The organism is Nocardioides sp. S-1144, from assembly GCF_005954645.2.
GTDB lineage: Bacteria > Actinomycetota > Actinomycetes > Propionibacteriales > Nocardioidaceae > Nocardioides > Nocardioides dongxiaopingii.
Window position 1 is genome coordinate 2,333,811 of record NZ_CP040695.2, and the last position, 115,343, is coordinate 2,449,153.

Here is a 115,343-nt window from a genome sequence, read left to right on the forward strand (position 1 = left end):
TGTTGACCTGGTGCACGATGCCGGTGCCCGGGGGCACGACCTTGAAGTCGTCGAAGGCGCCCTGGCCCCAGCGCAGGAACTGGTAGCGCTCGCGGTTGCGCTCGTACTCGATCTCGACGTTGCGCTGGAAGGCGTCGGCGGAGCCGAAGACGTCGGCGATGACGGAGTGGTCGATGACCATCTCGGCCGGCGCGAGCGGGTTGATCTTGGTGGGGTCGCCGCCGAGGTCGGCCATCGCCTCGCGCATCGTGGCGAGGTCGACGACGCACGGGACGCCGGTGAAGTCCTGCATGATCACGCGCGCCGGCGTGAACTGGATCTCCTTGCTGGGGTCCGCGTCGGCGTCCCACCCGGCGATCGCCCTGATGTCGTCGGCGGTGATGTCGGCGCCGTCCTCGGTACGCAGGAGGTTCTCCAGCAGCACCTTGAGGCTGAACGGGAGGCTGTCGACGTCGAGGCCGTCACCCTTCACCGCGTCGAGCCGGAAGATCTCGTACGACGTCCCGTCGACGTCGAGGGTGCTCTTGGCTCCGAAGCTGTCCTTGCTGGGCATCAGCCGTCTCCTCTGGGTGCTCGTGTGGCCTCCGCCCATCTTGCCGCCGCCGGCAAGACCGGCGGTAGTAAGGCGGGCCTAACCGGCCTCGTCATGTCTCTTGATATCAAGATACACGGGATCGAGGAAGTTTTCACGTCGCGCCCGCGGACGCGACGGTCCCGGCGGCCGGGACCGTCGCGCGGGCCGGCTCAGGCCAGGAGGCCGAGCCGCTTGGCCTCGGTGACGTACTCGGCGTACTCGTCGAGCAGGGCGTCGATGAGCGCCTCGTCGGAGAGCGCGTCGATCGAGCCGATCGGCTTGTAGTCGGCGTTGTCGATCACCCGCTGCTCGAGGTCGTCGAGCTTCTGGAGGAAGTCGAAGGACTCCGCGCCGATCGAGAGGAACTTCCAGAAGATCGGGGCCGTGGAGACCTCGATGAGCGCCTGGACCGCCTGCGGCTTGGAGTTCGGGGCGCCGTCGGTGAGGAAGATGGCGAACACCGGCTCGGACGCCGGCCGCAGGTTGTCGGGCAGCGCCACGTCGACGGCACCCTCGACCTTCTTCTTGCGGCCGAACAGGCCCTTCTTCTCCCCGCCGCCCTGCTGCACGAGCTTGGGCGGGGCGAACCCGAAGTGGTCGCGCACGGTGCGGAAGGCGCCGGCGTAGTCGGTGGTACCCATCCGGCGGCCCTCGGTGAGCCGGTTGACGGCGCCGGTGTAGTTGTCGAGCGGCACCTCGCCGAGGTGGGCGGCGGTCGAGTCGAAGACGAAGAAGTCGATGGCGCCGTCGTCGTCGAGCTGGGTGGCGAGGGCCAGGATCCGCTCGGTCAGGTTCTGGACCCGGCCGGAGCTGTACTCCCGTGACATCGACCCGCTGTAGTCCATGACGAGCGCCACCTTGGCGCGGGTGCCGAACAGGTTCCGCTTCTCGAGGCTGATCTTGGCGGTCTTGGCGAGGCTGACCAGGCCGGGAGCGGTGGACTCGACCTTGTCGAGGGAGATGGGCATGCGGGAGGACCCTTTCGTGGCGGGTGGTGCGGACCCTCCCATCCTGCGGGGCGGCTGGTGACCTGAAACCTCGCGAGAGGTGTCGTACCGCGCGACCCCCGTTCGTGGAGAGGATGTCCGCACCAGATCCCGAGCCAGGAGACACCACCATGCGCACCCTCGTCGCCACCGCCTTCATGTCCCTCGACGGCGTCGTCGAAGCACCGGGCGGGGAGCCCGGCCACCGCAGCAGCGGCTGGACCTTCAGGGCCGTCCAGCACGACGACGCCGCCTACGAGATCAAGGGCCGCGAGCAGGAGGAGGCGACCGCCCTGCTCCTCGGCCGCGTCAGCTACCAGGCGTTCGCGCCGGTCTGGCCCGACATGACCGACGTCTTCCCCCGCTACAACGACATGCCGAGGTACGTCGTGTCGACGACGCTCGACGAGTCGGCCCTGGAGCCGCGCTGGCCCGCGACCGTCCTGCGCACCCTCGACGACGTCGCGGCGCTCAAGGAGACCGAGGGCGGGCCGATCTCGGTGCACGGCAGCGCGACCCTGGTCCGCAACCTCACCGACGCCGGCCTCGTCGACCGCTTCCACCTGCTCGTCTTCCCCGTCCTGCTCGGGGCCGGCAAGCGCTACTTCAGCGACACCGACAAGGACCTGCAGGCGCTGCGGGTCCTCGAGAGCGAGACCTACGCCAACGGCGTCCAGAAGCTGGTCTACGCCGTCGAGCGCTGACCGGCTCGACGCGGGCTCAGTCGTCCCCGGGCAGCAGCAGGGCCACGCACTCGACGTGGTGGGTCATCGGGAACAGGTCGAAGGCGCGCAGCGACGCCAGGCGGTAGCCGTGCTCGGCGAAGATCGCGACGTCACGGGCCAGGGCGGCGGGGTCGCAGGCGACGTGGGCGACGGCGCGTGGCGTGCGCGCCACGACCTGCTCGACGACGGCCCGCTTCGCGCCCTCGCGCGGCGGGTCGAGGACGACGAGGTCCCAGTGCCCGGCCAGCGACTCGGCGAGCACGCGGGCGACGTCGCCGGCCGTCGCCTCGGCGCCGGGGACGTTGTCGAGCGAGAGCGCCGAGGCGGTGGTGTCGCCCTCGACCATCGCGACCCGGCCCGTGCCACCCACGCGGTCGGCCAGGAACCGGCTGAACAGCCCGACGCCGGCGTACAGGTCGAGCGCCGACTCCCCCGGCTGCGGCGCGAGCGCCTCGAGGACGGCGTCCACGAGGGTCTCGGGCGCGCCCGGGTGCACCTGCCAGAACCCGCCGTCGGCGACCGCGAACGCGACGCCGTGCACGACGTGGGTCGCGGGGTCGGGCGACTCCAGCAGGCACTGGTCGACGGCGACCAGCTCGTGCGAGCGGTGCTTGCGCATCGCCCGGCCACCGCCGGGCAGCGAGGCGTAGCGCTGGCGGGTCCGCCAGCCGAGCCCGCCGACGTCGCCGGGCACCGCCTCGACCTCCACCGCGACGTCCAGGCCCGCGAGCCGGCGCAGCTGCTCGGCGACGACGGTCGCCTTGAGGTCGCGCTGGTGGGCGACCTCGACGTGCTGGAAGTCGCAGCCGCCACAGGCGTCGGGGCCGGCGTACGGGCAGGGCGCGGGCACCCGGTGCTCCGAGGCCGACAGCACCTCCACGGCGTCCGCACGCCAGAAGCGGTCGCCGTCGGTGCCCTCGGTGACGGCGACGACGACCCGCTCGCCGGGCAGCGCGTGCCGCACGAACACCGCGCGGCCCTCGTGCCGGGCGACGCAGAAGCCGCCGTGCCCGACCGGGCCGACCTCGACCTCGAAGCGCTCGCCGACCCGGGACTCGCCGCGGGCCTTCCTCGGCCGTGCCCGGCGGGCGCCGCCCGGACGGCGAGCTGCGGGGCTCACCGGTTGATCTGCCCGGAGGAGCGCGGGTCGGACCGGTCGTCGGCCTGGCCGCGGCGCAGGTCGCCGGCGCGGACGCGCTGCTGGTCGCGCTCCCCGCGCTCGACGGCGAGCTGGGAGGAGCGCAGCTGGTAGGGCACCGAGGTCACCATCACGCCGGGGGTGAACAGCAGCCGCCCCTTGAGCCGCAGGGCGGTCTGGTTGTGCAGCAGCTGCTCCCACCAGCGGCCGACGACGTACTCGGGGATGTAGACCGCGACGACGCCGCGCGGGTTGGCCCGCCGGATCTCGGTCGCGTAGGCCACGATCGGGTTCACCAGCTCGCGGTACGGCGAGTGCAGCAGCTTGAGCGGCACGCCGAGGTTGCGGCGCTCCCAGTTCTCGACCAGCAGGTTGGTCTCGACCGGGTCGGTGGCGACGTAGACGGCCTCGAGGACGTTCGGGCGCGACGCCTTCGCGAACGCCAGCGCCCGCAGGGTCGGCTTGTGCAGCTTGGAGACGAGCACGATCGCGTGCACCCGGGTCGGCAGCAGGTTGTCGCTCTCGTCGGCCTCGAGCTCGAGCGAGACCTTGTCGTAGTGGCCACGGATCGCGCGCATGAGGGCGTAGAAGAACACCATCGCCAGGATCGTGATCCAGGCGCCCTCCAGGAACTTGGTGAGCAGCACGACCACCAGCACGACCGCGGTGAACGACAGGCCGACGGCGTTGATGACCCGCGAGCGCTGCATCCGACGGCGGGAGGCCGGGTCGCGCTCGGTCGTCAGGTGGCGCGTCCAGTGCCGGATCATGCCGAGCTGGCTGAGGTTGAAGGAGACGAAGACGCCGACGATGTAGAGCTGGATCAGCCGCGTCGTCTCGGCGTTGAAGACGACGATCAGGATGATCGCCATGATCGCCAGGAACACGATGCCGTTGGAGTAGGCCAGCCGGTCGCCGCGCGAGCCCAGGGCCCGGGGCGCCAGCCCGTCCTTGGCGAGGATCGAGCCGAGCACGGGGAAGCCGTTGAACGCCGTGTTGGCGGCGAGCACCAGGATGATCCCGGTGACGATGACGACGGCGTAGAAGCCCGGCGGGAACTCGTTGAACACGGCCTTGGCGATCTGGGCGATGACGGCGTTCTGCTCGTAGTCGTCGCCGACCGCGCTGCCGTCGGGGTAGGTGAGCCGCTCGAGCTGGGCGGGGTCGACGAACCGCAGGCCCATCTGCTTGGCCAGCACGATGACGCTGACCATCATCGTGATCGCGATCAGCCCGAGCAGCAGCAGCGTGGTGGCCGCGTTGCGGCTCTTGGGCCGCTTGAACGCCGGGACGCCGTTCGAGATCGCCTCGACGCCCGTCAGCGCCGCACAGCCCGACGAGAAGGCCCGGGCCAGCAGGAACAGCAGCCCGAACGTCGTCAGCGAGCCGTCGAAGCTCGGGTCGGGCGTGATGCCCAGGTCCGCGCTCTCGACGTCGGGCAGTGTGCCCTGGGCCAGGCGCAGGAAGCCGTAGGCGCACATGCCGAGCACCGCGACCATGTAGGCGTAGGTGGGGACGGCGAAGAACGTGCCCGACTCCCGGATCCCGCGCAGGTTCACCGCGGTCAGCAGGACCACCATCACCGAGGCGAACGTCGCCTCGTGGTTGTGCAGCACCGGGATGGCGGCGCCGGCGTACTGCGCCGCGGCCGAGATCGACACCGCGACCGTGAGCACGTAGTCGACGAGCAGCGCGCTGGCCACCGTCGTCCCCGCCGTCTTGCCGAGGTTCACCGTCGCGACCTCGTAGTCGCCGCCGCCGCTCGGGTAGGCGTGCACGGTCTGGCGGTACGACGCGATCACGGCGGCCATCACGAGGGCGACGGCGATCGCGACCTTCCACGACCAGACGTAGGCCGAGGCGCCCGCGAGCGACAGCATGATGAAGACCTCGTCGGGCGCGTAGGCCACCGAGGACAGCGCGTCGCTGGCGAAGACGGGGAGGGCGATGCGCTTGGGGAGGAGCGTCTCCCCCAGCTGTGCGCTCCTGAGCTTGCGCCCCAGCAGAATCCGCTTGGAGACGTCACCGACACCCACGAGCGGCACAGTACTGGTGCGCGGTCCTTTCGCGTGCTTCGCGCGGCCGGGGCTACGGTGAGCGCGTGCACGTCGTGATCATGGGCTGCGGCCGCGTCGGTTCGACGCTGGCGCGCTCCCTCGAGGACCGGAACCACACCGTCGCCGTCATCGACAGCGAGCCGGACGCGTTCCGACGCCTCGGGCCGGCGTTCAACGGCGAGAAGGTCACCGGCTACGGATTCGACCAGCAGGTGCTGGAGAAGGCCGGGATCCGCCGGGCCGACGCCTTCGCCGCGGTCTCCAGCGGTGACAACTCCAACATCATCGCCGCGCGTGTCGCCCGCGAGCAGTTCGGCATCCAGCAGGTCGTCGCCCGGATCTACGACCCGGGCCGCGCCGAGGTCTACCAGCGCCTCGGCATCACGACGGTCGCCACGGTCAAGTGGACCGCCGACCAGGTGCTGCGCCGGATCCTGCCCGCCGGTGCCGAGCCCGACTTCCGCGACCCCAGCGGCACCGTCCGGGTCGACCAGGTGCCGGTGCCCGAGGTCTGGGTCGGGCAGCGCACGATCGACTTCCAGGAGCAGACCAGCTGCCGGATCGCCTGGATCGACCGGCTCGGCGAGGGAATGCTCCCGACCCGCGACACCGTGATCCAGGAGAACGACCTGATCCACCTCGTGATGCGCGAGGAGAACGCCGGACGGGCCATGGCCGTCATCAAGAAGGGCCCGGAGGTCCACTCATGAGGGTCGCCATCGCCGGAGCCGGTGCCGTGGGCCGCTCGATCGCGCGCGAGCTGATCGGCAACGGGCACGAGGTCCTGCTCATCGACAAGAGCCCGCGGTCGGTGATGCCCGAGCGGGTGCCGGACGCCGAGTGGCTGCTCGCCGACTCCTGCGAGCTCTCCTCGCTCGAGGAGGCGCGCCTCGACAAGTGCGACGTCGTCATCGCCGCCACCGGCGACGACAAGGTCAACCTGGTCACGTCGCTGCTGGCCAAGACCGAGTTCGGGGTCCCGCGCACGGTCGCCCGGGTCAACCACCCCAACAACGAGTGGCTCTTCACCGAGGCGTGGGGCGTCGACGTCAACGTCTCGACCCCGCGGATCATGTCGGCCCTCGTCGAGGAGGCCGTCACCGTCGGCGACCTCGTGCGGCTGTTCACCTTCCGCCAGGGCAACGCCAACCTCGTCGAGATGACCCTGCCCGCCGACTCGCCCTACGTCGGCAAGCCGGCCGGGCTCATCCCGTTCCCGGAGAACTGCGCGCTGGTCACCATCCTGCGCGACGGCCAGGTCTACGTGCCCGACGTCGAGCAGCCGGTCGAGGCCGGCGACGAGCTGCTGTTCGTCGTCCCGGCCGAGGGTGAGGACGAGCTCGAGCGCCTCCTGGCCCCCCTCGCCCACCCGAGGACGTAGCGGGAGCGCGAGGAACGAGCGCACCCGCGTCACGTCCGAAGGTCGAGCAAGGCCTCCGGCCGAGGAACGAGGCCGGAACGGCCGGGTCGAGACCACCGCAGCCGGTCAACCCAGCCGGACCACGGAGCCGGACCACCACAGCCGGACCACCGAGCCAGACCACCGACCCGGACCACCACAGCCGGCTGTGGAGACAGCCAGCCCACAGCCGACGAGCCTCAGCTCGTGCCCGGCTGAGCCTCGGGCTGCTCCAGCGGCGTCGCGTTGCGGGCCAGCAGCCACACCATCGCCGACCAGGAGCCGATCCGCAGCGGCCAGCCGAGTCCGTAGCGGAGCCCGGCGATGATCGCGACGGCGGTGTCGGCCTCGATCACGTCGCGCGAGCCGAGCAGCCACACCGGCCCCTGCAGCAGGACGCCGATCGCGCCGGGCGCACCGAGCAGCAGGGTGAGCCTCGAGCACAGGCGCACCACCTGGCGGTCGGCGTGCCACGCCGTGGGGTCGCCGGTGACGCTGCCGAGCATGAACCCGACGGCCGGCCACCGCGCGAGGACGGAGCCGAAGAGCAGGATCGTGTACCCCAGGCTGTAGAGGATCCCCGGCAGGAAGAAGGCCAGCGCCTGGTCGGACTCCGACCCGCCGCTGCTCGCGGCGATCCGCACGAAGACCCAGCCGATGCCGATCGAGAACACGGCGTTGAGGACGAACTGGAGGGTGCTGCGCTGCAGCAGCCGCAGCACCAGCGCGACCCCGGCGGCGGCCAGGCTGACGACCAGCGCCAGGGTCAGGTCCTTGGTGGGCAGCCACACGGCCGTGAACAGGATCCCGGGCACGCCGGCCTCGAGCATGCCGCGCCGCCCGCCCAGCGCCCTGGACATCTGCTGGCGCACCATCGCCTCGACGGTCGCGACCGTGGGGGCCGGCGGTGCGTCGGCGCCCGCGAGGGCCTCCGGGCGGTGGTCGGCGCCCGGCTCGTCGGTGGCGCTCACGGCATCAGCTCGTAGCGCGGGTTGTACATGAGCCGGACGCCGTCGTGGACGCCGATGCGGCCCCGGACCGTCAGCGAGCGGCCGGGGTCGACGCCGGCGATCCGGCGACGACCCAGCCAGAGGATCGTGACGACCCCGGAGCCGTCGTACAGCTCGGCCTCGAGCGCCGGGACCCCGCCGCGCGGACGAACCAGGATGCTGCGGACCGTGCCGCGCAGCTCGATCAGCTCGCGGTCGGGCGCCTCGCCGATCGCGACGTGACCGCCGCCGACGTAGGTGGCGCGCATCTCGCGGGCGTAGTCCTCGTCGGCGTTGGCCCACCGGCTGATGGTGCGCCGCAGTCGGCTCTTGTGACCCATGGCGCCGGTCCCGTCGCTCAGGCCTCGGTGGGCGCGGGGGCCGTGCCGCCGGCGGGCGGCGTCACGCGGCGGGCGCCCTCGGGCAGGGTGATCGGGAGCGGCTCGCCGACCGGCATCGGGCCGTCGCCGCGGCGGACGGCGATCTGGGTCAGCACGTCCTCCCACGGGGCGGCGGCCTCGGCGTCGCGGGCGGGCTTGCCGAGGAAGGTGGCGCGCAGGAGCCAGCGCGAGCCGTTGATCCCCACGATGCGCGAGTGCTGCAGCGTGGTGCCCTCGGTGCGGCGCACCTGGATCTCGCAGATGAGCTCGGTGCCGAAGCGACCCTCCCGCTCGGTGGCGGTGCCCCCGCGCTGGGCCATGTCGGCCGCGATCTGCGGGCGGACGTCGCTCCAGAGGTCGCCGTGGCGGGGGGCCGCGAAGGCACGGACCTCGATGGCACCCTCGGGGCCGGCCAGCAGCACCGACTTGACCTCGTTGGTCGACTCGTCGACCTGGAGCCGCAGCTCGAGGCCGGCCGACGGCGGCACCATCAGGGAGCCGAGGTCGACGCGGTCGATCCCGTCGGCGGGGACGTGCTCGGCGTCGTGCGGTCCGACGACGGGCTCCGACGTCGAGCCATCCTCGGCGCCCACCTCGGACACGTCGGCTGCGGACTTGCGGCGGAACTTCACTGCGTCACTCCTCGGAGGGTCTGGTGTCGGGGCCGAAGCCACCGGTAGAACCGTAGCCCCCGGCGCCACGGGCGCTCCCGGGGAGGCGGTCGACCTCCACGAACGCCGCCCGCTCGACCCGTTGCACCACCAGCTGGGCGATCCGGTCGCCGCGGCGCAGGGTGATCGGCTCGCGCGGGTCGAGGTTGACCAGGAGCACCTTGATCTCGCCGCGGTAGCCGGCGTCGACGGTGCCCGGCGTGTTGAGGACCGACAACCCGTGGCGGGCCGCGAGACCCGAGCGCGGGTGCACGAGCGCGACGTACCCCTCGGGCAGCGCGACGGCCAGCCCGGTCGGCACCAGGACCCGCTCCCCCGGCGCCAGGGTCACGTCGACCGCGGTCAGCAGGTCGGCGCCGGCGTCACCGGGGTGGGCGTAGGCCGGGAGCGGGAGGCCGGGGTCGAGGCGGAGCACCTGGATGTCGAGGTCGCGCACCTGCGGCACCCTAGTGGGGCCGTGCGGCCCGGGAACGCCGTACCCTGGGTCGCGTGGATGCCGACCTGGGTGCGACGCTTCTCCCCGTGGAAGCCGCGGTCGGGGACCCCGTCTACAGCGAGCGGCTGCACGTGCCGCTGCGCTGGTGGGTCCAGGCGACCATGTTCATCGCCACCCTCTGGCTGGCCCTCGTCGTCGCCGCGCCGGCCGTGGTGGCCTTCGGCGCCACCGCCGTGCTCCTGGGGGTGATGACCCTCGCGCTGCGCTCCTACGGTGCGCCGCAGGTCCTCGTGCACGCCGGGGTGCTCCGCGTCGGACGGGCCCACATCGAGGCCCGCCACCTGGGCGCGGCGGTCGCGCTGGACGCCGAGCAGACCCGTCGCACCGCCGGCGTCGAGGCCGACGCCCGGGCGTGGCTGGTGCTGCGCCCGTACCTGTCGCGAGCGGTCCGGATCCAGGTCACCGACCCGGCCGACCCGGTGCCCTACTGGCTGGTCTGCACCCGGCACCCCGAGGCCCTCGCGGACGCCGTCAACGGGCTCGCTGGTCGGGCCGGCACCCGGCGACAGTAGGGTCGGGGCATGGCAAAGAAGGGCGCTTCCGGCGCCAAGGACAGCTCGAAGGTCTGGTCGGTCTTCTCGTTGGTCGCAGCCCTCGGGGCCGCGACCGTCGCCAAGAAGGCCCTGAACAGCTCGTGGAAGGCCGCGACGAGTCGCCAGCCTCCCGAGAACCCGGCCGACCCCGACGTCGAGCTGCGCGAGGCCGTGGCCTGGGCGCTCGTCAGCGGCGCTTTCGTCGGCCTGGCTCGGATGCTGGCCCAGCGCCGGGCGGCGTCGTACTACCACCGCTCGACCGGCCACCTGCCGCCCGACCTGCGCAAGGACGGTCAGAAGGCCTGACTGGTCCGACCGGTCCGCCGGTCCGCCGGTCCGGCCTGGGCTGACTGCGAGCCCTGGACGCACGAAGGCCGCTGCCCCGGGTTGGGGCAGCGGCCTTGGTTGCGTCTTCGTTGACCTCGCGAGGGTCTCGACACGCGGGCCGCGACCTCGTTCCTCGGTCGCGCCGCTTGCTCGACCACCATCGACGTCGGTGCGCGCTCGCAAGCTCGCGCGCCCGTCGTCAGGCGCAGTCGCGGCAGATCATCTTCTTCTCGTCGGCCAGCTGGCTGCGGTGGTGCACGAGGAAGCAGCTCATGCAGGTGAACTCGTCCTCCTGCTTCGGCTTCACCTCGATGGCGAGCTCTTCGTTCGAGAGGTCCGCACCGGGCAGCTCGAACGACTCAGCGGCCTCGGTCTCGTCCTCGTCGACCTTGCCCGAGTTCTTGTCGTGGCGCCGAGCCTTGAGCTCCTCGATGCTCTCCTCGGACTGGTCTTCCTCGTTCTTGCGCGGTGCGTCGTAGTCGGTCGCCATCGCGTCGCTCACTCCCCTCCAACAGTCGTGTCGCCCTCGGTGGGCTTCCCCCCTACCGGCGCGGCAGATCATGCACCATGTATCCAAACAGTGGAACACCGGTCCGGGGGACGTCGCGCTCAACGCCGCGCCCCGACGGGCTATTCCACCCAGAAACCCGCCTCACGGGTGAGGTCGGCGAGGTCGTCGAAGCCGTGTGACGGGGCGCACAGGAGCAGGTCGAGACCGCCGGCGCCGCGCCTGATCTGCGTGCGTGCGCCGGCCGCGCGCGCGATCAGCCCGCCCGCGGCGTGGTCCCACAGGTTGACGCCCTCCTCGACGTAGCCGTCGAGCCTGCCCTCGGCCACGTGGCACAGGTCGAGGGCGCACGAGCCGAGCCGCCGGACGTCGCGCACGCGCGGCAGCAGGTGGACCAGCGCGGCGGCCTGCACCTCCCTGACCTCGCTGAGGTAGGAGAAGCCGGTGCCGATCAACCGCTGCGCCAGCGGGGCCGGGCCGCGGACGGCGATCGGGACGCCGTCGCGCAGGGCGATGGTCGCGCCGCCGGGACCGGGGCGGCCGACGTACTCGACCCGCTTGGCGACGTCGACCACGACGCCGGCCACGACGACGCCGTCGACCTCTGCGGCGATCGAGACGGCGTACTGCGGGATGCCGTAGAGGAAGTTCACGGTGCCGTCGATCGGGTCGACGACCCACCGCACGCCGGACGTGCCGGGCAGGTCGTCGCCCTCCTCCCCCAGCACCGCGTCGTCGGGACGTCGCTCGGCCAGGCGGGCGCGCACCAGCCGCTCGGTGGCCCGGTCGGCCTCGGTGACGACGTCGATGTCGCTGGTCTTGGTGGCCGCGACGGCCACGCCACGGGCCGCGTGCTCACGCACGAGGTCCGCCGCCTCGCGGGCGACGTCGACGGCGACGTCGGCCAGGTGGTCGGCCAGGTGGTCGGCCAGGAGGTGGGGGTCGGTGCCGCTCACTCACCCACCCCGGTCAGGGCCGGGCGCGGGGCGCGGGCGTTCGCGCAGCAGCCGACGGGGCAGCGGTCCCACCGGGGACCGAGGGCACCGACCGCGGCCCGCGAGACCTCGAGGCCGCGCTCGACGGCCGACCGCTCCACGAGCAGGTCGCGCACGACCGCGACGAAGCGCGGGTCCTCGCCGGCGGTCGCGACGCGACGGAACGGCAGGCCGAGGCGCTCGGCGGTCTCCTTCGCCTCGGTGTCGAGGTCGTAGATGACCTCCATGTGGTCGGAGACGAAGCCGATCGGCACCACCGCGACGCCGGGCACACCGTCGGCGGCCAGTGCCTCGAGGTGGTCGTTCACGTCCGGCTCGAGCCACGGGACGTGGGGGGCGCCGGAGCGGGAGCAGAAGACGAGGTCGTGCTCGGGACGGGTGCCGCTCTGCTCGGCGACCGCGTCGACGACGACCTGGGCGACGTCGAGGTGCTGGGCGACGTAGGCGCCGCCCCCGGCCTCGGGCGGGCCGCTGCTGTCGTTCATCGCGGTCGGGATCGAGTGGGTCACGAACACCAGCCGGGCACCGTCCGGCAGCTCGGCCAGCGCGGCGAGGGTCGCCTCGACGACCGGCGCGACGAAGCCCGGGTGGTTGGCGTAGTGGCGCAGCTTGTCGAGCACCGGCGCCTGCACACCCTCGGGGACGGCGGCGACGGCGTCGTAGAGGTTCTCGCGGTACTGGCGGCAGCTCGACCACGACGAGTAGGCACTGGTCACGAAGCAGGCGGCCCGGCGGACGCCGTCGGCGGCCATCTGGGCGATCGTGTCGGTCAGGTAGGGGTCCCAGTTGCGGTTGCCCCAGTAGACCGGCAGGTCGATCCCGTGCTCGTCGAGGTCGGCCCGCAGCGCGGTGATGAAGCTGCGGTTCTGGTCGTTGATCGGCGAGCGGCCGCCGAAGAGGTAGTAGTGCTGGCCGACCTCCTCGAGACGCTCGCGCGGGATGCCGCGACCGCGGGTGACGTTCTCGAGGAACGGGACGACGTCGTCGGGGCCCTCGGGGCCCCCGAACGAGACGAGCAGCAGGGCGTCGTACGGCGAGACGTCGGGGAGCTGGCCCTGGACGTCGTCGGGAGCCTGAGGATTGGTCACCTCGCCATCGTAGGGAGCAGCATGTCGTCGCCATGTTGAGGACCTACGGACGCATCCTGAACCGACCCGGGACGGCGCTCTTCTCCGGCACCGGCCTGGTCGCCCGGCTCCCCATCTCGATGGTCGGCCTCGGCACGGTGCTCCTGGTCGAGGACGCCTCCGGCTCCTACGGGCTGGCCGGCGCCGTCTCGGCCGCCGGGCTCGTCGCGAACGCCGCCTTCGCGATCCTCCAGGGCCGGCTCATCGACCGCTTCGGGCAGTCACGGGTGCTGCCGCTGGCGATCACCGTCTGGGGCGTGGCCCTCTCGCTGGCCGTGCTGTCGGTCGAGGCCGACTGGCCGATCTGGACGACGTTCGTGCTGGCGGCGGTCGCCGGCGCCAGCCTGCCCTCGGTCGGCTCCTGCGTGCGGGCCCGCTGGGCCCACGTGCTCGACGACGACCGCGAGCGGGAGACGGCGTTCGCGCTGGAGGCGGTGGCCGACGAGACGGTCTACATCGCCGGGCCGATCATCGTCACGGTGCTGGCCACCGCGGTCGACCCGGTCGCCGGCCTCGCGACGGCGCTGGTCGCCGGACTGGCCGGCACCTACGGCTTCAGCGCCCAGCGCGGCACCGAGCCGCCGGCGAACCCGCGCCCCGACCACCACACCGCGCGGGCGCCGATGCCGTGGGGCACGGTCGTGTCGCTCTCGGTCGTCTCGCTCGCGCTCGGGAGCCTCTTCGGGTCCGCGGAGGTGACCACGGTCGCCTTCGCCGAGGAGCAGGGCGCCAAGGGCGTGGCCGGCGTGCTGCTGGCGCTGTGGGCGGCGGGCAGCCTGATCGCGGGCTTCCTCACCGGGGGCATCACCTGGCGCAGCGGCCTGCTGGTGCGCCTGCGCGTCGGGGCCGCGGCGATGGCGCTGGCCATGGTGCCGCTCGCCCTGATCGACTCGCTGCTGCTCATGGGCGTGGTGCTGTTCGTGGCCGGCTTCGCGATCGCCCCGACCCTGATCGCCACGATGTCGCTGACCGAGCAGTCCGTGCCGCCCTCGCGGCTCACCGAGGGCATGGCGTTCGTGCAGACCGGCATCGTCTTCGGGGTCGCGCCGGGGGCCACCGTCGCGGGCGTCGTCATCGACGCCGCGGGGGCCTCGCCGGCCTACCTGGTGTCGGTGGCCGGCGGCGCGATCGGCCTGGCCGCGGCCCTGGCGACCCGGCCGGTCACGACCCGACGGGGTGTGCGGACGCCGGCCTGAGCCGGTCACGATGGGGCGGTGCCCGAGCTGCCCGAGGTCGAGTCCGCGCGTGCCGCCATCGAGCGGGCCGCGCTGGGCCGCCGCGTCGTCGAGGTCGACGACGCCGACACCTACGTCTGCCGCCCCCACTCCCCCGGCGAGATCCGCGACGCCCTGGTCGGTCGCTCCCTGGGCGGCGCCCACCGGCGCGGCAAGACGCTGTGGTGCACGACGTCCGGCTCCGGCCCGCTGCTGGGCCTGCACCTGGGGATGGCCGGCCGGATCCTGGTCACCGGCCCGGACGGCGACGTCGTCGAGGGCGGCGACCCGGCGCGTCGGCACCGGCACGGCCTCAAGCCGGAGTGGGACCGCTTCACCCTCGTCTTCGAGGACGGCGCCAGCCTGCGCCTGTTCGACACCCGCCGGCTCGGCCGGGTGCGGCTCGACCCCGACCTCGACGCCCTCGGCCCGGACGCCGGCGAGGTCGGGGTGGCGGCCTTCCGCGAGCGGGTCGGTCGGGGCACGGCGCCGGTCAAGGCGCGGCTGCTCGACCAGTCCGTCATCGCCGGCGTCGGCAACCTGCTGGCCGACGAGACCCTCTGGCAGGCGCGCATCGACCCGCGGCGCCGCGTCTCCGAGCTCGACGACGACGACCTCACCGCCCTGCACCGGGCCCTGCGGCTGGCCACCAGGGCCGCCATCCGCGGCGGTGGCGTCCACACCGGCGAGGTGATCGGGCACCGTCGCGCCGGCGGGCTCTGTCCGCGCTGCGGCGCCCCCATGAGCCGGGGCACCGTCGGCGGGCGGACGACGTGGTGGTGCTCGGAGGAACAGGGCTGAGCCCGGCTCCGAACCATTCCGGGGCGACGTAGCGTCTGGGTGGTCATGAGACGACAGCAGCGGGACCGGGCGGAGTTCGCGGAGTTCGTGGCCGCCCGCTCGAGCGCCCTGCACCGCGCGGCGTACCTGATGGTGGGCGACGTGGGCCTCGCCCAGGACCTGGTGCAGGAGGCCCTGACCAAGACCTACGTCGCCTGGCCCCGGCTGCGCGACCCGCGCAACGCCGAGGCCTACACGCGGCGGGCGATCACCACCACCGCCATCTCGTGGTTCCGGCGCAAGGGCTGGAACAACGAGCGGGCCACCGAGCGGCTGCCCGAGGAACCGGTCGGCGACCACAGCGGCCAGGTCGACCAGCGCCACGTCCTCTGGTCGGCGCTGCAGGAGCTGCCCGTGCGCCAGCGCACCGCCATCGTGCTGCGCTACTACGAGGACCTCACCGAGGCCCAGACCGCGGCGGCGATGGACTGCGCCGTCGGCACCGTCAAGAGCCAGGTGTCGGCCGGCTTCGCCAAGCTGCGCGACCGGCTCGCCGAGCAGGTCGGCGACGACGCCGCCCGGACCTTCGACCTCCAGACCCAGGCGGTGACCCGATGACCCACGACCTGACCGACGTCCTGCACCAGCGCGCGGCGGCCGAGACCTTCCAGCGCCCCGACCTCGACGCGATCATCGCCGTCGGCGACCGCCGGGTGCGCCGGCGGCGGCTGGGCGCCACCGCGGGCGTCGCCGCCCTCGCCGTCGCGCTCGGCGCCGGCCTGGCCACCCTGCCCACCGCCGAGGACGACGTCGCGCCGGCCCCGGCCGACCCGTTCCCGACGACGACGCGGGCGTTCGAGCCGGTGGCCACCGTCGGACCCCGGGTCTTCGTCGGCGACCGGATGATCCGGGTGACGGGCTGGGTCGACGACCTCGAACGGACCCAGGCGGGCTTCGTCTACCGCAGCGACGACGTGCTGCGCTCCTACGTCGACGGCACCGAGTCGGTCGTCGGCACCACGACCGGGTCGCTCGTCGGTGACGAGGACGGCTTCCTGGTCGCGTGGACCGACGAGGCCCGTGGCCAGGTCCTCGTGCTCGACCAGCGCACGGGTGGCACCCGGCGGCTCGACGTCCCGGACAGCGTGGGCACCGGCGCGGGCGTGGAGGCCGTGGACGGCGGCACCGTGTACGTCACCGGGTCCGACGGCAGCGCCCGGGTCGACGTCGCCAGCGGCGATTCCGGCGACCTGGGCGACGTCGACCTGCTCGACGTCGAGAACGGCGTCCTGGCGGCGTGGAACGAGACCGGCACGGTCCTCGGGCCGGTCGGGGACTCCTCGCGCCGGGTCGAGATCGACGCCGGCGACCGCGGCGCGCTCTCGCCCGACGGCCGGTGGTACGCCGCTGCCGACGTGTTCGAGCCCAGCCAGGAGTACCTCGGTGTCGGCGTGGTCGACACCACCACCGGCGGCGAGGTGCGCCTCGACGTCGAGGCGGAGCAGCGCGACCTCGTCGACGCGACCGGGTGGGTCGACGCCGACACCGTCACGGTCGCCGTCGTCCCCTGGAACGAGCACCGCGCGGGGGGCCGCCCCGAGCAGCTGTTCTCCTGCGACGTCCCGAGCGGCGCCTGCACGCTCGTCATCGCGGACCACGGCGCCCTCCCCGGCAACCGCGAGACGGGCAAGACCTACCCCGGTGGCGGCTGGGACTGAGCCGCCGTCAGACGCTGGCGGGCCCCGAGGGCATCGGGGCCCGCCAGCCGCGCCAGATCGCCAGCAGCCGCCAGGTCAGGCACACCCCGGCCCCGGCGAACGCGACGGCGACGGGGGTCAGGTCCGCCCGCTCGCCGAGCACCGTGACGACGGCGCCCGCGAGGGCGGGGGTGGCGTAGAGGTCGCCGGTGAAGACGACCGGCACCCGCCCGACGAGGAGGTCGCGGAGCATGCCGCCCCCGATCGCGGTCACCATCCCCAGCAGCGCCGCCGGCACGGGCCCGAGGCCGTGGTCGAGGGCCTTCAGGGTGCCGGCGACGCAGAACAGCGACAGCCCGAAGGCGTCGAAGACCTCCACCTGCCGCTCGATCCGGCCCAGCGTGGCGTGGAAGACGAAGGTGAGCAGCCCGGCCGTCACCGGCACCAGCAGGTAGCGCCAGTCGGCCAGCGCGGCCGGCGGCGTGGCGCCGATGAGGACGTCGCGCAGGAACCCGCCACCGAGGCCCGTGGTGCCGGCCAGCACCAGCACGCCGAACACGTCGAGGTCCTTGCGGACCGCCACCAGGGCACCCGCGATCGCGAACACGAAGATGCCGACGAGGTCGAGCGTGATGAGGGTGCCGGCCACGGGCCCAGGGTAGGCCCGGCCGCCGCCACCGAGTCGGGCGCGCCGTCCCGGATGCCGTCCGGCGCTGGCGTAGGGTCAGCAGGAAGATGACGACTGCCGGGCACGAGTACGAGAAGACAGCGCCTGCCGTGGAGCCCACGGCGGTCGAGACCCCCGCGCGCGGGCTCGCCCTGACGCTCGCCGGGGTCAGCAGCGACCAGGCCCGCCTGCTGCTCGCGGCCGACGACGGCGCCACGTTCACCCTCGACATCACGCCCAGCCTGCGTGCCGCCCTCCGCAGCGAGGGCACCCACCACAGCCACCCCACCCGACCCGGCCAGCCCGGTCAGGAGAAGAAGATGGACAGCGTCCTCCGGCCCCGCGACATCCAGGCCCGGATCCGGGCCGGCGAGACGCCCGAGGCGGTCGCCGAGGCGGCCCAGACCAGCGTCGACAAGATCATGTCCTTCGTGGCACCGGTCCTCGCCGAGCGCCAGCACGTCGCCGAGCGCGCCCAGCGCTCGAACGTGCGCCGTCCGGCCGGGGAGTCGGGCCACAGCCGCACCCTCGGCGACGCCGTCGCCGCCCACCTCCGCTCGCTCAACGTCGACCCCGACGTCGTCGCGTGGGACGCCTCGCGCCGCGAGGACGGCCGCTGGGCCGTCACCGCCGGCATCGCGCTCCCCGTCCGCACCGGGACCGCCCACTTCGTCTTCGACGGCCCCGGCAACTACGTCGTCCTCGACGGCGAGGACGCCCGCTGGCTCATCGGCGAGGACGTCGTGGCGCCGGCTCCGGCCCGCGACGACCTGCGCTCGGTGCGCGAGCGCCGGATGTCCTCACCGCGCCACGACGAGGAGCTCCCGCTCGGCGACGACGCCATCGAGCTCGTCTCCGACAGCCCGCTCGAGGCCTTCCTCGACGAGTCGCCCGACTCCGACGACCCCGAGCTGCGCCACGAGGCCGAGGACGCCGCCGCCGACGAGCCCGACCCGGTCGTCGCGGCGCCGCCGGCGAGCACCCACGCACCGGTCGAGCAGCCGATGCTCGAGGAGCCCGTCGTCGACGAGCCGGTCGCCGAGCAGCCCGTCGTCGACGAGCCCGTCGTCGAGGAGCCCGCCGTCGAGGAGCCGCGCACCCGCCGGTCGGTGCAGAAGAAGCGCGGCCGCGCGTCGGTCCCGAGCTGGGACGAGATCATGTTCGGCGGCGGCGACCAGTAGGTCCCGGCGCCGGGCGGCCGTGACGGCGGCCGCCCACCTCTTCGGGCCCCGCCGGCGGGGTGGTGCGGCAGTACGCTCCGCCCATGGCGTACTTCGTGACCGGGGCCACGGGCTTCATCGGTCGACACCTCGTCCAGGAGCTGGTCGACCACCGCGAGGGTGAGATCTTCGTGCTCTGCCGCGCGGGGTCGCTCGGGCGGCTCGAGCTGCTGCGGCGGCGCTGGGGCTCGGACCGGGTCGTGCCGGTGCCCGGCGACCTCGCCGAGGAGGGCCTCGGTGTCGACCCCACCTGGGTGGCCGAGCACGACGGCGCGATCGAGCACTTCTTCCACCTCGCCGCCCTCTACGACATGACGGCCGACGACGCCACCAACGAGGTGATGAACGTCGGCGGCACCCGCGGCGCCGTCGACCTGGCCGGGCGCCTGCACGCCGGGACCTTCCACCAGGTCTCCTCGGTCGCCGCGGCGGGCGAGCACCGGGGCCGGTTCGACGAGTCGATGTTCGACGAGGGACAGAGCCTGCCCTCGCCGTACCACCGCACGAAGTTCGAGTCCGAGCGGATCGTGCGCGAGGAGTGCCCGGCGCTCGGCCTCCCGTGGCGGGTCTACCGTCCCTCGATCGTGGTCGGCCACTCGCAGACCGGCGCGATGGACAAGGTCGACGGGCCCTACTACTTCTTCCCGCTGCTCAAGGCGCTGCGCGACCGGCTCCCCTCGTGGCTGCCGCTGGTCGGCGTCGACCTCGGCGACACCAACGTCGTCCCGGTCGACTACGTCGCCAAGGCGATGGACCACCTCGCGCACCTGCCCGACCGCGACGGCGAGGCCTTCCACCTGGTCAACCCGGAGCCGCAGTCCACCGTCGAGACGCTCAACCTGTTCTGCCGGGCCGCCGGTGCGCCGCAGCTGGCCACCCCGGCCTCCCGCATCCCGGTGCCGGCCCGGCTGCGTCCCTCGTCCCTGATCGGCGCACTGGTGCGCAACGGCCTGGTCCAGGGCGCGCTCGACCAGACGGTGGGCCGGCTCGGCATCCCCGCCGAGGTGCTCGCCCACACCGGTTTCACCGCCGTCTTCGACTCCACGCGCACCGAGCAGGCGCTGGCCGGCTCCGGGATCGCGGTGCCCGACCTGGAGTCCTGTGCCCGCACGCTGTGGGGCTACTGGGAGGAGCACCTCGACACCTCGACCGGTCGCGACGCCCGCATCCGCGGCGCGCTCGCCGGCAAGCACGTCGTCATCACCGGCGCGTCGTCGGGCATCGGCCAGGTGACCGCGCTCAAGGTGGCCCAGGCCGGCGGCATCCCGGTCCTGGTCGCGCGCGGCAAGGAGAAGCTCGAGGAGACCCGCGCCACCATCGAGCTGCGCGGGGGCACCGCCCACGTCTACCCGTGCGACCTCTCCGACCTCGAGGCCATCGACCGGCTCTGCGAGCAGCTGAACGCCGACCTCCCGTCGGTCGACTTCGTGGTCAACAACGCCGGCCGCTCCATCCGGCGCTCGCTGCGGCTGAGCACCGACCGGTTCCACGACTTCGAGCGCACCATGCAGCTGAACTACTTCGGCGCGATCCGGCTCGTGATGGGGCTGATGCCGTCGATGCAGCGCCAGCAGCGCGGGCACGTCGTCAACGTCTCCTCGATCGGGGTGCAGACCAACCCGCCGCGGTTCTCGGCCTACGTCGCCTCCAAGGCCGCCCTCGACGCCTGGAGCAACGTGGTGGCCTCGGAGGTCGTCGGCAACGGCATCACCTTCACCAGCATCCACATGCCGCTGGTGCGCACGCCGATGATCGCGCCGACCAAGCTCTACGACAAGTTCCCCACCATCTCCCCCGCGCAGGCCGCCGACACGGTCGTCGAGGCGATGGTGGGGCGCCCGCACGAGATCAACACGCTGCTCGGCAACGTCGGGGCGGTCGCGCACACGGTGGCGCCGAAGCTGGCCTTCCGGCTGCTCAACCTGGCCTACCACGTGTTCCCGGACTCGGCCGCCGCCCAGGGGCAGGTCCCCGAGGCGGGCACCCGCGAGTCCGAGCAGGTCATGCTGGCCCGGGTCTTCCGGGGGGTGCACTGGTGACCGGCCGCGACGTCGCCCGGCGCCCACGAGTTGACAACGGTTCTCAACAAGATTGAGAATCGTTCTCATGCGACGCCTCCTCCTCCCCTGCGCACTCCTCCTCGCCGCGACCGGTTGCTCGGCCCTCGCCGACGACGGGGCGGGCGACGGCGGCACGCCGTCGGTCGTGACGGCGTTCTACCCGCTCCAGTACGTCGCCGACCGGGTCGCCGGTGAGCACGCCGACGTCGAGAACCTCACGACGGCGGGCAAGGAGCCGCACGACCTGGAGACCACGGTCAAGGAGACGGCGATGATCGCCGAGGCCGCGCTCGTCGTCCACGAGAAGGACTTCCAGCCCGCGGTCGACGACGCCGTGGCGCAGAACGCGACCGGCGAGGTCCTCGACGCCGCCGAGGTCGTCGGTCTCCAGCCGTTCTCCGAGGAGGGCCACGAGGAGGAGGGCCACGAGGAGCACGCGGACGAGGAGGGCCACACCGAGGACGACGGCCACGACCACGAGGGCGGCCTCGACCCCCACTTTTGGCTCGACCCGACCAGGATGGCCGACCTCGGTGACGCGGTCGCCGACGCCCTGGCCGACATCGACCCCGACCACGCCGACGACTTCGCCGCCAACGCCGCCGCGCTGCGCACCGACCTCGAGGAGGTCGACCGGGCCTACACCGACGGGCTCGCCACCTGCGAGCGCTCGACGATCGTCGTCTCGCACGACGCGTTCGGCTACCTCGGCAAGTACGGTGTCGACGTGGCACCCGTGGCCGGCCTCTCCCCCGATGCCGAACCGACCCCCGCCGTCCTCGCGCAGCTCCAGGAGCTCATCGACGAGGACGGCGTCACCACCGTCTTCAACGAACGGCTCGCGAGCCCCCGGTTCGTCGAGAGCCTGGCGAACGACACCGGTGTCGAGACGGCCGTGCTCGACCCGATCGAGGGCCTCACCGACGAGACCTCCGACGACGACTACCTCTCGCTGATGACCTCCAACCTCGCGGCCCTCCGAGAGGCGAACGCGTGCCGGTAGACCCAGTGCAGCTGCGGGACGGGGCGGCCGCGATCGGCGGCCGCCCCGTCCTGCGCGGCATCGACCTGACCGTCCCGGCCGGGCAGTTCCTGGCACTCCTGGGTCCCAACGGCTCCGGCAAGTCCACCCTCGTGCGGGCGCTCACCGGCCTCCGGCCGCTGGCCCGCGGCGAGCTCACCCTGTTCGGGACGCCGTTCGAGCGGTTCGGTGAGTGGCACCGCATCGGCTTCGTGCCCCAGCGCAGCGGCGCGGCCTCCGGCGTGCCGGCGTCGGTGCGCGAGGTGGTGTCGTCGGGGCGGCTGACCCGGCGGCGCCTGCTGCGCCCGCTCGGGGCGGCCGACCGCCGGGCCATCGACGACGCCATCGAGCTCGTCGGCCTGACCGACCGGGCCCGGGACGGCGTCAGCACCCTCTCCGGCGGCCAGCAGCAACGGGTGCTCATCGCCCGGGCGCTGGCCGGCGACCCCGAGCTGTTCTTCCTCGACGAGCCGACCGCCGGGGTCGACCTCCCGCAGCAACAGGTCCTGGCCGACACCCTGCGCGCCCTCAAGGACCGCGGCTCCACCATCGTCCTGGTCGCCCACGAGCTCGGCCCGCTCGCGCCCCTCGTCGAGCGGTCGATCGTGATGCGCGACGGCCGGGTCGTCCACGACGGCGCCCCGCCGGCCGAGGACGCCGTCCCCGGCCACCACCACGACGGCCACCACCACGACGACCACGACCACCCCTCCGCCGGACGGCGGCACGACCACGCGCCGCTGGTGCGCTCACCCCTGGAAGGCGGCGAGCGGTGAACGCGGCCGAGCTGTTCAGCTACCCGTTCATGCAGCGCGCGCTGCTCGCCGCGCTGTTCACCGGCCTCGCGGCGCCGGCGATCGGCACCTACCTCGTGCAGCGCCGGCTCGCGCTGATGGGCGACGGGATCGGTCACGTCGCGGTCACCGGCGTCGCGCTGGGGCTGGTGACCGGGTGGTCGCCCACCTGGACGGCGGTGGTCATCGCCGTGCTCGGCGCGGTCCTCATCGAGGTGATCCGCGAGCGCGGGCACACCAACGGCGACGTCGCGCTCGCGCTGCTGTTCTACGGCGGGCTCGCCGGCGGCGTCCTGGTCACCGGGCTGGGCGGGCAGAGCGCCGCCCAGCTGCAGCAGTACCTCTTCGGCTCGATCACCACGATCTCGGCCGGCGACGTCATCGTCACGATGGTCCTCGCCGCGCTGGTGATCCTGGTGTGCGTCGGGCTCGCTCCCCAGCTGTTCGCCGTCGCCCAGGACCCCGAGTTCGCGCGGGTCGCGGGACTGCGGGTGCGGGTCTACAACGTGCTGGTCGCGGTGCTGGCGGCGGTCAGCGTGACGGTTGCGATGCGCACCGTCGGCCTGCTCCTCGTCTCGGCGCTGATGGTGGTGCCGGTCGCGACGTCGCAGCAGCTCTCGCGCACCTTCCGCGCCACGCTGGTCTCCGCGATGGCGCTCGGCTGCCTGGCGTCGGTCGGCGGGCTGACCATCTCGGCGTTCGCGTCCTACCACGCCACCGTCGCCCCGGGCCCGACGATCGTGCTGCTCTCCCTGGCCGGCTTCGTCGTCACCTGGCCGATCGGCGCCTGGCTGCGCCACCGCGCCCGGCTGCGCGCGCCGTTCGCCGACGAGCCGGTCGGCCACGACGTCACCGACACCCACCCGCACGACCACGGGCCGACCTGCGGCCACGTCGCCGTCCCGCACGACGACCACGTCGACTACGTGCACGACGGCCACCGGCACGCCCCGCACGGCGCCCACTACGACGAGCACTGAGCGAGGGGCCGGCGACCCTGCGAGCCGGTGCCCTCGCTGCTGGTGGTCGAGCGAGCGGCGCGGCTGAGGAACGACGCCGCGACCCGCGTGTCGAGCCCCCTGGAGCCGATCCCGGGAACGCACCTGGGGCCATGGAGCGCGGCCGGGATCTCGACTCGCGGTGACGACGTCCCCGCGGCTCGATCACCGGGTGTCGAGACCCCTGGCCGACGGTCCGTCACCGGCGTAGCGTCAGTCCATGGCCCAGCCCAGGTTCACCCACCTCCCGGAACCGGTCCGGCTCGAGGACACCGTCACCTCCGAGGACGAGCCGATCAGCGAGCCCGCGATGGTGCTGGTCGAGGACGGCTGGATCGTGCGCAACGCCGGAGGCTGAGGTCTCGAGGCCGGTTCCCGAGGTCGCTCACGCGGGCATCCGCTCGCCGGCTCGTGGATCCCGCGTCAGGCCTTCCCGTAGCGCCGGTCGCGCTCGGCGTAGATCTCGATGGCCCGCCACAGCGCGAGCCGGTCGACGTCGGGCCAGAGGACGTCGGTGAAGACCATCTCGGCGTACGCGGCCTGCCAGAGCATGTAGTTCGACAGCCGCTGCTCCCCCGAGGTGCGCCAGATCATGTCGGCGTCGGAGACCTCGGGGACGTAGAGGTGCTTGGCGAAGGTCTTCTCGTCGACCTTGTCGGGGTTGAGCCGGCCGGCGGCGACCTCGCGGGCGATGGAGCGGGCGGCGTCGGCGAGCTCGGCGCGGCCGCCGTAGTTGACGCACATGGTGAGGGTGAGGACGTCGTTGTCGCGGGTCAGCTCCTCGGCGACCTGGAGCTCCGTGATGACCGACTTCCACAGGCGCGGGGCGCGGCCAGCCCAGCGGACCCGGACGCCGAGCTCGTGCATCTGGTCGCGCCGGCGCCGGATGACGTCGCGGTTGAAGCCCATGAGGAAGCGCACCTCGTCGGGCGAGCGGGTCCAGTTCTCGGTGGAGAAGGCGTAGGCGGAGATCGCCCTGACGCCGATCTCGATGGCGCCCTCGACGACGTCGAACAGCGACGCCTCGCCCATCTCGTGCCCGCGGGTGCGGGGCAGCCCGCGGTCCTTGGCCCACCGGCCGTTGCCGTCCATCACGATGGCGACGTGCCGCGGCACGAGCTCCCTCGGGAGCTCCGGCGGGCGCGCCCCGGTGGGGTGCGGCGTGGGGGGTCGGACGGCGCGCTTCACGATCGCCCACCCTAGACCGGGGGCGGGGGTCACCGCTCGACGTGCTCCATCGAGCGCAGCTGCCGCTCGAGGTGCCAGGAGAGGAACGCCGAGATCAGGCCGCTGGCCTCGCGCAGGTGGCGCGGGTCGGCGGCGTCGACGTGTGCCCAGTCACCGGCGAGCAGGGCCCCCATCAGCACCAGCGTCTCGGGGGCCGGGGCCGCCGAGCCGGGCACCCGGCAGGTGCTGCACAGGACGCCACCCATCGACGGGTTGAACCACCGGTGCGGGCCCTCCCGACCGCAGTGCGCGCACCCGTCGAACGACGGCGCCCACCCGGCGACGGCCAGCGAGCGCAACAGGTAGGAGTCGAGGACCTGGCCGGGCCGCCGCTCGGGCAGGGTGAGGGCGCGCAGGCCGCCGACGAGGAGCAGGAACTGCTGGAGCGCGGGCTCCTTCTCCTCGGTGACCAGCCGCTCGGCGGTCTCGAGCATCGCGGTGCCGGAGGTGTAGCGCTCGTAGTCGTTGCCCAGGCCGGCGTGGAACAACGACCGCGTCTCGGCCTGCGTGACGATGTCGAGGGAGCGACCCTCGGCGAGCTGGAGGTCGACGTGGGTGAACGGCTCCAGCCGCGACCCGAACTTCGACGTCGTGCGCCGCACGCCCTTGGCGACCGCCCGGACCCGTCCGTGGTGCCGGGTCAGCAGGGTGATGATGCGGTCGGCCTCCCCCAGCTTGTGGGTGCGCAGCACGACCGCCTCGTCGCGGTAGACGGGCACCGCCCCAGTCTGACAGGACTCAGGTGAGCGGGCCGGCACGGCGCGCACGCCGCGGCCCCCGGACCGGGCCGGACGCCGTCCGCGGGGTCCGGGCCCAGCAGCCCTGGGCGAACTCCACGGCCTCGCGGTCGAGCCGCTCGGGCCAGAACCGCCACTCCAGGATGTGGTGGGCGCGCACGAAGCGCGCGTTCGGCATCTCCTCGGCCAGCATCGCCGCGTCGGCGGCCGGGTGGATCGGGTCGGAGGGGTGCCCGACCACCAGCGCCGGCATGGTCATCGCGCGGCGCTGCCGCGACGACGGCGCCATCCGGCCGAAGAAGAGCCCGTGGACGACGGCCCCCATCGCGTCGGCGCGCTGGTTGCAGGCGTCCAGCGCGATCCCGGCCCAGAACGGCACCAGCCCGCGCGGCACCGGCCGGGTGGCCTTGCGCAGCCCGGTCACGGTGAACGGAAGGAACCGGGCGGCGAACATCAGCGGCGCGCAGACCAGGATGCCCGCCTCGACGGCGTTGTCGAGGACCGGCATCTCCAGCAGCAGCCCGCGCACCCGCTCGGGGGCGATGGCGGCGACCTCGAGCGCGGCGTTCGCGCCGAGCGAGGTGCCACCGATGACGGCCTCGGGTGCGCCGAGGTGGTCGAGCAGCGCGACGACCTGCTCGCCGAACGCCGTCACCGAGTAGACGAGCGGGTCGGCGGGCCGGTCGGAGCGGCCGTGGCCGAGCAGGTCGAGGGTGACGACGTGCAGGCCCTCGGCGGCCAGGGCCCGGGCCAGGGGCTGCTGCATCCGGCGCGGCAGGAGCTGTCCGGGGAGCAGCACCACCCAGGAGTCGCCGCCGCCGTACTCGGTGTACTCGAGGCGGTCGCGGCCCGAGCCGCTCTCGAGGAAGAACTGACCGATGCGCTCGGAGACCAGCATGGGGTGAGGCTACGACACCAACGAGGCTCCCCACCGACGCCGGACGACGGCCGGCCGGGCCCCGTACCCGGGACCCGACCGACCGTCGCTCGGTGACGTCGCGCAGGCTCAGCCCGCGTTGTTGCCCGAGGTGTTGATGCTGCCGTTGACCCCGCGCGGGTAGAACCCGCCCTTCCGCGACTTCTCCGGGGTCAGGTACACGATGTTGAGGACCTGACCCGGCGTCCGGGAGAAGGCGATGCCGTTCCGGTCGGTCGGGACCAGGTTCGACAGCCACTTCTTGCGGCCGATCCCCTGGTCGAGGCTCTTGCGGCCGTCGAGGGAGTCGCGGGCGTCGGAGATGGCGCCGGCCTCCTTGTTGAGACCCTTGGTCGCCAGCAGGGTCCGGACGATCCCGGCGTGGTAGGCCTCGACGGCGAGGATGCCGGCGGAGGCGTCCAGGTAGGTCTTGTTGGTGATCAGCGGCGCGGCACCCTTGTAGGCCGTGACGCCGACGTCCTCGAAGATGAAGGCGGCCAGCAGGAAGTTGTTCTCGTTGGCGAACGGGTCGAACGTCTGGCCCTCCCCGATCAGCCCCGCCGCCCGTGCCGCCGCGGTGAAGCTCTGCCGCAGGTTGATCTGCGGCCGCGCCACCTTCGCCCCGCCCAGCGCCGTGCGCAGGAACCGCACGTGGTCGAGCTCGTCCATCGCGATCTCGCGGGCGTAGCTGCGGATCGCCGGTGTGGCGAAGCTGACCTCGCGGCCGCCGGTGACCCCACCCTTGTCGCCCTTGCCGGACGTCAGCTTGTCGGACAGGCTCTTGCCGAAGGCGGCCTGCTGGTAGAACTCCGCCTCGAGGTACTCCAGGTTGAGCGCGAAGTTCAGGATCGCCCCGTCGCTCGGTGCGGCGGCGGCCGCGGCGGCGGAGTCCGGAACGAGCCCGCCGAGGGCTCCCGCCCCCAGCACGCCCAGACCGCCGATGCCGGCGGACTTGAGGAAGATCCGGCGATCTGCCTCACTCTCGGAACTGCGCTCGATCATCTGCTTGACGACTGTCTTGCCGAACATGTGGTGCTCCTTCACGTGGTTCGTCGTGGAACTGCGGGGGGTTCGGGGCGCGCTCGTACGAGGCCGGGCACGGGCACCGCTGCGCTGCCTCCTCGGGCAGCGCCGGGTGCGTGCTCCGGCCGCGCGACCGGCGGCGCGGGTCGGCCTCTTTCCTGCGCCGGACGGCGCTGACGGGACGGTGACGGGTCACCTGGCTCCGTCAACCGAAGCACCGCCGCCGCCGTCGTGTCACCACCCCCGATCCGCAGCGCCGCAATCCCATCCGTCGGGGTGAGGAGCGCCGTGGACATGTCGGTCGGGGGTGTTGCGTCGGACCCGGATCGGCGCTTCATTGGCCTCCGGGCGCCGTCCCGACCCGCTCGTGTGACCCTCCTGCCCCGCACCGCCCGGCCGACGAGAATGAGACCCTGCGTGTACCAGCAGTCCCCGAAGGTCAAGGCCCGGGCGCGCGTCCGCGGCCCGCTGCCGCTGCTCGGGCCCGCGTTCGTCACCGCCATCGCCTACGTCGACCCGGGGAACTTCGCGACCAACGTGACGGCCGGCTCGACGTTCGGCTACCTGCTGGTGTGGGTCGTCGTCGTCAGCAACCTGATGGCGATGCTGATCCAGTACCTCTCGGCCAAGGCCGGCATCGCGACCGGCCGGAGCCTGCCCGCGCTGTGCCGCGAGCACTTCCCGCGCCGGGTCACCCGGGGCCTGTGGCTGCAGGGTGAGCTGGTGGCGATCGCCACCGACCTGGCCGAGGTGGTCGGCGGTGCCATCGCCCTCAAGCTGCTCTTCGACGTCCCGCTGCTCGCCGGCGGCCTGATCACCGCCGGGGTCGCCTTCGGGCTGCTGGCGCTGCAGACCCGCGGGCACCGCCCGTTCGAGGTCGCCATCACCGGCCTGCTCCTCGTCATCCTGGTGGGCTTCCTCTACGACGTCCTGCACAGCGGGCTGCAGCCGCTGGCGCTCCTCGACGGCACCGTCCCGAGGTTCGAGGGCAGCGACAGCGTGCTGCTCGCGGCCGGCATGCTCGGGGCCACCGTGATGCCGCACGCGATCTACCTCCACGGGGCCCTGACGAGCCGGCGCTACGTGCGCACCACGGAGGACCAGCGACTGGGACTGCTGCGCAGCCAGCGCACCGACGTCGTGGTCGCGATGACGATCGCCGGCCTGATGAACCTGGCGCTGCTCGTCGTCGCGGCCTCGGTGCTGCGCGGCGGCGACCCGGTGACGACGATCGAGGGCGCGCACGCCGGGCTCGGCGCCGCCCTCGGTCCGACGGCCGCCCTGCTCTTCGCCCTGGCCCTGCTCGCCTCCGGGTTCGCCTCCTCCAGCGTCGGCACCCTCTCGGGGCAGATCGTGATGGAGGGCTTCCTCGAGGTCCGGATCCCGTTGGTGGTGCGGCGGCTCGTCGCCCTCACGCCGGCGCTGGTCGTCCTGGCCCTCGGCGTCGACCCGACGCGCGCGCTGGTGGTCTCCCAGGTCGTGCTCTCCTTCGGGATCCCGTTCGCCCTGGTGCCGCTGATCCTCTTCACGAGGCGTCCCGACGTGATGGGCCGCCTGGTCAACCGTCGGGTCACGACCCAGGTGGCCTGGGCGGTGGCGGCGGTGATCATCGCGTTGAACCTCACCCTGATCTACCTCACGCTCACCTGAGGGCGCCATCCGTTGGCGCCGTGGCGACGAACCCCTGGTGATCGCGTGATCGACGACCCTGGGGAGAGACCGTGCACCAGCGAGGACCCACACCCGAGCAGGACTCGCTGACCCCCCGTGAGGCCGAGATGATCGACCTCATCGCGGACGGGCTCAGCAACAAGGAGATCGCCGAGACCACCGCGCTGTCGCCGAACTCGATCAAGTCGTTCATCCGCTCGGCCTACCGCAAGATCGGCGCCGAGAACCGCGACCACGCCATCGAGTGGGCCCTCGAGCGCCGCCACGGACGCGCCGTCGGCTGAGCGACCGCGCGTCCGTGCGGGGGGCGGTCAGAGCCCGGCGGTCCGGTTCACCGCGCTGGTGACGGCCTTGAGCGAGGCGGTGACGATGTTGGCGTCGAGACCGACGCCCCACACCACCTGGTCGCCGACCGCGCACTCCACGTAGGCCGCCGCGATGGCGTCGCCGCCGGAGCTGAGCGCGTGCTCGTGGTAGTCGAGGACCCGCACGTCGAAGTCCTGCGGGAGCTCGTTGATCGCCGTCACGAACGCCGCGATCGGTCCGTTGCCGGAGCCCTCCAGCGTCCGGGCCTCGCCGTCGACGTAGACGCTGACGGTCAGGGCGTCCTTCTCGCCGGCCGCCGAGCTCGTGTGCACCGAGTCGAGCCGCAGCGGGGCCTCGCGGTCGAGGTACTCGGCGCGGAAGGCGGTCCAGATCTCGCCGGGCGTGACCTCGCCGCCGTCGGCGTCGGTGCGCTGCTGGATGACGCGGCTGAACTCGATCTGCGCGCGGCGCGGCAGGTCGAGCTTGTGCTCGGTCTTGAGGATGTAGGCCACGCCGCCCTTGCCGGACTGGCTGTTGACCCGGATGACCGCCTCGTAGGAGCGGCCGACGTCCTTGGGGTCGATCGGCAGGTACGGGACGGCCCACGGGTGCTCGTCGACGTCGTGTCCGGCCGCCGCGGCGTCCTTCTCGAGGTGTTCGAAGCCCTTCTTGATGGCGTCCTGGTGGGAGCCGGAGAAGGCGGTGTAGACGAGGTCGCCGCCGTAGGGGTGGCGCTCGTGGACGGGCAGCTGGTTGCAGTACTCGACCGTGCGGCGGACCTCGTCGATGTCGGAGAAGTCGATCTCCGGGTCGATGCCCTGGGTGAACAGGTTCAGGCCGAGGGTCACCAGGCAGACGTTGCCGGTGCGCTCCCCGTTGCCGAACAGACAGCCCTCGATGCGGTCGGCGCCGGCCAGGTAGCCGAGCTCGGCCGCCGCGACCGCCGTCCCGCGGTCGTTGTGGGGGTGCAGCGAGAGCACGACGTGCTCGCGGTGGCGCAGGTGGCGGTTCATCCACTCGATCGAGTCGGCGTAGACGTTGGGCGTGGCCATCTCGACGGTCGCGGGCAGGTTGATGATGACCGGCTTCTCGGCGGTCGGCTCGAAGACGTCCAGCACCTCGTTGCAGACGCGCACCGCGAACTCGAGCTCGGTGCCGGTGTAGGACTCCGGGCTGTACTCGTAGAAGACCTCGGTCTCCGGCACGCCCTCCTCGTACTTCTTGCACAGCCGCGCGCCCTGGACGGCGATGTCGGCGATGCCGTCCTCGTCGAGGCCGAACACCACGCGCCGCTGCAGCGTCGAGGTGGAGTTGTAGAGGTGGACGATCGCCTGCTTCGCGCCGCGGATCGACTCGTAGGTGCGCTCGATGAGCTCCTCGCGCGCCTGGGTCAGCACCTGGATGACGACGTCGTCGGGGATGATGTCCTCGTCGATGAGCTGGCGCACGAAGTCGAAGTCGGTCTGGCTGGCGCTCGGGAAGCCGACCTCGATCTCCTTGTAGCCCATCTCGACGAGCAGCTTGAACATCGCCAGCTTGCGGGTCGGCGACATCGGGTCGATCAGGGCCTGGTTGCCGTCGCGCAGGTCGACCGCACACCAGCGCGGCGCGGTCTGGATCCGCTTCGTCGGCCAGGTGCGGTCGGGCAGGTCGAGCGGGATGAACGGCTCGTAGCGCTGGTGCGGCATGCCGCTGGGCTGCTGGCCGCCGGTCGGCGCGGGGCTGCCGGTCGTGGTGCTGCCGGTGGGGGTGCTGCTGGTCATGGTGTTCTCCTGCTGGTGGCTGGGGCGCCGGCGCACAGAGCCTCCGCAGCGAGGAGGTCGGCGGTTCAGACCTCGCTGCGGCGGCGAAGGAGGAGTCGGTACGTCATGACGCGTGCCACTCTAACCGGATCGCCGCGGTGCCGGGCAAGCCGGCTCGGCATGTGGGCGCCCGCCGCGATCACCCGTGCGGGTGCGATGCCCACCGGGGCTTCCGCGGTACGAAAGGAGCGTGCGGGTCCCGATCCCCGAGCCCGCCCGCCGGCAGGAGGAACGATGACCGACCAGAGCAGGTGCCCGCGCTGCGGCGGCGCCCTCGTGCCCGTCCTCGTCGCCGACCCCCGCTCCGGGGAGGGCGACCTGCCCCTGCTGGCCGACCCGCCCGTGCGGGTCGTCTGCCCGGCCTGCGACCCCACGCCGACGCCGGTCGACGGCTTCACGACCTGAGCAGCGACCCGGTCTCGACCAGCCGCCGCGCGAGGGTCGCGGCGTCGGCCACGACGTCGTGCGCGCCGGCGTCGCGCAGCTCGGCCTCGGCCAGGCCACCGGTGAGCACGCCGAGGCACGGGATCCCGGCGTCCGCCGCGGACTGCACGTCCCAGACCGCGTCACCGACGAGGACGGCGCGCGAGCGGTCGGCGGTGCCGAGGGCGACCTCGACCAGCTCCCCGCTGGGCTTGCTCTGCTCGGCGTCCGAGCCGGTCACGACGCGGCCGAGGAGGTCGCGCGAGCCCGGGAGGACGTCGAGCAGCCGCTCGGTGAGGTCGCGGTCGCCCGAGCTGGCCAGGACGACGTCGAGACCGCGGGTGCGCATCGCCTCCAGCAGGTCCAGGGCGCCCTCGGTCGGCGTGATCGACCCGAACAGCCGGTCGAGGTGCTGCGGGTGGCGCTGGCGGACCTCGTCGCCGAGCGCCTGCTCGGTGGCCTGGCCGGCCGCCGCGGCGACCAGGCGGTCACCACCCATGCCGACGAGCCGGTGGATCCGGCGGGCGGGGACCTCCACACCGACGTCCTGGAAGGCGGCGTGCCAGGCCAGGACGTGGGTGTAGACGGAGTCGACGAGCGTGCCGTCGAGGTCGAGGACCACGGTGGTCACCTCGGGTGTGGACATCAGGGCTCCTTCCAGGAGTCGCGGGTGCGGGCGACGAGGTCGTCGACGACGCCGGCGAGGTCGCCGGTGCGCTCGAGGGCGGCGCGCTGGCGGGTGGCCCCGGTGCCCCGGAGCACCCGGGCCACCCCCTCGGCGACGCGGTCGGTGTCGCCGGCCAGGTCCAGCGCGTCGCGGACGGCGTCCACGACGTCGGAGAGCACGTCGGCGGCGCCGACGGGCTCGGCGTCCGGCCGGGCCGGGTGCAGCAGGTCGCCGGCGAGGCCGTGGCGGGCGGCCCGCCACCGCGCGGCCCGCAGCAGCTCGGAGCGCCAGGGGACGACGGGCAGCGCACCCGCGGCCGCGGTGTGCACCAGGGCGCGGACCAGCGACGCCACCAGGAGGCTGTCGTCGAGGTCGGTCGCGACGTCCGCGACGCGGATCTCGACCGTCGGGTAGCTGGCGGCGAGCCGGGCGTCGAAGTAGAGCATCGCGTCGTCGCGGGCGGCGCCCGAGCGCACCAGCGCCCGGGAGGCGGCGCGGTAGCCGGCGACGTCGCCGAAGGGGTCGGTCGGCCCGGCGCTCGGCCAGCGCGACCACTGCTCGCTGCGCCACGACGCGTAGGAGGTGTCGCCGCCGTCGGCGAAGGGCGAGTTGGTGCTCACCGCCAGCACGACCGGCAGCCACGGGGCGATCCGGTCGATGACGGCCACGCCCTCCTCGTCGGAGTCGACGTCGACGTGCACGTGCATGCCGCAGGTCCCGGCGGAGCGGGCGACGTCGCCGTAGCGCGCGACCATGTCGCGGTACCGGTCGTCGTCGCTGACGACGTCGACCTCGGAGGCGAGCACCGCCACCGCGGAGGCGACCACCGCCAGGCCGGCGCCCTCGGCCGCCCGCCCGGCGCCGGAGCGGGCCGCCCGCAGGTCGCGCCCGACGTCGTCGAGGTCGGTGGACGGGTCGCTGTGGATCTCGACCTGGTGCCGGAAGAGCTCGCGCTCGACGTCGTCGTCGGCCAGCCGCAGCACCTGGGGCGCGCGGGGCACCGCCCGCCGCGACGCCGGGTCGACGACCCAGAGCTCCTCCTCGACCCCGACCTTGCGCACCCCGCGCGTCACCCGGCCACGCGTGCCGTCGTCTGGGCCGTCGTCTGGGTAGTCGTCCGGACTGGCGTCTCGGTTGGCATCTGCGCACCTCCTGGTGAGCCAGTCAAGGCCCGGCCCGGACGCTCGCGCCACCTCCCGCGGGATGGACGGCCCCGACCCCCGCGGGACGGTGGCGAGTTGCGGGGGCGCGAGGACAGGGCGCACACTGCGGTGCCCGGCTGGCCCGGGCACCACAACCGAACACACCTCCGCGGTGCTCAAAGCCGGTCCGAACCCGGCGCTGACCCGCAACCGTAGATCGCGGCGCCCCGGCGCCGCGGTGAGCCGGACTGGCCCGTGGAGCAGCAGCACACAACACACCGTCGTGGACTACGGGTGGGGTCAGCGCCCACCCGGCGCCTCCCCGCCCAACGGGGAGATGCACAGCAATGCCGATCGGGACGCACCGCCGCATCGCGGCCGGCGCCGCAGCGCTCGCGCTCGTGGCCACCACCCTCGCGCTCCTGCCCGGGGCTGGGCCGGCAGCCGCCGCGGCGGCGTCCTACGCGGGGGCGTGCACGGGCGCCGACGCGCGCAGCGGGGTGACCGTCGTCGTCGACTTCCAGCAGCTCGACGGTAACGGCGGCACGGCGGCGCCGACACTGGTGCGCTGCTCCCCCGCGACGGTGGCCACCGACGGCACGGTCGCCCCGCGCACCGGCCACCAGGCCCTCGTCGACGCCGACCTGGCACCCACGGGCGTGGCGCGGTGGGGCGATGCGTTCGTGTGCCGGATCGACGGCCGCCCTGCCCCGGCCGAGACGCTGTCCCTGGCCTCGAACCCGCGCTACCGCGAACGCTGCACCGACACGCCGCCGGCGGCGGCCTACTGGTCCTACTGGTACGCCGACGGCAGCGGCCAGGACTGGCACTACTCCGAGCACGGCGTCCTGAACCGCGAGGTCGTGCCCGGCGGCTTCGAGGGCTGGTCGTTCGCGATCGACGCGACCGCCGGGACCAACCCGCCCCCGCGGCACCCGCCCGTCGCCGTGCCCGCCGACCCGGACGCGCCGCAGGTCGCGGTCACCGCCGACCGGCCCGACCCCACGCTGGCGCTCGGGCAGAGCACCACCCTGCGGTGGACGTCGCGCAACGCCGTCCGGCTGACCGCGAGCGGCGCGTGGACCGGCGACCTCGCCCGGCCCGGCGGCACCCGCACCGTCCGGCCCACCAGCGCCGGTACCCACCGCTACCAGGTCACCGCGCGCGCGGACGACGGCAGCGAGGTGAGCGACGTGCTCACCCTCGAGGTGGTCGCCGCCGACCCGGGACCCGGTCCCGACCCCGCCCCGGACCCGCAGCCCGGCCCGGTCGAGCTGCCGGTCGACCTCCCGGTCGACCCGGCCGCGCGGCAGGTGAGCGGCTGGCTCGTCGGCGAGCTCGTCGACGGCACGATGCCGGCACCCATCCCGACGCCGGCCGAGCCGACCGACTGGGGCCTGACCGTCGACACCCTCTGGGCGCTGTACGCCGCGGGCACCGGCCGGGCCGCGACGCGCGGGATCGTCGACGCGCTCGACCGCGACGCCGGCGACTACCTCGGGGTCCCGCTCTTCGGGGACGCCGGCGCGCGCCGGGCCGGGCAGACCGCCAAGGTGCTCCTGGCCGCCGTCGTGGCCGGCCGCGACCCCCGCTCCTTCGGCCGGGTGATGCGGGCCGACGGCTCGCTCGCCGGCGGCCGCTACGACCTGCGGCGCGAGACGCTGTCGCTGGTCGCCCGCCGGGGACCGCAGGTCGGCCGGGTGCGCGACCGCGGGGTCGGCATCGACAACACCAACACCTTCAGCCAGTCCCTCGCGGTCATCGCCCTGGCCCGCTCCGGCGGCGTCCCGGCCGTCGCCGTGGACTACCTGCTCCGGCAGCAGTGTGGCGCCGGGTACTTCCGGATGTTCGACCGTGACGACCGCACCTGCGACCAGGACGCCGACGCGGCCGACGGCGACGGCACCGCCCTGGGCCTCCAGGCCCTGATGGCCGCCCGCGCGCACGGCGTCACCGGGCTCGACGACGAGATCGAGCGCGGCGTCGCGTGGCTGCTGCGCGTCCAGCGGCGCGACGGCTCCTTCGGCGGCGGCACCGGCACCGAGGGCTCCAACGCCAACAGCACCGGCCTGGTCGCGCAGACCCTCGCCGCCGCCGGACGCCGGCCGGCGTTCCGGCGGGCCCAGGCGTTCGTGCGGTCGCTGAGCGTCGTCCCCGCCCCCCGCACCGGGCCGCTGGCCACCGAGCGCGGGGCCATCGCCTACGACGCGGGCTCCCTCGCGACGGCGCGCGCCTCGGGCATCACCGGCCGCGACCAGTGGCGCCGCGCCACGACCCAGGCCATCTTCGCCCTCGCCCCGGTCTCGTTCGTCGACCTCGGCGAACGGACGCCGCGCGGCGAGCCCGAGGTGCCCGAGCGTCCCGACGAGCCCTCTCCCGCGACCCCGCCCACCACCGGGACGCCGGGGCCCGGCTCCCCCGCGCCGCCGCCCGGCACCGGTGCCGGCGACGTGACGGGCGGTGGGCCGGCCCTCACCGTCCCCGGGTCCCCGTCCGTCGCCCCGGCGCCCGGCTCGCCGAGCGGCCGGCTGGGTGCGCACCTGGCGGCCAGCCTGGTCGACTGCGACCACGTCGAGGTCACCGTCGGGGCGACCGCCTACGTCGACTACGACCTGACCGCCGAGGTCGTCCTCGCCCTGCGCCAGACCGGCGAGCAGCCCGCCGCCGCGCGTCGCGCCACCCGTTTCCTGCTCGACCGGCGCTCGGTCGCGGCCTACGTCGGGGCCGCCCCCTACGAGCGCGGCGCCACCTACGTCGAGCCGCTGGCCAAGCTGGTCCTGGTCGCGCTCGCCTCCGACCGCCCCGCGGACGCCGCCCGGGCCGCCGCCCTGGCCGAGCGGCTCGCCGGCCGGGCCGACCCGGCCGGGTTCGCCGCCGGGGGCGCCGACGACGACGTCGCGGGCACCACCCGGTCGGCGTGGGCGGTCCTCGCCCTCACCGCCGCGGGTCGGCCCGAGGCCGCCGCCGGAGCCGTCGGCACCCTGGTCGGCGCCCCGTGCGACGACGGCCTGTTCCCCGGCACCGTCGCCGACGGAGGGTGCGCGACCGGTGACCCCGTCGCCACCGCGCTCGTCGTCCAGGCCCTCGACGCGACCCTCCGCCCACCGGACAGCGGCCCGGCCGACGCGCCGGCCGACCGGGCGCCGTCCACCTGGCCGGGCGAGCGCACCGCGGCCCTGACCGGCGCCGGCGCGGCGCTGCGCTCGGCGGTCACGGTCGACGGCGGGCTCACCCTCGACGACGACCGGGTCTCCGCCCTCGCCGCGGTGGCCACCGCGCTGCAGGCGGTCGGCCTCGACAGCACCCGGACCCGCGACGTGCTGGTCGGTTCCCAGCGCCGCGACGGCGGGCTGCCCGCCACCCTCGGGGCGGCACCCACCACGGTCAGCGACCTGGCCACCACCGCCGCGTCCGCCCCCGCCGTGGCCGGCACGTCGTGGCTGACGTCGTCCGCGACGTCGCTGACGGCGCAGGTGCTGCTGCCGCTGGCCGGCGGGCCGGACACCGCCGCGCCCGACGCCGCCCGGTCCGACGACGCCGCCGCTCCGGCGGACCCCGGCCCCGGCTGGCCGGCCTGGGCCGCCCTCGCGCTCGCCGCTGTCGCCCTCCTGTTCTCGCTCCGCCACCTCCTCGCCCCTCGAGAAAGAAGCACCCCGTGAAGCTCCGCACCACCGGCCTCGCCGCCACCCCCGTCGCCGCGCTGGCCCTGGCCCTCGCCGTGACCGGGTCGACCCCGGCCACCGCCGCACCCACCGCCGGGCGGGACCTGCCGGCGGCGTCGTCCAGCTCGGCCTGGCTCGCCTCGCGGCTCGTCGACGGCCTGGCCCCCGGGCCGTTCGGTCCCCGGCCCGACTACGGGCTCTCGATCGACGCGATCTACGCGCTGCACGCCTCCGGCGACGGCGAGCTCGCCGAGCCGATCCTCACCGCCCTCGACGACGAGGGGATGGCGGCGAACTTCTACAGCGCGGTCGAGTGGGACGCTGAGCGCGGGCTCGAGGAGCACCTGGCCGGGCCCACCGCCAAGACGCTCGTCGCCGCGCAGGTCGGGGGGCGCGACCCGCGCGACTTCGGCGGCCAGGACCTGGTGGCCCGCACCCTGAGCACCGTGGTCACCGCGGCCGACGTCGCCCCCGGCGGCCGGTTCGCGGCCGGCGGGGAGTTCGAGGACGGCGGGGTCGCGGCGAGCGACGTCGGCCGCGTCGTCGACTTCGGGCCCGACGTCACCTACAACAACGCCAACAGCTTCGGACAGACGCTGGCCGTCATCGGGCTCGCCCGCGCCGGCCGCCTGACCGGGCCCGTGGTCGACAAGCTGCTGTGGCAGCGCTGCGGCGCGGGCTTCTTCCGGATCTTCTACGACGGCCCCCGCAGCTGCGACGAGAGCGCGTCGGCCGCGCCGGACCGCGACGCCACCGGGCTCGGTCTCTCCGCGATGCTCGCCGCCCAGCGCTCGGGCGTCGGCGGCCTCGACGACGAGATCGCCGGGACCGTCGGCTGGCTGCTCGACGAGCAGGACGCCGGGGGCGGCTGGGGCGGCGGCGTCGGCACCGAGGCCCCCAACACCAACAGCACCGGCCTCGTCGTCCAGGCCCTCGCGGACGCCGGCGCGCCGGTGACCGCCGTCGCGGACGGCGAGGCCTACCTCGCCTCCGCGCAGGTGGGCGCCGGGGACGTCGGCACCGCCCTGGCCGGCGACGTCGGCGCGATCGCCTACACCCCGGCCGCCCGCGAGGCGGCCCGCGCCGACGGCATCGACCAGCCCGACACCTGGATCCGCGCGACCGCCCAGGCCTCGCTCGGCCTGTCGCAGGTCGGTTTCTGGGAGCTCACCGCCCCGCGCCCCGCCCGGTTCGCCGTCACGGCGCCGACCGGCTACGTGCTGCGCGGCCGCTCGATCGCGGTCCGGGCCACCGGGCTCGCCGCCGGCGAGGCCTACCGGGTCACCGTCGGGGGACGCAGCGCCGCGACCGGGACGGCGTCCGCGGACGGCGTCGTCGCCACCACCGTCGTCGTCCCCTCCGCGACCGCACCGGGCACCCGCGCCGTGGCCGTCACCGGCGCCACGTCCGAGCGCACCGGCGCCGGCAGCATCCGGGTGCTCGCCGCGAAGAAGCTGGCCGTCCGCCTGCGCGCGGCGCGGCTGCGGCCCGGCGCCCAGCAGCGGATCACCGTGCGCGGCCTGGCCGCCGGTGAGGCCGTCACCCTCCGGGTGCGCGGCAAGGTCCTGCGCGGTCGCGCCACCGCCGCGGGCGTCCTGACCCGCACCGTCCGCGTCGCCAGGCCGTTCGGCGCTGCCCGGGTGCGCGCCACCGGTGCGTTCGCCGTCCGCTCCGGCGCGGTCACCTTCCGCGTCGTGCGCCGGTGAGGCGACTCGCCTCCGCCGGCGGTGCCCTGGTCCTCGCCCTCGGGTGCGGGCTGGTCGCCGGGGTGCCGGCCCCGGCGCCCGCCACGGCGGCCGCCGCCGTCGACACCAGCAAGGGCACCCCGGGCTTCTGCCCCGACGACACCGGCGTGACGGTCGTCGTCGACTTCCAGGAGCTCGGCGGCGACCCGATCGTGCGGTGCAACCCGACCGGCAGCCGCGGCACCGGGCTCGACGCGCTCCAGGGCAGCGGCATCCAGGTGGAGGGCGTCCAGCGGTGGGGCCTGGCGTTCGTCTGCCGGGTCGAGAACCGCCCCTCGGCGGTCGAGACCCTCGCGATCGAGGGCGACGAGGACTACCGGGAGGCGTGCCTGGACACCCCGCCCGCGTCGGGCTACTGGTCCTACTGGCACGCCGGCAACAACTGTGCCTGGACCTACAGCCAGTGGGGCGTGAAGAACCGGGACTTCGTGGCGGGCGGCTTCGAGGGCTGGTCGTTCTCCCTCAACGCCCGCAACGGCGACAACCCCGGGCCGCGCGTCGCCGCGGTGCGGCCGGGCACCGAGGGCGGCCCGTGCGTCGAGCCACGCGCGGCTGCCCCGGCCGGGGAGGACCCGCTCGCGCAGCAGCAGCCCCCGGACGCGCCGGCCGCGCCGGACCCCGCACCCCCGGGCTCCCCCGGACCCGGCACCGGCCCCGACGCGGGTCAGGACCCGCCGGTCGCGCCCGGCGGCTCGGCCGGCAGGGACGACCTGCCGGCACCGAGGCCCCGCGACCCGGCCCCGCCCGCCGAGGGCCCCGGCACCGCCGCCGACCCGGCCGACGACGTGGAGTTCACCGACGGCGAGGCCGCGCCCGACGTCCGCGACACCGTCGAGAACCAGGTGGGCGCCAGCGACCTGGCGCCGTGGGTCGCGGCCGCTGCGATGCTGCTGCTGGCCGCGTCGGCCGTGCTGACCTCGCGACGACGACGGCGGGCCCGCGACGGTGCGTGACCGAGTCACCGGGGCCACCGTGGCGACCGGGGTCGTCTCGACCTACTTCCTGCCGCGCGACCTGCACCCGGTCGCGTGGTGGGTGTGGGCGCTCGGCATCGCCACCGCCGCGAGCCGCACGACGAACCCGTGGCTGCTCGGCAGCATGCTCGCCGTGGTCGCCTACGTCGTCGTCGCCCGGCGCGGCAGCGAGCCGTGGGCAATGTCGTTCCGGCTCTACGTCTACCTCGGCGTGTTCATCGTCGTGATGCGGGTGCTGTTCCGCGTCGTCTTCGGTGGCGCCGAGGGACCCACGATCCTGCTGCGGCTCCCCGAGGTCCCGCTGCCCGCCTGGGCCGCCGGGATCCGGCTGTTCGGGGACGTGTCGGCCGAGTCGGTCCTCGGTGGCCTCTACGACGGCCTGCGCCTGGCGACGATGGTGATCTGCCTCGGCGCCGCCAACGCGCTGGCCAACCCCAAGCGGCTGCTGAAGTCGATGCCGTCGGCGCTCTACGAGGTCGGCACGGCCGTCGTCGTCGCGCTGTCGGTCTTCCCCCAGCTCGCCGAGTCGGTGCTGCGCGTCAACCGCGCCCGGCGCCTGCGCGGCAGCACGTCGACGGGACGCCGGGCCCTGCGCTCGGTCGTCATCCCGGTGCTCGAGGACGCCCTCGACCGGTCGCTGCGGCTCGCCGCCTCGATGGACTCCCGGGGCTACGGCCGCGCGGGCGAGGCCACCCCGCGGCAGCGGGCGACCACCGGGCTCTTCATGGTCACCGGCCTCGTCGGGCTCTGCGTCGGCGTCTACGGCACGCTCGACGGCACCACCCCCGCCTACCTCGGCGGCCCGATGCTCGCCGTCGGCCTGCTGGTCGGGATGACCGGGTTCGTCCTGGCCGGACGCCGCGTGCAGCGCACCCGCTACCGGCCCGACCGCTGGCACCTCGCCGAGGTCGTCACCGCCGGGTCCGGGGTCCTGGTCGCGGTCCTCGTGCTCACCTCGAGCAGCGCCGACCCGGCCGCCCTCACCCCCTCGCTCCTCCAGCTCTCGTGGCCGCTGCTGGCCTGGGCGCCGCTCGCCGCGGTCTGGGTCGGGGTGCTGCCCGCGTTCCTCTCGCCGCCGCCGGTGCCGCCCCACGACGAGCTGGACGACGTCCCCGACGACCGGCTGCCGACCCACCACCACCGCGACCCCCACCAGTCGCACGACCGGCCCCACGGCCGGTCCCACGGCCGGGACGACGAGAGCGTCGGGCGCCGCCCGTGATCACCCTCGACTCCGTCTCGTTCTGGTACCACGGCCAGGAGCGACCCACCCTGCACGAGGTGGACCTGACCCTCGAGGAGGGCGAGCTGGTGCTGCTCACCGGGCGCACCGGCGCCGGCAAGTCGACCCTGCTCGGCACCCTCAACGGCTTGGTGCCGCACTTCACCGGCGGGCACCTGCAGGGCCGGGTCACCGTCGCCGGCGTCAGCACCCACGAGCGACCGCCGCGCGAGTTCGCGCACCTGGTCGGCGTCGTCGGCCAGGACCCGCTGGCCGGGTTCGTCACCGACACCGTCGAGGACGAGCTCGCCTACGGGATGGAGCAGCTCGGCGTCCGCGCCGACGTGATGCGCCGCCGCGTCGAGGAGACCCTCGACCTGCTCGGGATCGCCGAGCTGCGGCGTCGCGCCCTGCGCACCCTCTCCGGGGGCCAGCAGCAGCGCGTCGCGATCGGCGCGGTGCTCACCACCCACCCGCAGGTGCTGGTGCTCGACGAGCCGACGTCGGCGCTGGACCCCACCGCCGCGGAGGACGTCCTCGCCACCATCGCCCGGCTGGTGCAGGACCTGGGCACCACCGTCGTGCTCGCCGAGCACCGGATGGAGCGCGTGGTCCCCTTCGCCGACCGGATGCTGTTCGTCGACACCGACGGCCGCGTCGAGGTCGACGCCCCGGCCGCCCTGCTCGCCCGGACGCCGATCGCCCCGCCCATCGTCCGGCTCGGGCGCGAGGTCGGCTGGGACCCGCTGCCGCTGTCGGTCCGCGACGCGCGACGCCGGGCCGGCGCCGTCCGGGAGCGGCTCGAGGTCGCCGGCACCCCGGTCGACCCGCCCGCGAGCACGGCGCCGCCGCTGCTCGAGGCCGCCGGCGTCGTCGTCCGCTACGGACCGAAGGTCGCCGTGCGCGGGGTCGACCTGGTCCTGCGGGCCGGCACCGTGACCGCCCTGATGGGCCGCAACGGCTCCGGCAAGTCCTCGCTGCTGTGGGCGGTCCAGGGCTCCGGCCCGCGCCAGGGCGGCCGGGTCGCCGTCGCGGGGCGGGACCCGAAGGAGCTCTCCGCGGCCGGGGCGCGCGAGCTCGTCGGGCTGGTCCCGCAGTCGGCGGCCGACCTCCTCTACCTCGAGACCGTCGCTGCCGAGTGCGCCGCCGGCGACCTCGAGGCCGGCACCGGACCCGGCACCTGCGCGAGCCTGCTCGAGTCGATCGCGCCGGGCATCGACCACGCACGCCACCCGCGCGACCTCTCCGAGGGGCAGCGGCTCGCGCTGGTGCTCGCCCTCCAGCTGACGGCGGCGCCGCGGGTGATGCTCCTCGACGAGCCGACCCGCGGGCTCGACTACACCGCGAAGGCGACGTTCGTGGCCGTCGTCCGCCGGCTCGCCGCCGCGGGCCGGGCCGTCGTCGTGGCCTCCCACGACGTGGAGTTCGTCGCCCAGGTCGCCGACCGCGCCGTCGTGATGGCCGAGGGCGAGGTCGTCTCGGAGGGACCGACCCGCGACGTCCTCGGCGGCTCCCCCGCCTTCGCCACCCAGGTCGCCAAGATCCTCGGGCCCGGCTGGCTCACCGTCGACGAGGTAGCCGGCGCGCTGGAGGAGGTCCCGTGAGCGGCGTCCGGCCCGACACCCCACCGGTCCGGCCCTGGGACGGCACCAGCGCCGTCCGGGTCGGCCGGCGCTCGGCCCTCGTGCTGGCGCTGGCCTCGCTCGGCGGACTGCTGATGTTCTGCTGGCCGCTGCTGGTGCGCGTCGACCCCTCCTCGCTGCAGCACGGCGTCGACGCGCCGTTCCTCTTCCTCGCGATCCTGCCGGTCCTGATCGTGATCGTGCTGGCTGAGCTCTCCGAGGGCGGGATGGACTCCAAGGCGCTGGCGATGCTCGGCGTCCTGTCCGCGATCAACGCCGCGCTGCGCCCGCTCGGGGCCGGCACCGCCGGCATCGAGACGGTCTTCTTCCTGCTCGTGCTCTCGGGCCGGGTCTTCGGAGCCGGGTTCGGCTTCGTGCTGGGGTGCACGTCGCTGTTCGCCTCCGCGCTGCTCACCGCGGGCGTCGGCCCCTGGCTGCCGTTCCAGATGATGGCCGCGGCGTGGATCGGGATGGGCGCCGGCCTGCTGCCGAGACGGGTCACCGGCCGGGCCGAGGTCGCGATGCTCGTCGGCTACGGCATCGTCGTGTCGTACGCGTTCGGCTTCCTCATGAACCTGTGGTTCTGGCCGTTCGTCACCGGCGCGGAGGTCGCCTACCACGAGGGCGCGATCTCCTACGTCGCTGGAGCGCCGGTGCTGGAGAACCTGCACCGCTTCGCGGTCTTCACCCTGCTCACCTCCACCGCCGGTTGGGACACCGGCCGGGCGATCACCAACACCCTCGCGATCGTGGTGCTCGGCCCCGCCGTCCTGAACACCCTGCGCCGGGCCTCCCGCAAGGCGTCGTACGGGGTCAGCGGCACCTTCGACGGGTCCGGCGACGCCGGGGAACGCGCCACCCCGCTCAGGTGAGGCAGCGAGCCGCTCCCGGGCGCCGTCGGTCGACCCGGCAGGCGGACCGCCGGGATGACCTCGCACCTGCACCTCGCGGCGTCGTGTCGGTCCGAGGTCCAGCGCACGCAGCGGCGCGTGCGGGTCGACCGCACGTACAAGCACGTACACCACGACGCCCGGGGCGCCCTCGGGTGCCGCCACTGAGCGTGGCCGCGCGGACCGGGTTCCCGTGGTGTACGTGCTTGTACGCGACCCGACCACGCGGGGAGCCGGCGGTCAGGCCCAGCCGCGCGCCCACGTGACGACGGCGCGGACGGCGGCGTCGGGGTCGGCGGCCAGCCGGTCGAGCAGGTCCGGCGGCAGCGAGGGGTGGGCCGCGACCCAGCCCCGCACGAACGGGTCGGGGTCGTCGACCAGGCGCCGCAGCACCGCGGACGGCGTGTGCTCGTTGCGCGCCACGCAGCGGCGCACGGCGGGGTCGGCGTCCCCGGCCAGCTCGACCAGGACGTCGTCCGGCGCGCGGTAGGAGAGAGCCGCGCTCTCGCGGATGCGGGGGTCCGCGGACCCCGCGAGGGCCCGGACCCGCGCGGTCTTGCCGTCGCTGGGCGGCGGCGAGGCGAACGTCGAGAGCGGCACCCCGGCCGCGTCCGTGGTGCTGGACGCGGCCAGGGCGGCCCGCTGCTGCTCGGTGAGGAACCCCAGGCAGGACATCGGACGCCGTCAGCCCTGCCGGGCGTTGACCTCGTAGGAGGTGTTGATCGACTCGAAGAAGTTGACCAGCTGGAGCGTGTCGTTCGCCGTCGCCATCCACTTCGCCGGGTTCGCCACCCCGTAGTGCGCGCCGAAGCCGAGCTCCTCGAGGCGCCGGTCGGCCAGGTAGCGCACGTAGGTGTTGATGTAGTCGGCGTTCAGCCCGAGGATGCCGTTCGGCAGGAGGTCGCGGTTGTAGGCCTCCTCCATCTCCACGGCGTCCAGCACCATCTGCTTGATCTCGGCCGCGAACTCCTCGGTGGCGACGTCCGGGTTCTCCTCGAGCACCGTGAGCACGAGGTTGATCCCGAACTTCAGGTGCAGCGACTCGTCGCGCACGATCCAGTCGATCAGCGAGCCGAAGTTCCGCAGCAGGTTCCGCTGCCGGAAGCTCAGCGCCACCATGAACCCCGAGTAGAACCAGATGCCCTCGAGGATGACGTTGTAGGCGATCAGGTTGCGGACGAAGTCCTGCTTGCCCTCGGTGGTGGTGATGTCGAGGGTCTGCTCGGTCATCCGCCTGATGAAGCGGATCTCGAACTCCTCCTTCGCCGCCATCGACGGCACCGTGACGTGCGAGGCGTAGGCCGCCTCCCGGTCGATCGGGAACGTCTCGAGCACGTACTCAAAGCTCATGCAGTGGTTGGCCTCCTCCCACATCTGCTTGGCGAGGTAGAGGTGGCACTCCGCGGCGTTGACGTAGGGGTAGACGCCGAAGGCCAGCGCCTTGTTGACGAGCAGCTCGTTGGGGTTGAAGTAGCTCATCAGGAAGGTCAGCGCGCGACGCTCGTCGTCGCTCATCCGCTCGAAGTCGGCGAGGTCCTCCCCCAGCTGCACCTCGTTGGGGAACCAGGTGTTCGCGACCGCCTGGTCGTAGAGCTCCATCGCCCACGGGTAGGTGACCGGCTTGAGGAGGAGACCCTGCTCGATGCCGGTGCCGAGGATCCCCCGCGGGGTCTGGTCGCCGGCGCTCACTGGCACGACTCGCACTGCAGACGCTCCATCGGGTCGATGGGGCACTCGGCCCCGTCGACCACGTCGACCTGGTCGAGCTCCTCGACCCCGTCCGGCACGACCGGCACGACCGGCACGACCGCCTCCGCGACCGGCTCGGCGACGGGCTCGGCGACCGACACGGCCGCCGCCCCGAACCCACGCCTCGCGGGCGCGGCGGCGCCGAACCCCCGACGGGGACCGGCTGCACCGCCACTGCCACCGGTCGCGATCGCCTCGGCCTTGTTGACCTTGACCGTGCTCTGCTCGGCGGTGTGGCGCGGCATCATGTGCAGGTAGTAGGTCGTCTTGACGCCCATCCGCCAGGCGGCGGAGTAGAGGTCGACCATGGTCGCGACGTTGCGGTCGGCCAGGTAGATGTTGCGGCTGATCGCCTGGTCGATCCACTTCTGCGCGCGCGCCGCGACCTCGAGGTAGGCGCGCCCGGAGAGCTGGAACGAGGTCTGGTAGATGTCGACCAGCTCGGCCGGGACCGGGTGCAGCTCGGCGACCTTGGACAGGTCGCCCTGGTGGCGCAGCAGGTCCTCGCGCACCCGCTCCCACAGCCCGAGCGCCTGGAGGTCCTCGACGAGGTTGCGGTTGACCTCGAGGAACTTGCCCGAGCTGGTGGCCCGGCTGAAGATCTGGCTGAACTGCGGGTCGAGCCCGGGCGTCGTCCCGGCGACGAGGCCGATCGAGGCGGTCGGCGCGATGGCGAGCAGCGTCGAGTTGCGGATGCCGCCGGCGACCTTGGTGCGCAGCGCGGTCCAGTCGAGCCGGGTGGTGCGGTCGACCTCGACGCGCACGCCGCGGTCGGCCTCGAGCAGGTCGAGGGAGTCGACCGGCACCATGCCCTGGCTCCAGCGGGAGCCCTTGAAGTTCGCGTACGAGCCGCGCTCGCGGGCCAGGTCGGCGGAGGCGTCGATCGCGTGCCAGCTGACGAACTCCATCACCCGGTCGATCAGCTCGTAGGCCTCCTCGGACTCGTAGGAGTACCCGAACCGCTCGACGATGTCGGTGAAGCCCATCACGCCGAGGCCGAGCGCCCGGTTGAGCTCGTTGCTGCGCTCGGACTCCGGCACCGACGAGATCGTGATGTCGATGAGGTTGTCGAGCTGGCGCACCGCCAGCCGGGCCGACTCCGCGAGCCGGTCCCAGTCGATCCTGGCTCCCTCTCCCCCGGCGCTGCGACGGCGTCCGGTGACGTGGCGCGCGAGGTTGATCGAGGCCAGGTTGCACACCGAGACGTTGTCGGCGTCCTGCGGCAGGCAGATCTCGGTGCACAGGTTCGAGAGGTGGATCGTCCCGGTGTTGTGGTTGAGCGCGCGGGTGTTGATCGTGTCCTTCCACGTCAGCCACGGGTGCGACGTCGACTGCAGCGAGGTGAGGATGGCGCGCATCTGCTCGCGCGCGCCGATCTTCTTGTGCCGCAGCTCGCCGGCCTCGGCGCGGGCGGCGTACTCGGCGTAGCGCCGGGAGAAGGCCGCGCCGGTGAGCTCGACGAGGTCCGGCACGTCGGCCGGGTCGAAGAGGTACCACGGCTGGTCGGCCTCGACGCGCTTCATGAAGTCGTCGCTGATCCACACCGCGGTGTTGGCGGTGCGGGTGCGGCGGTACGGGTCGCCGGAGTTCTGGCGCAGGTCCAGGAACGCCGGGAAGTCGAGGTGCCAGTTCTCCATGTAGAAGCAGAGAGCGCCGAACTTCTTGCCGCCGCGGCTGACCGCGCGCAGCGTCGAGTCGATGGTGTGCATGAACGGGATGGGCCCGGTCGAGCTGGTGTTGTTGGACCTGATGGCCGAGCCCTCGGCGCGCAGCTTGGTGACCGACATGCCGATGCCGCCGGTGCCCTTGGTCAGCCACATGACGTCGCGCACGGACTTGGCGATGTGCTCGATCTCGTCCTCCATCTGCATCACGAAGCAGTTGGAGAGCTGGGCGTAGGACGTGCCGGCGTTGACGAGCGTCGACCCGGCCGCGAGGTACTCCAGGCGCGACATCTTGTCGTAGAACCGCTCGGCCGCGGCGTCGGCGCCCGGTCCGTCCTGCTCGGTCTCGTTGAGCGAAAGACCCATCGCGACCCGCATCCAGAAGAACTGCGGCATCTCCATCGGCCGCCCGTCGGGCGCGGAGATCATGTAGCGGGTACGCATCGTCTGGACGCCGATGTAGCGCAGCAGGTCGTCGCGGCCGGGGTCGAGCGCGGCGCCGAGGCGCTGGAGGTCGAAGTGCGTGCGCAGCCGCGGGTCGAGCAGGCCGAGCTCGACGCCGCGCTCCACGTAGGCGACGAACGCCTCGGCGTGGAAGGCCTGCACCTCGTCGCGCGTCACGCCCTCGCCGAAGATGGACTTGTAGAGGCTCTTCACCAGCAACCGGGAGGCGATGGTGTCGTAGGCCGGGTCGTCCTTGACGTTCTGGAGCGCGACCTGGACGACGGCCTCGTCCAGCTGCTCGCTGGTGATCCCGTCGAAGAGGGTGATCTCCAGCTCGGAGCGCAGCTGGGTCGCGCGGGCGACCTCGTCGTCGAGGCCGGCGGCGGCCTCCTGGATCGACCGGGAGATCTCGTACCCGTCGTACGGCGCCCGGCTGCCGTCGCGCTTGACGACCGTGATGGTGCTGCTCATCGGTTCCACCCCTCGTGGACTCGTGCGGTGAAGCGTCCGGGGCGAGGCGAGCAGGAGACGGCGGGCGCACGTCGGGTCGGGCCCGCCGTGCGCGTTCGATCCCCTGACCCTCCCTCGAGGTCGCGGACCCCACCGATCGCGGTGGGCACTGGCAGGTCTTCGGACTCGTGGGCAGGTGCTGCGTTCCTACTGTCCGTCGCTTCCCAGGCTCGGCACGTACGCCGGACCCAGTGCGTGTGACGGAGGTCGTTCCCACTTACCGCTGCGGGGCAGTTCCGGAGTCTCACCGGATTCCCTCTTGCGACGGCTCCCCTGGATGAGGAGCCGAACCAGCTGCGTGCACCACCATATACGGGAGTCACGCCGTTGTAACTACCCAGATGTAGTGGTGGTCGCGAGACGGGGCGCGTTCGGGTAGTCGGCCGACGCCGGGGTGCGGGCGGTGGTGCCGTCGCCGGGTCCAGCACTGCGCGGCGTCCGGCCGGCGTGTCGGCCCCCTCGATTCCTGCCCAGCGCCGCGCTGCGATAGAGTCCACTCGCCTTGCTCGCAAGGCTTCGGGCTGTAGCGCAGCTTGGTAGCGCACTTGACTGGGGGTCAAGGGGTCGCAGGTTCAAATCCTGTCAGCCCGACCGAAGGATCTGCGGAGTCCTCGCAGGTCAGAGTGCCGAAGGGCCCGCACCGACCACCACGGTGCGGGCCCCTCGGCGTTGCGGGCCGGGGCCGGGCCTGGGAGCGTGCTGGCATGTTGCGGCTCGGAGCGGTGGTGCTGAGGGTGTCCGACGTCGACCGGGCCGGTGCGTTCTGGTCCGAGGCGCTCGGGCTCGAGCGTCACCCCGACAACGCCGACTTCCTCCTGCCGCGGGGACCGGTGCCCGCCACCCGGCTCCACCTCGACCGGCGCGACCGGACGCACCTCGACCTGTGGGCCGACGACGCGGCCGACCGGGAGGTGCAGGTGGCGCGTCTCGTCGCGCTGGGCGCCCGGCGGGTCGCCTGGGACTACCCGGAGGACGCCGACTTCGTCGTGCTGGCCGACCCGGACGACAACCTGTTCTGCGTCGTCGGCTGACCGGCGGCCGCGGGGCGAGACACGCCGCTGCGGGGCGGACGCCGTCTCCCCGTGGTTTGGAGAAACGGTGTCCTGGCGCCGCGACGCGCTAGTGATCAGGCAGACGCGCGACGGCGATGTCGACCACTGTCCACCTCCGCGCCCCACCCACCTAACCTGCGCCGCCGCAACACCCCCGGGCGGTCCGGTTGATCGACGCAGGTTGGTGTGCACGGGGTGGGCATCTCACCGTTGTGGAGGACGTCACGCACCGTCGCCCTCGCCTACCGTCGTGGTGTGGACCCCCGCGTCGCGCCCGCCACCGAGAGGTGACCGGGCGCGGCGCGGGGGCCATCCAGCCACCCACCTCACCGCTGACCCGTCGCTCATCAGCGACGGGTCGACGTCCGATGTGCGCTGACCCGTCAGTGATCATCGACGGGTCAGCGTCCATACCCCGCTGACCCGTCAGTGATCAGCGACGGGTCACCGTCCAATGTGCGCTGACCCGTCAGTGATCAGCGACGGGTCGACGTCCAATGTGCGCTGACCCGTCAGTGATCAGCGACGGGTCAGCGAGGTCATCGGTGGGACGGCGTTGTGTCGCACCTCACAGCGGCGCTACGCTCCGGCTACTTCTGGCGGGCGCTGGGCTGAAGTCGCTCGGCGCCCGCCGGAAGGTCCAGCCCGGACCCCGGCGAGGAGCGACAGCCATGACCGACCCTCGACGACGTCGTCGGGCCCTGGTGGCCCTGGCGGCCGCGCTCGTCCTCGCCGGCGCCCCCGCCACCGGGACGGCGACCGCCGCGCCGGGGCCCACGCCGGCGCCCACACCGGGGCCCACGCCGACGGCCCCGCGCGCACCCTCGGCGGCCGCCGACGTCCTGCCCGAGTTCCCCACCCGGGTCCCGGTGCCACCGCGGGTCGCGCCGGGGGTGATGCCCCCGACCAACTCGTGGATCAGCGGCGCGGTGTACGCCCGCCCGGAGGCCGACGCCCCCGACCCGCCCACCTGGGTCGGGGGCGGGCTCGCCTTCCGCTCGCACGACGACGGCTTCGGCGTCGCCCTGCCCGTCGTCCGCGGCTTCGGCGACTACGCGCTGCTGCAGTCGTGGGAGGACGCCCAGGCCCTCCGGCTGACCCCGCCGGGCGCCACCACCTACCGGCTCACGCGGTGGGACGACCTCTCCGCCGACCTCACCTGGTACGCCGGCACGACCGAGCTCGGCACGCTGCGGGCGGTCGAGGGCTGGCCGTACGTGATGTACACGGCCGCGTCCGACCAGTCGGTCGGCGTGAACCGGGCCCTGACCACGACCGGACGCCGCCACACCTGGCAGGCGGGCACCGGCCAGGTCCTCGACGTCGTCACGACCGGCACCGTCGGCGGCGGCGGGATCGCGCTCGACGCCGGCGAGACCGTCCACGTCTTCGGCACCCCTCAGGGGGCGACCGCGGCCGACGTCACCGCCCTGGTCGACGGCGCGGTGCCCGTGCTGGGCACCCGCACCGAGCACGACGTGAGCGGCGGCCGGGCCCGCGCCACCTTCGTGCTGCAGACCGGCGGCCGACCCACCGTCCTGACCCAGATGCCGCACCAGGACTACGGCCGGCCCACGCTGACCGGACGGTGGGAGAACGCCACCGGCTGGGCGCACGGCGCGGTCGGCACGTCGTTCACGACCACCGTCAAGGCCTGGGACGTCGCCAGCCGGCTCGACCTGTCCACGCTGGACGACGCCCAGCTCGCCCTGCTGCGCGACCAGGTGCGCGCCGACGTCGACGGCGTGCTCGAGTTCCCCGCCGACACCTACTTCGGCGGCAAGGCGCTCTACCGCGCGGCCAACCTGTACCTGCTGGCCGGCCAGCTCGGCCTGCCCGACGAGGCGGCGCGCACCAAGGCCGCGATGACCGCCGAGCTCGACGTGTGGCTCGACGCCGACCGCTGCGCCACGGAGCGCCGCGACCGCTGCTTCGGCTACGACGCCGTCACCGGCACCGTGGTGCCCGACGGCGACGCCTTCGGGGTGTCGTCGTCCCTCAACGACCACCACTTCCACTACGGCTACTTCCTCTACGCCGTCGGCGTCCTGGGGCGCGACGAGCCCGCCCTGGTCGAGCGCTACCGCGAGACCGCCGACGTCCTCGCGCAGGACGTCGCCGGCCTGGAGACGACCGGCTCGACGATCCAGCGCCGCGCCTTCGACGACTGGCGCGGTCACTCGTGGGCCAACGGCACCGGCGGCGGCATGGACGGCAACGACCAGGAGTCGACGTCCGAGGCGATGAACGCCTGGGCCGGGCTCGCGCTGTGGAGCGAGGTCAGCGGCGACCCGGTGCAGCAGGAGCACGCCCGGTGGATGCTGGCCTTCGAGGCGGCCACCGCCCGCGCCTACTGGTGGAACCCCTACCGCGCCAGCACCCTGCGCTCGCCGATCGTCTCGATGGTCTTCCAGGGCAAGTCGACCTACGAGACGTGGTTCTCCGCCGATGCCAGCGCGAAGACGGCGATCATCGTGATCCCGATGGGTCCCAGCCAGCTGGAGTTCCTCTCCAGCCTCGGCGAGGAGCGCATCCGCGAGGTCGCCGAGCCGCTGTTCGCGGGCGACTACGCGAACCGACCCCTCATCGACTGGAACGCCGCGCTGCTCGGCCTGGCCGACCCCGAGCGGGCGCTGGCCATCGCGCAGGGCCTGCCGCGCGTCGACAACGGCAACACGCGCAGCTACCTCTACGCCGTCATCATGGCCGGCGCGGCGGAGTCGCCCGTCGTCGCGCCCGTCGCCACCCGGCTGCGGCTGACCGCGCCGTCGGGCCCGGCCGACGACCCGGTGCTCCTCGACCTGGCCCTCGAGACCGACGAGGGTTCGCCGGTCCCCGGGGCGCGGCTGGTCGTCGAGCGGCAGCGCGCCGGGCGGTGGGAGGCCGCCGGCGCCGTCGTCACCGACGAGCGCGGCCGCGCCTCGACGCGGCTGGTCCGGGCGCGGACGGCGCGCGACAACGTCTTCCGCGCCCGCTGGGCCGGTGACCCGTCCTTCACCGCCAGCGCGAGCACCGCGGTCACCAGCACGCTCGTGCGCCGCCGGTCGGTGCTGACGGTGCGCGGCCCCGACCGCGCGCGGGCGGGGCGACGCGTCGTGCTGCAGGTCGGCTGGGCGACGACGTCCGGTGCGGCGGTCGACGGCGTCCTGCGGCTGCAGCGCTCGGTCGACGGGCGGACCTGGCGGCGGGTCGGCGCGGTCCGCACCGACCGGCGGGGCCGGGGCGCGGTCCGGGTCGTGGTGCCGCGCACCGGCGCGCGCTGGCGCGTGGTCGCGGTGAGCACCGACTGGACGTGGGGCGCCAGGAGCGCCGGCCACCGGGTCCGCGCGACGGCGTCCGGCTAGCCCGGGGTCATCGCGCGGGCGCGGGGGCGACGGCGTCCTGGACGCCGGCCACCAGCGCCAGCCGGAACCGGCTCTCGTCCTCGGTGCCGGGCGCGGCGGTCATCACGACGATCTTGAGGTCGGCCTCGCCGTCGGTCAGGGTGTCGCAGTCGACGGCGACCGGGCCGACGGCCGGGTGGTGGACCACCTTGCGGTCCTCTCGGTGGGCGCTGACCGTGCCGGCGGCCCACAGCTCGGCGAAGCGCTCGTTGCCGGCCAGCAGGCTCGCGACCAGGGCGGCCAGCCGCGGGTCGTCGGGGAAGCGTCCGGTGGCGCGGCGCAGGTCCGAGGCGACCGCCGCCTCGGTGTGGGCCTGGTCCTGCACCACCACGGGCCACTGCGCGACGGCCGCGCCGTCCGCCGCGACGGGGAAGACGCAGCGGGCGAAGTTGCGCACGGGCACCGGCACCGCCGACGGGTCGCCGAGCAGCGCGGCCCAGCCCCGGTTCCACCAGACCAGCTGCCAGTCGGCGGCGAACACGGCGACCGCGGCCTCCCCGAGGCGCGACAGCAGGCGGTGCACCCCCGGCGAGACGTGCTCGGAGACCCGGCCGCTGGTCGGGGGCGCGAGCGAGGCCAGACGGAACAGGTGGTCGCGCTCGGCGGTGCTCAGCTGCAGCGCCCGCGCCAGCGCGGCGACGACCTGGGCCGAGGGCGTCGTGGCGCGTCCTTGCTCGAGGCGCACGACGTAGTCGACCGAGACGCCGGCCAGCTCGGCCAGCTCCTCGCGCCGCAGTCCCGAGGTGCGCCGGCCGTGACGTGCGGGCAGCCCCGCCGCGGACGGCGCGAGCCGGTCGCGCCACGCACGGATGGTCGAGCCGAGGTCCGTCGTGGTCGTCACCGCACCATCATCCCCCGGGAGCGGGTCGCGGTGGTGGTACCGCGACTCCTACCGTCGCCGCGTCCCTGGTGCGCCCGCCACGTCCCCCGCAGGCTCGAGCCATGACCACCACCTTCATCACCGGGGCCAACAAGGGCCTCGGCCTCGAGACCGCCCGCCGACTCGTCGAGCTCGGCCACACCGTCGTCCTCGGCGCCCGCGACCCGCTGCGCGGGGCCACCGCCGCCGCCGACCTCGGCGTCCGCTTCGTCCGGATCGACGTCACCGACGACGACTCCGTGCGCGCGGCCGCCGAGGACGTCGAGCGGCACGAGGGCCACGTCGACGTGCTCGTCAACAACGCCGGCGTCGCCGGGACGCACGGCGTCGACCCTGCCGACCTGACCGGGGCCGACGTCCTCGACGTGCTCGACGTCAACGTCGCCGGCGTCGTCCGGACCACCACCGCCTTCCTGCCGCTCCTGCGGCGGTCCGCGGACCCCGTCATCGTCAACGTCAGCAGCGGCATGGGCTCCCTCGAGCACACCCACGACCCGTCGCGCCCCGAGTCGCAGGTCGTCGCGCCGGCCTACACCGCCTCCAAGGCGGCGCTGACCATGCTGACCACGCAGTACGCCCGGGCGTTCCCCGACATCCGCGTCAACGCCGCCGACCCCGGCTACACCGCCACGGACCTCAACGCGCACACCGGTCCGCAGACGGTCCGCGAGGGCACCGACGCCGTCGTGGGGCTCGCGACCGAGGGGCCCGGCCACGGCTCCGGACGGTTCGTGGACCGCCACGTGGAGACCACCTGGTCCTGACCCGGCGGCGCGATCGGGCAGACTGGGCCGGTGCTCCCTCCCCGGTCCCGCGCGGCCGTCCCCCTCGCCCTGGCCGCCCTGGTGCTGGGCGCGGTCACCGGCTGCGGTGACGACGCCGACGCCGACACCGACGGCAACCTGCTGCGCGAGCGGCCGCAGACCGCGGTGGCCAACCCGCGCCTGGAGGCGGCGGCCAAGCAGGCCACCTCCGACGGGGACACCGAGCGGGCCGCCGTCCTGCAGCGGCTGTCCGACGTCCCGACCGGCATCTGGCTGACGCCGGAGCGCTACCCGCTCGGGTCCGTCGGTGGCTACGTCTCCTCGGTCCTCGCCGCCGGCACCGACACCGTGCCCGTCTTCGTGCTCTACGGGATCCCGGACCGTGACTGCACCGGACAGCTGTCGGCCGGCGGGCTGCCGGTCGAGGAGTACCTGCCCTGGGTCGACGAGATCGCGACGGCGGCCGGGCCGGGGACCGTCGCGGTGCTCGAGCCGGACGCCCTCGCGGGGTCGGTGAGCTGCGAGGGGGTCGAGTCCCGGGTCGGCCTGCTCCGCGACGCCGTCCGCGCCCTCGACGACGCCGGGGTGGCCACCTACGTCGACGCCGGGCACTCCGACTGGGTCCCGGCCGAGGAGATGGCCTCCCTGCTCGAGGAGGTCGACGTCGCCCGGGCGCGCGGTTTCGCCACCAACGTCGCCAACTACCAGCCGCTGCAGAGCGAGCGCCGCTACGCCGAGCAGGTCAGCGAGCTGCTCGGCGGCGCCCACTACGTCGTCGACACGGGCCGCTCCGGCGCCGCCAGCGCCACCGGCCGCGCCGTCGAGGACTGGTGCAACCCGCCCAACCAGGCCCTCGGCGACGAGCCCGGCTACGTCGACGACGACACCGCGCTCGACGCCCTGCTGTGGGTGAAGCCCCCGGCCGAGAGCGACGGCACCTGCCACGGCGGGCCCCCGGCCGGCGAGGTGTGGATCGACCGGGCCGTCGCGCTCGCCGAGGCCGCCGGCTGGTGATCCCGAAGTTCGGGGATGCGCCGAGGCGGGGCCGCCCACGTTGTTAGCATGCCCGTGTGCCAGCCAGCCGCAACGCAGTGATCGTCGAGGACGACCCCGACACCCGTGACCTCATCCAGCTGATCCTCACCCAGTCAGGCTTCACCACGGTGCTGGCCGACGACAGCGACAGCGCCATCGAGGCCATCCGGGAGCACGAACCGCTGCTGATGACGCTCGACATCAACATCCCCGGCATCGACGGGTTCGCGGTCGCCAAGCGGGTGCGCGAGTTCAGCCAGACCTACATGATCATCATCACCTCGCTGACCGAGGAGATCGACATCGTGCGCGGCTTCGAGGCCGGCGCCGACGACTACCTGGTCAAGCCGTTCCGCCCGCGCGAGCTGCGGGCCCGCGCCGACGCGATGCTGCGCCGCGTCGCGTTCGCCGCGGAGTCCGAGCGCGAGTCCCCGGACGCGTCCGGGCCCGCCCCGGCCACGGCCCAGCCGGAGTCGTGGGCGGCCCAGGCGGCCCGCGAGCTGCGCGACCACCTCGCCGTCGGGATCGAGGGCGTCGTCGAGCGGCCACGCCACGCGGCCGAGGCGCCCGCGCCGACCCGGGACTCCGCCACGACGCCCCCGGCCCAGCCGACGCCGGCCGCCGAGCCCGCCCCGAGCGACCAGGTGCTGCGCTTCGGCGCCCTGACCTTCGACCCCGCGGGCGGCGGCGCCGGCCTCGGCGGACGCCGCCTCGACCTCACCGCCGCGGAGGCCGAGATCCTGCACTCGCTGATGCGGACCGGTCGACGGGTCCGCAGCAAGGCCGACCTCGTCCTGACCCTCCGGGGACAGCAGTACGTCACCTCGCACTTCGTCAACGAGGCCGACAAGCGCGCCGTCGACGGCCACGTGGCCGGCCTGCGTCGCAAGCTGGGCGACGACGAGTCCCGCTTCATCGAGACCGTGCGCGGGGTGGGCTACCGGATGGCGACCGAGCCGGGCTGAGCCGGCCCGGCCGCCACGGCGGCACTCAGCTGGCGTTCTCGGGGATCTCGGTGGCCACGGTCGGGTCCTCGGAGGCGAAGATCGCGATCGGCACGACCTGCTCGACCGTGCGCTCGAGGTACTTGCCCGACCCCGCTCGTGTCTCGATGTGCACCACGGCCCGGAACGTCAGCTCGACGCCGCGGGTGTCGCTGCTCATCGACCCGATCTCCTGGTTGCGGAGCTCGAGCGCGCCCTTGGGCGAGGTGATCAGCATCCCGTAGCGGCTGCGGGCCGGCTCGGGGTCGAAGGTCACCTCCGCCGCCTCGGCGTCGAGCGAGTAGGGCCGCTCGGTGGCCCCGCCGTCGGCGGTGACGGTGGCCGAGGTGACCTCGATGGTGTCGAGGTACATCAGCCTCTTCGAGTCGAAGGACGCGCGCAGCGGCTGGGAGAGGTCGTAGCCCTGGAAGGTGAAGGTGAAGAACTTCGAGCCCTCGGGGTACCACTCGTTGGTGCGCGGGGTGGCCTTGGTCGGGTAGAGCGTGAGCACGAGGTCGATGCCACGGGCCCCGCGCACCGACGAGTGCGACTGGAAGGTGCCGCTCGAGGTGAACTCGGAGTCGATCGTGAGGTCGGGCGCGGCCGAGGACGTGCCGGCCGGCGTCCCGGACGGCGCTGCCTCGTCGCTGCCGACCAGGTCGCAGGCGGTGAGGGCGAGCGCCAGGGTCGCCACCGCGGCGCCACGGGCCAGACGGGCCCTCATGCCTTGAACCCGCGGTGCGGCTTCATGATCTTCACGAACATCCACGCAGTCTGTAGGAGGGTGACGACGCCCAGGACCGGCCAGCCGACCGACAGCACGTCGGAGCGGAACGAGACCGACAGCTGCGACCACCAGACGCCGCACAGGACGAGGAAGAGCAGCAGGGCGACGTAGGGGTAGAGGTAGGCCGTGCCCTTGCCGCGCTCGGCCTTGGCCTGGGCCGCCCAGTTGTCGGTCTGCTGGTGGCTGAAGAACTTCAGCCACGCGCGGACGAAGTGCCCCATCCGGATCCACATGTAGACCTCGGCGGGCGCGAGCAGGACGGCGAACAGGTAGTCACGGCGGTTGGCGAAGGCCATCGAGTGCGCGACCTTCGCGTTGAGCGCGATGGCCGCGACGGGCGGCAGCGCCCACCAGAGCTGGAAGACGAACGCATCGATCGTCAGCGAGCCCAGGAGCAGCAGGAGGAAGCCCAGCCGGGTCACGATGTTGACGACCATCGAGAGGTGCTCGAACCACCGCAGCCGCAGGTTGGGGTGCAGCGGTTGGCCGCGCGTGTCGCCGCGCTGCCCCGGCCACATCAGGTCGATGGCGCCGAAGTTCCACTTGACCTGCTGGGCGTCGAGCCCGCGCAGGGTGGTCATCCCGCCGACGTGGGCCCGGGCGCGGGCGCTGATCTTGGTGAGGTAGCCCGTGCTCTTGATCTGCAGCGACAGCAGCGAGTCCTCCACCTCGCTGTCGTTGACCCACGGGGTGCGCTGGTGGCTGTCCTTGAGCACCCCGCGCAGGGCGCGGGTCGAGAAGATCGAGAACTGCCCGCCGAGCACGGCCATGTTGCGGCCCTTCAACAGGTTCTGCATGTTGAAGGCCGAGAACTGGGCCCGCTGGCCGGCGATGAGGAACTTGGCCATCGGTCCGTCGAGCGCGCTGTCGTCGATGGAGTAGATCGCCGAGATGCCGCCGATGCGGTCGTCGCTGGTGATCTCCTCGACGAGGTGCTCGACCGCGTCGGGCTCGGGCGTGGTGTCGCCGTCGACCCCGAGCAGGAAGTCCATGTGCTCGACCAGCGCGTAGCCGTAGTTGAGCGCGCCGACCTTCTTGTCGGGGTTCTTGCCGATGTCGTGGACGTAGATGATCGTCCGCTGCAGGCCGGAGGCCGTCTCCCGCTCGTGCGGGCCGGCGTAGTGGCTGGCCACCTCGACGGAGTCGTCGGTGGTGTTGTTGATGATGACGTGGATGACGTCGGGCAGCCGCGTCTGCATCAGGAGCGAGTCGAGCACCCCCGCGATGGTCTCGGCCTCGTTGTAGGCCGGGATGACGCAGCCCACGGTCGCCCGCTGCTCGGGGATCGAGGAGACCTCGTCGAGGTACTGGTCGGCGTAGGCCGAGAGGTCGGGATCGGGCCGACGTACGTACTCCGTGGCTGCGGGAGGGGCCGCAGCGTCTACGCGCGCGACAGGGCGCGCCTCATCGTGGGGGGTGGACACCGCACCAGTCTGCGGCATGGCGGGCCCGGTTGTCGGCTTTCGCCGCAACATGATCGGGCTCACACCCGCGTCAGCGACCCGCGCGGGCCAGGACGGGCGCCGGGGCGGGGGTGTGGCACTGCTCGCCGTCCTGCTCGGAGTCGGGCAGGTGCGGCAGCCCCAGCGTCCCCACGGCGGTGGCCCGTCCGGTGGTCAGGCCCACGCCCGAGATCCTGCGGGAGGTGTACTTGCAGTAGCTCACGCCGGCGCCGAGGTAGGACGAGTACGGTCCCGGCCCCACGACCACGCTGACGCCGCTCTGGGTCAGCAGCTGACCGGTGAGCACGAAGCCGCCACTGGTCGTCGACGTCGTGCGGGCCAGCTCGGCGCCCGAGGCGTTCAGCAGCCGGACGCTCGCGCCGGCCAGGGGGTTGCCCGGCCGGTTGGCGTCGACCACCCGGCCCGTGACCGAGGCGCCGCGCTTGGTCAGCCGCGCCGAGCCGAACGCCGTCCGGCCGCTCCTGACCTTCGCGCTCGGGCGCACGGTCGCGCCGAGCCAGGCGCCGGTGCCCGGCACCTGGAGCGAGTAGCGCCCCGGGTGGAGCCCGGCGAAGGTGACGGTGCCCTTGGTCGACTTCGCCGTCCAGAACTGGCCGGTGGTGCGGCTGACGGCCGTGACGTAGGCGGTGCCCGGGTAGCGCTGGTCGCCGGCGTAGAGGTCGACCAGCAGCGAGCCGGCCCGTCGCTTCAGGGCGATGTCGACCTTGGTGAACGCCGAGCCGCGCACCCCGCGCAGGTAGGTGCTGCGACCGACGAAGCGCTCGCGCCGGTCGTAGGTGAAGACCGAGTAGTTGCCCGGCGGGAGCCCGCCGAGGGCGTAGCTGCCCTGCTTGTCGGCGATGACCTCGAAGGACTGCTGGTCGGTGTTGGCGGCCACGATCCGCGCTCCGCCGCCGGGCTTGCCGCCGGCCCGTACGGTCCCGCCGATCGCCGCCCCCCGCCGCATCCGGATCGTCTTCACCGTCGTGCTGCCCGCCCGGACGGTGACCGAGACGGTGGTCGGCCGGTTCTTCGTGACGTCGTAGTTCGGCTTCTGGTCGACGAACTGGAGGTAGTAGCGCCCGGCCGGGAGCGTCAGGGAGTACCCACCCGTCGCCCGCCGCGCGCCGAGGTAGGTCCAGTCGGAGGCGAACCAGAGCACCTTGACCTTCGGCGCCGGCCCGGGACCGGCCTGCAGGATCTCGCCGCGCACCCGCCCGCTGGCGGGCGCGGCCGAGCTCGACGAGGCCGGGGTCACCAGCAGGGTGGCCACCACGACCACCACCGACACCACCGCGGACAGGAGACGGGTCATCCGAGAAGTCCTCACCCGACGATGATGCGTCATCGCCGCCACGACCGCTCCAGAACGCCGCAATCGGGCCGTCGCTGTGGCGCAACCGACACCGGCCGCGAGGACGTCGCCGGGCGAGGCGTCGAGGGGTCGTGTGGGCCCGAGCAGGGCCGCCGACCCGGACGGGTCCAGCAGTCCTGCTCGAGCCCTGCCAGCATCCCCACGGTGCGCGGCCGACCTCGGGTGGCGCCTCACGGGGACTCAGGTCCACAGGGACCGGTGCCCACGCTAGGCGGCGAGCTCCGCCCGGACCATGCCTGCGGGGCCCTCTCACCCCTACGAGGAGGAGTGGATCGATCCAACCGGTGGAACCGCCTCCGGACGACCCCCGGACACCGGTCCGGCGAGGCCCGCGAGAGGTCCCGGGTGGGACGTGGGGCTAGTGCTCGGGGTCCCCGTAGCCGCCGACCATCGCCCGGTGCATGACCCGGTCACCCACGACACCGGCGTGGTCGGCGCGGTGCAGCACGCACCCGTTGTCCCAGACGACCAGGTCGTCGGGTGCCCAGGCGTGGGCGTAGGTGTTGTCGGCGCGCGTCGAGTGCTCGTACAGCGCCGCGACCAGCGCGTCGGCCTCGTCCTGCTCCAGCCCGCTGACCGCCGCGCACCGCGCCGGCGTCGTCAGGTAGAGCGACTCGCGGCCGGTGACGGGGTGCGGGCGCAGGATCGGGTGGTCGGCCTCGGTCTCGCCGGCCTCGGGGTCGACCCCGGTGACCACGTGGGTGATGGTGCGGCCCGCCACCCGGCGTCGGAGCTCCTCGGGCAGGGTCTCGGCGGCCCGGTACTGGTTGGTGAACTGCGTCGCGCCGCCGCGGGCGGGCACCGTCACGGCCCGCAGCGCGGTGTAGGCCGGGGGCGAGCTGACGTAGCTGGTGTCGACGTGGAACGAGCTCCGCGGCGGGGTGTCGGTGCCCCAGCGGCCGACGTTGCTGATGACGTTGAGGTCGGGGAAGCCGTCGAGCGGAGCCTCGCCGGCGGTGAAGCTCAGCGGTCCGAACCCGCGCAGGAACGCCAGGAAGGCCGGGTCGTCGAGCACCTGGCCCGGGAGCACGGCGACGCCGTGCTCGGCGAGCAGCCCGCGGAGGGCGGGGACGAGGGCAGTCGGGTCGTCGGCCACCTGCACACCGGACAGGCGGACCCCCACGGGGTCGAGGACGTCGGTCTTCACGAGATCACCTCAGGGAGGTCGGGGGCGGCGAGGGCCCGGGTCAGGGAGGAGCGGAGCAGGTCGGCCAGCGCGATGCCGGCCGCCTCGGCCATCACCACGACCACGGAGGTCGGGGCGAAGGAGCAGTAGAGGGAGGCCTCGAGGAAGAAGGGCGTCCCGTGCGGGTCGACGCGGAAGTCGAACAGCCCGTGGTGGCGGCACCCGAGCGCCTCGTAGGCGAGCAGCGCGGCCTGCTGCACGGGGGCGGTGACCGGGTCGGCGAGGTCGACGACCCAGGCGTGGGCGGCGTCCTTGGCGACCAGGCCGAGCTCGCCGGCGTCGTCGCGGCGCAGCTTGTCGGCGTGGTCGCGCACCGGCTTGGTGGCGGTGTCGACGGCGTACTCCTCCAGCGGGAGACAGACCGGGCCGGCCCCCAGGTCGACGACGCCGCAGCGGACCTCGCGGCCGAGCTCGACGTAGGTCTCGACCAGGGCCCGGTCGCTGTGCTGGCACGCCTCGCGGACGGCGGCGGCGTACTCCCCCGGCGCGCGGACGAGGGTGACGCCGAGGGAGTTGTCGGCGTCGGCCGGCTTGACGACCACCGGCAGCGCGAGCCGCAGCGGGTCCCCGGGGCGGACCACCTGGGCGTCGGGGACGGCCACCCCCCGGGCGGCCACGACGGCCGAGGCGTGGGGCTTGTCGGCCCCGAGGGCCATCACCGACGGCGGGTTGCCGACGTAGGGGATGCCGACCAGGTCGAGCAGCCCGCGGTAGGTCGTCATCCCCGGCCGGCAGAACATCTGGGGCAGTGCGACGTCCGGGGCGAGGGCGGCCAGCCGCGCGACCGCGTCGGCCAGCGGCACCGGCTCGGCGGCGGCGAGCGCGGCGTCGTCGAGCCCGTCGGGGAAGCGCCACCAGCCGCCCGGCGCGACGTGGGCGACGACGTGCTCGTCGGGCCCGCCGGCGGCCGCGTCGAGGCAGCCCCGGGCGTAGAGCCGCGAGACGTCGTCGAGCAGCGGGTCGACGGCCGAGCCGGCCAGGTGCAGGATCCGCATCGTCTAGTCCCCCGCCGGCTCGACGAGCTTGCCGATGTTGACGTCGATCTTGAGCCACGGCCGGCCCGCGCGCAGGTTCTGCAGCAGCAGCGAGGGCAGGTGCAGGTGGTGCAGCGCCAGGAACGGCCACGGGTCGTGCCCGTCCAGCACGGCGTCGGTGCCGCGGCGGATCGTCCGCAGCCGCGTCCGGGCCGTGGCCGGGTGCCGCACCGCCTGCCACAGCTCGTGGTGCACCCAGTACGTCGGCCGGGTGCCGGCCGCGGGTTCGACGGGGTCGGCGTCGTCGTCGAGGTAGGCGGCGGCGACGTCGGGGCGCCCGGCCAGCAGGGTGATCGCGGAGTGCGTGCGCGGGTTGCACTCGATCGCGCGCACGGTGCCGCCTGCGTCCTCCATGAAGTCGAAGGAGACCTGGCCGGTGAGCCGGTGGGCCGCGACGAACCGCTCGACCCAGGCCCGGATCGCGGGGTGCTCGACCTGCTCGTAGGTCAGCTGCCACGCCGAGGAGCGGCAGCACGCCCAGACCAGCAGCCGACCGTCCCGGGCCGTGCCGTGCGTGCACCACTCGGTGCCGGTGAGCAGCTCCTGGAGGATCCACGGCTGGTCGGGCGAGATCGGCAGGTCGCGCACGAACGCGGCGGTCGCGGCCGGCGTCGGCCGCGGCAGCGGGGTCAGGTCGAGGCGGCGCACGGGGTCGTAGGGGATCGACTTCAGCACCCACGGCCCCGGGTGGGCGGCGAAGTCGAAGTCGAGCACCTGCTGGGGGTCGGTGATCCGGTGGGTGGCCGGGACCGCGAGCCCGACCTCGGCCGCCATCTCGGCGAAGGCGTGCTTGTCGTCGACACGGCGCAGGGTCCCGGTGTCGAGGTGCACGACCTCGCAGCGGCCGGCGAGCAGCTCGGCGGCCTGGGCCTCGGGCAGGCTCGAGGCCGGGCTCGACACCGGCACCCAGACGTCGACGCCCTCCTCCTCGACGACGCGCAGCAGCGCCGCGGCGTAGTCGGGCGACGTCGGGTCGGGCACGACGTGGAAGGCGTCCACGGCGTTCGAGAACCGGTGACCGGTGAGCCGGTAGCGCGCGGTCTCCACGAGCACGACCCGGTGGCCCGCGGCGTGGAACAGCCGCGCCAGCACCAGCGCCTTGGTCATCTTCGCCCCGCTGACCAGCACCGTGCGACCTCCGCCACCCGCGGTCGCGGCGGCCTGCGGCCGCGGGCCGCGGCGCAGCACCGCGGCCGCGACCAGCAGCAGGTTCAGGGGCAGGGTCGCCTCGAGGGCGGCGATCGCCGCCACCGACCTCGCCCGTGCCGCCAGGCTCATGCCACGCGCCTGACCAGGGTGACGCCGTCGCGCAGCGGCACCAGCACCTGCTCGACCCGCTCGTCGGCGACCAGGCGCGCGTTGAACTCCGCGATCGCCGCGCCGTTGCCGGTGCGCTCCTCGGGCAGCCACGGCTGGCCCTGCATCAGCGTGTTGTCGACGACGACCAGCCCGCCCTCCGCGAGCAGCCCGAGGTCGAGCAGCGCGTCGAGGTAGCCGGCGTAGCCGGCCTTGTCGGCGTCGACGAAGACCAGGTCGAACCGCTCCCCCGCCCCGGCCAGGTCGCGCAGGGTCGAGGCGGCCTCGCCCACCCGCACGTCGACGAGCGCACCGGCGCTCGTCGGGGCGAGGGCGGCACGGGCGACGGCGGCGGCGTGCTCGTCGACCTCGCACGCCACCAGCCGGCCGCCGGGCGGCAGGGCCTCGGCCATGGCGAGGGCCGAGTAGCCGGTGAACATGCCGATCTCGAGGACCTGGCGCGCCCGGGTGGCCGCGACCAGCATCCGCAGGAAGGCTCCCTCGACGTGGCCCGACAGCATCTCCTGCTCGAGCCCTGTCCCCCCGGCGTCCCACGCCTCGCTGCGGGTGCGGGCCTCGAGCGCCACGAGGTCGCCCGAGGCCGGCGTCGTGCACCGGGCCACGTAGTCGTCGAGCCCGGCCACCAGGCCGTGGGCGCGCGCCAGGTCGCGGCGCACGTCGTCGGGCAGGTCGCCGGCCCGCCCGACGAGCGAGGCCAGCAGGTCGGCGGCGATCCCGACCGGCGTGACCGGCCGGGCGACGGCCGGGCCCGTCGGGACGCTCACGACTCGGGAGCGGTGTACTGGTCGACGCCCTCGCCACCGCGGGGGTAGGTCGCGCAGACGGCCTTGTGCACCGCGAGGATCTGCTGCAGCTCGGGGATCGTCAGGTCGTTGACGAAGCGGCAGGTGCCGATCGGGTCCGGCACGGCGGCGCGCAGCAGCCCGTTGCGCGTCTGCATGATCGACGGCGTCGCCCGCTCGATCAGGTCGGCGGTGAAGTACGGGCTGTCGATGGCCAGGCCGACGGCGCTGAACAGGCCGAGGACCCGGTCACGCTCGGCGGTGGTGATGTGGCCGCGCTGCTCGGCGATCGTCGCCGAGTAGGCCATGTCGACGCTGATGGCGTGACCGTGGAACAGCGGCGGCTCGGGCGTCAGCTCGAGCGTCGGGCTCCAGGTGTGGCCGTAGGCGATGACCCGGTCGAGGTCGAGCTCGTGGAGGTTGGGCACCTCGAGCTCGAGCATCGTGTGGATGGCGTCGTAGGTGATCCTGTCGGCCACCTCGCGCAGGTGCTCGGAGCCCTCGGCGTGCCCGAACGCGCTGTGCAGCAGGTCGTCGGCGTACTTCTCGAGCGACTCGAAGATGCCCAGGTGGGAGACCGTGGCGATCTTGATGATCTCCGCGATCCCGTTGCGCACCTGGTCGACCGGCAGGGTGCGCAGCAGCGAGAAGTCCAGGAAGACCTGCTTGGAGGCGTGGTAGGCCCCGAGCCGGTTCTTGTGCTTGCCGTGGTTGGCGCCGACCTTGATCGACACGCTGGCGTCGATCAGGCCGATCAGCGTCGTCGGGATGCGGACGTAGTCGGTGCTGCGCTTGTAGGAGGCGCAGGCGAAGCCGGCCACGTCGGTGGTCAGGCCGCCGCCGACGACAAGCACGCGCTCCTTGCGGTTGAGGCCGAAGTCGGCGAACGCGTCGACGATGCCCTCCAGGGTGCGCAGCGACTTGGCGGTCTCCGCGATCCGTACGGGGACGACGGTGAGGTCGATGCCGTGCGCGGCGAAGTAGGCGTGCGCGGCGTCGCCGTGCAGGCGCAGCACGTTCTCGTCGACGACCATGAGCACGCGCCCCTGCTCGCGGAACGAGTCGGCGAGGTCGGTGTTCTCGACGTCGAAGACGCCCGCGACGTACTCGAGCGTGTAATCGATCTTCTCGTAGGCCTCGACCCGGAACGTCGTCCCGGTCGCCGTCAGGCGTGCCGTGGGTGCGCCGCTCACGAGCGCAGGTCCGCGAGGTCGAGAGCCTCCACCCGGCGGGTGGACCCGAAGTCGTGGGTGACGGTGTTGCCGTTCGGGAACGCGACGACCGCGACGCCGGCCGCCTGCGCCGACGCGACCCCGCCGAGGTTGTCCTCGATCGCGACCGCGTCGCCGGCGTCCGCGCCGAGCTGCGCCAGCGCGTAGGAGTAGGCCTCGGCGTCCGGCTTGCGGGCGCCCACCTTCGACACGTCCACGACGACGTCGAACTCGTCGAAGGCCACGCTGTCGGCCAGGGCGGTGCCCAGGGCGGCCAGGTTGTCGGCCGACGTCGTGGTCACCAGGCCGACCTGGAACCCCTGCTCGCGCGCCGCGCGGATGGTCTCCACGACGCCCTCGCGGGGCGCGATCTCGGTCGCGGCGAGCGTCTCCTGGTAGATCCGGGACTTGGTGGCGTGCACGGCGTCGGCGTCGACGTCCTCGCCGCGCTCCTCGGCGTAGGCCGCGACGCGGTCGCGGCCGCCGCTGGAGGCCAGCAGGCCGGCGTACTCCTCCCGGTCCCACTGCCAGTCGATGCCGTGCTCGGCGAACGCGCGGTTGAACGCGTCGCGCTGGATCTCGGAGGTGTCGGCCAGGGTGCTGATGGAGCCGAAGAGGATCGCGGTCATGGGTCGTCCGTTCCGCGCGTGGTCGCGCCGGTGTCGAGGGTTCGGAGAGGTGACCGGGCGTGCAGACTCGCCCTGGTCGCCGCCGGGATGGCTGAGGTCATCCGGCGTGCAGACGACGGTGCCAGGGCGGGACGGTCGACACCCCACCCCTCGGTGGCGCGATCGGGGTGGCGCGATCGGGGTGAGACGGGCCGCGCGGGCCGGTGCCACACTTCCGGGGTGGACCAGGAGACGGACGTCGTCGTCGTCGGTGCCGGCCTGGCCGGGCTGCGGTGTGCCCTCGAGCTGGAGCGGGCCGGGCTCGACGTGGTGGTCCTCGAGGCCGCCGACGCGGTGGGCGGCCGGATCCGGACCGAGGAGGTCGACGGCTTCCTGCTCGACCGGGGCTTCCAGCTGCTCAACCCCGCCTACCCCGAGCTCGAGGGCGTCGTCGACGTCCCCGCCCTGGGGCTGCAGCCGTTCGGGGCCGGTGTGGTGGCCCTGACCGACGGGGCGAAGCACCTGCGCCTGGGCCACCCCCTCCACGCCCCCCGCCTGCTGGGGTCGACCCTCCTGGCCGGCGGACGGCGTCCGGGCGAGCTCGCGGCGATGCTGCGGTGGGCGCGCCCCCTCTCCACCCCGCGGCGCCACCGTCGCCTGGCCGACGTCCTGGCGGCCCGCCCGGCCCGGACCCGGCGCGAGGCGCTCGACCGGGTCGGTGCGGACGGCGTCCTGCGGCGCGTCGTCGAGCGGTTCCTGGCCGGCGTCCTGCTCGAGGACGACGGGTCGACCGCCGACGACTACGCCCAGCTGCTGCTGTGGATGTTCGTCCGGGCGACGCCCGGCCTGCCGCGCGCGGGCATGGCCGCGCTGCCCCACCAGCTCGCGGCCCGGCTGACCCGGCCCGTCCACCTCGACACCGCGGCGGAGGTGGTCTCCGGCAGGCGGGTGCGCGCGGCCGGCACGACGTACGCCGCCCGGGCGGTGGTGGTGGCCACCGGCGCGCCGGACGCCGCCACGCTGCTCCGCACCGAGGTCCCCGGCACGAGGGGGGTCAGCACCGCCTGGTGGTCCGCGCCGGAGCCGCCGCCCACCCACGCCCTGCTGCACGTCGACGCCCGCACCGAGCCGGGTGGACCGGTGGTCAACTGCGCCGTCGTGTCCGACGCCGCACCCAGCTACGCGCCGCCCGGCGCCCACCTGGTGCAGGCCTCGGCGCTGCTGGCCCCCGGCCGGGCCGCCCCCGAGGCCGAGCTGCGGCGTCACGCGGGCGAGATCCTCGGCACCGACCCCTCCGGCTGGGAGCTGCTGCGCCGCCACGACGTCGTCCACGCCCTGCCGGCGCAGCCGGCCCCGTTCTCGGCCCGCCGCCCCGTCGACCTCGGCGCCGGGCACTTCGTCTGCGGCGACCACCGCGACACCGCCTCCATCCAGGGCGCCCTCGTCAGTGGCCGCCGCGCGGCCGCGGCGGTCGTGGACTCGCTCGGGCCGACGCCGGGCCTCAGCCCTGGTAGGGCGCCAGGACGTCGAGCACCCAGGTGACGCCGAACCGGTCGGTCACCATGCCGTACAGGGCGGCCCACCCGGCCGGGCCGAGCGGCACCACGACGGTGGCGCCGGCGTCGTCGGCGCACAGCCGCTCCCAGTAGCCGGTGAGCTCGTCGGCGTCGGTGCCGCGGACCGAGACGAAGTACGGCGCGACGCCGGGCTCCCACGCCCGCGCTGCGGGGACGTCGTGGGCCATCACGTGGAACCCGGCCTCGGAGACGACCTGGCCCCACACGACCTGGTCGGCCTCGGCCTCGTCGGTCACGCTGCCGGCGTCGCGGAAGGTGAAGGCGCTGAGCTCGCCCCCGAAGACCGAGCGGTAGTGCTCGAGCGCCTCCCGGGCGGTTCCGCGCAGGTTGACGTGGGTGACGGTCTGGATGGTCATGGGTGCTCCTCGTGAGGTGGCGGCGGTCCCGGTGACCGCCTGCGAGAAGGTTCTCCCGGGTGTAGGACAGGTTGTGTCCGCTACTTCGGGCAGGATGGAGGTCGTGCCCACCACGTCGTCGCGACTCCTCACGCTCCTGTCGCTGCTCCAGACGCGCCGCGACTGGTCGGGCGACCTGCTGGCCGACCGGCTCGACGTCAGCACCCGGACCGTGCGGCGCGACGTCGACCGGCTGCGCGAGCTCGGCTACCGGATCGCGACGACCAAGGGCCCGGACGGCGGCTACCGGCTGGCCGCCGGCGCCGACCTGCCGCCGCTGCTGCTCGACGACGACCAGGCGGTCGCCGTCGGCGTCGCCCTGCGGATCGCCGCGACCGGCGGCGCCGGGCTGGGCAACAACGTGGCCGAGGGTGCGCTGCGCGCCCTGACGACGGTCCGGCAGGTCATGCCCGCGCGGCTGCGCCGCCGCCTCGACACCCTGCCGGTCACGGTCGTGGAGCCCCCGGGCGGCCCGCGGAGCGACGTCGACAGCGCCGTGCTGCTCGCGCTCGGAGCCGCGGTGCACGCCCGCGAGGTGCTCCGCCTGGACTACGCCTCGGACGCAACCGGGGGTGGCGCCGCACCGCGTCGCGTCGAGCCGCACCACCTCGTCACCTGGCGCGGCCGGTGGTACCTCGTCGCCTGGGACCTCGACCGCGAGGACTGGCGCACCCTGCGCGCCGACCGGGTGGCGCCGCGGGTGCCCACCGGTCCCCGCTTCGCCGAGCGGGAGCTGCCCGGCGGGGACGTCGCGACGTTCGTCACCGGCCGGTTCCGGGGCGCGGAGGGCTCGACCGGCTGGCCGTGCGAGGGCGAGGTCGTCCTCGACCTCCCCGTCGCCGCGGTCGAGCCGTACGTCGGCGACGGCGTCGTCGAGGCCGTCGGCGACGCCCGCACCCGGCTCGTCGAGGGCGCGTGGTCGTGGCCGGCGCTGGCGGCCGCGCTGTGTCGCTTCGACGCCGAGCTGGAGGTCGTCGGACCCCCCGAGCTGGCCGCCGCGTTCGGCCTGCTGGCCGGTCGCTGCGCCCGCGCCGGCGGGGCCGGCCGGGGGTGACGACGCCGCGCTCCCCGTCGGGCGGGCACCCGCCCGGCGGGGTCAGCGGAAGTCGCGCGAGGACTGCCGGGCCTGCAGCACCGCGCCGGCCCCCGGGACGACGTCGTCGAGGGAGGAGACCCGGTCGGCGATCAGGTTGGTGACCCCCTCGGACCGCTCCAGGGTGCCCCGGACCACCACGGCGACCCGGTTGCGCGCGGCCTGCCGGTGCACCTTCATCACCCCGATCGAGCAGACGACGTTGAGCATCCCGGTCTCGTCCTCGAGGTTGAGGAACGTCACGCCCATCGCGGTGCCCGGCCGCTGCCGGTGCGTGACCAGACCGGCCACGTGGACCCGGCGGTGCGACTCGGTGGTCTCGAGGTCGGCGACCGAGCGGATGCCGGCGCGGCGGATCTCCTCGCGCAGGTGCTCCAGCGGGTGCCGCTCGGGGGAGATCTTGGTGGCCCACAGGTCGGCCAGGGTCAGGTCGACCTCGCTCATCCCGGGCAGGGTCGGCGCCGTCGGCGCGGGCGTGGTGCCGGCGATCTGGTCGCCGCGCTCGGCGAACCCGGCCGCCCACAACGCCTGGCGCCGGTCGAGGCCGAAGGAGTCGAAGGCCCCCGCGGTGGCCAGCGCCTCGAGCTGGGACGAGGTGAGGTCGGCGCGCCGCGACAGGTCGGTGACGTCGGCGAACGGCGCCTCGTCCCGCGCCGCGACGATCCGGACGGCGACGTCGGCACCGATGCCGCGCACCGCGTCGAGCCCCAGCCGTACCGCCCACCGGCCGTCGCGGCGGTGCACCGCCGTCGGGTCGGGGGTGCCCGGCCGCCACTCGGTGCGCTCGAAGCGCGGCCGCAGGCAGGCCTCGTGACCGGTCGCGCCCAGCCCCTCGGGTGCGCCGGCCCGTCGTCCCGGCGACGCCGGCTCCAGGCCGGCCTGCGCCGCCGACACCTGGACGTCGGGGCGGCGCACCTCGACGCCGTGCCGGCGGGCGTCGCCGACCAGCGACTGCGGCGAGTAGAACCCCATCGGCTGGTTGCGCAGCAGCCCGGCCAGGAAGGCCGCCGGGTAGTGCAGCTTGAACCACGAGCTGGCGTAGACGAGCAGCGCGAACGAGAGCGCGTGCGACTCCGCGAACCCGAAGTTCGCGAACGACAGGATCTTGACGTAGATCGCGTCGGCCTTCTCCCCCACCAGCCCGCGCCGGGCCATCCCGGCGTACAGCTTCTCCTTGATCGACTCGATCCGCTCGACCCCGCGCTTGGAGCCCATCGCGCGGCGCAGCAGGTCGGCGTCGTCGCGGGTGCAGTCGCCGAGCGCGACCGCCATCGCCATCAGCTGCTCCTGGAACAGCGGGACGCCGCGGGTCCGCTCCAGCACCGGCACCAGGTCGGGGTGGTCGTAGGTGACCTCCTCCTTGCCGGTCGCGCGGCGCACGTAGGGGTGCACGGCGCCGCCCTGGATCGGGCCCGGCCGGATCAGCGCGATCTCGATCGCCAGGTCGTAGAACTCCCGCGGCTGCAGCCGCGGCAGGGTGCCGATCTGGGCGCGGCTCTCGACCTGGAAGACGCCGATCGAGTCGGCCCGGCAGAGCATGTCGTAGACGGCCGGCTCCTCCTTCGGCATCGTCGCCAGCGTCCACGGCTCCCCCAGGTGCTCGGCGGTCATCCGCATCATGTGGTCGAGGGCGCCGAGCATCCCGAGGCCGAGCAGGTCGAACTTGACCAGCCCCATCGACTCGCAGGCGTCCTTGTCCCACTGCAGCACCGTGCGTCGGTCCATCCGGGCCCGCTCGATCGGGCAGACCTCGCCGATCGGCCGCTCGGTGAGCACCATCCCGCCGGAGTGGATGCCCAGGTGCCGCGGCGCCCCCATCAGCTCCTCGGCCAGCGCCACCACCGGCGCGGGGACGTCGTGGGCGGTCGGGTCGCCCTGGTCGCCGGCGACCACCGACTTCCAGCCGTCGATCTGCTTCGACCACGCGTCCTGCTGGCCCTGGGAGTGACCGAGGGCCTTGGCGGCGTCGCGCACCGCCATCCGCGGCCGGTAGCCGATCACGTTGGCGACCTGCGCGGCGTTGCGCCGGCCGTAGGTGTCGTAGACCCACTGGATGACCTCCTCGCGGCGGTCGGAGTCGAAGTCGACGTCGATGTCGGGCTCCTCGTCGCGGTGCGCGGAGATGAACCGCTCGAACGGCAGCCGGTAGAAGACCGCGTCGACGGCGGTGATGCCCAGCGCGTAGCAGACCGCCGAGCTGGCCGCCGAGCCCCGACCCTGGCAGAGGATGCCGCGACCGCGGGCGAAGTCGACGATGTCGTGGACGATGACGAAGTAGCCGGCGAAGTCCTTCTCGGCGATCACCCGCAGCTCGTGCTCGATGCGCTCGCGGGCGACCTGCTCCTGCGGGGTGCCGGCGTAGCGCTCGGCGAAGCCCTGCATCGTCTTCTCGCGCAGCCAGGAGTCGGCGGTGTGGCCGGCGGGGATGCGGTGCTTGGGCAGCGACGGCGAGGCCTTGCGCAGGTCGAAGGCCAGCTCGTCGGCCAGGGCCACGCTCCGCTCGACCGCACCCGGGTACGGTGCCAGCGCGGCCGCCATCTCGGCACCGCTGCGCAGGTGCGCGGACGCCGACAGGTCGAGCCAGCCGTCGAGCTCGGCCAGGCTGCGCCGGGCCCGGACGGCGGCCATCGCCGAGGCCAGCCGGTGCCGGGCCGGGGTCGCGTGGTGCACGTTGCCGGCCGCGACGACGTCGAGCCCGTGGGTGCGCGCCAGGCCGGCCAGCGCGGCGTTGGTGTCGTCGGCGCCGGGGTGCGGCGACAGCTCGACGAGCACGTGCTCGATCCCGAACAGCGACGTCAGCCCGTCGAGCTCCTCGGACGCCGCCCGCGGGCCGCCGGACGCCAGCGCGGTGCGCACCGCCCCCTTGCGGCACCCGGTGAGCACCGTCCAGTGCCCGCGCCCGGCGGCACCGAGCGCGCCGAGGTCGTAGACCGGGCGCCCCTTCTCGTCGCCGGCCAGGTGCGCGTCGGTGAGCGCCGAGGCCAGCCGGTGGTAGCCCGTGACGCCGCGCGCCAGCACCAGCAGGTGCGACCCCTCGGGGTCGGGGACGCCGTTCTGCGGGCCGCTCAGGCCCAGCGACAGCTCGGCGCCGTAGACCGTCAGCAGGTCGTGCTCCGCGGCCGCCTCGGCCAGCATCGGCGCGCCGTAGAACCCGTCGTGGTCGGTGACGGCGATCGCGTGCAGCCCCAGTCGCACCGCCTCCTCGACGAGCTCGGTCGGGGAGGAGGCGCCGTCGAGGAAGCTGTAGTGGCTGTGGCAGTGCAGCTCGGCGTACGGCGTGGCCCCGGTCGGCCGCTCGATCGCGCGACCGCTCCCGCGGGCGTGCTTGCGCCGCGAGATCGGGGCGTCGTCGGCGCCCGGGCGACCGCTGAGCCGTCGCTCGAGCTCGGCCCAGTGCATGGACGGGTTGTTCCAGCTCACCGGTCACCGCCCATCAGTCGTAGCCCGCTTCCACCGACCAGCCGTCGGCGCCGCAGACCATCAGCCAGGCACGGCCGTCGGCCCCGACCACCTGGAACCGCGAGCGCAGCCCGGCTCCCCCGGCCCACCACGTCTCGTCGACCGGCCACGGCCCGGCCCACGCGCTCACCGGCTGCCACGGCAGCCGGACCCGGTCGCCGCCGACGCGGAACCGGCGGGGCTCGGCGGTGACCGCGCCGCGCTCGGTGACCGCGACCGGGCGGTCGACGTCGTCGACGACGTCGGCGAGCAGCGGGGAGGTGAAGACCCGCACCGGCGGTGGGCCCGGCACCCGCCCCGGCCAGGGCCGGTCGACCGGCCGCAGGTCGACGGCCCGCTCACCCCACGGCACCGTGGCCTGCCGCGACGCGGGGCTGCGCCCGCCCTGGAGCACCGGACGACGCACCGCGTCGAAGCCGACCATCCCCTGCACCCGGGCGACCCCGCGCTCGACCAGGTCGTCGGAGCTGCCGCCCCACAGCGCCTCCCCGTGCGCCGCGGCCGGCTCGACGGTCTCGGGCACGAAGCGGACCCGCTCGATCGGGGCGCGCACCGAGCCCGACTGCTTGCGCGAGCGCAGCGCCGAGCCCGCCGCGGGCTGCAGCTGCCAGTGCACCCGGTCGACCAGGTCGCGGGCGCCGAAGTAGCGGGGGTGCAGCCAGGTGCGGGCCGAGACCGTGGCGCCGTCGGCGTCCGCCTCGACCCGGACGCCGGTCGCCACCAGCTGGCGGGCCGCGAGCTGGGCGACGAACCGCTCGGCGGTGGTGCGGACGCTGAAGGCCACCGCCTCCACCGAGTCGAGCGGCGGCTCGAAGACCACCTCGACGTCGAGCTCGGCGGGCGGGGTGCGGGCGGCGAACAGGGCGGGGTCCTCGCCGCGGGCGCGCCGCCACACCGTGGCCCCGTAGCGGCCGAGGCGGTGCTCGACCGCGTCGCCGGGCAGCGCGGCGAGGTCGCCGAGGGTCGGCAGCCCGAGTCGGCGCAGCAGGCTGACCGCCTCCCGCCCGGCCGGCCCGTCGCCCTCGAGGACGTCGACCGGCAGGGTGCGCAGGAAGCCGGCCGACCCGCCCGGCGCCACCACCTCCCACCCCTGGACGACGGCGCGGCGGGCCGCCTGCTCGGCGGTGAACAGGTCGTCGGCGATGCCGATCCGGACGTCCCACACCGCCGACTCGACCAGGGCCTGGCTGACCGTCGCGGCGGCGTTCTGCTCGGTGCCGAACCAGCTGCCGGGCGCCCGCACGGCCAGCAGCCCGGGCCGCAGCGCCGCGACGCCGGGGCGGAGCTCCTCGACGGTCGCCAGCACCGGCTCGAAGGCCCGGGCGTCGCGGTCGGGGTTGTCGTGCAGCAGCAGCAGGTCGGGGCAGCGCGACTGCGCGTCGCGGCGGCGCTGGCCGCGACGCACGCCCTCGGCGCGGGCCGGGCCGTTGCAGACCTCGACGACGTTGCCCGACAGCACCGCGGCCGGCATCCGCTCCGGCTGCTCGGCCTCGGCCAGCCCGGCCACCACCGACCAGTCGGGGCACCAGAGGACCATCACCCTCATCCGGACGCCTCGCGGATCGGGACGACCGGCGAGGCGACACGCGACGGCACCGCCGGCTCGACCCCGCCGCCGGCGCCCGGGAACCACAGGTCGGCGCGCACCGGCGGCCGCGCGCCACGGCGCACGGCGACCCGGGCCCGGCGCTCGCGCAACCAGCCCGCCCCGGCGTCGGGACCGCTCCAGCGCGACTCCTCGAGCGTGAGCCGGGCATCGACGCGGGGCCAGTCACCCCACACGACCAGCACCGAGGAGCGGGTGCGCAGCCGGGACTCGAGGATGCCGGCGGCGCGGGCGTCGACCGCCGCGCCCACCCCGGTCGGGGGGCGCAGGACGACGACCCGCAGCACGTCGACGAGCGCCGCGGTCACCTCCAGCCAGTGCTCCCCCGGGTCGGGCACCAGGACGGTGCGGGCCAGCTCGACCCCCAGCCCGGCCGCGGCCTCGGCGCCGAAGTCGCTCCAGCCGGCGAAGCCCACCCACTCACCGGCCTGCGAGGCCCCGGCGGCCAGGGCCAGGCCGAGGGCGGCGGAGTCGACGCCGTAGGTGCCGCCGGCGTGCAGCGGGACCAGGTCGGCGAGGGCCGGCAGCGTCGCGACCGGCTGCCGGGCGGGCTTGCGCTCCATCGCCGCGACCCGCTCGCGCAGCTGGTCGACCACCGAGCGCGACGGGTCGAGGGGCGAGAGGGTGGATCGAGCGGGCACCCCTCATGATCGAACACATGTTCGAACGGGTCAAGCGGGCGAGGTCCCCACACGAGGTCGAGCACGGCCGGCGCCCGGTCGCGGACCTCGTCGACCGACAGCCCCTCCCGCTGCACGAGGAGCACCGACGTCAGCGTGCCATCCTCCAGCACGGCCGCCTGGGCCGAGACGTCGGACCGCCCCCTCGTCGCACCCACCCCACGCACCGCGGAACGGCCGCGAGCGGCTCGAGCGGCCCAGACGGTCCGCGCCGGATCAGGGACGGGTCAGCGCTTGCGCTTCTCGCGCACCCGCTGGGTCAGCACGATCGGGGTGCCCACGAAGCCGAACTCCTCGCGCAGCCGGCGCTCGATGTAGCGCTCGTAGGAGGCGTCGAGCTTGCCGGAGGTGAACAGCACGAACGTCGGCGGCGCGGTGCCGGCCTGGGTGCCGAACATGACCTTGGGCTGCTTGCCGCTGCGCACCGGGTGCGGGTGCTCGGCGACGAGCCGGCCCAGGAAGCCGTTCAGGACGCCGGTGCTGACCCGGGTCTCCCAGCCCTCGAGGGCGCGGTCGATCGCCGGCACCAGCCGGTCGACGTGCCAGCCGGTGCGGGCGGTGAGGTTGATCCGGGGCGCCCACTGCACCTGCACCAGGTCGCGCTCGATCTCGCGCTCCAGGTAGTAGCGGCGCTCGTCGTCGACGAGGTCCCACTTGTTGAAGGCGATGACGAGGGCCCGGCCGGCCTCGCGGATGGTCTGGATGATCCGCAGGTCCTGCTCGGAGACGGTCTGCCCGCCGTCGACGACCAGCACGGCGACCTCGGCGCGGTCGATCGCGGTCGTGGTGCGCAGCGAGGCGTAGTACTCGTGGCCCGAGGCCTCCTTGACCCGCTTGCGGATGCCGGCGGTGTCGATGAAGCGCCACGTGCGGCCGCCGAGCTCGATCAGCTCGTCGACGGGGTCGACGGTGGTGCCGGCGACGTTGTCGACGACGACGCGCTCCTCGCCCGCGAGCTTGTTGAGCAGCGAGGACTTGCCGACGTTGGGCTTGCCGACGATCGCGATCCGGCGCGGTCCGCCCGGCTCCTTGTCGCGGTCGGGGGGCGGCTCGGGGAGCGCGTCGAGGACGGCGTCGAGCATGTCACCCGAGCCGCGGCCGTGCAGCGCGGAGACCGGCCACGGCTCGCCGAGCCCGAGGTTCCACAGGGCGTAGGCCTCGGCCTCGGCGCGGGCGTCGTCGACCTTGTTGGCCGCGAGCACCACCGGCTTGCCGGACTTGCGGAGGATCTTGACGACCTCGGCGTCGGCGTCGGTGATCCCGATGGTCGCGTCGACGACGAAGAGGACGGCGTCCGCGAGGGTCACCGCCACCTCGGCCTGGGCGGCGATCCGCTGCGCGAGGCCCCGGGCGTCGGGGTCCCAGCCGCCGGTGTCGACGACGGTGAAGGCGCGCCCGTTCCAGTGCGCGTCGTAGGACACGCGGTCGCGGGTCACGCCCGGGACGTCCTCGACGACGGCCTCGCGGCGCCCGATGATCCGGTTGACCAGCGTCGACTTGCCGACGTTGGGCCGTCCGACGACGGCCAGGACCGGGATGGGTCCGTCGGGGGTGTCGTCGTCGCCGAACCCCTCGGGGGTCTCGTAGCCGCTGTTGTCCGTGGTCATGCCGATTTCTCCGTAACGCCCCCGCCGGGGTCTGGCTCGTGCTGGCCCGCAGGCAGGGGCCCGGGAAGCGAACGCCCGGTGGCCCGGATTGCTTCCGCGAGGTCGGCCAGCATCCGGGACCGGAGCAGGCGTGACGTCTCCCCCACATCGTCTCGCGTCCGGGGCCACAGCACCGCATCGACGGCGTGCGGCGTGCCGAAGACCACGTCGATCCGGGCCCGGCGCGGGGGCAGCGACGAGCTCGACCCGCCGGGCTCGCGGGTGCCGAACCACAGCACCGGGACGATCGGCGCGCCCGTGGTCAGGGCCAGGTAGGCGGCGCCGCGGTGGAACAGCTCGAGCTCGCCGGAACCGCGGGTGCCCTCGGGGAAGATCCCGACGACACCGCCGTCGCGCAGCACCCGCACGGCCGACTTCACCGCACCCGGGTCGGTGTGGAAGCGGTCGAGCGGGATCTGGCCGGCGCTGGCGAGGAAGCGCCCGAGCGGGCCACGGAACATCTCGACCTTGGTCAGGGCGTGCACCGGGCGCGGGGCGAGGATCGCCAGCAGCGGCCCGTCGATGATCCCGATGTGGTTGGCCGCGAGCACGACGGGACCCTCGCGCGGCACGTGCTCGGCGCCGTGCACGTGCACGTCGTAGCGGTGCTCCACCAGCCACCGGGTGACCGGGCGGGCGCCGCGCAGCAGCCACCGCGGCGGCCGGCGGACGCCGTCGGTGCGCGGGAGGTCGGTGTGCCGGCTCACGGGGTCGGGCTCACGGGGTCGGCGCGAGCGTGCGCTCGACGAGGTCGACGAGGAGGTCGATCACCTCGTCGAGGGTGTAGGGGGTGGTGTCGACGTGGACGGCGCCATCGGCCTGCACCAGGGGCGCGGTCGCCCGGCCGGAGTCGATCCGGTCGCGCTCGCGCAGCACCTGCTCGGTCGCGGCGACGTCGGAGCCGCCCTCCTCGAGCGCACGCCGGGCGGCCCGGGCGGCGGGGTCGGCGGTGACGTAGACCTTGACCTCGGCCTCGGGCCACACCGTCGAGCCGATGTCGCGTCCCTCCACCACGATCCCGCCGCCCGGACCACCGGGTGGGGCGATGATCTCGCGCTGCTGGGCGAGGAGCCGGGCCCGCACGGCCGGCACCGTGCTGACCGGCGAGACCGCCCGGGTGACCTCCTCGGTGCGGATCGCGGCGCTCACGTCGACGCCGTCGACCGCGATGGTCGGGCCGTCGGGGTCGGTGCCGGAGGCCAGCACCGGCTCGCCGGCCCGGGCCGCGACGGCGTCGGGGTCGTGGACGTCGACGCCGTGCTGCAGCATCCACCACGTGACGGCCCGGAACATCGCCCCGGTGTCGAGGTAGCGCAGGCCGAGCCGCCCGGCGACGCCGCGGCAGGTGCTCGACTTGCCCGACCCCGACGTGCCGTCGACGGCGACGACGACGGTGGCGAGCGTGCTGACGTCCGTGCTGGGGTCCCCTGTCACGGGGGACGATCCTACGTGCTGGGCTGCTGCTCGTCGGGCACGGACCGGACCCGGGTCAGGTCCGAGCGCAGCGCCGCGGCGCCGTGCAGGTAGCAGTGGGTGATCTCGGCGCGCGGCAGGTCGCTCTCGACGTGGGCCATCATCCGCACCACCCGCGGCATCGAACCCTCGATCTCGAGCTCGCGGGCACAGATCAGCGGGACGTCGCCGAACCCGAGCTGGCGCGCGGCGTAGGCCGGGAACTCGCTGCGCAGGTCGCTGGTCGCGGTGAAGATCACCGAGATGAAGTCGTCGACGCCGAGCCCGTTGGACGTCATCACGTCGAGCACCATCTCCGAGACCCGCTCGAGCATCTGCCCACGCTCGTCGACCTCGAGCTGGGTCGCTCCCCTGACTGCACGCACTGCCATGCCCGCAAGGCTAGTGGCCCGCCGGTCGCCCCCGCCCCCGGCCCGTGGTCAACCGGGCTGGTAGCTGCCGAACGACCAGTGGTTGCCCTCGGGGTCGCGCACGCTGCCGCCGCGGCCGCCGTGGTCCTGGTCGACCACGGCCCGCTCGAGGGTGGCGCCGGCGGCGAGGGCCCGCTCGACGGCGCCGTCGGGGTCGTCGGTGACGAGGTAGGCCGAGGACCGCCCCGGCGCGGTGACCGGCGAGTCGGGGCGCGCGGTGCCGAGCATGATCCCGCCGCCGCCCTCCCAGACCCACTCCGCGTGCTCGACGACGCCCGGGTCCTCGGCGCTGCGGTAGGTCGCGTGCTCGCGGAAGCCGATCGCGGCCAGCCAGGTGGTCATCACGTCGGCGTCGCGGACGCTCATGCTCTGCCAGTGCTTGATGTCGGTGGTGTCCATGGCCTCACCCTGCCCCCGGCGCGGGCTCCCGGGCTTGGACGGATGGGAGCTCCCTGTGCCGCCACTGCGAGGGGCTGCACCCGGCGAGGACGACCCACTCGCGGGTCAGGTGGGACTGGTCGGCGTAGCCGCAGCGCGCGGCGGCGTCGGCCAGGGACGTCGCCGGGTCGCGGACCAGCGCGTGGCTGCGCTCGAAGCGCGCCAGCCGCCGGTACTCCTGCGGCGACACCCCGCACTCGGCGCGCACGAGGTCGCCCAGGTGCCGGCGGCTGTACCCGACCTCGTCGGCCACCTCCGCGACCCCCGCCCCCCGCGTGAGCCGCGCCAGGGCGCGGCCGACCTCCGCCCGCGGCGCGGCGGCGTCGTGCCTGGCCAGGGCCGCGGTGAGGGCCAAGGTGACGACGCCCGCCCAGTCGCGGGGCCCGGTCGCGGCCAGCTGCTCGGGGAGCCCGCGCAGCGCCGGGTCGACGTCGGCCACGTCGGCCAGCGCTCCGGCCAGCGCGCCGGCCGGCAGCCCGAACAGGGCCCGGGCACCGGCGACGGTGAGGTCGAGGTAGACCCCGCGCTGGCGCCGGCCGTGCCGGATCTCGGCCGGGCCCGGGTGCAGCCCGGCGACGTTCGCCCACGACGACACCCGGGCGCCCCCGGCCCAGCCGACGTCGAGCGGCTCGTCGACGGCCAGCACCAGCGTGAGGTGGGTCGACGGCATCCCGATGTGCACGCCGGGCTCGCCGCACACGTCGTACGGCACCAGGCCCGCGACGTACGGCGCCAACACCCCGGGGACGCTCACGACCCCGAACCTACGCGCTCCGGGGCGCCCGCGCCCGCTACAGCCGGACGCTGTCGAGCAGCGCGCCCAGCTCGTCGTTGGTGAGCTCGCGCAGCTCCCCCGACGGCAGGCCGCCGAGGCGGACCGGGCCGAGCTGGATCCGGCTGAGCTTCTTCACCGGGTGGCCGAGGTGGTCGAGCAGCCGGCGCACGATGCGGTTGCGGCCCTCGTGGATCACCAGCTCGACGATCGACTTGCCCTGTTGCGCGGCGACGATGCGCGCCTGGGTCGGCCGCACCGGCCCGTCGTCGAGCTCGACGCCGGCGAGCAGGGTCGCGACGGTCTCCTTGGTCACCCGGCCCTCGACCTCGGCGACGTAGGTCTTGTCGACCTCGTGGGAGGGGTGGGCCATCTTGTTCGCGAAGTCGCCGTCGTTGGTGAGCAGCAGCAGCCCGGAGGTGTCGGTGTCGAGCCGCCCCACGTGGAAGAGCCGCTCGGGCCGGTCGGCGACGACGTCGGCGATCGTGCGCCGGCCCTCGGGGTCCGACATCGTCGAGACCACGCCGCGCGGCTTGTTCAGCACGAGGTAGACGTGCTCGGAGACCGGCGGGAGCCGCAGGCCCGAGACCCGGATGACGGCGGTGCGCGGGTCGACCTTGGTGCCGAGCCGGGTGACGACCTCACCGTCGACCTCGACCTCGCCGTCGAGCATCAGCTCCTCGCACTTGCGGCGCGAGGCAACCCCCGACTGGGCCAGCAGCTTCTGCAGGCGGATCAGGCCGTCCTCGTCGGTCGCGACGTCTCTCATGCGGGTCCGTCCTGCTCGGGTGCTGCGTCGGTGGGCTCGTCGGTCGGTCCGGTCGCCGCGGCGGGCTGGGAGGGGGCGAGCATCTCGGCGAGCTCGTCGTCGAGGTCGTCCATGTCGGGCAGGTACGGCGCCAGCTCGGGGAGCTCGTCGATCGACTGCACGCCGATCCGCTCCAGGAAGTAGCTGCTCGTGCGGTAGAGCGTCGCACCGTGCTCGCCGTCGCGGCCGGCCTCCTCGACGAGCCCGCGCGAGAGCAGGGTGCGCATCACGCCGTCGACGTTCACGCCGCGGATCGCCGAGACCCGGGCGCGGGTCACCGGCTGCTTGTAGGCGACGACGGCGAGCGTCTCGAGCGCGGCCTGGGTGAGCCGGGCCTGCTGGCCCTCGAGCACGAAGCCCTCGACGACGGCGGCGTAGGCCTCGCGCGTGTAGTAGCGCCACCCGCCGGCGAGGTTGCGCAGCTCGAAGCCGCGGCCCTGCTCGTCGTACTCGGCGGCCAGCGCGGTGAGCGCGGCGGTGACCTCCTCACCGGGGTAGCCGACCGCGGTGGCCAGGGTCGTCTCGTCGAGCGGCTGGTCGGCCACCATCAGCACCGCCTCCAGCGCCGGGCGCAGCTCGGCCAGCGGCACGGCCAGCTGCTCGGACCCGGCGGGTTCGGCGGCGGGTTCGGCGGGCTCGGTCATCGGGTCTCCTCGGACGGCGCCGCCGGCAGCGGCGTCCCGTCGAACTCGTCGATCTCGGTCAGCAGCTCGTCAGCACCGGCGTCGTCGCCGTCCTCGTCGCCGGTCCAGCGCACGGTCAGCTCGCCGAGCGCGCGGACCTGCTCGAAGGCGACCGCGCCCTCGCGGAACAGCTCGAGCAGCGCCAGGAACCGGGCCACGGTGGTCAGGGTGTCGGGTGAGTCGCCGCAGAGGGCGCGGAACGTCATCGTGCCGCTGCGGCGCAGCCGGTCGAGCACCACGCCGGCCTGCTCGCGCACCGAGACGGTGGCGGCGTGGATGTGCTGGAGGCTGACCTCGGGAACCGCCCTCGGCTCCAGGGCCCGGGCGGCGAGGCCGGCGAACTGCTCCAACCCGATGCCGATCAGCACCTCCGGCAGCAGCCCCGCGAAGCGGTCCTCGAGCCCCACCGCGCGGGGGTGTCGGCGTCCCTCCCCCTCCAGGCGGGTGCCGAAGGTGGCGGCGACCAGCTTGAACGCCTTGTACTGCAGCAGCCGCGCGAAGAGCAGGTCGCGGGCCTCGAGCAGCGCGAGGTCCTCCTCGTCCTCGACGTCGCCCTGCGGCAGCAACCGGGCGGCCTTGAGGTCGAGCAGGGTCGCGGCCACGAGCAGGAAGGACGTCGTCTGCTCCAGGTCCCAGACGCTCCCGCCGGCCTTGACGTGGGCGATGAACTCGTCGGTGACCCGCGACAGCGCGACCTCGGTGATGTCGAGCTTGTGCTTGGAGATCAGGCTGAGCAGCAGGTCGAAGGGGCCCTCGAAGTTGTCGAGGTGCAGCGAGAAGGCGGGCGCGGACTCGAGCTCGGTCATGGCGCCGGCACCGACCCCGTCATGCGCGGGTCACTGCTGGCTCAGCCGCCGCACCAGCGCGCTGTCGTCGCCGCGCGCCTCGAGGTCCTCCAGCACCAGTGCCACCGCCTCGCGCACCAGGCGGCCGCGGTCGACGGCGAGTTCGTGGGCCCGGCGCAGCGTCAGCCGGGCGTTCTCGAGGTCGAGCAGCTCGTCGGCGGTGAGGTAGACGGTCACCTTCTCGTCGTGGCGCACCCGCCCGCTGGGCCGGCGCGGGGCGCCGGGCGCGACCGCGTCCGGGGCCGGGGCGGCGTCCGCCTCCGGGCGGGGCTGGGTGTCGGTCGGCCGGAACAGGTCGTCCGCGGCCGGCAGGCTCACGCGTCGTGCCACCGGGCGAGCACCTCCCGGGCCAGCTGTCGGTAGGACTCGGCCCCCGCCGAGCTCGAGGCGTAGGAGGTGATCGGCTCCCCGGCGACGGTGGCGTCGGAGAACTTCACGGTGCGGCGGATCACGGTGTGGAACACCGTGTCGCCCCAGGCCTGCACCAGGCGCTCCATCACCTCGCGGCTGTGGAGGGTGCGGCCGTCGAACATGGTGCCGAGGACGCCGTCGATCTCGAGGTCGGGGTTGAGCCGCTCGCGGACCTTGTCGATCGTGGTCTTGAGCAGCGCGACGCCGCGCAGGGCGAAGTACTCGCACTCGAGCGGGATCAGCACCCCCTGCGACGTGGTGAGCGCGTTGACGGTGAGCAGCCCGAGCGAGGGCTGGCAGTCGATGATGATGACGTCGTACTGCGACATGGCCGGGCGCAGCACCCGCTGCAGGGTCTGCTCGCGGCCGACCTCGTGCACCAGCTGCACCTCGGCGGCGGAGAGGTCGATGTTCGAGGGCAGCAGGTCCATGCCGGGCACGCCGGTGGGCACCACGACCTCGTCGAGGGTCACGTCGGACTGCATCAGCAGGTTGTAGATGGTCAGGTCCATCTCGTGCGGGTTGAGCCCCAGCCCGACCGACAGCGACCCCTGCGGGTCGAAGTCGACGAGCAGCACCTTGCGGCCGTACTCGGCCAGCGCCGCACCCAGGTTGATGGTCGTCGTGGTCTTGCCGACGCCGCCCTTCTGGTTGCACATCGACATCACCCGCGCCGGCCCGTGCGACGTGACCGGAGCGGGCTCCGGGAAGTCGCGGAGCGGGCGACCCGTCGGTCCGAGCCCGCTCCCGGGGGCGGCGGTGACGGGGTGCTCGAAGGGCAGGGACTCGGACACGGGCAGTCTCTCGGTCGTCGGACGGTCGGGTGGTGCTGTGCAGCCTACTTTTGTCGACACGGCGACGTCGGGGGGCGCGCGGCTCATCCTAGGACCGAACCCGGCGGCCGTCGCCGCAGGCACCCGGCCCGTCAGAGCCGGGTCATCGCCACCGTGGCCAGCACCAGCTCGCCGAGCTCGTCGGAGGCGTCGAGGTCGGCCACGGCGTCGATGACCCAGTCGTGGTGGCCCTCGGGATCCGCGATCGTCTGCCGCAGCCGCCACAGCCGCGCGGCGGGCAGGTCGGCCTCCTCGACGTCGTCGTCGACCTCGACGCCGGCCGGGACGCCGGTGGCCGGCTCGACCGCCAGCAGCTCCGGCGACCGGGCGTCCCCGTCGGTGCCGACGCGGTCGTGCTCGGCGTAGTACTCCTCGATGGCGGCGTCCCAGGCCGAGCGGGTCATCACGACCGCGCGCGGCGGGTCGAGCCGGTCGGCCGCGGCCCGCTCCAGGGCCATCAGTCCGTCCAGGTCGTCGCGGGCCACCAGGTCGACGCGGCGCCACATCGCGTTGCGCACCATCACCCGGAACGCCCGGTCCTGCCTCGACAGCGGTCTCGGGGACGACGGCGGCTCGTTCTCGGTGACCGCGCGGGCCGCGTGGTCGGGGTCGGTGAGCGCCTCCCACTCGTCGAGCAGCGAGGAGTCGGTCTGGCGGATGGTCTCGCCCAGCCACTCCAGGAGGTCCTCGAGGTCGGGGGTCCGGTGCTGCTCGGGCACGGTCTGGCGCAGCGCGCGGTAGGCGTCGGTGAGGTAGCGCAGCACCAGGCCCTCGGAGCGGGCCAGCTGGTAGCGCGAGACGAAGTCGGTGAACGACATGCCCTGCTCGAACATCTCGCGGACCACCGACTTGGGGTCGAGGGCGTCCTCGCGCAGCCACGGGTGCCGCTCGCGGTACATCTCGTAGGTCGCCCCCAGCAGCTCGGCCAGCGGCTGCGGCCAGGTGACCTGCTCCAGCAGGGTCATCCGCTCCTCGTACTCGAGGCCGTCGGCCTTCATCTCCATGATCGCCTCGCCGCGCGCGGCGTGCTGCTGGGCGAAGAGGATCTGGCGGGGCGCCTCGAGGGTGGCCTCGATGACCGAGACGATGTCGGCGGTGTAGTCGTCGGACTCGGGGTCGAGGACGTCGAGCGCGGCCAGCGCGAAGTGCGACAGCGGCTGGTTGAGCGCGAAGTCGTCGGGCACGTCGTCGGCCAGCACGTAGCGCCGGCCGAGGTCGTCGAGCCGGTCCAGCCGCACGACGGTGCCGGAGTGCACCAGGCTGCGACCCAGCCGCAGCGCCCGGCGCACCAGCCTCAGCTGGGAGCGGCGCGGCTCGTGGTTGTCGGTGAGCAGCCGGCGCAACACCGCCACGGCGTCCTCGTCGCGGGAGAGGACGTTGACGAGCATCGCGTTGTCGACCTTCATCCGCGACACCAGCTGCTCCGGCACGCCGGCGACCAGCTTGTCGAAGGTCTGCTCGGTCCAGACCACGGTGCCCTCGGGCGGCTTGCGCAGCTGGGCCTTGCTCTTGCGCCTGGCCTGCTTCTCCTCGCTCATCGCGGCGTTCCTGGCCTCGGCCTTGGCCTTGGCCCGCTCGTTCTCGATGGTGTGCTCGGGTGCCTGGACCACCACGTAGCCGGAGGTGTCGAAGCCGGCCCGGCCGGCCCGGCCGGCGATCTGGAGGAACTCGCGGGTGCGCAGCACACGCGAGCGGTTGCCGTCGTACTTGGCCAGCGCGGTGAACAGCACGGTGCGGATCGGCACGTTGATGCCGACGCCGAGGGTGTCGGTGCCGCAGATGACGGTGAGCGCGCCGGACTGCGCGAGCTGCTCGACCAGGCGCCGGTAGCGCGGCAGCATCCCCGCGTGGTGCACCCCGATGCCGCGCCGCAGCAGCTTGGAGAGGGTCTTGCCGAACCCGGCGCCGAACCGGAAGTCGGGCGGGATCTCGACGGCGTGCTCGGTGCCCTTCGGGAGCCACTTCGCGTTGAGCAACCCGGTGGCGTGCTCCACGGCGTCCTTCTGGGTGAAGTGGACGACGTACGCGGGCGCCTGGTGGGTCGAGACGATCTCCTCGAGCGTCTCGGCCAGCGGGGTCAGCGCCCAGGTGAAGGTCAGCGGGACCGGTCGCTCGGCCTCGTCGACCACGGCGGTCTCGCGGCCGTTGCGCCGGGTCAGGTCGGCGGCCAGCTCGCTGACGTCGCCGAGGGTCGCCGACATCAGGACGAACTGCGCCTGGGTCAGCTCCAGCAGCGGCACCTGCCACGCCCACCCGCGGTCGGGCTCGGCGTAGAAGTGGAACTCGTCCATCACCACGAGCCCGACGTCGGCCGTGGACCCCTCGCGCAGCGCGATGTTGGCCAGCACCTCGGCGGTGCAGCAGATGATCGGGGCGTCGGCGTTCACCGAGGCGTCGCCGGTGAGCATGCCGACCTGGTCGGCGCCGAAGACCTGGCACAGGTCGAAGAACTTCTCGCTCACCAGCGCCTTGATCGGCGCGGTGTAGAACGACACCCGGTCGGTGGCCAGCGCCGCCTTGTGGGCGCCGACCGCGACGAGCGACTTCCCGGACCCGGTCGGCGTCGCGAGGACGACGTTGTTGCCGGCCAGGATCTCCAGGACCGCCTCGTCCTGGTGCGGGTAGAGCTCGAGGCCGCGGCCCGCGGCGTAGGCGGTGATGTCGTCGTAGACGACCTCCCAGTCGTCCGCGTCGGCTGTCACGAGGTCAGTCTCGCACCCCGGTCAGCTCACGCCGGGCACGGCACAGGTGGCCTCGACGTAGTCCGAGACCGCCTCGGCCTGGTCCTGCTCCTCCTCGGAGAGGACGTCCTCGAGCGCGTCGAGCTCGGAGACGGTGGCGGTGTCGGGGAACACGTCCAGCGCCTTGACCATCGCCGCGACGCCGGCTCGCTGGTCGTCGGTGAAGTCGGCCGGCAGCTCGGCGGCCTCGAGGTCCTCGCCCCACTGGTGGAGGGCGTCGATCGTCTCCGGGGCCAGCGGCGAGTCGGGGCCCTCGGTGGGCACCGGAGCGGTGCTCAGGGCGGTGCCGAAGTCCCGGAACGCCGAGCAGAGGTCGGCGGCGTCGGCCGGCTCGTCGGCGGGCGGAGCGGGGTCGTCGTCCGAGTCGTCGGGGTCCTCGGACTCCGGCGGCACCGGCGCCTCGGTGTTCGGGTCGAGCGGCGGCGTCGAGCTCTCCCCCGCCGTGGACGACGACGAGGCCGGCGAGGACGGGTCGTCGGCGGCGTCGCCGGAGTCCTCACCACACCCGGCGAGCAGCACGGAGGCCGCCACGAGGGCGGCGAGGGTGGTCAGGGGACGGCGCATGGGAGCCTCCGAGCGGCAGCGGGCACGTGGGTGGGTGGGGCGTCACTCCCGGGCGCGGGGGTGCGCCGTGGCGAAGACCTCGCGCAGGTTGTCGACGGTCACGAGCGTATAGACCTGGGTGGTGGTCACCGACGCGTGCCCCAGCAGCTCCTGGACGACGCGGACGTCGGCGCCGCCGTCGAGCAGGTGGGTGGCGAAGGAGTGCCGCAGGGTGTGCGGGGACACGTCGCGGGTCACCCCGGCCCTCTCGGCGGCCCGGACCAGCACCGCCCACGCCGACTGTCGCGAGAGCCGTCCGCCGCGGGCGTTCAGGAACAGCGCCCCGCCGACGGCGCGGGTCGAGACCAGCTCCGGCCGGGCGCGGACGACGTAGGCCTCGACGGCGTCGCGGGCGTAGGAGCCGATCGGCACGATCCGCTCCTTCGAGCCCTTGCCGCGCAGCAGCACGGTCCCGTCGACCGCGTCGAGGTCGTCGACGTCGAGCCCCACGGCCTCGGAGATCCGGGCCCCGGTGCCGTAGAGCACCTCGAGCAGCGCACGGTCGCGCAGCGCGAGGTTCGTGCCCGGGGCGCCGGCGGCCTCGAGGATCGCCTCCACGTCGGAGAGCGGCAGCGCCTTGGGCAGCCGCTTGCCCGCGGCCGGCGGCTTCACGCCGGCCGCGGGGTCGGCGTCCGCGAGCCCGTCTGCGACCGCGAACCGGTGGAACCCGCGCACGGCGACGACGGTGCGGGCCGCCGACGTGCTGCTCAGCGGCGGGTGGTCGGCGTCGCCCTCGCGCAGTCGCACGAGGAACGCCGACACGGTGGCCTCGCTCACCCCGGCCAGGTCCTCGACCCCCTCGGCGCCGAGGAACGCCAGGTAGCGCCTCAGGTCGCGCCGGTAGGACGTCAGCGTGTTGAGCGCGAGGCCCTTCTCGACCGAGAGGTGGTCGAGGTAGGTGCGGACCGCACGCGCGACCGCGCCGGCGCCCTCGGCGGTCACGCCAGGACGTCGTCGAGCGCGACCGCCTCGATGCCGACGGCCTCGCCCACCGGGGCGTTGGTCAGGGCACCGGCGTGGGTGTTGAGCCCCAGCGCCAGGGACCGGTCGGCCCGGCAGGCCTCGACCCAGCCCCGGTCGGCCAGCGCGACGGTGTACGGCAGGGTGGCGTTGGTCAGCGCGTAGGTGGAGGTGTTGGGCACCGCACCGGGCATGTTGGCCACGCAGTAGAACGTCGAGCCGTGGACCTGGTAGGTCGGGTCGGCGTGGGTGGTGGCGTGGGTGTCCTCGAAGCAGCCACCCTGGTCGACGGCGATGTCGACCAGCACCGAGCCGGGCTTCATCCGCGAGACCAGGTCGTTGGTGACCAGCTTGGGGGCCGCGGCACCGGGGATCAGCACCGCCCCGATGACCATGTCGGCCTCCATGACCTGCTGCTCGATCGCCAGCCTCGACGAGGCGAGGCCGTGGACGCGGTTGTTGTAGCGCCAGAACGACATCCGCAGCTTGTCGAGGTCGGTGTCGAGCAGCGTCACGTCGGCGCCCATCCCGAGGGCGATGTTCGCGGCGTTCTGACCCGAGACCCCGGCGCCGATGATGACGACCTTCGCGTTGGCCACGCCCCCGACGCCGCCCATCAGCACGCCGCGGCCACCCTGGGCCTTGAGCAGCGAGTAGGCACCGACCTGGGGCGCCAGGCAGCCGGCCACCTCCGACATCGGGTACAGCAGCGGCAGCGCGCCCGAGGGCAGCTGAACGGTCTCGTAGGCGATGCCGGTGACCTTGCGCGCCAGCAGCTCCTCGGTCAGCGGCTTGTCGGCGGCCAGGTGGAGGTAGGTGAAGAGGGTCAGGCCCTCGCGCATCCGGTGGTACTCCTCGGCGACCGGCTCCTTGACCTTGAGCACCACGTTGATGTCGCCGTCGGTGCCCCACGCCTCCTCGGGCGTGCTCACGATCCGCGCGCCCGCGGCGACGTACTCCTCGTCGGGGATGGAGGAGCCGACGCCGGCCCCGTGCTCGACCACCACGTCGTGACCGTGCGCGGTCAGCTCGTGCACCCCGACCGGCGTGATCGCCACCCGGTACTCGTGGTTCTTGACTTCCTTGGGCACGCCGACCTTCACCGATGACCTCCTCGAGGGTGCGGGGCACGTCGTTGTGCCCTTCTCGCCCGGTGACCCTACTCCCGCACGCCGGTCCGGTCAGGTGCTCGGGGGTGGCGGCGGCCTAGGCCGGCAGGCCGGGCCCGACGAGGCCGGCCGCGTGGGCCTTCAGCACCGCGATCACCAGCGGGCCGTCGGTGACGTCGCCGGCCAGGACGGCGGCGACCAGGTCGGCGAACGGGGCCCGGAAGACCTCCATGTCGGCCTCCTCGTGCTCCACCTCGAAGTCGCCGCGGCCGACGTCGGTGAGGCCGCGGGCCAGGAAGTGGTGGATCCGCTCGGCCGAGATGCCGGGGCTCGACCAGCTCGTGCCGAGGTCGGTCCAGGACTCGGCCGCCAGCCCGGCCTCCTCGGCCAGCTCGCGGCGGGCGACGTCGACCGGCTCCTCGCCCGGGTGGTCGACCAGCCCGGCCGGGAGCTCGACGAACCGGTGGCCGGCGGCGTGGCGGTACTGCCGCAGCAGCACGACCTGGTCGTCGTCGTCGACGGCCAGGACCACCACCGCGCCGGGGTGCTCGAGCACGATCCGCCGGAACGGCGCCTCGTCGCCGCCCTCGGGCCGGCGCACGGTGTCGGCCCGCAGGGCCACCACCCACCCGTCCCGGTGCAGGTCGTGCGTCTCGAGCACCGGCCACTGCTCGGGCCGGTCGGCCAGCGCGCTCACGCCTCGGTCGGCTCGGGACGCAGCCCGGTCTCGTCGATGGGGAAGCGCAGCTCGCGCTGCCGGTCGATCGCCGCGCCGACCAGGCCGCTGAAGAGCGGGTGCGGGCGGGTCGGCCGCGAGCGCAGCTCGGGGTGCGCCTGGGTCGAGACGTAGTAGGGGTGCACCTCGCGGGGCAGCTCGACGAACTCGACCAGCCCGAGGTCGGGGTTGGTGCCGGAGAAGACCAGGCCGGCCGCGGCGAGCTGGTCGCGGTAGTCGTTGTTGACCTCGTAGCGGTGCCGGTGCCGCTCCTCGATCCGGTCGGCGCCGTACTGCTCGTGCACCACGCTGCCGGGCGCGAGCTCGGCGGGGTACAGGCCCAGGCGCATCGTGCCGCCCAGGTCGCCGGCGCCCTCGACGTAGGACTTCTGCTCCTCCATGGTCGCGATGACCGGCTCGGGGCAGTCGGGGTCGAACTCGGTGGAGGCGGCCTTCTCGAGCCCGGCCACCGACCGGGCGTACTCGATGACCATGCACTGCAGGCCCAGGCAGAGCCCGAGGGTGGGGATCTGGTGGGTGCGGGCGTAGGTCAGCGCGCCGAGCTTGCCCTCGATCCCCCGGATGCCGAAGCCGCCGGGGACGATGATGCCGTCGACGTCGGCCAGCTGCCGGGCCGCGCCGGCCGGCGTGGCGCACTCGTCGGAGGGGACCCAGCGGATCTCCACCTTCGCCTCGTGGGCGAAGCCGCCCGCGCGCAGCGCCTCGACGACGGAGAGGTAGGCGTCGGGCAGGTCGATGTACTTGCCGACCAGCGCGACGGTCACCTCCTCCTTCGGGTGGTGCACGCGGCGCAGCAGGTCGTCCCAGATCGTCCAGTCGACGTCGCGGAAGGGCAGGTCGAGGCGGCGCACGACGTAGGCGTCGAGGCCCTCGCGGTGCAGCACCTTCGGGATGTCGTAGATCGAGGGGGCATCGGCCGCGGTCACCACGGCCTCCTCGTCGACGTCGCACATCAGCGAGATCTTGCGCTTGATGGAGTCCGGCAGCTCGCGGTCGGCGCGGCACACGACGGCGTCCGGCTGGATGCCGACCTGGCGCAGCGCGGCGACCGAGTGCTGGGTGGGCTTGGTCTTGAGCTCCTTGGACGGCCCGATGTACGGCACCAGGGAGACGTGGAGGAAGAAGCAGTTGTCGCGGCCGATCTCGTGGCGCACCTGGCGGGCGGACTCGAGGAACGGCAGCGACTCGATGTCGCCGACGGTGCCGCCGATCTCGGTGATCACGACGTCGATCTCGGGCCCGCCCATCGCGAGGATGCGGTCCTTGATCTCGTTGGTGATGTGCGGGATGACCTGCACGGTGTCGCCGAGGTAGTCGCCGCGGCGCTCCTTGGCGATGACGCTGGCGTAGACCTGGCCGGTCGTCACGTTGGCGATCTGGTTGAGGTCGGTGTCGAGGAAGCGCTCGTAGTGACCGACGTCGAGGTCGGTCTCGGCGCCGTCGTTGGTGACGAAGACCTCACCGTGCTGGAACGGGTTCATCGTCCCGGGGTCCACGTTGAGGTAGGGGTCGAGCTTCTGCATCGTGACCCGGAGCCCGCGCGAGCGCAGCAGCCGACCCAGGCTCGAGGCGGTCAGCCCCTTGCCGAGCGACGAGGCGACTCCGCCGGTGACGAACACGTGCTTGGACTGGTGTACCGGGGCCGCCTTCACGGGATTCGATCCTATCCCAGTCCGGCGCTAGTCGCTGCCTCCGCGCGCCGTGCGGCTCGCCACCTGCGCCACGTCGAGCAGCTCGCGGGCGTGGGCCAGGGCGGTGTCGGAGTCGGCGAGGCCGGCGAGCATCCGCGACAGCTCGCGCTCGCGGGCGGCGTCGTCGAGCACGGTGAGCCCCGAGCTCGTGACCGACCCGTCGCTGGACTTCTGCACCAGGACGTGGCGGTCGGCGTAGGCCGCCACCTGCGGCAGGTGGGTCACGACGAGGACCTGGGCGGTGCGCGCCAGCTCGGCCAGCCGCCGCCCGACCTCGACCGCGGCCGCGCCGCCGACACCGGCGTCGACCTCGTCGAAGACGAACGTGGGCACCGGGCTGGTGCCGGCGAGGGCGACCTCGATGGCCAGCATGACCCGCGACAGCTCGCCGCCCGAGGCGCCCTTCGACAGCGGACGCGGCTCCGAGCCGGTGTTGGCGGCCAGCAGCAGCTGCACGTCGTCGGCCCCGTGCGCGGCCGGCTCGGTCGGGGTGACCCGGATCGAGAGCACGGCGTGGGGCATCGCCAGCAGGGTGAGCTCGGCGGTCACCTGCTTCTCCAGCGTGCGGGCCGCCGTCGTGCGGGCCTTGGAGAGCGCCGCGGCCGCCGTGCCGAGCTCGGAGCGCAGCCGGTCGCGCTCGGCGGTGAGCGCCTCGATCCGCTCGTCGGTGCCGTCGAGGTCGAGCAGCCGGGTCGCGGCCCGGGCCGACCAGGCCAGCACCTCCTCGAGCGTCTCGCCGTACTTGCGGGTCAGGGCGGTGAGCGCGGCGCGGCGCTCGGAGACCGCGGCCAGCCGGTGCGGGTCGGTGTCGACCCGGTCGGCGTAGGACGCGACGTCGGCGGCGACGTCGGAGACGAGGTAGACGACCTCGGCCATCCGGTCGGCCAGCTCGGCGACCTCGGGATCGTGCTCGCGGACGCTCTCGAGGAACCCGCGGGCGGCCGCGGTGGTGCCGAGGGCGTCGGCCCCGCTCTCGCCGGACTCGTCGCCGGAGAGCGCGGTGCGCGCGTGCTCGGCGGCCGCGCGCAGGGTGTCGGCGTAGCCGAGCCTGGACTCCTCGGCGGCCAGCGCGTCGTCCTCCCCCGGCTCGGGGGAGACCGCCTCGACCTCGCCGAGCCCGAAGCGCAGCAGGTCGGCCTCGCGGGCTCGCTCGCGTGAGGAGGCGACGACGTCGTCGAGCTCGCGGCTGGTGGCGTCGAGGCGGCGGTAGAGGTCGGTGTAGCGGGCCAGGATCTTCGCCAGCCGGGGACCGCCGAACCGGTCGACGGCGTCGCGCTGGGCGCGCGGCAGCAGCAGCCGGTGCTGGTCGGACTGTCCGTGCACGGCGACCAGCGGCTCGGCGACCTCGGTCAGGGTCGCGACGGGCACGGTCGCCCCACCGACGAACGCGCGCGAGCGGCCCTCGGCCGAGACGTTGCGCGCCAGCACGACGACGCCGTCCTCGACCTCGCCGCCGGCGTCCTCGACGGAGGCGACGAAGCCGGGCAGTCCCGCGGCGTTGACGACGCCCTCCACGCGGGCCTGCTTCGCGCCGGTGCGCACGGCGCCGGTGTCGGCCCGGCCCCCGAGCAGCAGGCCGAGCGCGGTGACGACCATCGTCTTGCCGGCGCCGGTCTCACCGGTGATGACGGTCAGGCCGGGACCGAGCTCGAGCACGGTGGCGTCGATGACGCCGAGCGAGCTGATCCGGATCTCCTCGATCACGGCGCCTCGCTCGTGGCCCGGAGCCGGCGCCGCTCGCCCTCGCCGCGCCAGCCCTCGACGTTGAGCCCGAACTTGGCGACCAGCCGGTCGGTGAACGGCGCGTGGTGCACCCGCGCGAGCCGCACCGGGCGGACGCCGCGGCGGACCTCGATGCGGGCCCCGGGCGGCAGGTCGACCGTGCGCCGGCCGTCGCACCACAGCACGCCCGACACGTCGGTGCGGGCGAGCACCTCGATGGCGACGACCGAGTCGGGCCCGACCACCATCGGACGGGCGAAGAGGGCGTGCGCGCTGAGCGGGACCACGCACAGCGCCTCGACCTGGGGCCAGACGATCGGGCCCCCGGCGCTGAAGTTGTAGGCCGTCGACCCGGTCGGCGTCGCGCAGACGACGCCGTCGCAGCCCCAGCGCGACAGCGGACGGCCGTCGACCTCGACGACCACCTCGATCATCCGCTCGCGGGCGGCCTTCTCGACGCTGGCCTCGTTGACCGCGAACGTGTGGGCGAGCACCTCGCCGTCGAGGCTGACCTCGACGTCGAGGGTCAGCCGGTCCTCGACGATGTAGCGCGCCTCGACGATCGCGGTGATGGTCGCGTCGACCTCCTCGGGCTCGGCCTCGGCGAGGAAGCCGACGTGGCCGAGGTTGACCCCGAGCACGGGGGTGGCGCTGTCGTAGGTGAGCTCGACGGCGCGCAGGATGCTGCCGTCGCCGCCGATGACGAGGGTCAGCTCGCAGTCGTGACCGGCGTCGGTCTCGGACTCGGTGAGCTCGAGCGTCGGGGACTCGAGGTCGACCCCGAGGTCCTTGGCCTCCGGCCGCAGCAGCCGCACCACGATCCCGTGCGAGGTGAGGCCCGAGATCACCGCGGTCGCGACGTCGCGCGCCTCGGCCCGCCCGGTGTGCGCCAGCAGCAGCACCCGTCTCACCGTCGCGGAGTCCGTCACGGCTCCAGCCTCTCACCCGGGACCGACGAGACGTCGGCGCCGTGCACAGCCGCGTCGATGTCGTCCTGGGAGATCTCGGGGTCGCCCCGGCGCAGCCAGAGGAAGAACTCGACGTTGCCGGACGGACCGGGCAGCGGGCTCCGGGTCACCATCCGGGCCCCCCAGCCCCGGCGGGCCGCGTGGTCGGCGACCGTCGCGACCGCCTCGGCGCGCAGGCCGAGGTCGCGGACGACGCCGCCCTTGCCGATCCGGTCCTTGCCGACCTCGAACTGGGGCTTGACCATGAGCGCCAGGTCGCCGTCGGCGGCGGTGACGCCCGTCAGCGCGTCGAGCACGAGCGTGAGGGAGATGAAGGAGAGGTCGCCGACCACCAGGTCGACCGGGCCGCCGATCAGGTCCGCGGTGATCTCCCGCACGTTCTGGCGGTCCCGGACGTCGACCCGGTCGTCGCTCTGCAGCGACCAGGCCAGCTGGCCGTAGCCGACGTCGACGGCGACGACCTCCCGGGCCCCGCGACGCAGGAGCACGTCGGTGAACCCACCGGTCGAGGCGCCGGCGTCCAGGCAGCGTCGCCGCGCCACCACCAGGCCGGCCGGCTCGAAGACGTCGAGCGCCCCGGCGAGCTTGTGCCCGCCCCGCGAGACGTAGTCGGGACGGTCGGGGTCGTCGACGACCACGATCGCGACGTCGGTGGTGACGCCGGTCGCGGGCTTGGTGGCGGTCGCCCCGGACACGGTCACCCGTCCCGCCGACACCAGCTCGGCGGCGTGCTCGCGCGAGCGGGCCAGGCCGCGCCGGACCAGTTCAGCGTCGAGGCGGAGGCGACGAGGGGGCATCAGGCGGTGTCGAGGGCGCGGCGGAGCTCGCCGTGGGCGGCCTCGAGGACGGCGACGTGCTCCTCGAGGGGGCGGTCGTCGAGCCCGGCGACCGCCTCGATCACGGCGTCGACGCGCGCGTCACCGGAGGGCTCGGGCCGGGGGAAGGGCGGCTCGTCGTCCAGCAGGCCCGTGTCGTCGGACCACTCGTCACCGGGCTGCACACTCATCCCGCGAGCCTACCGGCCGGTGCCGGCGTCACGACGCCGCGGGCGGGGCCAGGTCGTCGGTGCTCGGGGCGGTGCCGGAGGCGTCCAGGTGCGACCACGCCGCGGCCGCCACGACGCGCCACCAGTCCCCCGCGTCGCCCTCGCCGTCGACCTCGAGCCGGTCGGCCACCACGCGGCCGGACCAGCCACCGAGGGCCCAGCCCCCACCGGTCTCCCGGGGAGCCGGCTGCGGCTCGCGGAGCGCGCCGAGGTCGAGGCCGACGTAGGTGGGGCGCTCCTCGGGGCGGGCGGTGACCAGCTCGGCGAGCCCGGTGACGCCGGTGAGCACGAGCAGGGAGTCGATGCCGACGTTGCGGGCCCCCTCGATGTCGGTGTCGAGCCGGTCGCCGACCATGAGGGGTCGGTCGCCGCCGACGCGTCGCACCGTCTCGTCGAGCAGCGGGCGCGCCGGCTTGCCGGCGACCTCGGGTTCCACCCCCGAGAACCGCCGGATCGTGTCGACCAGGACGCCGTGGCCGGGGGCGACGCCGTAGGGCGTCGGGATCGACAGGTCGGTGTTGCTGGCCACCCACCACAGGCCGTCGCGGATCCGCACCGAGGCCCGCATGATGTCGGCCCACACCACCTGGGGTCCGTAGCCGGTCACCACCGCGTCGGCGTCGTCCTCGGGCCCGACGACGCTCAGCCCGGTCTCGGCCAGCGCCACCTCCAGGCCCTCGCCGCCGAGCAGGACGACCCGGCCGTCGGGGCCCAGCCGGTCGAGCAGCACCCGCGCGGCGGCCTGCGCCGAGGTGACGACGTCCCCGACGTCGGCCTGGACCCCCAACGAGGTGAGGTGGTCGGCGACGGTCGACGGCGGTCGCGAGGCGTTGTTGGTGATGAAGGCCAGGCGCATCCCGCCGGCCCGGACCTCGGCCAGGTGGTCGGCCGCGCCGGGCACGGCGTCCGGCCCGACGTAGACGACGCCGTCGAGGTCGAGCATCGCCAGGTCGTAGCCCTCGGCGAGGGGTGTCGCGGATTCAGCCAGCATGCCCCGAGTCTCCCAGCCGTCCGGTCGTGTCGTCGCCCTCGCCCCCACCCGGCTCCTCGTAGGGTGACCGGATGGAGTCCGCCGCGGTCACCCCGCCGTTCGTGGCGCGACCGCTCCGGCTGACGCCGTTCCGGGCGCTGCGGCTGGTCCCCTCGCGCATCGGCGACCCGGCCGCGTCCCGTCTCTTCGCCCGCCCCTACCGCGACCTCGCCAGCCGGCTGCAGACGTGGGAGGCCCGCGGGATGATCACCCACGACCCGGAGCCCGCGCTCTACGTGCACGAGTACACCGTCGACGGGATCACCGTGCGCGGGCTCGTCGGTGCGATCGACGTCTCCAGCCGCGCCGTGCGGCTCGAGGACCGCGCGATCCTGCCGCACGAGGGGATCTACCCGGCCCAGGCCGACGACCTCGCCGACCGGATGGAGCAGATGCGGGTCAACCCCGGCCCGATCCTGCTCGTGCAGGACTCTCCGGAAGCACTTCGCACGCTCCTGGCCCAGGTGCGCCGCGCCGCCCCCGACCACGAGATCACCGACCGCTCCGGCCACTTCCACCGGATCTGGGCGATCACCGACGCCTCCGTGGTCGCCGAGGTCGCCGAGCTCGTCGCGCCGACGACCGCACTCATCGCCGACGGGCACCACCGCTACGCCGCCTACCTGCGCCTGCAGCAGCGCGACCTCGGCCCGTCCGCCGACCGCGGACTGGCGATGATCGTCGACCAGAGCGACACCCCGCTCTTCCTGGGCGCCATCCACCGGGTCCTGGCCGGCACCTCCGTGCACGACGTGGAGGCCGCGGCCCGCACCCTGGGCATCCGCACGACCCTGCGCACGCACGAGGAGGCGGTCGCGCTCCTCGGACCCCGGACGCTGGTGGTCACCGACACCGAGACGTGGCTCACGGTCCACCTCGAGCTCGAGGGCGACCGGGTGGAGGCCGAGATCCTCCACGACCAGCTGGTCCCCTCCCTGGGTCATGGTCCCAGCCGGGTGACGTTCCACCACACCGCGCGGGAGGCGCTGGCGCAGGTCGAGCCCGACCACGGCACCGCCGTGCTGATGCCGGCGCCGTCGGTGGAGCAGGTGCAGCGCGTCGTGGCGAGCGGCCGGCTCTTCCCCGAGAAGGCCACGTCGTTCCAGCCGAAACCCGCCTTCGGCGCCTTCATCCGCTCCTGGCGCGACGAAGAACCCGACCCGACCTGACCTCGACCTCCACCCGGGAGCCCGTGCCGACCGCGGTGCGGAAGAACCGGCGCCGGATGGAGCCGCTGACCTCCACGACGTCGCCCTCGCGCCAGGTGCGGACCGAGCGCTTGACCCGGCCCGACCAGACGACGCACTCGAGGGCGTCGACGCGCTGACGCTGCTGCTGCCCCGGCGGCCGGTCGACCACCACGCGGAACGCCACGAGCGTGTCGCCGCTCGGCAGCTCCCTGCTCTCGGCCGGCGCGGCCAGGCGACCCACCAGCCTGACGTCGTTGACGGCCTCGACCGTCTCCTGCGAGGACGGGGTCGTCCCCTCGTTCGTGGGTGCGCTCATGACGCCTCACCTCCACCACGAACCCTGACGGGCTCCGGGGACGGAATCCGCCCGACCAGCCGCCGCCTGGGGAGAACCTCGGGAACCGCGCGCCTGTGGACGACAGGTGGTGATCCCCGTGGTCGACGACCGCGAAAACGACAGAAGGGCGACCCCGAGGGGTCGCCCTTCTGCGAATGATTGTCCGGCGGCGTCCTACTCTCCCACAACCTCGCGATTGCAGTACCATCGGCGCTGGCAGGCTTAACTTCCGGGTTCGGTATGGGACCGGGTGTTTCCCCGCCGCTATGGCCGCCGTAACTCTATGTCCACACCCCTCCCAACCCCCGTGCCGGGCTCCCTGGGAGCCGCCCGTGGGGTGGGTGGTGTGGAAACTTGTGTAGTGGACGCGAACACGACAACAACAGATGTTGTTCTTTGTGTGATGTTGGTTGAAGATTTGTAAGGCAAGCCCTCGGCCTATTAGTACCGGTCGGCTGGGCATTGCTGCTGTACACCTCCGGCCTATCAACCCAATAGTCTGTTGGGGGCCTTAACCCCTCAAAGGGGGTGGGAAACCTTATCTTGAAACGTGCTTCCCGCTTAGATGCATTCAGCGGTTATCACTTCCGAACGTAGCCAACCAGCCGTGCCCCTGGCGGGACAACTGGCACACCAGAGGTTCGTCCATCCCGGTCCTCTCGTACTAGGGACAGCCTTTCTCAAGTTTCCAACGCGCGCGGCGGATAGGGACCGAACTGTCTCACGACGTTCTAAACCCAGCTCGCGTGCCGCTTTAATGGGCGAACAGCCCAACCCTTGGGACCTACTCCAGCCCCAGGATGCGACGAGCCGACATCGAGGTGCCAAACCATCCCGTCGATATGGACTCTTGGGGAAGATCAGCCTGTTATCCCCGGGGTACCTTTTATCCGTTGAGCGATGTCGCTTCCACATGCCGACACCGGATCACTAGTTCCGACTTTCGTCCCTGCTCGACATGTCTGTCTCACAGTCAAGCTCCCTTGTGCACTTACACTCGCCACCTGATTGCCAACCAGGCTGAGGGAACCTTTGAGCGCCTCCGTTACTTTTTAGGAGGCAACCGCCCCAGTTAAACTACCCATCAGGCACTGTCCCTGATCCAGATCATGGACCTAGGTTAGACATCTAGTACGACCAGAGTGGTATTTCAACGATGACTCCACAACCACTGGCGTGGCTGCTTCAAAGTCTCCCACCTATCCTACACAAGCCGAACCAAACACCAATACCAAACTATAGTAAAGGTCCCGGGGTCTTTCCGTCCTGCCGCGCGTAACGAGCATCTTTACTCGTAGTGCAATTTCGCCGAGTCCATGGTTGAGACAGCGCCCAAGTCGTTACTCCATTCGTGCAGGTCGGAACTTACCCGACAAGGAATTTCGCTACCTTAGGATGGTTATAGTTACCACCGCCGTTTACTGGGGCTTAAATTCTCCGCTTCAACCACTGCGTGGTCTAACAGGTCCTCTTAACCTTCCAGCACCGGGCAGGAGTCAGTCCGTATACATCGTCTTACAACTTCGCACGGACCTGTGTTTTTAGTAAACAGTCGCTTGGGCCTGGTCTCTGCGACCCTCCCCGCTACCCACCGCGAAGGTGTTGACGGTTCGGGTCCCCCTTCTCCCGAAGTTACGGGGGCATTTTGCCGAGTTCCTTAACCATGGTTCACTCGATCGCCTTAGTATTCTCTACCTGATCACCTGAGTCGGTTTGGGGTACGGGCGGCGCGTAGCTCGCTAGAGGTTTTTCTCGACAGCATAGGATCATCCACTTCACCAATAATGGCTCGGCATCACATCTCAAGCTCGACATCAAAGTCAGCGGACCGGATTTGCCTGGACCACGCCCTACCTGCTTACCCCGGGACAACCATCGCCCGGGCTGGACTACCTTCCTGCGTCACCCCATCGCTTGACTACTACCGGATCGGATCCCACGCTCCACCACACCTCCTCACCCCGAAGGGATCGGTCGATGTGGCTTCAGATGGTTAGCATCACCGGGCTCGTCATGGGCGCTACTTTGCCGGTACGGGAATATCAACCCGTTGTCCATCGACTACGCCTGTCGGCCTCGCCTTAGGTCCCGACTTACCCAGGGCAGATTAGCTTGACCCTGGAACCCTTGATCATTCGGCGCACGGGTTTCTCACCCGTGATTCGCTACTCATGCCTGCATTCTCACTCGTGTCGCGTCCACCCCTGGATCACTCCGGAGCTTCACTCGCGACACGACGCTCCCCTACCCACCCACACACCCAACCACCCAGTGGCCGAGTTCCCATCCAAGGGAGTGTGAATGCCATAGCTTCGGCGGATGACTTGAGCCCCGCTACATTGTCGGCGCGGAATCACTTGACCAGTGAGCTATTACGCACTCTTTCAAGGGTGGCTGCTTCCAAGCCAACCTCCTGGTTGTCACTGCGACTCCACATCCTTTTCCACTTAGTCACCGCTTAGGGGCCTTAGCTGATGGTCTGGGCTGTTTCCCTCTCGACTACGGAGCTTATCCCCCGCAGTCTCACTGCTGCGCTCTCACTTACCGGCATTCGGAGTTTGGCTAACGTCAGTAACCTGGTCGGGCCCATCGGCTATCCAGTGCTCTACCTCCGGCAAGAAACACGCAACGCTGCACCTAAATGCATTTCGGGGAGAACCAGCTATCACGGAGTTTGATTGGCCTTTCACCCCTATCCACAGGTCATCCCCTCAGTTTTCAACCTAAGTGGGTTCGGTCCTCCACGCGGTCTTACCCGCGCTTCAACCTGCCCATGGATAGATCACTCCGCTTCGGGTCTTGATCATGCTACTCAAACGCCCTATTAGGACTCGCTTTCGCTACGGCTTCCCCACACGGGTTAACCTCGCAACACAACGCAAACTCGCAGGCTCATTCTTCAAAAGGCACGCCATCACCCCCACACCCACCATGGCTGGTGGACGGCCGGGCTCTGACGGATTGTAGGCACACGGTTTCAGGTACTATTTCACTCCCCGCCAGGGGTACTTTTCACCTTTCCCTCACGGTACTTGTCCGCTATCGGTCATCAAGAAGTATTTAGGCTTAACGGGTGGTCCCGCCAGATTCACACACCATTTCAGGAGTGGCGTGTTACTTGGGAAACACTACAGACAGATCACGTTTTACGACTACGGGGCTATCACCCTCTACGGCGCCGCTTTCCAACGGACTTCAACTTCCACGCGATTTTCTTACTGTCCCAGTCACCGGCAGATGACCACGAATGCTCCCACAACCCCCATCCCGCAACCCCTGCCGGGTATCACACGGAATAGGTTTGGCCTCATCCGATTTCGCTCGCCACTACTCTCGGAATCACTTTTGTTTTCTCTTCCTATGGGTACTGAGATGTTTCACTTCCCCACGTTCCCTCCACACACCCTATTTTATTCAGGTGCAGGTGACTGGACATGACTCCAGCCGGGTTTCCCCATTCGGACACCCCCGGATCACAGCTCGGTTGCCAACTCCCCAGGGCTTATCGCAGGCTCCAACGTCCTTCATCGGCTCTTGATGCCAAGGCATCCACCATGTGCCCTTCAATGCTTGCCAATACAAACCTTCAACAAACACAACACAAAGACACACACCAACACGCACACAACCTGCATGCACGCATCAGCGCATAACACTACAAAACATCGCCCACACCATGAGACCCCACCGACAACCCAACCCCCCGTAAGAGGCCGGCACCGATGCGATCACGTGCGGGCGGATGCTCGCGTCCACTATCAACAAGTCAAACACCAAGAAACCAACCAGCCATACCACCCACCCCCACCAACCACTGCCGGTGAGAGCTTTGCTCGGGTGACTGGGCCTGATGTCTCAGGGCCCAACAGTGTGCCAAACCCAACCGATCCGAACACCCACCACCTTCCACACCCACACACCCTCCCCGAAGGAGAACCTGCAAGCAGTACTAACGGTCAGCATCCATCACCGATGGACATTCATCGACGGTTCCACTAGTGAGACACCACCAATGCCACCCAAACCCACCACCACAAGACGCGGCGACTTCGTTGGACGTGCGGGGTGTGTGCTCCTTAGAAAGGAGGTGATCCAGCCGCACCTTCCGGTACGGCTACCTTGTTACGACTTCGTCCCAATCGCCAGCCCCACCTTCGACAGCTCCCCCCACACAAGGTGGTTAGGCCACTGGCTTCGGGTGTTGCCGACTTTCGTGACGTGACGGGCGGTGTGTACAAGGCCCGGGAACGTATTCACCGCAGCGTTGCTGATCTGCGATTACTAGCGACTCCGACTTCATGGGGTCGAGTTGCAGACCCCAATCCGAACTGAGACCGGCTTTTTGGGATTCGCTCCCCCTCACGGGATCGCAGCCCTTTGTACCGGCCATTGTAGCATGCGTGAAGCCCTGGACATAAGGGGCATGATGACTTGACGTCATCCCCACCTTCCTCCGAGTTGACCCCGGCAGTCTCCTATGAGTCCCCAACACCCCGAAGGGCTTGCTGGCAACATAGGACGAGGGTTGCGCTCGTTGCGGGACTTAACCCAACATCTCACGACACGAGCTGACGACAGCCATGCACCACCTGTACACCCCCAAAAGAAGCCCCATCTCTGGAGCGGCAGGGTGTATGTCAAACCCAGGTAAGGTTCTTCGCGTTGCATCGAATTAATCCGCATGCTCCGCCGCTTGTGCGGGCCCCCGTCAATTCCTTTGAGTTTTAGCCTTGCGGCCGTACTCCCCAGGCGGGGCGCTTAATGCGTTAGCTGCGGCACGGAACCCATGGAATAGGCCCCACACCTAGCGCCCAACGTTTACGGTGTGGACTACCAGGGTATCTAATCCTGTTCGCTCCCCACACTTTCGCTCCTCAGCGTCAGAACATTGCCAGAGAACCGCCTTCGCCACCGGTGTTCCTCCTGATATCTGCGCATTTCACCGCTACACCAGGAATTCCGTTCTCCCCTCAATGCCTCAAGTCTGCCCGTATCGAAAGCAAGCACTCGGTTAAGCCCAGTGTTTTCACTCCCGACGCGACAAACCGCCTACGAGCCCTTTACGCCCAATAATTCCGGACAACGCTCGCACCCTACGTATTACCGCGGCTGCTGGCACGTAGTTGGCCGGTGCTTCTTCTCCACCTACCGTCACCCGACTGAACGTCGAGCTTCGTCGATGATGAAAGAGGTTTACAACCCGAAGGCCGTCATCCCTCACGCGGCGTTGCTGGATCAGGCTTCCGCCCATTGTCCAATATTCCCCACTGCTGCCTCCCGTAGGAGTCTGGGCCGTGTCTCAGTCCCAGTGTGGCCGGTCACCCTCTCAGGCCGGCTACCCGTCGAAGCCTTGGTAGGCCATTACCCCACCAACAAGCTGATAGGCCGCGAGCACATCCCCCACCCACAAAAGTTTCCACCAACACCCCATGCGGAGATCGGTCGTATCCGGTATTAGACACCATTTCTAGTGCTTATCCCAGAGTGAGGGGCAGATTACTCACGTGTTACTCACCCGTTCGCCGCTCGTGTACACCGAAGTGCCTTACCGCTCGACTTGCATGTGTTAAGCACGCCGCCAGCGTTCGTCCTGAGCCAGGATCAAACTCTCCGTAGAAACCTCTACAAACAATTCAAACCCGACGACGACACTAGCTTTCGCCAGAATCATTGCCGAAAAAAACCGTCCAAACCCTCAAGAAAGAGGACAGGACATACAAACTAATCCGTCGACTATGACACACTGTTGAGTTCTCAAACATCAGACGCACACGCCCTCAAGATCTTTGCGGGATCCGATCTGGCGCAACCTGTGAAACCTTACCTGGTCTTTCTCACCGCGTCAACCTTGGGTTTCGGCGGCCAGTCCGGCCAGGTGCCGGGCGTGCTGACTCCCATCGTTCTTGGGCCTCCTGGCCCCGACTGGGAGTCGCTCACCGCGACGAAGAGAACGTTAGAGCACGTCCTCCCGTCACGCAAAATCGGGTCCTGCCGAGCGCTCAGAACCGCGTCGTTCCGGGCTCTGCGACGGCCTTCGGGTGCCGCCGGTACGCCGACACGGACGGCTCGCCCGGGAGCCAGAACCGCCACGGCCGGTCCGGAGCGAGGCGCAGACCGGTCCGCGGACCGCGCTCGTAGCGGGCGGGCGGCTCCCCCGTCTCGAGCGTGACCGGACCGCGGCGCAGGTCGCCGCCGCCGTGCGCGAGCCCGATGCCCAGGGTCCGGCACAGCAGGGCCGGCCCGCGCGCCTGGTCGCGCGGGGCGACGCCCGGACGACGACCGGCGACGACCTCGTGGCCGGCGACGACCTCGCCGGCACGGAGCAGCACCGCCGCGGCGGTGCCCTCCTCCCCCACGACCACGTTGGCGCACACGTGCATGCCGTAGCTGAGGTAGCAGTAGAGCGACCCCGCGGGCCCGAACATGATCCGGGTCCGCAGGGTCGGGCCCCGGGAGGCGTGCGACCCCGGGTCGGCGGTGCCGGCGTAGGCCTCCACCTCGGTCAGGCGGACGGCGACCTCGCCGAGCCGGAGCACCGCACCGAGCAGCCTCGGCGCCACGTCCTCGGCGGCGCCGAGCAGCTCAGGCCAGTCGCTCACGGTGGGTGGCCGCCAGCGCCCGGAGCTCGGCCAGCTGCTCGCGGACCCGGACGGGGGCGGTGCCGCCGCGCCCGTCGCGCGAGGCGACCGAGCCCTCGGCGGTGAGCACGAGCCGCACCTGCGGGGTGAGCAGGGGCGAGATCGCGGCGAACTCCTCGTCGGTGAGGCCGTCGAGGTCGGTTCCCCCGGCCTCCGCGGCGCGCACGCACGCCCCGGCCAGCTCGTGGGCGATCCGGAACGGCGTCCCCTCGCGGACCAGCCACTCCGCGACGTCGGTGGCCAGCGAGAACCCCTGGGGCGCGAGCTCGGCCATCCGCCCGGTGTTGTAGACGAGCGTGGCCACCTGGCCCGTGAACGCCGGGAGCAGCACCTCGAGGGTGTCGAGGGAGTCGAAGACCGGCTCCTTGTCCTCCTGCAGGTCGCGGTTGTAGGCCAGCGGCAACGCCTTGAGGGTCGTGAGCAGGCCCGTCAGGTTGCCCACCAGGCGGCCGGCCTTGCCGCGGGCGAGCTCGGAGATGTCGGGGTTCTTCTTCTGCGGCATGATGCTCGACCCGGTCGACCACGAGTCGTGCAGCGTCACGAAGTCGAACTCACGGGTCGCCCAGAGGATGATCTCCTCGGCGAGGCGGGAGATGTCCACGCCCGTCTGGGCGCACACGAAGGCGAACTCCGACACGAAGTCGCGCGAGGCCGTGCCGTCGATGGAGTTGGCGCTGGAGCCGGTGAAGCCCAGCTCGGTGGCCACGAGCACCGGGTCGAGCCCGAGGCTCTGACCCGCCAGCGCCCCCGAGCCGTAGGGCGAGTCCGACACCACCCGGTCGCGCCAGTCGCCGAGCCGGTCGACGTCGCGCAGCAGCGTCCACGCGTGGGCGAGCAGGTGGTGCGAGAGCAGCACCGGCTGGGCGTGCTGGAGGTGGGTGCGGCCCGGCATGATCGCGCCGAGGTGGGTCTCGGCCTGGGCGGCGAGCGCGTCGACGAGGTCCAGGACCAGCCCGGCGACCACCCGGCCGTGGTCGAGCAGGTAGCACCGGAACAGGGTGGCGATCTGGTCGTTGCGGGACCGGCCGGCGCGCAGCTTGCCGCCGACGTCGGCGCCGACCTCCTCGATGAGGAGGCGCTCCAGGGCACCGTGCACGTCCTCGTCGGACTCGGCCGGCCGGAGTCGGCCGGCGGAGAAGGCCGCGGCCAGCGCGTCGAGACCCCGGTGCAGCTCGTTCTCCTCCGGCTCGGTGAGCAGCCCCGCGGCACCGAGCGCCTTGGCGTGGGCGTGCGAGCCGGCGATGTCGTAGAGCGCGAGCCGCCAGTCGAAGTGGGTCGAGCGCGAGAGCCGCTCGAGCTCGGGCGAGGGCCCGCCCTCGAACCGGCCGCCCCACAGCTTGCCCTCGTTGGTCGTGCTGAGCTCGCCCATCAGTCGGTACCGAGCTCCATCGCGGCGGCGTCGAGCGCCTCGTCGCCGGTGCCGCGGGCGGCGTTCGGGTTGGCGGTGATCCGGTCGTAGCCGCCGCTCTCGATCTCGCCGAACAGGGTGCCGTTCTCGACCACCACGTGGCCCTGGTCGTGCGGCTGGTCGGCGTACAGCTCGAGCTTGGCGCGCGAGTCGGCGATGTCGAGGTTGCGCATCGTCAGCTGCCCGATCCGGTCGGTCGGGCCGAACGCGGCGTTCTCGGTGCGCTCCATCGACAGCTTGTCGGGGTGGTAGGAGAACGCCGGCCCGTCGGTGCGCAGGACCGTGTAGTCCTCGCCGCGCCGCAGCCGGATGGTGACCTCGCCGGTCACGACCGAGGCGATCCAGCGCTGGATCGACTCCCGCAGCATCAGGGCCTGCGGGTCGAGCCAGCGGCCCTCGTAGAGCAGCCGGCCGAGCCGCCGTCCCTCCGCGTGGTAGCTGGCGATCGTGTCCTCGTTGTGGATGGCGTTGAGCAGGCGCTCGTAGGCGATCCAGAGCAGCGCCATGCCCGGCGCCTCGTAGATGCCGCGCGACTTGGCCTCGATGATCCGGTTCTCGATCTGGTCGCACATGCCGAGGCCGTGCCGTCCGCCGATGGCGTTGGCGTGGTGCACCAGCTCGACGGCCCCCTCGGGCCCGTCGAACTCCTGGCCGTCGACGGCGACCGGGCGGCCGCGCTCGAAGCGGATGGTCACGTCCTCGGTGTCGATGGCGACCGCGGGGTCCCAGAACTTCACGCCCATGATCGGCTCGACGGTCTCCAGCGAGACGTCGAGGTGCTCGAGGGTCTTGGCCTCGTGCGTGGCGCCCCAGATGTTGGCGTCGGTCGAGTACGCCTTCTCGGTGCTGTCGCGGTAGGGCAGGCCGTTCTCCACCAGCCACTGGCTCATCTCGGCGCGACCGCCGAGCTCGGTGACGAAGTCGGCGTCGAGCCAGGGCTTGTAGATGCGCAGGTTCGGGTTGGCGAGCAGCCCGTAGCGGTAGAACCGCTCGATGTCGTTGCCCTTGAACGTCGAGCCGTCGCCCCAGATGTCGACGCCGTCGTCGTGCATCGCGCGCACCAGGATGGTGCCGGTGACCGCCCGCCCGAGGGGCGTGGTGTTGAAGTAGGTGCGGCCGCCGGAGCGGATGTGGAAGGCGCCGCACGCGAGCGCCGCCAGGCCCTCCTCGACCAGCTGGGGCTTGATGTCGACGTGACGCGCCAGCTCGGCGCCGTACTCGAGCGCGCGGCCGGGGACGCCGGCGATGTCGGGCTCGTCGTACTGGCCGATGTCGGCGGTGTAGGTGCACGGGATCGCCCCCTTGGCCCGCATCCAGGCGACGGCGACGGAGGTGTCGAGACCGCCGGAGAAGGCGATGCCCACCCGCTCGCCGACGGGGAGGGACGTCAGGACCTTGCTCACTGGTGCTCCTTGGGTTCGTGGTGCGTGTCGGTGGGTGCGGCGAGCGACAGGAAGCGGCGGGCGAGCGACTCGCCCCCGTCCGGGTCGCGGCCGATGACCAGGACCGTGTCGTCGCCGGCGATGGTGCCGAGGACGTCGGGCAGCTCGGCCCGGTCGAAGGCGGAGGCCAGGAACTGGGCGGCGCCGGGCGGGGTTCGCAGGACGACGAGGTTGGCGCTGTGGTCGGCGCTGACCAGCAGCTCGCCGCAGAGCCGGGCCAGGCGGGCCACCGCGGCGACGGTCTCCCCCGGCGACTGCAGGCGGCGGTCGCCCCCCTCGCCGGGGACGGCGTAGACCAGCGCCCCGGACGCCGAGCGGACCTTGAGCGCGTCGAGCTCGACGAGGTCGCGCGACAGGGTCGCCTGGGTGACGCGCAGGCCCTCGTCGCCGAGCAGCTCGGCCAGCTCGGCCTGGGAGTGCACCTCGTGGTGGGTGACGAGGTCGACGATCCGCTGGTGGCGGGCGTTCTTGGTGACCGGGACCCGGGCGCTCCCGGTCTGCGCCTGGGCGGTCACCGCGACTCCTCGAGCAGGAACGCGAGCACGGCCTTCTGCGCGTGGCGCCGGTTCTCGGCCTCGTCCCACACCACGCTCTGCGGCCCGTCGAGCACCTCGGCGGCGATCTCCTTGCCGCGGTAGGCCGGCAGGCAGTGCAGCACGATGGCGCCGGGGCGGGCGCGCGCCACCAGGTCGGGGGTCAGCGAGTAGGGCGCGAGCACCGCGGCGCGGGCGTCCTCCTCGGCCTCCTTGCCCATCGAGATCCAGGTGTCGGTGACCACGACGTCGGCACCCTCGACCGCCGTGCCGGGGTCCGGCACGAAGGCCGCGGACCCCCCGGTGGCCGCGGCGATCTCGCAGGCCCGCTCGACCACCGCCGGCTCCGGGGCGTAGCCGTCCGGGGCCGAGACGCGCACGTGCATGCCCGCGGTGGTCCCGGCCAGCAGCCAGGAGCTGCCCATGTTGCAGGCGGCGTCGCCGACGAAGGCGACGGTCCGTCCGGCGAGGCCACCCAGGTGCTCGCGCACGGTGAGCAGGTCGGCGATGAGCTGGCAGGGGTGGAACTCGTCGGTGAGCGCGTTCACGACCGGGACGCCGGCGTGCGCGGCCATCGTGTCGAGGTCGGTCTGGTGGAAGGTGCGCCAGACGACGACCGCCACCTGGCGCCCGAGCACGCGCGCGACGTCCTCGACGGACTCGCGGACGCCGATGCCGGCGAGCCGGCCCTCGACGAGCAGCGGGTTGCCGCCCAGCTCGGCGATGCCGGCGCCGAAGGAGACCTGGGTGCGCAGGGTCGGCTTGTCGAAGATCATCGCGACCGAGCGCGGGCCGGCCAGCGGCCGCCGCGAGTACGGGAGGGCCTTCATCTCGGCGGCGAGGTCGAGCAGCCGCGCCTGCTCGGCGGGCGTGAGGTCGTCGTCGCGCAGGAAGTGGCGGGTCGTCACGGGCCCTCCCCCGTCGCGTCGTCGAGGATCGCCGGCCACGCCGCCAGGAACGCGGTGACGTCGTCGTCGGTGAGGACGAGCGGCGGGGCGAGCCTGATCCGCCGCGGCGTCGGGTTGTTGACGATGAAGCCGTGCGCGAGGGCGGCCGCGGCCACCTCGGCGGAGACGTCGGAGGCCAGGTCGAGACCGATCAGCAGGCCCTCGCCGCGCACCTCGGTGACCCGGGGGTCGGCGCCCAGGCCGTCGCGCAGCCGGCGGCCGAGCAGCGTGGCGCGCTCGAGCAGTCCCTCGGCCTCGATCGTGGCGAGGACGGCGAGCGCGGCCGCGCAGGCGACCGGGTTGCCACCGAACGTGGAGCCGTGGTTGCCGGGCTGGATGAGGTCGGCGCTCGCGCCCAGCGCGAGGCAGGCGCCGATCGGGAAGCCGCCGGCCAGCCCCTTGGCCAGGGTGACGACGTCGGGCACCACGCCGCTGCGGTGGTGCTCGAACCAGAGGCCCGTGCGGCCGGCGCCGGTCTGGATCTCGTCGAACCACAGCAGCGCGCCGTGCTCGGTGGTGATCTCGCGGGCGCGGGCCAGGTAGCCGTCCGGCGGGACGACGACGCCGGCCTCACCCTGGATCGGCTCGAGCAGGACGGCGGCGGTCTGGTCGGTGACCGCGGCGGCCAGCGCCTCCGCGTCGCCGTACGGGACGAAGGTGACGTGACCCGGCAGCGGCTCGAACGGCGTCCGGTAGGCCTCCTTGGAGGTCAGCGCCAGCGCTCCCATGGTGCGGCCGTGGAACCCGCCCTCGGCGGCGACCACGTGGGTGCGGCCGGTGCGCCGGGTGAGCTTGAACGCCGCCTCGACCGCCTCGGTGCCGGAGCTGGTGAAGAAGACCTTGCCGGGGGCCGCCCCCGGGACGGGCGCCGGGGCGCCGCCCGTGACCAGCGCGAGGAGGGTCTCGGCCAGCTCGACCTGCGGGGGGCTGGCGAAGAAGTTGGAGATGTGGCCGAGGGTCGACAGCTGGGCGGTGACGGCCTCGACGAGGGCGGGGTGGCCGTGGCCCAGGGCGTTGACGGCGATGCCGCCGAGCAGGTCGACGTACTCGGTGCCGTCGGTGTCCCACACGTGGGCGCCGGCGCCCCGGGCGAGGGTGAGCCGCGGGGGGCCGAAGGCGTTCATCAGCGACGCGGCGTGGCGGGTCCCCCAGGCCTGGTCGGTCGCGACGTCACTCACCGGCGTCCCTCGCCTTCCGGGTCTTGGTCTCGACGCCGGGCAGCACCTGCGTGCCGACGCCCTCCTGGGTGAACAGCTCGAGCAGCACCGCGTGGGCCTCGCGGCCGTCGACCACGGTCGCGCGCGGGACGCCGCCCTGGACCGCCTGGAGGCAGGCCTTCATCTTCGGGACCATGCCGCTGGCCAGCGTCGGGAGGATCTCGGCGAGCGCCTCGGGGCTGATCTCGCCGATCACGTCCTCCGAGCTGGGCCAGTCGAGGAACAGCCCCTCGACGTCGGTCAGGACGAGCAGCTTCTCGGCGCCGAGCGCGAGGGCGAGCGACGCGGCCGCCGAGTCGGCGTTGACGTTGTGGACCACGCCGTCGGCGTCGGGCGCGACGCTCGAGACCACCGGGATCCGGCCGGCGCCGATGATGTCGAGCACCGCCTCGGGGCGCACGTGGGTGACCTCGCCGACCAGACCGAGGTCGACCTCCTCGCCGTCGACGACGGTGTTGGTGGGCGTGGCGGTGAAGAGCTGGGCGTCCTCGCCCGAGAGCCCCACCGCGAGCGGGCCGTGCTCGTTGATCAGGCCGACGAGCTCGCGCTGCACCTTGCCGACGAGCACCATCCGCACGACGTCCATCGCCTCCGGCGTGGTGACCCGCAGGCCGCCGCGGAACTCCGACTCGATGCCGAGCTGGTCGAGCATCGCCGAGATCTGCGGTCCGCCGCCGTGGACGACGACGGGCTTGAAGCCGGCCAGCCGCAGGAACACGACGTCCTCGGCGAAGGCGCGCTTGAGCGTGTCGTCGGTCATGGCGTTGCCGCCGTACTTCACCACCACGATCTTGCCGTGGTAGCGCTTCAGCCAGGGCAGCGCGCCGGCGAGGGTGCGGGCCTTGGCGGGGTCCGGGCGCGAGGGGTCGGGCCGGGTCGGGTCGTTCGCTGTGGTGTTCATGAGGAGTAGGCGCTGTTCTCGTGGACGTAGGCGTGGGTGAGGTCGTTGGTCCAGACGGTGGCGCGCTCGCCGCCGGCCTTGAGGTCGATCGTCACGCTGACCTCGCGAGGGGCGAGGTCGACGAGGGCGGGGTCCTCGGCCGGCGTCGAGCTCCGGCAGACCCAGACGCCGTTCATGGCGACGTCGAGGTCGGCGGGGTCGAAGGCCGCGGACGTCGTCCCGAGGGAGGCCAGGACGCGGCCCCAGTTGGGGTCCTTGCCGAAGACCGCGGCCTTGAAGAGGTTGCTGCGCGCGACGCTGCGCCCGACCTCGACGGCGTCGTCGGTGGTGGCGGCGTTGACCGTCGTGATCGCGATCTCGTGGTCGGCGCCCTCGGCGTCGCGGAGCAGCTGCATCGCCAGGTCGGTGCAGAGCTGGGTGAGGGCCTCGGTGAAGTCGGGCAGCGACGGCGTGATGCCGCTGGCGCCGGAGGCGAGCACGGTGACGGTGTCGTTGGTCGACATGCAGCCGTCGGAGTCGAGCCGGTCGAAGCTGACCCGGGTCGCCGCCCGCAGCGCGGCGTCGAGGTCGGCGGCCGGGACGACGGCGTCGGTGGTGACCACGACGAGCATGGTTGCGAGCTGCGGCGCGAGCATGCCCGCGCCCTTGGCCATGCCGCCGATGCTCCAGCCGGCGCCCTCGACGACGGCCTGCTTGCTGACCGAGTCGGTGGTCATGATCGCGTGGGCGGCGTCGTCGCCGCCGTCGGGCGAGAGCGCGGCGTGCGCGGCGTCGACGCCGGCGAGGAGGTCCTCGCGGGAGTTGGCCAGGCCGATGAGCCCGGTCGAGCAGACGACGACGTCGACCGCCCCGACGCCGACGGTCGCGCCGACGCGCTCGGCGACCGCGTGGGTGGTCTGGAAGCCCTCGGGGCCGGTGTAGCAGTTGGCGCCGCCGGAGTTGAGGACGACCGCGCGCACGATGCCGTCCTTGACGACCTCCTGGCTCCACAGCACGGGGTTCGCCTTGCAGCGGTTGGCGGTGAAGACGCTGGCGGAGTCGAAGGTCGGGCCGTGGTTGACGACGAGGGCGAGGTCCTTGGCGCCGGTGGACTTGAGCCCGGCGGCGACGCCGGCCGCCGAGAAGCCGGCGGGGGTGGTGATGCTCATGGTGAGCTCCTGGTCGGGGTGGGTCAGGCGGGCGTGGCGAGGGCGACGGTGTGCCCTCGTCGTCGCCACGCCTCGCCGGCCCGCTCGGCGGCGTCGGCGGAGACCAGCACCCACACGTGGTCGTAGGCGGTGAGCACCTGGACCGCGATCGACTCCTCGGCCAGCGGCTCGAGCAGCCCGACCAGCAGGCCCGCGGTGTCGGCGGCGCCGGCCGCGCCCGCGGCCTGGAAGCCGATCAGGCCGCGCACGCCCGGCACCTTCTTCGGCACGCTGCGCCCGGCGCAGACGACCGTGGTCGCGGCCGCGGTCGCGGTGATCGAGAAGATCGAGGACGACTCGGCCCACTCGGGGATGTCGGCGCCCGCGGCGAGCTTGAGGACGGCGATCTTCTCGGGGAACTGCTCGATGGTGAGCAGGCCTCCCCCGGTGCCGTCGCCGGTGCTGTCGGTCGGGGTGTCGTTCGGGGTGTCGGTCGGGTTGTCGGTGCTCATGGCGCGAGTCCTACTGTCGTCAGGCCGAGGGTCTCCTCGAGACCCAGGGCGAGGTTGAGGCACTGCACGGCGGCGCCGCCGGTGCCCTTGGCGAGGTTGTCGACGGCGCCGACGGCCACCAGCCGGCCGGCGGCCTCGTCGACGGTGACCTGGAGGTGCACGGCGTTGGACCCGAGCACCGACTGCGTCTGGGGCCACGACCCGGGCGGCAGGACGTGCACGAACGGCTCGTCGGCGTAGGCCTCGACGTAGGCGGCGTGCGCGTCGTCGGCGGTGGTGGTGGCGCTCGCGGCGAGCGGGGCCGAGCAGGTGGCCAGGATCCCGCGCGACATCGGCACGAGCAGCGGCGTGAAGCTGACCCGGACGACGCCGTCGCCGGCGAGGGGCTGGAGGTTCTGGGTGATCTCGGGCGTGTGGCGGTGCACCCCGCCGACGCCGTAGGCGCTGGCGTTGCCCATCACCTCGCTGCCGAGCAGGTGGGTCTTGGCGGCCTTGCCGGCGCCGCTGGTGCCCGAGGCGGCGACGACCACGAGGTCGGGCTCGACCAGGCCCGCGGCGAGCGCCGGGGCCAGGGTCAGCGACGACACGGTCGGGTAGCAGCCGGGGACGGCGATCCGCCGCGCGCCGCGCAGCGCCTCGCGCCGGCCGGGGAGCTCGGGGAGCCCGTAGGCCCAGGTGCCGGCGTGCGGGCCGCCGTAGAACCTCTCCCACGCGGCGGGGTCCTCGAGCCGGAAGTCGGCGCCGCAGTCGATGACCACGACGTCGTCGTCGAGCGCCTCGGCGATCACCGCGGACTGCCCGTGCGGCAGGGCCAGAAAGACGACGTCGTGGCCGGCGAGGACCTCGATCGTGGTCGGCTCCAGCACCCGGTCGGCCAGGGGCACCAGGTGCGGCTGGAGCGGGCCGAGGGTCTCGCCGGCGTTCGAGCCGGCCGTCAGGGCGCCGATCTCGACCGCGGGGTGGGCCAGCAGGAGCCGCAGGACCTCGCCCCCGGCGTACCCGCTGGCGCCCGCGACAGCTACGCGCGACTTCGTCGTCATGCGCATGACAATACAGACCGGTGAATGTTCATGCACACCGGGGTCCGACCAAGCCGACAAAGTGGGGGCGCCCGTCGGCGCCCGCACCTACCGTGGCGCCATGACCCGTCTCACCTTCCCGGCCTACCTCGACCATATCCGCTCGGAGTCCGCGCGGCTCGAGGCCGTGCTCGCCGCCTGCGACCCGGAGGCCCGGGTGCCGGCCTGCCCCGACTGGAGCGCCGACGACCTGCTGTGGCACCACTCCGAGGTGCAGTGGTTCTGGAGCGAGGTCGTCCGGCGACGCCCGGGCGGTCCGCCCGACGACGAGCTCCGGCGCGGCCGCGCCGACACGCACGCCGGGCTGGTGGAGCAGCACGCCGAGAGCTCGGCCTCGCTGGTCGACGCGCTGTCGCGGGCCGATCCCGCCGAGGCCGCCTGGACCTGGGCCCCCGAGCAGACCGTGGGCTTCACCTACCGCCGCCAGGCCCACGAGTCGCTGATCCACCGCCTCGACGCCGAGCAGGCCGCCGGCGTCGCGTCTCCGCTCGACCCGGCGCTGGCCGCCGACGGCGTCGCCGAGCTGCTGGAGGTGATGTACGGCGGCGAGGCGCCCGGGTGGGGGCGGATCGAGCCCGGCGTCCAGCACGTGCGCCTCGACCTCACCGACACCGGCCACGCCCTCTGGACCCAGCCGTGCACCTTCCTCGGCACCCACCCCGAGTCCGGGAAGGTCTACGACGGGCCGCACGTGCTGCTCGTCGCCGACCCCGGCACCGAGCCGGACGCCGTCGTCTCCGGCACCGCGGCCGACCTCGACGCGTGGCTGTGGAAGCGGCGCGAGCGCGACGCGGTCACGGTCGAGGGCGACCCCGCGGCGTTCGCCGCCCTGCTCGCCGCGGTCGGCCCGCCGCTGGACTGAGGCCCCCGGTCCTCCTCGGGCTCAGGGGCGCTCGGGGGCCGGGCGGAACCAGTGCTGCGGGGCCGGCGCGGTGTTGGTCCAGACGTGCTTGGTCTCGCGGTACTCGTCGAGGCCGGCCGCGCCGAGCTCGCGCCCGATGCCGGACTGCTTGTAGCCGCCCCACTCGGCCTGCGCGACGTAGGGGTGGTAGTCGTTGACCCACACCGTCCCCACCCGCAGCCGCGCCGCCACCCGCTGCGCCAGCGCCTCGTCGGCGGTCCACACGGCCCCGGCCAGGCCGAAGATGGAGTCGTTGGCCAGGGCCACCGCCTCGTCCTCGTCGACGAAGGTCTCCACGGTGAGCACCGGCCCGAACGACTCCTCCGACGTCACCGACATCGACGAGGTGCACCCGTCCAGGACGGTCGGCAGGTAGTAGAACCCGTCGGCCAGCGCCGGGTCGTCCGGACGTCGTCCGCCACAGCGCAGCACCGCGCCCTCGGCGATGCCGGCCGCGACGTGGGCCTCGACCTTGTCGCGGTGCGCCGCGCTCGTGAGCGGGCCGGTCTCGGCCTGCTCGTCGAAGGGTCCCCCGAGCCGGATCCGCCCGGCGCGGGCGACGAGCTCGTCGACGAAGCGGTCGTGCAGGTCCTCCTGGACCAGGAGTCGGGCCCCGGCCGAGCAGACCTGGCCGGAGTGCAGGAACACCGCGGTGAGGGCGAGGTCGAGGGCGGCCTCGAGGTCGGCGTCCGCGAAGACGATGTTGGGGTTCTTGCCACCGAGCTCGAGCGCCACCTTCTTCACCGTGCCGGACGCCGCGGCCATCAGCTGCTTGCCCGTGCCGAGCCCACCGGTGAACGACAGCAGGTCGACGCGGGGATCCTCCGCGAGCGGGGCGCCGGCGGCCGGGCCGGCCCCGAGCACGAGGTTGGCCACGCCCGGCGGGACGCCGGCCTCCTCGAGGATCCGCACGAGGTGGATCGCGGTGTGCGGGGTGAGCTCGCTCGGCTTGAGGACGAACGTGCACCCGGCGACCAGGGCCGGCGCGACCTTCCACGACGTCTGGAGCAGCGGGTAGTTCCACGGCGTGATCAGCCCGCAGACGCCGACCGGCTCGTGCACCACGACGGAGCGGACGTCGGGGCGACCGGTGTCGACGGTGCGTGGCTCGTCGCTGACGACCGTGGCGTAGTGCCGGAACACCGAGACCACGTCGTCGACGTCGTACCCGCTCTCGACCAGGCGCTTGCCGGTGTCGAGGGACTCGGCGCGCGCGATCGCCGCCCGGTCGCGCTCGAGCAGGTCGGCGACGCGGGTGAGCACCGCCGCCCGCTCCGCGATGGGCAGGCCCGGCCACGGGCCCTGGTCGAAGGCCTCGCGGGCGGCGCCGATCGCGGCGAGGGTGTCGGGCGTCGAGGCCTCGTCGACGGTGCCGACCAGGGACCCGTCGGCCGGGCAGCGGACCTCCCGCGTCCCTCCCCCGGAGGCGGCACGCCACCGGCCGCCGATGAACAGGTCGGGCACGGCTAGCGCTGCACGGCGCCGCACCGCTCCACGGCCGCGGCGACCGCGGCGTCGCGGGCGGCACTGGTCTCGGGCTCGGTGAGGGTGCGGTCGGGGGCACGGAAGCGCAGGGCGAAGGCCAGCGAGCGCCGGCCGCTGCCGACCTGCTCACCGGTGTAGACGTCGAAGAGCCGGATCGACTCGAGCAGGTCGCCGGCCCCGGCCCGCAGGGCGTCCTCGACCGCGGCGACGGTGACGGCGTCGTCGACGACGAGGGCGACGTCCTCCTTGGCGAGCGGGTAGGACGAGAACGACGGCCCCGGGACGACGTCGCGGGCCCCGG

General features: G+C 73.2%; 104 protein-coding genes, 1 tRNA gene, 3 rRNA genes and 1 riboswitch (2 of these 109 cut by a window edge). Of the genes, 34 read left to right on the forward strand and 74 right to left on the reverse strand.

The window, feature by feature from the left end; translation table 11 throughout:
• Together acnA and FE634_RS10985 are read right to left on the reverse strand one after the other, a co-directional pair.
• Positions 1-553: the 5' end (the start) of an aconitate hydratase AcnA gene (gene acnA / locus FE634_RS10980; RefSeq protein ID WP_148240593.1), read on the reverse strand. 2,132 nt of this gene lie to the left of the window's left edge; the window shows 553 of its 2,685 coding nt (coding positions 1-553); it begins with the start codon at positions 551-553; its stop codon lies off the left edge, out of view.
• Positions 554-744: 191 nt separating this feature from the next.
• Positions 745-1,542 carry a VWA domain-containing protein gene (locus tag FE634_RS10985; protein ID WP_137295321.1) on the reverse strand — a complete coding sequence of 266 codons (798 nt, stop codon included), beginning with the start codon at positions 1,540-1,542 and terminating at the stop codon, positions 745-747.
• A gap of 149 nt (positions 1,543-1,691) precedes the next feature.
• Between FE634_RS10985 and FE634_RS10990 the strand changes: the two genes are divergently transcribed.
• Positions 1,692-2,264: a dihydrofolate reductase family protein gene (locus FE634_RS10990; RefSeq protein ID WP_137295322.1), complete on the forward strand. Its 573-nt coding sequence runs from the start codon at positions 1,692-1,694 to the stop codon at positions 2,262-2,264.
• A 16-nt stretch (positions 2,265-2,280) separates the two neighbouring features.
• Here the strand turns inward: FE634_RS10990 and FE634_RS10995 are convergent, their stop codons facing one another.
• Both FE634_RS10995 and FE634_RS11000 read right to left on the reverse strand, forming a co-directional pair.
• Positions 2,281-3,405 carry a class I SAM-dependent RNA methyltransferase gene (locus tag FE634_RS10995; protein WP_138875895.1) on the reverse strand — a complete coding sequence of 375 codons (1,125 nt, stop codon included), beginning with the start codon at positions 3,403-3,405 and terminating at the stop codon, positions 2,281-2,283.
• Entirely contained in the window at positions 3,402-5,459 is a 2,058-nt protein-coding gene (locus FE634_RS11000; protein ID WP_170981686.1) for an APC family permease, read from the reverse strand. Before FE634_RS11000 ends, FE634_RS10995 begins: the two co-directional genes overlap by 4 nt.
• Positions 5,460-5,539: 80 nt before the next feature.
• On the opposite strand from FE634_RS11000, the gene FE634_RS11005 reads away from it, so the two are divergent.
• Both FE634_RS11005 and FE634_RS11010 read left to right on the forward strand, forming a co-directional pair.
• Positions 5,540-6,190, forward strand: coding sequence for a potassium channel family protein (locus FE634_RS11005; protein ID WP_396954643.1), 651 nt, complete (start codon positions 5,540-5,542; stop codon positions 6,188-6,190).
• Positions 6,187-6,861 (forward strand): potassium channel family protein, encoded by a 675-nt coding sequence (locus FE634_RS11010; protein ID WP_137295326.1) that lies wholly within the window; start codon positions 6,187-6,189, stop codon positions 6,859-6,861. Before FE634_RS11005 ends, FE634_RS11010 begins: the two co-directional genes overlap by 4 nt.
• A 218-nt stretch (positions 6,862-7,079) precedes the next feature.
• Here the strand turns inward: FE634_RS11010 and FE634_RS11015 are convergent, their stop codons facing one another.
• Genes FE634_RS11015 through dut form a run of 4 tightly spaced genes read right to left on the reverse strand, consistent with a single transcriptional unit; the run spans position 7,080 to position 9,355 of the window.
• Complete coding sequence (locus tag FE634_RS11015; RefSeq protein ID WP_262347391.1) at positions 7,080-7,850, reverse strand: DUF3159 domain-containing protein; 771 nt, start codon at positions 7,848-7,850, stop codon at positions 7,080-7,082.
• Positions 7,847-8,209 (reverse strand): OB-fold nucleic acid binding domain-containing protein, encoded by a 363-nt coding sequence (locus FE634_RS11020; RefSeq protein ID WP_137295327.1) that lies wholly within the window; start codon positions 8,207-8,209, stop codon positions 7,847-7,849. The genes FE634_RS11015 and FE634_RS11020 overlap by 4 nt, the downstream gene beginning before the upstream one ends.
• Before the next feature lie 17 nt (positions 8,210-8,226).
• Positions 8,227-8,880, reverse strand: a complete 654-nt coding sequence (locus FE634_RS11025; RefSeq protein WP_138875896.1) for a DUF3710 domain-containing protein — start codon at positions 8,878-8,880, stop codon at positions 8,227-8,229.
• 4 nt (positions 8,881-8,884) lie between these two features.
• Positions 8,885-9,355, reverse strand: a complete 471-nt coding sequence (gene dut, locus FE634_RS11030; RefSeq protein WP_138875897.1) for a dUTP diphosphatase — start codon at positions 9,353-9,355, stop codon at positions 8,885-8,887.
• Positions 9,356-9,408: 53 nt separating this feature from the next.
• On the opposite strand from dut, the gene FE634_RS11035 reads away from it, so the two are divergent.
• Positions 9,409-9,927, forward strand: coding sequence for a DUF3093 domain-containing protein (locus FE634_RS11035; RefSeq protein WP_262347392.1), 519 nt, complete (start codon positions 9,409-9,411; stop codon positions 9,925-9,927).
• A 9-nt stretch (positions 9,928-9,936) separates the two neighbouring features.
• Positions 9,937-10,254 (forward strand): DUF4235 domain-containing protein, encoded by a 318-nt coding sequence (locus tag FE634_RS11040; protein ID WP_138875898.1) that lies wholly within the window; start codon positions 9,937-9,939, stop codon positions 10,252-10,254.
• A 220-nt stretch (positions 10,255-10,474) separates the two neighbouring features.
• On the opposite strand, the gene FE634_RS11045 is transcribed toward FE634_RS11040, so the two are convergent.
• From FE634_RS11045 to FE634_RS11055, 3 genes are all read right to left on the reverse strand, one after another.
• The gene (locus FE634_RS11045; RefSeq protein WP_137295350.1) at positions 10,475-10,765 is read right to left on the reverse strand and encodes a DUF4193 domain-containing protein; all 291 of its coding nucleotides are present in this window, start codon (positions 10,763-10,765) and stop codon (positions 10,475-10,477) included.
• A gap of 140 nt (positions 10,766-10,905) precedes the next feature.
• Positions 10,906-11,739, reverse strand: coding sequence for an inositol monophosphatase family protein (locus tag FE634_RS11050; protein WP_262347393.1), 834 nt, complete (start codon positions 11,737-11,739; stop codon positions 10,906-10,908).
• Positions 11,736-12,866, reverse strand: coding sequence for a ferrochelatase (locus FE634_RS11055; protein ID WP_138875899.1), 1,131 nt, complete (start codon positions 12,864-12,866; stop codon positions 11,736-11,738). The genes FE634_RS11050 and FE634_RS11055 overlap by 4 nt, the downstream gene beginning before the upstream one ends.
• Positions 12,867-12,898: 32 nt before the next feature.
• Between FE634_RS11055 and FE634_RS11060 the strand changes: the two genes are divergently transcribed.
• From FE634_RS11060 to FE634_RS11075, 4 genes are read left to right on the forward strand one after another with little or no spacing between them, the layout of a single operon-like run.
• Positions 12,899-14,101, forward strand: coding sequence for an MFS transporter (locus tag FE634_RS11060; protein ID WP_137295333.1), 1,203 nt, complete (start codon positions 12,899-12,901; stop codon positions 14,099-14,101).
• Between the two features lie 18 nt (positions 14,102-14,119).
• Positions 14,120-14,920: an Fpg/Nei family DNA glycosylase gene (locus FE634_RS11065; protein WP_138875900.1), complete on the forward strand. Its 801-nt coding sequence runs from the start codon at positions 14,120-14,122 to the stop codon at positions 14,918-14,920.
• A 45-nt stretch (positions 14,921-14,965) separates the two neighbouring features.
• Positions 14,966-15,517, forward strand: coding sequence for a SigE family RNA polymerase sigma factor (locus tag FE634_RS11070; RefSeq protein ID WP_138875901.1), 552 nt, complete (start codon positions 14,966-14,968; stop codon positions 15,515-15,517).
• On the forward strand, positions 15,514-16,617 hold the full coding sequence (locus FE634_RS11075; RefSeq protein ID WP_138875902.1) for a hypothetical protein: 1,104 nt from the start codon (positions 15,514-15,516) through the stop codon (positions 16,615-16,617). The genes FE634_RS11070 and FE634_RS11075 overlap by 4 nt, the downstream gene beginning before the upstream one ends.
• A 7-nt stretch (positions 16,618-16,624) precedes the next feature.
• On the opposite strand, the gene FE634_RS11080 is transcribed toward FE634_RS11075, so the two are convergent.
• Positions 16,625-17,245 carry a trimeric intracellular cation channel family protein gene (locus tag FE634_RS11080; protein WP_137295337.1) on the reverse strand — a complete coding sequence of 207 codons (621 nt, stop codon included), beginning with the start codon at positions 17,243-17,245 and terminating at the stop codon, positions 16,625-16,627.
• Between the two features lie 86 nt (positions 17,246-17,331).
• Here FE634_RS11080 and sepH point away from each other — a divergent pair, with 86 nt between their 5' ends.
• The 6 genes from sepH to FE634_RS21045 all read left to right on the forward strand — a co-directional run bounded on the left by sepH (position 17,332) and on the right by FE634_RS21045 (position 23,714).
• Positions 17,332-18,444 carry a septation protein SepH gene (gene sepH / locus FE634_RS11085; RefSeq protein ID WP_138875903.1) on the forward strand — a complete coding sequence of 371 codons (1,113 nt, stop codon included), beginning with the start codon at positions 17,332-17,334 and terminating at the stop codon, positions 18,442-18,444.
• 83 nt (positions 18,445-18,527) lie between these two features.
• Complete coding sequence (locus tag FE634_RS11090; RefSeq protein ID WP_148240594.1) at positions 18,528-20,522, forward strand: SDR family oxidoreductase; 1,995 nt, start codon at positions 18,528-18,530, stop codon at positions 20,520-20,522.
• 67 nt (positions 20,523-20,589) lie between these two features.
• Positions 20,590-21,546, forward strand: a complete 957-nt coding sequence (locus FE634_RS11095; RefSeq protein ID WP_138875905.1) for a metal ABC transporter substrate-binding protein — start codon at positions 20,590-20,592, stop codon at positions 21,544-21,546.
• Positions 21,537-22,340, forward strand: coding sequence for a metal ABC transporter ATP-binding protein (locus FE634_RS11100; RefSeq protein ID WP_148240595.1), 804 nt, complete (start codon positions 21,537-21,539; stop codon positions 22,338-22,340). Before FE634_RS11095 ends, FE634_RS11100 begins: the two co-directional genes overlap by 10 nt.
• A complete protein-coding gene (locus tag FE634_RS11105) occupies positions 22,337-23,338 on the forward strand; it encodes a metal ABC transporter permease (protein WP_396954571.1) in 1,002 nt (333 codons plus the stop codon). Before FE634_RS11100 ends, FE634_RS11105 begins: the two co-directional genes overlap by 4 nt.
• A 238-nt stretch (positions 23,339-23,576) precedes the next feature.
• On the forward strand, positions 23,577-23,714 hold the full coding sequence (locus FE634_RS21045) for a hypothetical protein (protein WP_187366675.1): 138 nt from the start codon (positions 23,577-23,579) through the stop codon (positions 23,712-23,714).
• A gap of 65 nt (positions 23,715-23,779) precedes the next feature.
• Here the strand turns inward: FE634_RS21045 and FE634_RS11110 are convergent, their stop codons facing one another.
• The 4 genes from FE634_RS11110 to FE634_RS11125 form a co-directional block, all read right to left on the reverse strand.
• Entirely contained in the window at positions 23,780-24,544 is a 765-nt protein-coding gene (locus tag FE634_RS11110) for an isoprenyl transferase (protein ID WP_148240596.1), read from the reverse strand.
• Between the two features lie 29 nt (positions 24,545-24,573).
• Positions 24,574-25,302: a DNA repair protein RecO gene (recO, locus tag FE634_RS11115; RefSeq protein ID WP_137295343.1), complete on the reverse strand. Its 729-nt coding sequence runs from the start codon at positions 25,300-25,302 to the stop codon at positions 24,574-24,576.
• A 19-nt stretch (positions 25,303-25,321) separates the two neighbouring features.
• The gene (locus FE634_RS11120; RefSeq protein ID WP_137295344.1) at positions 25,322-26,218 is read right to left on the reverse strand and encodes an alpha/beta fold hydrolase; all 897 of its coding nucleotides are present in this window, start codon (positions 26,216-26,218) and stop codon (positions 25,322-25,324) included.
• A gap of 108 nt (positions 26,219-26,326) precedes the next feature.
• Positions 26,327-27,265 (reverse strand): ferritin-like domain-containing protein, encoded by a 939-nt coding sequence (locus FE634_RS11125; RefSeq protein WP_137295345.1) that lies wholly within the window; start codon positions 27,263-27,265, stop codon positions 26,327-26,329.
• Positions 27,266-27,676: 411 nt separating this feature from the next.
• Here FE634_RS11125 and FE634_RS11130 point away from each other — a divergent pair, with 411 nt between their 5' ends.
• Both FE634_RS11130 and FE634_RS11135 read left to right on the forward strand, forming a co-directional pair.
• A complete protein-coding gene (locus FE634_RS11130; protein WP_246060926.1) occupies positions 27,677-28,909 on the forward strand; it encodes an Nramp family divalent metal transporter in 1,233 nt (410 codons plus the stop codon).
• Between the two features lie 71 nt (positions 28,910-28,980).
• Complete coding sequence (locus FE634_RS11135; protein WP_246060927.1) at positions 28,981-29,214, forward strand: response regulator transcription factor; 234 nt, start codon at positions 28,981-28,983, stop codon at positions 29,212-29,214.
• Positions 29,215-29,241: 27 nt separating this feature from the next.
• Here FE634_RS11135 and leuA read toward each other — a convergent pair whose 3' ends face one another.
• Positions 29,242-30,999 (reverse strand): 2-isopropylmalate synthase, encoded by a 1,758-nt coding sequence (gene leuA, locus FE634_RS11140; protein ID WP_148240597.1) that lies wholly within the window; start codon positions 30,997-30,999, stop codon positions 29,242-29,244.
• A gap of 273 nt (positions 31,000-31,272) precedes the next feature.
• On the opposite strand from leuA, the gene FE634_RS21050 reads away from it, so the two are divergent.
• Entirely contained in the window at positions 31,273-31,443 is a 171-nt protein-coding gene (locus FE634_RS21050) for a hypothetical protein (protein WP_170981688.1), read from the forward strand.
• Here the strand turns inward: FE634_RS21050 and FE634_RS11145 are convergent.
• Complete coding sequence (locus FE634_RS11145) at positions 31,433-32,107, reverse strand: HAD family hydrolase (protein WP_148240598.1); 675 nt, start codon at positions 32,105-32,107, stop codon at positions 31,433-31,435. The genes FE634_RS21050 and FE634_RS11145 overlap by 11 nt on opposite strands.
• On the reverse strand, positions 32,107-33,201 hold the full coding sequence (locus FE634_RS11150; RefSeq protein WP_187366676.1) for a carboxylate-amine ligase: 1,095 nt from the start codon (positions 33,199-33,201) through the stop codon (positions 32,107-32,109). Before FE634_RS11150 ends, FE634_RS11145 begins: the two co-directional genes overlap by 1 nt.
• A 416-nt stretch (positions 33,202-33,617) precedes the next feature.
• On the opposite strand from FE634_RS11150, the gene FE634_RS21055 reads away from it, so the two are divergent.
• The 6 genes from FE634_RS21055 to FE634_RS11180 are packed head-to-tail and all read left to right on the forward strand — an operon-like array spanning position 33,618 to position 43,367.
• Positions 33,618-36,929, forward strand: a complete 3,312-nt coding sequence (locus FE634_RS21055) for a hypothetical protein (RefSeq protein WP_187366677.1) — start codon at positions 33,618-33,620, stop codon at positions 36,927-36,929.
• Positions 36,926-38,638, forward strand: a complete 1,713-nt coding sequence (locus tag FE634_RS11160; protein ID WP_138875910.1) for a hypothetical protein — start codon at positions 36,926-36,928, stop codon at positions 38,636-38,638. Before FE634_RS21055 ends, FE634_RS11160 begins: the two co-directional genes overlap by 4 nt.
• Positions 38,635-39,630 carry a hypothetical protein gene (locus tag FE634_RS11165; RefSeq protein WP_222847569.1) on the forward strand — a complete coding sequence of 332 codons (996 nt, stop codon included), beginning with the start codon at positions 38,635-38,637 and terminating at the stop codon, positions 39,628-39,630. Before FE634_RS11160 ends, FE634_RS11165 begins: the two co-directional genes overlap by 4 nt.
• The gene (locus FE634_RS11170) at positions 39,623-40,873 is read left to right on the forward strand and encodes an energy-coupling factor transporter transmembrane component T (protein ID WP_138875911.1); all 1,251 of its coding nucleotides are present in this window, start codon (positions 39,623-39,625) and stop codon (positions 40,871-40,873) included. Before FE634_RS11165 ends, FE634_RS11170 begins: the two co-directional genes overlap by 8 nt.
• On the forward strand, positions 40,870-42,477 hold the full coding sequence (locus FE634_RS11175) for an ABC transporter ATP-binding protein (protein WP_148240599.1): 1,608 nt from the start codon (positions 40,870-40,872) through the stop codon (positions 42,475-42,477). Before FE634_RS11170 ends, FE634_RS11175 begins: the two co-directional genes overlap by 4 nt.
• A complete protein-coding gene (locus tag FE634_RS11180; protein ID WP_138875912.1) occupies positions 42,474-43,367 on the forward strand; it encodes an ECF transporter S component family protein in 894 nt (297 codons plus the stop codon). The genes FE634_RS11175 and FE634_RS11180 overlap by 4 nt, the downstream gene beginning before the upstream one ends.
• A gap of 258 nt (positions 43,368-43,625) precedes the next feature.
• Here the strand turns inward: FE634_RS11180 and FE634_RS11185 are convergent, their stop codons facing one another.
• From FE634_RS11185 to FE634_RS11195, 3 genes are read right to left on the reverse strand one after another with little or no spacing between them, the layout of a single operon-like run.
• On the reverse strand, positions 43,626-44,060 hold the full coding sequence (locus tag FE634_RS11185) for a HEAT repeat domain-containing protein (protein WP_148240993.1): 435 nt from the start codon (positions 44,058-44,060) through the stop codon (positions 43,626-43,628).
• Between the two features lie 9 nt (positions 44,061-44,069).
• Positions 44,070-45,044, reverse strand: a complete 975-nt coding sequence (locus FE634_RS11190; protein ID WP_222847743.1) for a ribonucleotide-diphosphate reductase subunit beta — start codon at positions 45,042-45,044, stop codon at positions 44,070-44,072.
• Positions 45,045-45,070: 26 nt separating this feature from the next.
• Entirely contained in the window at positions 45,071-47,713 is a 2,643-nt protein-coding gene (locus FE634_RS11195) for a ribonucleoside-diphosphate reductase subunit alpha (RefSeq protein WP_138875914.1), read from the reverse strand.
• 133 nt (positions 47,714-47,846) lie between these two features.
• Positions 47,847-48,063: riboswitch (cobalamin riboswitch) on the reverse strand.
• Between the two features lie 206 nt (positions 48,064-48,269).
• Here FE634_RS11195 and FE634_RS11200 point away from each other — a divergent pair.
• The 3 genes from FE634_RS11200 (at position 48,270) to FE634_RS11210 (ending at position 52,148) form a co-directional block, all read left to right on the forward strand.
• Positions 48,270-48,343: transfer RNA gene (locus FE634_RS11200), tRNA-Pro, on the forward strand.
• Between the two features lie 113 nt (positions 48,344-48,456).
• Complete coding sequence (locus tag FE634_RS11205; protein ID WP_138875915.1) at positions 48,457-48,783, forward strand: VOC family protein; 327 nt, start codon at positions 48,457-48,459, stop codon at positions 48,781-48,783.
• A gap of 692 nt (positions 48,784-49,475) precedes the next feature.
• Entirely contained in the window at positions 49,476-52,148 is a 2,673-nt protein-coding gene (locus FE634_RS11210) for a glycosyl hydrolase (protein ID WP_138875916.1), read from the forward strand.
• A 7-nt stretch (positions 52,149-52,155) separates the two neighbouring features.
• Here the strand turns inward: FE634_RS11210 and FE634_RS11215 are convergent, their stop codons facing one another.
• Positions 52,156-53,028, reverse strand: a complete 873-nt coding sequence (locus tag FE634_RS11215; protein ID WP_138875917.1) for a helix-turn-helix domain-containing protein — start codon at positions 53,026-53,028, stop codon at positions 52,156-52,158.
• 101 nt (positions 53,029-53,129) lie between these two features.
• Between FE634_RS11215 and FE634_RS11220 the strand changes: the two genes are divergently transcribed.
• From FE634_RS11220 to FE634_RS11230, 3 genes are read left to right on the forward strand one after another with little or no spacing between them, the layout of a single operon-like run.
• Entirely contained in the window at positions 53,130-53,831 is a 702-nt protein-coding gene (locus FE634_RS11220; protein WP_148240600.1) for an SDR family NAD(P)-dependent oxidoreductase, read from the forward strand.
• A gap of 30 nt (positions 53,832-53,861) precedes the next feature.
• Entirely contained in the window at positions 53,862-54,845 is a 984-nt protein-coding gene (locus FE634_RS11225) for a glycoside hydrolase family 6 protein (protein ID WP_187366678.1), read from the forward strand.
• Between the two features lie 56 nt (positions 54,846-54,901).
• Entirely contained in the window at positions 54,902-55,831 is a 930-nt protein-coding gene (locus FE634_RS11230) for a response regulator transcription factor (RefSeq protein ID WP_138875919.1), read from the forward strand.
• Positions 55,832-55,856: 25 nt separating this feature from the next.
• On the opposite strand, the gene FE634_RS11235 is transcribed toward FE634_RS11230, so the two are convergent.
• From FE634_RS11235 to FE634_RS11275, 9 genes are all read right to left on the reverse strand, one after another.
• Complete coding sequence (locus tag FE634_RS11235; RefSeq protein ID WP_137295569.1) at positions 55,857-56,573, reverse strand: hypothetical protein; 717 nt, start codon at positions 56,571-56,573, stop codon at positions 55,857-55,859.
• A complete protein-coding gene (locus tag FE634_RS11240; protein ID WP_246060963.1) occupies positions 56,570-58,060 on the reverse strand; it encodes a glycosyltransferase family 2 protein in 1,491 nt (496 codons plus the stop codon). Before FE634_RS11240 ends, FE634_RS11235 begins: the two co-directional genes overlap by 4 nt.
• Positions 58,061-58,130: 70 nt before the next feature.
• Positions 58,131-59,393 carry a carboxypeptidase-like regulatory domain-containing protein gene (locus tag FE634_RS11245; RefSeq protein ID WP_138875921.1) on the reverse strand — a complete coding sequence of 421 codons (1,263 nt, stop codon included), beginning with the start codon at positions 59,391-59,393 and terminating at the stop codon, positions 58,131-58,133.
• 418 nt (positions 59,394-59,811) lie between these two features.
• Positions 59,812-60,600: a TauD/TfdA dioxygenase family protein gene (locus FE634_RS11250; protein WP_138875922.1), complete on the reverse strand. Its 789-nt coding sequence runs from the start codon at positions 60,598-60,600 to the stop codon at positions 59,812-59,814.
• Positions 60,597-61,634, reverse strand: coding sequence for a D-alanine--D-alanine ligase family protein (locus tag FE634_RS11255; protein WP_138875923.1), 1,038 nt, complete (start codon positions 61,632-61,634; stop codon positions 60,597-60,599). Before FE634_RS11255 ends, FE634_RS11250 begins: the two co-directional genes overlap by 4 nt.
• 3 nt (positions 61,635-61,637) lie before the next feature.
• Positions 61,638-62,951, reverse strand: coding sequence for an ATP-grasp domain-containing protein (locus FE634_RS11260; RefSeq protein ID WP_148240601.1), 1,314 nt, complete (start codon positions 62,949-62,951; stop codon positions 61,638-61,640).
• Positions 62,948-63,754: an O-methyltransferase gene (locus FE634_RS11265; RefSeq protein ID WP_137295382.1), complete on the reverse strand. Its 807-nt coding sequence runs from the start codon at positions 63,752-63,754 to the stop codon at positions 62,948-62,950. The genes FE634_RS11260 and FE634_RS11265 overlap by 4 nt, the downstream gene beginning before the upstream one ends.
• Positions 63,751-64,965, reverse strand: coding sequence for a sedoheptulose 7-phosphate cyclase (locus FE634_RS11270; RefSeq protein WP_138875924.1), 1,215 nt, complete (start codon positions 64,963-64,965; stop codon positions 63,751-63,753). Before FE634_RS11270 ends, FE634_RS11265 begins: the two co-directional genes overlap by 4 nt.
• On the reverse strand, positions 64,962-65,612 hold the full coding sequence (locus tag FE634_RS11275) for an HAD-IA family hydrolase (RefSeq protein WP_137295384.1): 651 nt from the start codon (positions 65,610-65,612) through the stop codon (positions 64,962-64,964). Before FE634_RS11275 ends, FE634_RS11270 begins: the two co-directional genes overlap by 4 nt.
• A 219-nt stretch (positions 65,613-65,831) precedes the next feature.
• Between FE634_RS11275 and FE634_RS11280 the strand changes: the two genes are divergently transcribed.
• Complete coding sequence (locus FE634_RS11280) at positions 65,832-67,133, forward strand: FAD-dependent oxidoreductase (protein ID WP_222847570.1); 1,302 nt, start codon at positions 65,832-65,834, stop codon at positions 67,131-67,133.
• Here FE634_RS11280 and FE634_RS11285 read toward each other — a convergent pair.
• A complete protein-coding gene (locus tag FE634_RS11285; RefSeq protein ID WP_138875926.1) occupies positions 67,093-67,524 on the reverse strand; it encodes a VOC family protein in 432 nt (143 codons plus the stop codon). The genes FE634_RS11280 and FE634_RS11285 overlap by 41 nt on opposite strands.
• Before the next feature lie 103 nt (positions 67,525-67,627).
• Between FE634_RS11285 and FE634_RS11290 the strand changes: the two genes are divergently transcribed.
• Positions 67,628-68,617: a helix-turn-helix transcriptional regulator gene (locus FE634_RS11290; RefSeq protein ID WP_138875927.1), complete on the forward strand. Its 990-nt coding sequence runs from the start codon at positions 67,628-67,630 to the stop codon at positions 68,615-68,617.
• Positions 68,618-68,659: 42 nt separating this feature from the next.
• Here FE634_RS11290 and FE634_RS11295 read toward each other — a convergent pair whose 3' ends face one another.
• From FE634_RS11295 to FE634_RS11415, 25 genes are all read right to left on the reverse strand, one after another.
• Positions 68,660-72,076, reverse strand: a complete 3,417-nt coding sequence (locus FE634_RS11295; RefSeq protein WP_148240602.1) for an error-prone DNA polymerase — start codon at positions 72,074-72,076, stop codon at positions 68,660-68,662.
• Between the two features lie 13 nt (positions 72,077-72,089).
• Positions 72,090-73,661, reverse strand: a complete 1,572-nt coding sequence (locus FE634_RS11300) for a Y-family DNA polymerase (protein ID WP_137295389.1) — start codon at positions 73,659-73,661, stop codon at positions 72,090-72,092.
• Entirely contained in the window at positions 73,658-74,362 is a 705-nt protein-coding gene (locus FE634_RS11305) for a hypothetical protein (RefSeq protein WP_137295390.1), read from the reverse strand. The genes FE634_RS11300 and FE634_RS11305 overlap by 4 nt, the downstream gene beginning before the upstream one ends.
• 266 nt (positions 74,363-74,628) lie before the next feature.
• Positions 74,629-76,008 (reverse strand): ribosome biogenesis GTPase Der, encoded by a 1,380-nt coding sequence (gene der, locus FE634_RS11310; protein WP_137295391.1) that lies wholly within the window; start codon positions 76,006-76,008, stop codon positions 74,629-74,631.
• Entirely contained in the window at positions 76,005-76,754 is a 750-nt protein-coding gene (locus FE634_RS11315; RefSeq protein WP_137295392.1) for a lysophospholipid acyltransferase family protein, read from the reverse strand. The genes der and FE634_RS11315 overlap by 4 nt, the downstream gene beginning before the upstream one ends.
• A gap of 10 nt (positions 76,755-76,764) precedes the next feature.
• Complete coding sequence (gene cmk, locus FE634_RS11320; protein ID WP_212721986.1) at positions 76,765-77,481, reverse strand: (d)CMP kinase; 717 nt, start codon at positions 77,479-77,481, stop codon at positions 76,765-76,767.
• 11 nt (positions 77,482-77,492) lie between these two features.
• The gene (gene aroH / locus FE634_RS11325; RefSeq protein WP_138875932.1) at positions 77,493-77,891 is read right to left on the reverse strand and encodes a chorismate mutase; all 399 of its coding nucleotides are present in this window, start codon (positions 77,889-77,891) and stop codon (positions 77,493-77,495) included.
• A 48-nt stretch (positions 77,892-77,939) separates the two neighbouring features.
• On the reverse strand, positions 77,940-78,329 hold the full coding sequence (locus tag FE634_RS11330) for a VOC family protein (protein ID WP_212721988.1): 390 nt from the start codon (positions 78,327-78,329) through the stop codon (positions 77,940-77,942).
• Positions 78,330-78,333: 4 nt separating this feature from the next.
• On the reverse strand, positions 78,334-79,122 hold the full coding sequence (locus FE634_RS11335) for a helix-turn-helix domain-containing protein (protein ID WP_148240603.1): 789 nt from the start codon (positions 79,120-79,122) through the stop codon (positions 78,334-78,336).
• A gap of 37 nt (positions 79,123-79,159) precedes the next feature.
• Positions 79,160-79,909: a pseudouridine synthase gene (locus tag FE634_RS11340; RefSeq protein WP_137295396.1), complete on the reverse strand. Its 750-nt coding sequence runs from the start codon at positions 79,907-79,909 to the stop codon at positions 79,160-79,162.
• The gene (gene scpB / locus FE634_RS11345; protein WP_138875933.1) at positions 79,906-80,592 is read right to left on the reverse strand and encodes an SMC-Scp complex subunit ScpB; all 687 of its coding nucleotides are present in this window, start codon (positions 80,590-80,592) and stop codon (positions 79,906-79,908) included. The genes FE634_RS11340 and scpB overlap by 4 nt, the downstream gene beginning before the upstream one ends.
• Complete coding sequence (locus FE634_RS11350; RefSeq protein ID WP_138875934.1) at positions 80,589-81,437, reverse strand: segregation and condensation protein A; 849 nt, start codon at positions 81,435-81,437, stop codon at positions 80,589-80,591. Before FE634_RS11350 ends, scpB begins: the two co-directional genes overlap by 4 nt.
• A gap of 30 nt (positions 81,438-81,467) precedes the next feature.
• Positions 81,468-81,806, reverse strand: coding sequence for a hypothetical protein (locus FE634_RS11355; protein WP_138875935.1), 339 nt, complete (start codon positions 81,804-81,806; stop codon positions 81,468-81,470).
• Entirely contained in the window at positions 81,791-82,681 is an 891-nt protein-coding gene (locus FE634_RS11360) for a ParA family protein (RefSeq protein WP_246060931.1), read from the reverse strand. Before FE634_RS11360 ends, FE634_RS11355 begins: the two co-directional genes overlap by 16 nt.
• A 131-nt stretch (positions 82,682-82,812) precedes the next feature.
• On the reverse strand, positions 82,813-85,422 hold the full coding sequence (locus tag FE634_RS11365; RefSeq protein WP_137295401.1) for a DEAD/DEAH box helicase: 2,610 nt from the start codon (positions 85,420-85,422) through the stop codon (positions 82,813-82,815).
• Between the two features lie 21 nt (positions 85,423-85,443).
• Positions 85,444-86,025, reverse strand: coding sequence for a hypothetical protein (locus FE634_RS11370; protein ID WP_148240604.1), 582 nt, complete (start codon positions 86,023-86,025; stop codon positions 85,444-85,446).
• Positions 86,026-86,067: 42 nt separating this feature from the next.
• Positions 86,068-87,006 carry a site-specific tyrosine recombinase XerD gene (gene xerD / locus FE634_RS11375; protein ID WP_137295403.1) on the reverse strand — a complete coding sequence of 313 codons (939 nt, stop codon included), beginning with the start codon at positions 87,004-87,006 and terminating at the stop codon, positions 86,068-86,070.
• Positions 87,003-88,127, reverse strand: coding sequence for an alanine dehydrogenase (gene ald / locus FE634_RS11380; RefSeq protein WP_138875937.1), 1,125 nt, complete (start codon positions 88,125-88,127; stop codon positions 87,003-87,005). The genes xerD and ald overlap by 4 nt, the downstream gene beginning before the upstream one ends.
• A gap of 103 nt (positions 88,128-88,230) precedes the next feature.
• Entirely contained in the window at positions 88,231-88,830 is a 600-nt protein-coding gene (locus tag FE634_RS11385) for an NUDIX domain-containing protein (RefSeq protein WP_148240605.1), read from the reverse strand.
• Entirely contained in the window at positions 88,827-90,521 is a 1,695-nt protein-coding gene (locus tag FE634_RS11390; protein WP_137295406.1) for a CTP synthase, read from the reverse strand. Before FE634_RS11390 ends, FE634_RS11385 begins: the two co-directional genes overlap by 4 nt.
• A gap of 27 nt (positions 90,522-90,548) precedes the next feature.
• The gene (gene recN / locus FE634_RS11395) at positions 90,549-92,264 is read right to left on the reverse strand and encodes a DNA repair protein RecN (protein ID WP_148240606.1); all 1,716 of its coding nucleotides are present in this window, start codon (positions 92,262-92,264) and stop codon (positions 90,549-90,551) included.
• Positions 92,261-93,211, reverse strand: a complete 951-nt coding sequence (locus FE634_RS11400; protein ID WP_246060933.1) for an NAD kinase — start codon at positions 93,209-93,211, stop codon at positions 92,261-92,263. The genes recN and FE634_RS11400 overlap by 4 nt, the downstream gene beginning before the upstream one ends.
• Entirely contained in the window at positions 93,208-94,047 is an 840-nt protein-coding gene (locus FE634_RS11405) for a TlyA family RNA methyltransferase (RefSeq protein ID WP_148240607.1), read from the reverse strand. The genes FE634_RS11400 and FE634_RS11405 overlap by 4 nt, the downstream gene beginning before the upstream one ends.
• The gene (locus FE634_RS11410; RefSeq protein WP_138875938.1) at positions 94,047-94,256 is read right to left on the reverse strand and encodes a hypothetical protein; all 210 of its coding nucleotides are present in this window, start codon (positions 94,254-94,256) and stop codon (positions 94,047-94,049) included. The genes FE634_RS11405 and FE634_RS11410 overlap by 1 nt, the downstream gene beginning before the upstream one ends.
• A 28-nt stretch (positions 94,257-94,284) precedes the next feature.
• Positions 94,285-95,286: an HAD-IIA family hydrolase gene (locus FE634_RS11415; RefSeq protein ID WP_246060934.1), complete on the reverse strand. Its 1,002-nt coding sequence runs from the start codon at positions 95,284-95,286 to the stop codon at positions 94,285-94,287.
• A 71-nt stretch (positions 95,287-95,357) separates the two neighbouring features.
• Between FE634_RS11415 and FE634_RS11420 the strand changes: the two genes are divergently transcribed.
• The gene (locus FE634_RS11420) at positions 95,358-96,494 is read left to right on the forward strand and encodes a DUF1015 family protein (RefSeq protein ID WP_137295410.1); all 1,137 of its coding nucleotides are present in this window, start codon (positions 95,358-95,360) and stop codon (positions 96,492-96,494) included.
• Here FE634_RS11420 and FE634_RS11425 read toward each other — a convergent pair.
• The 14 genes from FE634_RS11425 to argC all read right to left on the reverse strand — a co-directional run bounded on the left by FE634_RS11425 (position 96,454) and on the right by argC (position 112,617).
• Positions 96,454-96,831 (reverse strand): single-stranded DNA-binding protein, encoded by a 378-nt coding sequence (locus FE634_RS11425; protein ID WP_137295411.1) that lies wholly within the window; start codon positions 96,829-96,831, stop codon positions 96,454-96,456. The genes FE634_RS11420 and FE634_RS11425 overlap by 41 nt on opposite strands.
• A gap of 182 nt (positions 96,832-97,013) precedes the next feature.
• Positions 97,014-97,130: ribosomal RNA gene (rrf, locus tag FE634_RS11430) — 5S ribosomal RNA — on the reverse strand.
• A gap of 143 nt (positions 97,131-97,273) precedes the next feature.
• A 23S ribosomal RNA gene (locus FE634_RS11435) occupies positions 97,274-100,428 on the reverse strand.
• A gap of 504 nt (positions 100,429-100,932) precedes the next feature.
• A 16S ribosomal RNA gene (locus FE634_RS11440) occupies positions 100,933-102,469 on the reverse strand.
• Together the 16S, 23S and 5S rRNA genes form the textbook arrangement of a ribosomal RNA operon.
• A gap of 382 nt (positions 102,470-102,851) precedes the next feature.
• Complete coding sequence (locus FE634_RS11445) at positions 102,852-103,451, reverse strand: DNA-3-methyladenine glycosylase (protein ID WP_138875939.1); 600 nt, start codon at positions 103,449-103,451, stop codon at positions 102,852-102,854.
• Positions 103,435-104,859, reverse strand: coding sequence for an argininosuccinate lyase (argH, locus tag FE634_RS11450; RefSeq protein WP_137295018.1), 1,425 nt, complete (start codon positions 104,857-104,859; stop codon positions 103,435-103,437). Before argH ends, FE634_RS11445 begins: the two co-directional genes overlap by 17 nt.
• Positions 104,859-106,301 carry an argininosuccinate synthase gene (gene argG, locus FE634_RS11455; RefSeq protein WP_137295019.1) on the reverse strand — a complete coding sequence of 481 codons (1,443 nt, stop codon included), beginning with the start codon at positions 106,299-106,301 and terminating at the stop codon, positions 104,859-104,861. The genes argH and argG overlap by 1 nt, the downstream gene beginning before the upstream one ends.
• Positions 106,298-106,855, reverse strand: a complete 558-nt coding sequence (locus FE634_RS11460; RefSeq protein WP_137295020.1) for an arginine repressor — start codon at positions 106,853-106,855, stop codon at positions 106,298-106,300. The genes argG and FE634_RS11460 overlap by 4 nt, the downstream gene beginning before the upstream one ends.
• Positions 106,852-107,781 (reverse strand): ornithine carbamoyltransferase, encoded by a 930-nt coding sequence (gene argF, locus FE634_RS11465; RefSeq protein WP_137295021.1) that lies wholly within the window; start codon positions 107,779-107,781, stop codon positions 106,852-106,854. Before argF ends, FE634_RS11460 begins: the two co-directional genes overlap by 4 nt.
• Positions 107,778-108,944, reverse strand: coding sequence for an acetylornithine transaminase (locus FE634_RS11470; protein ID WP_148240995.1), 1,167 nt, complete (start codon positions 108,942-108,944; stop codon positions 107,778-107,780). Before FE634_RS11470 ends, argF begins: the two co-directional genes overlap by 4 nt.
• Positions 108,945-108,990: 46 nt before the next feature.
• Positions 108,991-109,938, reverse strand: coding sequence for an acetylglutamate kinase (argB, locus tag FE634_RS11475; protein WP_137295022.1), 948 nt, complete (start codon positions 109,936-109,938; stop codon positions 108,991-108,993).
• Positions 109,935-111,086, reverse strand: a complete 1,152-nt coding sequence (gene argJ / locus FE634_RS11480) for a bifunctional glutamate N-acetyltransferase/amino-acid acetyltransferase ArgJ (RefSeq protein WP_137295023.1) — start codon at positions 111,084-111,086, stop codon at positions 109,935-109,937. Before argJ ends, argB begins: the two co-directional genes overlap by 4 nt.
• Positions 111,087-111,109: 23 nt before the next feature.
• On the reverse strand, positions 111,110-111,577 hold the full coding sequence (locus FE634_RS11485; protein WP_138875940.1) for an ACT domain-containing protein: 468 nt from the start codon (positions 111,575-111,577) through the stop codon (positions 111,110-111,112).
• A complete protein-coding gene (gene argC / locus FE634_RS11490) occupies positions 111,574-112,617 on the reverse strand; it encodes an N-acetyl-gamma-glutamyl-phosphate reductase (RefSeq protein ID WP_187366679.1) in 1,044 nt (347 codons plus the stop codon). Before argC ends, FE634_RS11485 begins: the two co-directional genes overlap by 4 nt.
• 100 nt (positions 112,618-112,717) lie before the next feature.
• Between argC and FE634_RS11495 the strand changes: the two genes are divergently transcribed.
• Positions 112,718-113,518 (forward strand): maleylpyruvate isomerase family mycothiol-dependent enzyme, encoded by an 801-nt coding sequence (locus FE634_RS11495; RefSeq protein WP_138875942.1) that lies wholly within the window; start codon positions 112,718-112,720, stop codon positions 113,516-113,518.
• Positions 113,519-113,539: 21 nt separating this feature from the next.
• Here FE634_RS11495 and FE634_RS11500 read toward each other — a convergent pair whose 3' ends face one another.
• On the reverse strand, positions 113,540-115,021 hold the full coding sequence (locus tag FE634_RS11500) for an aldehyde dehydrogenase family protein (RefSeq protein WP_138875943.1): 1,482 nt from the start codon (positions 115,019-115,021) through the stop codon (positions 113,540-113,542).
• Positions 115,022-115,023: 2 nt separating this feature from the next.
• A protein-coding gene (gene pheT, locus FE634_RS11505; protein WP_138875944.1) for a phenylalanine--tRNA ligase subunit beta crosses the window boundary here: on the reverse strand, positions 115,024-115,343 show its end. Its footprint extends 2,218 nt past the window's final position; 320 of the gene's 2,538 nt are visible here — the last part of the coding sequence; the start codon falls outside the window, past its right edge — the gene reads right to left on this strand; it ends in the stop codon at positions 115,024-115,026.

Bases quoted from the DNA above. Each gene is read 5' to 3' on its own strand.
- argB (WP_137295022.1), bottom strand. From the start codon at position 109,938: ATGAACACCACAGCGAACGACCCGACCCGGCCCGACCCCTCGCGCCCG.
- FE634_RS11210 (WP_138875916.1), top strand. From the start codon at position 49,476: ATGACCGACCCTCGACGACGTCGTCGGGCCCTGGTGGCCCTGGCGGCC.
- aroH (WP_138875932.1), bottom strand. From the start codon at position 77,891: ATGGCAGTGCGTGCAGTCAGGGGAGCGACCCAGCTCGAGGTCGACGAG.
- FE634_RS11425 (WP_137295411.1), bottom strand. From the start codon at position 96,831: ATGAGCGCACCCACGAACGAGGGGACGACCCCGTCCTCGCAGGAGACG.
- FE634_RS11120 (WP_137295344.1), bottom strand. From the start codon at position 26,218: ATGCTGGTCTCCGAGCGCATCGGTCAGTTCTTCCTCGAGAGCGGCTCG.
- FE634_RS11075 (WP_138875902.1), top strand. From the start codon at position 15,514: ATGACCCACGACCTGACCGACGTCCTGCACCAGCGCGCGGCGGCCGAG.
- argH (WP_137295018.1), bottom strand. From the start codon at position 104,859: ATGGGCGAGCTCAGCACGACCAACGAGGGCAAGCTGTGGGGCGGCCGG.
- FE634_RS11070 (WP_138875901.1), top strand. From the start codon at position 14,966: ATGAGACGACAGCAGCGGGACCGGGCGGAGTTCGCGGAGTTCGTGGCC.
- FE634_RS21050 (WP_170981688.1), top strand. From the start codon at position 31,273: ATGACCGACCAGAGCAGGTGCCCGCGCTGCGGCGGCGCCCTCGTGCCC.
- FE634_RS21045 (WP_187366675.1), top strand. From the start codon at position 23,577: ATGGCCCAGCCCAGGTTCACCCACCTCCCGGAACCGGTCCGGCTCGAG.
- FE634_RS10990 (WP_137295322.1), top strand. From the start codon at position 1,692: ATGCGCACCCTCGTCGCCACCGCCTTCATGTCCCTCGACGGCGTCGTC.
- FE634_RS11330 (WP_212721988.1), bottom strand. From the start codon at position 78,329: ATGGACACCACCGACATCAAGCACTGGCAGAGCATGAGCGTCCGCGAC.
- FE634_RS21055 (WP_187366677.1), top strand. From the start codon at position 33,618: ATGCCGATCGGGACGCACCGCCGCATCGCGGCCGGCGCCGCAGCGCTC.
- FE634_RS11350 (WP_138875934.1), bottom strand. From the start codon at position 81,437: ATGACCGAGCTCGAGTCCGCGCCCGCCTTCTCGCTGCACCTCGACAAC.
- FE634_RS11300 (WP_137295389.1), bottom strand. From the start codon at position 73,661: ATGAGGGTGATGGTCCTCTGGTGCCCCGACTGGTCGGTGGTGGCCGGG.
- FE634_RS11275 (WP_137295384.1), bottom strand. From the start codon at position 65,612: ATGACCGCGATCCTCTTCGGCTCCATCAGCACCCTGGCCGACACCTCC.
- FE634_RS11125 (WP_137295345.1), bottom strand. From the start codon at position 27,265: ATGTTCGGCAAGACAGTCGTCAAGCAGATGATCGAGCGCAGTTCCGAG.
- der (WP_137295391.1), bottom strand. From the start codon at position 76,008: ATGACCACGGACAACAGCGGCTACGAGACCCCCGAGGGGTTCGGCGAC.
- FE634_RS11185 (WP_148240993.1), bottom strand. From the start codon at position 44,060: ATGTCCTGCCTGGGGTTCCTCACCGAGCAGCAGCGGGCCGCCCTGGCC.
- FE634_RS11340 (WP_137295396.1), bottom strand. From the start codon at position 79,909: ATGAGAGACGTCGCGACCGACGAGGACGGCCTGATCCGCCTGCAGAAG.
- FE634_RS11220 (WP_148240600.1), top strand. From the start codon at position 53,130: ATGACCACCACCTTCATCACCGGGGCCAACAAGGGCCTCGGCCTCGAG.
- FE634_RS11235 (WP_137295569.1), bottom strand. From the start codon at position 56,573: ATGAGGGCCCGTCTGGCCCGTGGCGCCGCGGTGGCGACCCTGGCGCTC.
- FE634_RS11415 (WP_246060934.1), bottom strand. From the start codon at position 95,286: ATGCTGGCTGAATCCGCGACACCCCTCGCCGAGGGCTACGACCTGGCG.
- FE634_RS11005 (WP_396954643.1), top strand. From the start codon at position 5,540: ATGGGCTGCGGCCGCGTCGGTTCGACGCTGGCGCGCTCCCTCGAGGAC.
- FE634_RS11405 (WP_148240607.1), bottom strand. From the start codon at position 94,047: ATGCCCCCTCGTCGCCTCCGCCTCGACGCTGAACTGGTCCGGCGCGGC.
- FE634_RS11045 (WP_137295350.1), bottom strand. From the start codon at position 10,765: ATGGCGACCGACTACGACGCACCGCGCAAGAACGAGGAAGACCAGTCC.
- FE634_RS11410 (WP_138875938.1), bottom strand. From the start codon at position 94,256: ATGAGTGTGCAGCCCGGTGACGAGTGGTCCGACGACACGGGCCTGCTG.
- FE634_RS11145 (WP_148240598.1), bottom strand. From the start codon at position 32,107: ATGTCCACACCCGAGGTGACCACCGTGGTCCTCGACCTCGACGGCACG.
- FE634_RS11040 (WP_138875898.1), top strand. From the start codon at position 9,937: ATGGCAAAGAAGGGCGCTTCCGGCGCCAAGGACAGCTCGAAGGTCTGG.
- sepH (WP_138875903.1), top strand. From the start codon at position 17,332: ATGACGACTGCCGGGCACGAGTACGAGAAGACAGCGCCTGCCGTGGAG.
- FE634_RS11370 (WP_148240604.1), bottom strand. From the start codon at position 86,025: ATGCGCCGTCCCCTGACCACCCTCGCCGCCCTCGTGGCGGCCTCCGTG.
- FE634_RS11095 (WP_138875905.1), top strand. From the start codon at position 20,590: ATGCGACGCCTCCTCCTCCCCTGCGCACTCCTCCTCGCCGCGACCGGT.
- FE634_RS11195 (WP_138875914.1), bottom strand. From the start codon at position 47,713: ATGAGCAGCACCATCACGGTCGTCAAGCGCGACGGCAGCCGGGCGCCG.
- FE634_RS11260 (WP_148240601.1), bottom strand. From the start codon at position 62,951: ATGAGCCTGGCGGCACGGGCGAGGTCGGTGGCGGCGATCGCCGCCCTC.
- FE634_RS11485 (WP_138875940.1), bottom strand. From the start codon at position 111,577: ATGAGCACCGACAACCCGACCGACACCCCGAACGACACCCCGACCGAC.
- FE634_RS11495 (WP_138875942.1), top strand. From the start codon at position 112,718: ATGACCCGTCTCACCTTCCCGGCCTACCTCGACCATATCCGCTCGGAG.
- FE634_RS11020 (WP_137295327.1), bottom strand. From the start codon at position 8,209: ATGGGTCACAAGAGCCGACTGCGGCGCACCATCAGCCGGTGGGCCAAC.
- FE634_RS11090 (WP_148240594.1), top strand. From the start codon at position 18,528: ATGGCGTACTTCGTGACCGGGGCCACGGGCTTCATCGGTCGACACCTC.
- FE634_RS11060 (WP_137295333.1), top strand. From the start codon at position 12,899: ATGTTGAGGACCTACGGACGCATCCTGAACCGACCCGGGACGGCGCTC.
- FE634_RS11470 (WP_148240995.1), bottom strand. From the start codon at position 108,944: ATGAACGCCTTCGGCCCCCCGCGGCTCACCCTCGCCCGGGGCGCCGGC.
- FE634_RS10985 (WP_137295321.1), bottom strand. From the start codon at position 1,542: ATGCCCATCTCCCTCGACAAGGTCGAGTCCACCGCTCCCGGCCTGGTC.
- FE634_RS11255 (WP_138875923.1), bottom strand. From the start codon at position 61,634: ATGCGGATCCTGCACCTGGCCGGCTCGGCCGTCGACCCGCTGCTCGAC.
- FE634_RS11420 (WP_137295410.1), top strand. From the start codon at position 95,358: ATGGAGTCCGCCGCGGTCACCCCGCCGTTCGTGGCGCGACCGCTCCGG.
- scpB (WP_138875933.1), bottom strand. From the start codon at position 80,592: ATGACCGAGCCCGCCGAACCCGCCGCCGAACCCGCCGGGTCCGAGCAG.
- FE634_RS11010 (WP_137295326.1), top strand. From the start codon at position 6,187: ATGAGGGTCGCCATCGCCGGAGCCGGTGCCGTGGGCCGCTCGATCGCG.
- argJ (WP_137295023.1), bottom strand. From the start codon at position 111,086: ATGAGCATCACCACCCCCGCCGGCTTCTCGGCGGCCGGCGTCGCCGCC.
- FE634_RS11205 (WP_138875915.1), top strand. From the start codon at position 48,457: ATGTTGCGGCTCGGAGCGGTGGTGCTGAGGGTGTCCGACGTCGACCGG.
- leuA (WP_148240597.1), bottom strand. From the start codon at position 30,999: ATGACCAGCAGCACCCCCACCGGCAGCACCACGACCGGCAGCCCCGCG.
- argC (WP_187366679.1), bottom strand. From the start codon at position 112,617: ATGACGACGAAGTCGCGCGTAGCTGTCGCGGGCGCCAGCGGGTACGCC.
- FE634_RS11285 (WP_138875926.1), bottom strand. From the start codon at position 67,524: ATGACCATCCAGACCGTCACCCACGTCAACCTGCGCGGAACCGCCCGG.
- FE634_RS11245 (WP_138875921.1), bottom strand. From the start codon at position 59,393: ATGACCCGTCTCCTGTCCGCGGTGGTGTCGGTGGTGGTCGTGGTGGCC.